General features: G+C 63.1%; 120 protein-coding genes and 1 tRNA gene (2 of these 121 running past the window's edge). 58 read left to right on the top strand and 63 right to left on the bottom strand.

Going from position 1 to position 110,183, the window contains the following annotated elements:
• The 3 genes from CGZ66_RS25790 to CGZ66_RS25800 form a co-directional block, all read right to left on the bottom strand.
• Positions 1–102, bottom strand: partial view of a hypothetical protein gene (locus tag CGZ66_RS25790; protein ID WP_095089294.1) — the 5' portion only. The gene continues 357 nt to the left of window position 1, outside the view; only the first 102 of its 459 coding nucleotides appear in the window; the start codon lies at positions 100–102; its stop codon lies off the left edge, out of view.
• A gap of 11 nt (positions 103–113) precedes the next feature.
• Positions 114–440, bottom strand: a complete 327-nt coding sequence (locus CGZ66_RS25795) for an ElaB/YgaM/YqjD family protein (RefSeq protein ID WP_095089295.1) — start codon at positions 438–440, stop codon at positions 114–116.
• Between the two features lie 129 nt (positions 441–569).
• Positions 570–1,331: a Crp/Fnr family transcriptional regulator gene (locus tag CGZ66_RS25800; protein ID WP_095089297.1), complete on the bottom strand. Its 762-nt coding sequence runs from the start codon at positions 1,329–1,331 to the stop codon at positions 570–572.
• Here CGZ66_RS25800 and CGZ66_RS41570 point away from each other — a divergent pair.
• Entirely contained in the window at positions 1,301–1,855 is a 555-nt protein-coding gene (locus CGZ66_RS41570; RefSeq protein ID WP_342586877.1) for a response regulator, read from the top strand. The genes CGZ66_RS25800 and CGZ66_RS41570 overlap by 31 nt on opposite strands.
• A gap of 42 nt (positions 1,856–1,897) precedes the next feature.
• On the opposite strand, the gene CGZ66_RS25810 is transcribed toward CGZ66_RS41570, so the two are convergent.
• Positions 1,898–2,449 (bottom strand): sigma-70 family RNA polymerase sigma factor, encoded by a 552-nt coding sequence (locus CGZ66_RS25810; protein ID WP_095089299.1) that lies wholly within the window; start codon positions 2,447–2,449, stop codon positions 1,898–1,900.
• A gap of 3 nt (positions 2,450–2,452) precedes the next feature.
• Positions 2,453–2,656: a NepR family anti-sigma factor gene (locus tag CGZ66_RS25815; RefSeq protein WP_095089301.1), complete on the bottom strand. Its 204-nt coding sequence runs from the start codon at positions 2,654–2,656 to the stop codon at positions 2,453–2,455.
• A 224-nt stretch (positions 2,657–2,880) separates the two neighbouring features.
• Between CGZ66_RS25815 and CGZ66_RS25820 the strand changes: the two genes are divergently transcribed.
• From CGZ66_RS25820 to CGZ66_RS25840, 5 genes are all read left to right on the top strand, one after another.
• Complete coding sequence (locus tag CGZ66_RS25820; RefSeq protein ID WP_095089302.1) at positions 2,881–3,675, top strand: response regulator; 795 nt, start codon at positions 2,881–2,883, stop codon at positions 3,673–3,675.
• 204 nt (positions 3,676–3,879) lie between these two features.
• Complete coding sequence (locus tag CGZ66_RS25825) at positions 3,880–4,044, top strand: DUF1328 domain-containing protein (RefSeq protein WP_027031438.1); 165 nt, start codon at positions 3,880–3,882, stop codon at positions 4,042–4,044.
• A 186-nt stretch (positions 4,045–4,230) separates the two neighbouring features.
• A complete protein-coding gene (locus tag CGZ66_RS25830; protein WP_167392249.1) occupies positions 4,231–5,262 on the top strand; it encodes a sensor histidine kinase in 1,032 nt (343 codons plus the stop codon).
• 265 nt (positions 5,263–5,527) lie between these two features.
• The gene (locus tag CGZ66_RS25835) at positions 5,528–5,854 is read left to right on the top strand and encodes a hypothetical protein (RefSeq protein WP_095089303.1); all 327 of its coding nucleotides are present in this window, start codon (positions 5,528–5,530) and stop codon (positions 5,852–5,854) included.
• 83 nt (positions 5,855–5,937) lie between these two features.
• On the top strand, positions 5,938–6,183 hold the full coding sequence (locus CGZ66_RS25840) for a YMGG-like glycine zipper-containing protein (RefSeq protein WP_095089305.1): 246 nt from the start codon (positions 5,938–5,940) through the stop codon (positions 6,181–6,183).
• 161 nt (positions 6,184–6,344) lie between these two features.
• On the opposite strand, the gene CGZ66_RS25845 is transcribed toward CGZ66_RS25840, so the two are convergent.
• From CGZ66_RS25845 to xylF, 7 genes are all read right to left on the bottom strand, one after another.
• Positions 6,345–7,985 carry a CHASE domain-containing protein gene (locus CGZ66_RS25845; protein ID WP_095089306.1) on the bottom strand — a complete coding sequence of 547 codons (1,641 nt, stop codon included), beginning with the start codon at positions 7,983–7,985 and terminating at the stop codon, positions 6,345–6,347.
• Positions 7,986–8,139: 154 nt separating this feature from the next.
• Entirely contained in the window at positions 8,140–9,000 is an 861-nt protein-coding gene (locus tag CGZ66_RS25850; RefSeq protein WP_095089308.1) for a sigma-70 family RNA polymerase sigma factor, read from the bottom strand.
• 70 nt (positions 9,001–9,070) lie between these two features.
• Positions 9,071–9,385 (bottom strand): EthD family reductase, encoded by a 315-nt coding sequence (locus CGZ66_RS25855; RefSeq protein WP_095089309.1) that lies wholly within the window; start codon positions 9,383–9,385, stop codon positions 9,071–9,073.
• Positions 9,386–9,419: 34 nt separating this feature from the next.
• The gene (locus CGZ66_RS25860; protein WP_095089310.1) at positions 9,420–9,716 is read right to left on the bottom strand and encodes a putative quinol monooxygenase; all 297 of its coding nucleotides are present in this window, start codon (positions 9,714–9,716) and stop codon (positions 9,420–9,422) included.
• A gap of 97 nt (positions 9,717–9,813) precedes the next feature.
• The gene (locus CGZ66_RS25865; protein WP_095089312.1) at positions 9,814–10,614 is read right to left on the bottom strand and encodes an ATP-binding cassette domain-containing protein; all 801 of its coding nucleotides are present in this window, start codon (positions 10,612–10,614) and stop codon (positions 9,814–9,816) included.
• A gap of 15 nt (positions 10,615–10,629) precedes the next feature.
• Positions 10,630–11,961, bottom strand: a complete 1,332-nt coding sequence (locus CGZ66_RS25870) for a sugar ABC transporter permease (protein ID WP_095089313.1) — start codon at positions 11,959–11,961, stop codon at positions 10,630–10,632.
• Positions 11,962–12,110: 149 nt separating this feature from the next.
• Positions 12,111–13,151 carry a D-xylose ABC transporter substrate-binding protein gene (gene xylF / locus CGZ66_RS25875; RefSeq protein WP_095089315.1) on the bottom strand — a complete coding sequence of 347 codons (1,041 nt, stop codon included), beginning with the start codon at positions 13,149–13,151 and terminating at the stop codon, positions 12,111–12,113.
• A 354-nt stretch (positions 13,152–13,505) separates the two neighbouring features.
• On the opposite strand from xylF, the gene CGZ66_RS25885 reads away from it, so the two are divergent.
• Positions 13,506–14,753, top strand: a complete 1,248-nt coding sequence (locus CGZ66_RS25885) for an ROK family protein (protein WP_095089317.1) — start codon at positions 13,506–13,508, stop codon at positions 14,751–14,753.
• Between the two features lie 146 nt (positions 14,754–14,899).
• On the opposite strand, the gene phoB is transcribed toward CGZ66_RS25885, so the two are convergent.
• The 7 genes from phoB to CGZ66_RS25920 form a co-directional block, all read right to left on the bottom strand.
• A complete protein-coding gene (gene phoB / locus CGZ66_RS25890) occupies positions 14,900–15,589 on the bottom strand; it encodes a phosphate regulon transcriptional regulator PhoB (protein ID WP_010911896.1) in 690 nt (229 codons plus the stop codon).
• A gap of 19 nt (positions 15,590–15,608) precedes the next feature.
• On the bottom strand, positions 15,609–16,316 hold the full coding sequence (gene phoU / locus CGZ66_RS25895; RefSeq protein ID WP_095089319.1) for a phosphate signaling complex protein PhoU: 708 nt from the start codon (positions 16,314–16,316) through the stop codon (positions 15,609–15,611).
• Between the two features lie 25 nt (positions 16,317–16,341).
• Positions 16,342–17,148 carry a phosphate ABC transporter ATP-binding protein PstB gene (pstB, locus tag CGZ66_RS25900; protein WP_095089320.1) on the bottom strand — a complete coding sequence of 269 codons (807 nt, stop codon included), beginning with the start codon at positions 17,146–17,148 and terminating at the stop codon, positions 16,342–16,344.
• Positions 17,145–17,996, bottom strand: coding sequence for a phosphate ABC transporter permease PstA (pstA, locus tag CGZ66_RS25905; RefSeq protein ID WP_095089321.1), 852 nt, complete (start codon positions 17,994–17,996; stop codon positions 17,145–17,147). The genes pstB and pstA overlap by 4 nt, the downstream gene beginning before the upstream one ends.
• A 3-nt stretch (positions 17,997–17,999) precedes the next feature.
• Positions 18,000–18,983: a phosphate ABC transporter permease subunit PstC gene (gene pstC, locus CGZ66_RS25910; RefSeq protein WP_095089323.1), complete on the bottom strand. Its 984-nt coding sequence runs from the start codon at positions 18,981–18,983 to the stop codon at positions 18,000–18,002.
• A gap of 66 nt (positions 18,984–19,049) precedes the next feature.
• Complete coding sequence (gene pstS / locus CGZ66_RS25915) at positions 19,050–20,105, bottom strand: phosphate ABC transporter substrate-binding protein PstS (protein ID WP_095089324.1); 1,056 nt, start codon at positions 20,103–20,105, stop codon at positions 19,050–19,052.
• A gap of 512 nt (positions 20,106–20,617) precedes the next feature.
• On the bottom strand, positions 20,618–25,174 hold the full coding sequence (locus CGZ66_RS25920; protein ID WP_095089325.1) for a PAS domain-containing protein: 4,557 nt from the start codon (positions 25,172–25,174) through the stop codon (positions 20,618–20,620).
• A gap of 186 nt (positions 25,175–25,360) precedes the next feature.
• Here CGZ66_RS25920 and CGZ66_RS25925 point away from each other — a divergent pair, with 186 nt between their 5' ends.
• On the top strand, positions 25,361–25,708 hold the full coding sequence (locus tag CGZ66_RS25925; protein ID WP_095089327.1) for a hypothetical protein: 348 nt from the start codon (positions 25,361–25,363) through the stop codon (positions 25,706–25,708).
• 37 nt (positions 25,709–25,745) lie between these two features.
• Here the strand turns inward: CGZ66_RS25925 and CGZ66_RS25930 are convergent, their stop codons facing one another.
• A complete protein-coding gene (locus CGZ66_RS25930) occupies positions 25,746–25,982 on the bottom strand; it encodes a hypothetical protein (protein ID WP_095089328.1) in 237 nt (78 codons plus the stop codon).
• 152 nt (positions 25,983–26,134) lie between these two features.
• Between CGZ66_RS25930 and CGZ66_RS25935 the strand changes: the two genes are divergently transcribed.
• The gene (locus CGZ66_RS25935) at positions 26,135–26,350 is read left to right on the top strand and encodes a hypothetical protein (protein WP_095089329.1); all 216 of its coding nucleotides are present in this window, start codon (positions 26,135–26,137) and stop codon (positions 26,348–26,350) included.
• A gap of 63 nt (positions 26,351–26,413) precedes the next feature.
• On the opposite strand, the gene CGZ66_RS25940 is transcribed toward CGZ66_RS25935, so the two are convergent.
• From CGZ66_RS25940 to CGZ66_RS25965, 6 genes are all read right to left on the bottom strand, one after another.
• Entirely contained in the window at positions 26,414–26,782 is a 369-nt protein-coding gene (locus tag CGZ66_RS25940; protein WP_095089331.1) for a hypothetical protein, read from the bottom strand.
• Between the two features lie 340 nt (positions 26,783–27,122).
• A complete protein-coding gene (locus CGZ66_RS25945; protein WP_095089332.1) occupies positions 27,123–27,956 on the bottom strand; it encodes a glutathione S-transferase family protein in 834 nt (277 codons plus the stop codon).
• A gap of 21 nt (positions 27,957–27,977) precedes the next feature.
• Positions 27,978–28,559: a VOC family protein gene (locus tag CGZ66_RS25950; RefSeq protein WP_095089334.1), complete on the bottom strand. Its 582-nt coding sequence runs from the start codon at positions 28,557–28,559 to the stop codon at positions 27,978–27,980.
• A gap of 151 nt (positions 28,560–28,710) precedes the next feature.
• A tRNA-Glu gene (locus CGZ66_RS25955) sits at positions 28,711–28,785 on the bottom strand.
• A 90-nt stretch (positions 28,786–28,875) separates the two neighbouring features.
• Positions 28,876–29,283 (bottom strand): VOC family protein, encoded by a 408-nt coding sequence (locus CGZ66_RS25960; RefSeq protein ID WP_095089335.1) that lies wholly within the window; start codon positions 29,281–29,283, stop codon positions 28,876–28,878.
• A gap of 48 nt (positions 29,284–29,331) precedes the next feature.
• On the bottom strand, positions 29,332–29,715 hold the full coding sequence (locus CGZ66_RS25965; RefSeq protein ID WP_095089337.1) for a fimbrial protein: 384 nt from the start codon (positions 29,713–29,715) through the stop codon (positions 29,332–29,334).
• A gap of 26 nt (positions 29,716–29,741) precedes the next feature.
• On the opposite strand from CGZ66_RS25965, the gene CGZ66_RS25970 reads away from it, so the two are divergent.
• A complete protein-coding gene (locus CGZ66_RS25970) occupies positions 29,742–30,797 on the top strand; it encodes an RluA family pseudouridine synthase (RefSeq protein WP_095089338.1) in 1,056 nt (351 codons plus the stop codon).
• A gap of 211 nt (positions 30,798–31,008) precedes the next feature.
• A complete protein-coding gene (gene rpoH, locus CGZ66_RS25975) occupies positions 31,009–31,920 on the top strand; it encodes an RNA polymerase sigma factor RpoH (RefSeq protein ID WP_095089340.1) in 912 nt (303 codons plus the stop codon).
• Positions 31,921–32,129: 209 nt separating this feature from the next.
• Here rpoH and CGZ66_RS25980 read toward each other — a convergent pair whose 3' ends face one another.
• The 4 genes from CGZ66_RS25980 to CGZ66_RS25995 form a co-directional block, all read right to left on the bottom strand.
• A complete protein-coding gene (locus CGZ66_RS25980) occupies positions 32,130–33,002 on the bottom strand; it encodes an MBL fold metallo-hydrolase (RefSeq protein ID WP_095089341.1) in 873 nt (290 codons plus the stop codon).
• A gap of 243 nt (positions 33,003–33,245) precedes the next feature.
• Positions 33,246–33,905, bottom strand: coding sequence for a peroxiredoxin (locus tag CGZ66_RS25985; protein WP_095089343.1), 660 nt, complete (start codon positions 33,903–33,905; stop codon positions 33,246–33,248).
• 247 nt (positions 33,906–34,152) lie between these two features.
• Positions 34,153–34,518, bottom strand: a complete 366-nt coding sequence (locus tag CGZ66_RS25990; protein WP_095089345.1) for a cell division protein ZapA — start codon at positions 34,516–34,518, stop codon at positions 34,153–34,155.
• Between the two features lie 18 nt (positions 34,519–34,536).
• Positions 34,537–34,809 carry a DUF4164 domain-containing protein gene (locus CGZ66_RS25995; RefSeq protein WP_095089347.1) on the bottom strand — a complete coding sequence of 91 codons (273 nt, stop codon included), beginning with the start codon at positions 34,807–34,809 and terminating at the stop codon, positions 34,537–34,539.
• Positions 34,810–35,071: 262 nt separating this feature from the next.
• Between CGZ66_RS25995 and tkt the strand changes: the two genes are divergently transcribed.
• The 7 genes from tkt to CGZ66_RS26030 all read left to right on the top strand — a co-directional run bounded on the left by tkt (position 35,072) and on the right by CGZ66_RS26030 (position 44,688).
• Positions 35,072–37,063, top strand: coding sequence for a transketolase (gene tkt / locus CGZ66_RS26000; protein WP_095089349.1), 1,992 nt, complete (start codon positions 35,072–35,074; stop codon positions 37,061–37,063).
• A gap of 210 nt (positions 37,064–37,273) precedes the next feature.
• Positions 37,274–38,284 carry a type I glyceraldehyde-3-phosphate dehydrogenase gene (gap, locus tag CGZ66_RS26005; RefSeq protein WP_095089351.1) on the top strand — a complete coding sequence of 337 codons (1,011 nt, stop codon included), beginning with the start codon at positions 37,274–37,276 and terminating at the stop codon, positions 38,282–38,284.
• 217 nt (positions 38,285–38,501) lie between these two features.
• Positions 38,502–40,391 (top strand): potassium/proton antiporter, encoded by a 1,890-nt coding sequence (locus tag CGZ66_RS26010; RefSeq protein WP_095089353.1) that lies wholly within the window; start codon positions 38,502–38,504, stop codon positions 40,389–40,391.
• 144 nt (positions 40,392–40,535) lie between these two features.
• On the top strand, positions 40,536–41,732 hold the full coding sequence (locus CGZ66_RS26015; RefSeq protein WP_095089355.1) for a phosphoglycerate kinase: 1,197 nt from the start codon (positions 40,536–40,538) through the stop codon (positions 41,730–41,732).
• Positions 41,733–41,918: 186 nt separating this feature from the next.
• Entirely contained in the window at positions 41,919–42,944 is a 1,026-nt protein-coding gene (locus tag CGZ66_RS26020; RefSeq protein WP_095089357.1) for a class I fructose-bisphosphate aldolase, read from the top strand.
• A 232-nt stretch (positions 42,945–43,176) separates the two neighbouring features.
• Positions 43,177–43,962, top strand: a complete 786-nt coding sequence (locus tag CGZ66_RS26025; RefSeq protein WP_095089614.1) for a DUF899 domain-containing protein — start codon at positions 43,177–43,179, stop codon at positions 43,960–43,962.
• A 9-nt stretch (positions 43,963–43,971) separates the two neighbouring features.
• Positions 43,972–44,688 (top strand): SGNH/GDSL hydrolase family protein, encoded by a 717-nt coding sequence (locus CGZ66_RS26030; protein WP_095089359.1) that lies wholly within the window; start codon positions 43,972–43,974, stop codon positions 44,686–44,688.
• A 122-nt stretch (positions 44,689–44,810) separates the two neighbouring features.
• On the opposite strand, the gene CGZ66_RS26035 is transcribed toward CGZ66_RS26030, so the two are convergent.
• Entirely contained in the window at positions 44,811–44,972 is a 162-nt protein-coding gene (locus tag CGZ66_RS26035; protein WP_095089616.1) for a hypothetical protein, read from the bottom strand.
• 114 nt (positions 44,973–45,086) lie between these two features.
• The gene (locus CGZ66_RS26040) at positions 45,087–46,034 is read right to left on the bottom strand and encodes a ring-cleaving dioxygenase (RefSeq protein WP_095089361.1); all 948 of its coding nucleotides are present in this window, start codon (positions 46,032–46,034) and stop codon (positions 45,087–45,089) included.
• 310 nt (positions 46,035–46,344) lie between these two features.
• On the opposite strand from CGZ66_RS26040, the gene CGZ66_RS26045 reads away from it, so the two are divergent.
• The 4 genes from CGZ66_RS26045 (at position 46,345) to CGZ66_RS26060 (ending at position 48,545) form a co-directional block, all read left to right on the top strand.
• The gene (locus tag CGZ66_RS26045) at positions 46,345–46,512 is read left to right on the top strand and encodes a hypothetical protein (RefSeq protein WP_095089363.1); all 168 of its coding nucleotides are present in this window, start codon (positions 46,345–46,347) and stop codon (positions 46,510–46,512) included.
• Positions 46,513–46,595: 83 nt separating this feature from the next.
• Positions 46,596–47,186, top strand: a complete 591-nt coding sequence (locus CGZ66_RS26050) for a DJ-1/PfpI family protein (protein WP_095089365.1) — start codon at positions 46,596–46,598, stop codon at positions 47,184–47,186.
• 158 nt (positions 47,187–47,344) lie between these two features.
• Positions 47,345–47,755 (top strand): hypothetical protein, encoded by a 411-nt coding sequence (locus tag CGZ66_RS26055; RefSeq protein ID WP_167392250.1) that lies wholly within the window; start codon positions 47,345–47,347, stop codon positions 47,753–47,755.
• Positions 47,756–47,825: 70 nt separating this feature from the next.
• On the top strand, positions 47,826–48,545 hold the full coding sequence (locus tag CGZ66_RS26060) for a helix-turn-helix transcriptional regulator (protein WP_095089366.1): 720 nt from the start codon (positions 47,826–47,828) through the stop codon (positions 48,543–48,545).
• A gap of 145 nt (positions 48,546–48,690) precedes the next feature.
• On the opposite strand, the gene CGZ66_RS26065 is transcribed toward CGZ66_RS26060, so the two are convergent.
• The 3 genes from CGZ66_RS26065 to CGZ66_RS26075 form a co-directional block, all read right to left on the bottom strand.
• Positions 48,691–49,383 carry a DUF1013 domain-containing protein gene (locus CGZ66_RS26065; RefSeq protein ID WP_095089368.1) on the bottom strand — a complete coding sequence of 231 codons (693 nt, stop codon included), beginning with the start codon at positions 49,381–49,383 and terminating at the stop codon, positions 48,691–48,693.
• 346 nt (positions 49,384–49,729) lie between these two features.
• The gene (locus CGZ66_RS26070) at positions 49,730–49,870 is read right to left on the bottom strand and encodes a DUF1127 domain-containing protein (protein ID WP_095089369.1); all 141 of its coding nucleotides are present in this window, start codon (positions 49,868–49,870) and stop codon (positions 49,730–49,732) included.
• Positions 49,871–50,074: 204 nt separating this feature from the next.
• On the bottom strand, positions 50,075–51,085 hold the full coding sequence (locus CGZ66_RS26075; RefSeq protein ID WP_095089370.1) for an NAD(P)H-quinone oxidoreductase: 1,011 nt from the start codon (positions 51,083–51,085) through the stop codon (positions 50,075–50,077).
• Between the two features lie 112 nt (positions 51,086–51,197).
• On the opposite strand from CGZ66_RS26075, the gene CGZ66_RS26080 reads away from it, so the two are divergent.
• The 3 genes from CGZ66_RS26080 (at position 51,198) to CGZ66_RS26090 (ending at position 53,022) form a co-directional block, all read left to right on the top strand.
• Positions 51,198–51,392: a DUF1192 domain-containing protein gene (locus CGZ66_RS26080; RefSeq protein WP_095089620.1), complete on the top strand. Its 195-nt coding sequence runs from the start codon at positions 51,198–51,200 to the stop codon at positions 51,390–51,392.
• Between the two features lie 86 nt (positions 51,393–51,478).
• Positions 51,479–52,726 (top strand): MFS transporter, encoded by a 1,248-nt coding sequence (locus tag CGZ66_RS26085; protein ID WP_095089372.1) that lies wholly within the window; start codon positions 51,479–51,481, stop codon positions 52,724–52,726.
• Between the two features lie 32 nt (positions 52,727–52,758).
• On the top strand, positions 52,759–53,022 hold the full coding sequence (locus tag CGZ66_RS26090; protein WP_095089373.1) for an ArsR/SmtB family transcription factor: 264 nt from the start codon (positions 52,759–52,761) through the stop codon (positions 53,020–53,022).
• 26 nt (positions 53,023–53,048) lie between these two features.
• On the opposite strand, the gene CGZ66_RS26095 is transcribed toward CGZ66_RS26090, so the two are convergent.
• The 5 genes from CGZ66_RS26095 to CGZ66_RS26115 form a co-directional block, all read right to left on the bottom strand.
• Positions 53,049–53,513 carry an SRPBCC family protein gene (locus CGZ66_RS26095; protein WP_095089374.1) on the bottom strand — a complete coding sequence of 155 codons (465 nt, stop codon included), beginning with the start codon at positions 53,511–53,513 and terminating at the stop codon, positions 53,049–53,051.
• A gap of 56 nt (positions 53,514–53,569) precedes the next feature.
• Complete coding sequence (locus CGZ66_RS26100; protein ID WP_095089376.1) at positions 53,570–54,043, bottom strand: SRPBCC family protein; 474 nt, start codon at positions 54,041–54,043, stop codon at positions 53,570–53,572.
• A gap of 11 nt (positions 54,044–54,054) precedes the next feature.
• Positions 54,055–54,390, bottom strand: coding sequence for an ArsR/SmtB family transcription factor (locus tag CGZ66_RS26105; RefSeq protein ID WP_095089377.1), 336 nt, complete (start codon positions 54,388–54,390; stop codon positions 54,055–54,057).
• A 5-nt stretch (positions 54,391–54,395) separates the two neighbouring features.
• Positions 54,396–55,052, bottom strand: coding sequence for a glutathione S-transferase family protein (locus CGZ66_RS26110; RefSeq protein WP_095089378.1), 657 nt, complete (start codon positions 55,050–55,052; stop codon positions 54,396–54,398).
• 123 nt (positions 55,053–55,175) lie between these two features.
• Entirely contained in the window at positions 55,176–56,012 is an 837-nt protein-coding gene (locus CGZ66_RS26115) for an alpha/beta fold hydrolase (protein ID WP_095089380.1), read from the bottom strand.
• A gap of 99 nt (positions 56,013–56,111) precedes the next feature.
• Between CGZ66_RS26115 and CGZ66_RS26120 the strand changes: the two genes are divergently transcribed.
• From CGZ66_RS26120 to CGZ66_RS26130, 3 genes are all read left to right on the top strand, one after another.
• Entirely contained in the window at positions 56,112–56,633 is a 522-nt protein-coding gene (locus CGZ66_RS26120; protein WP_095089381.1) for a winged helix-turn-helix transcriptional regulator, read from the top strand.
• 77 nt (positions 56,634–56,710) lie between these two features.
• Positions 56,711–56,944 (top strand): hypothetical protein, encoded by a 234-nt coding sequence (locus CGZ66_RS26125; protein WP_095089622.1) that lies wholly within the window; start codon positions 56,711–56,713, stop codon positions 56,942–56,944.
• A 169-nt stretch (positions 56,945–57,113) separates the two neighbouring features.
• Complete coding sequence (locus CGZ66_RS26130) at positions 57,114–57,545, top strand: GlcG/HbpS family heme-binding protein (RefSeq protein ID WP_095089624.1); 432 nt, start codon at positions 57,114–57,116, stop codon at positions 57,543–57,545.
• Between the two features lie 162 nt (positions 57,546–57,707).
• Here the strand turns inward: CGZ66_RS26130 and CGZ66_RS26135 are convergent, their stop codons facing one another.
• From CGZ66_RS26135 to CGZ66_RS26145, 3 genes are all read right to left on the bottom strand, one after another.
• Positions 57,708–58,109 (bottom strand): hypothetical protein, encoded by a 402-nt coding sequence (locus CGZ66_RS26135; RefSeq protein WP_095089382.1) that lies wholly within the window; start codon positions 58,107–58,109, stop codon positions 57,708–57,710.
• 281 nt (positions 58,110–58,390) lie between these two features.
• Positions 58,391–58,573, bottom strand: a complete 183-nt coding sequence (rpmF, locus tag CGZ66_RS26140; RefSeq protein ID WP_008834724.1) for a 50S ribosomal protein L32 — start codon at positions 58,571–58,573, stop codon at positions 58,391–58,393.
• 141 nt (positions 58,574–58,714) lie between these two features.
• Positions 58,715–59,476 (bottom strand): biosynthetic peptidoglycan transglycosylase, encoded by a 762-nt coding sequence (locus CGZ66_RS26145; RefSeq protein ID WP_095089384.1) that lies wholly within the window; start codon positions 59,474–59,476, stop codon positions 58,715–58,717.
• 78 nt (positions 59,477–59,554) lie between these two features.
• Between CGZ66_RS26145 and CGZ66_RS26150 the strand changes: the two genes are divergently transcribed.
• Positions 59,555–60,472 (top strand): polyprenyl synthetase family protein, encoded by a 918-nt coding sequence (locus CGZ66_RS26150; protein ID WP_095089385.1) that lies wholly within the window; start codon positions 59,555–59,557, stop codon positions 60,470–60,472.
• Positions 60,473–60,570: 98 nt separating this feature from the next.
• On the opposite strand, the gene CGZ66_RS26155 is transcribed toward CGZ66_RS26150, so the two are convergent.
• Entirely contained in the window at positions 60,571–63,999 is a 3,429-nt protein-coding gene (locus CGZ66_RS26155) for an acyl-[ACP]--phospholipid O-acyltransferase (protein ID WP_206073774.1), read from the bottom strand.
• Between the two features lie 567 nt (positions 64,000–64,566).
• Here CGZ66_RS26155 and CGZ66_RS26160 point away from each other — a divergent pair.
• Positions 64,567–66,906, top strand: a complete 2,340-nt coding sequence (locus CGZ66_RS26160; protein ID WP_095089388.1) for a response regulator — start codon at positions 64,567–64,569, stop codon at positions 66,904–66,906.
• A gap of 18 nt (positions 66,907–66,924) precedes the next feature.
• Here CGZ66_RS26160 and CGZ66_RS26165 read toward each other — a convergent pair whose 3' ends face one another.
• Genes CGZ66_RS26165 through ispG form a run of 4 tightly spaced genes read right to left on the bottom strand, consistent with a single transcriptional unit; the run spans position 66,925 to position 70,449 of the window.
• Positions 66,925–67,683 (bottom strand): Stf0 family sulfotransferase, encoded by a 759-nt coding sequence (locus tag CGZ66_RS26165; RefSeq protein ID WP_245331221.1) that lies wholly within the window; start codon positions 67,681–67,683, stop codon positions 66,925–66,927.
• 55 nt (positions 67,684–67,738) lie between these two features.
• Positions 67,739–68,290 (bottom strand): phosphotransferase-like protein, encoded by a 552-nt coding sequence (locus CGZ66_RS26170; protein ID WP_095089390.1) that lies wholly within the window; start codon positions 68,288–68,290, stop codon positions 67,739–67,741.
• 48 nt (positions 68,291–68,338) lie between these two features.
• Positions 68,339–69,193 carry a lytic transglycosylase domain-containing protein gene (locus tag CGZ66_RS26175; RefSeq protein ID WP_095089392.1) on the bottom strand — a complete coding sequence of 285 codons (855 nt, stop codon included), beginning with the start codon at positions 69,191–69,193 and terminating at the stop codon, positions 68,339–68,341.
• A gap of 5 nt (positions 69,194–69,198) precedes the next feature.
• Positions 69,199–70,449: a flavodoxin-dependent (E)-4-hydroxy-3-methylbut-2-enyl-diphosphate synthase gene (gene ispG / locus CGZ66_RS26180; protein ID WP_095089394.1), complete on the bottom strand. Its 1,251-nt coding sequence runs from the start codon at positions 70,447–70,449 to the stop codon at positions 69,199–69,201.
• On the opposite strand from ispG, the gene CGZ66_RS26185 reads away from it, so the two are divergent.
• Positions 70,448–70,747, top strand: coding sequence for a hypothetical protein (locus CGZ66_RS26185; RefSeq protein ID WP_143748858.1), 300 nt, complete (start codon positions 70,448–70,450; stop codon positions 70,745–70,747). The genes ispG and CGZ66_RS26185 overlap by 2 nt on opposite strands.
• A 20-nt stretch (positions 70,748–70,767) precedes the next feature.
• Here the strand turns inward: CGZ66_RS26185 and CGZ66_RS26190 are convergent, their stop codons facing one another.
• A complete protein-coding gene (locus tag CGZ66_RS26190) occupies positions 70,768–70,947 on the bottom strand; it encodes a YdcH family protein (RefSeq protein ID WP_027023510.1) in 180 nt (59 codons plus the stop codon).
• A 241-nt stretch (positions 70,948–71,188) separates the two neighbouring features.
• On the opposite strand from CGZ66_RS26190, the gene CGZ66_RS26195 reads away from it, so the two are divergent.
• Positions 71,189–71,392, top strand: a complete 204-nt coding sequence (locus CGZ66_RS26195) for a YdcH family protein (protein WP_095089397.1) — start codon at positions 71,189–71,191, stop codon at positions 71,390–71,392.
• 36 nt (positions 71,393–71,428) lie between these two features.
• Here CGZ66_RS26195 and CGZ66_RS26200 read toward each other — a convergent pair whose 3' ends face one another.
• Positions 71,429–72,217: an IclR family transcriptional regulator gene (locus CGZ66_RS26200; RefSeq protein ID WP_095089399.1), complete on the bottom strand. Its 789-nt coding sequence runs from the start codon at positions 72,215–72,217 to the stop codon at positions 71,429–71,431.
• A gap of 130 nt (positions 72,218–72,347) precedes the next feature.
• On the opposite strand from CGZ66_RS26200, the gene CGZ66_RS26205 reads away from it, so the two are divergent.
• From CGZ66_RS26205 to CGZ66_RS26270, 14 genes are all read left to right on the top strand, one after another.
• Positions 72,348–73,220, top strand: coding sequence for a transporter substrate-binding protein (locus CGZ66_RS26205; RefSeq protein WP_095089400.1), 873 nt, complete (start codon positions 72,348–72,350; stop codon positions 73,218–73,220).
• A 77-nt stretch (positions 73,221–73,297) separates the two neighbouring features.
• On the top strand, positions 73,298–73,963 hold the full coding sequence (locus CGZ66_RS26210; RefSeq protein ID WP_095089401.1) for an amino acid ABC transporter permease: 666 nt from the start codon (positions 73,298–73,300) through the stop codon (positions 73,961–73,963).
• A gap of 1 nt (position 73,964) precedes the next feature.
• Positions 73,965–74,615 (top strand): amino acid ABC transporter permease, encoded by a 651-nt coding sequence (locus tag CGZ66_RS26215; protein WP_095089403.1) that lies wholly within the window; start codon positions 73,965–73,967, stop codon positions 74,613–74,615.
• A gap of 2 nt (positions 74,616–74,617) precedes the next feature.
• Entirely contained in the window at positions 74,618–75,412 is a 795-nt protein-coding gene (locus CGZ66_RS26220; protein WP_095089404.1) for an amino acid ABC transporter ATP-binding protein, read from the top strand.
• Positions 75,413–75,448: 36 nt separating this feature from the next.
• Positions 75,449–75,910, top strand: a complete 462-nt coding sequence (locus CGZ66_RS26225) for a RidA family protein (protein WP_095089405.1) — start codon at positions 75,449–75,451, stop codon at positions 75,908–75,910.
• 23 nt (positions 75,911–75,933) lie between these two features.
• Positions 75,934–77,139 carry an aminotransferase class V-fold PLP-dependent enzyme gene (locus CGZ66_RS26230; protein ID WP_095089407.1) on the top strand — a complete coding sequence of 402 codons (1,206 nt, stop codon included), beginning with the start codon at positions 75,934–75,936 and terminating at the stop codon, positions 77,137–77,139.
• Between the two features lie 149 nt (positions 77,140–77,288).
• A complete protein-coding gene (locus CGZ66_RS40410) occupies positions 77,289–77,489 on the top strand; it encodes a plastocyanin/azurin family copper-binding protein (protein WP_095089408.1) in 201 nt (66 codons plus the stop codon).
• Positions 77,490–77,535: 46 nt separating this feature from the next.
• Positions 77,536–78,075: a sigma-70 family RNA polymerase sigma factor gene (locus CGZ66_RS26240; protein WP_095089628.1), complete on the top strand. Its 540-nt coding sequence runs from the start codon at positions 77,536–77,538 to the stop codon at positions 78,073–78,075.
• Entirely contained in the window at positions 78,072–78,983 is a 912-nt protein-coding gene (locus CGZ66_RS26245) for an anti-sigma factor family protein (RefSeq protein WP_095089409.1), read from the top strand. Before CGZ66_RS26240 ends, CGZ66_RS26245 begins: the two co-directional genes overlap by 4 nt.
• A 208-nt stretch (positions 78,984–79,191) precedes the next feature.
• Positions 79,192–80,181 (top strand): sugar phosphate isomerase/epimerase family protein, encoded by a 990-nt coding sequence (locus CGZ66_RS26250; protein ID WP_095089630.1) that lies wholly within the window; start codon positions 79,192–79,194, stop codon positions 80,179–80,181.
• Between the two features lie 13 nt (positions 80,182–80,194).
• Positions 80,195–81,070: a MurR/RpiR family transcriptional regulator gene (locus CGZ66_RS26255; protein WP_095089411.1), complete on the top strand. Its 876-nt coding sequence runs from the start codon at positions 80,195–80,197 to the stop codon at positions 81,068–81,070.
• Entirely contained in the window at positions 81,067–81,960 is an 894-nt protein-coding gene (locus tag CGZ66_RS26260) for a ribokinase (RefSeq protein WP_095089412.1), read from the top strand. The genes CGZ66_RS26255 and CGZ66_RS26260 overlap by 4 nt, the downstream gene beginning before the upstream one ends.
• A gap of 117 nt (positions 81,961–82,077) precedes the next feature.
• Positions 82,078–82,575, top strand: a complete 498-nt coding sequence (purE, locus tag CGZ66_RS26265; protein WP_095089414.1) for a 5-(carboxyamino)imidazole ribonucleotide mutase — start codon at positions 82,078–82,080, stop codon at positions 82,573–82,575.
• Positions 82,572–83,648 carry a 5-(carboxyamino)imidazole ribonucleotide synthase gene (locus CGZ66_RS26270; RefSeq protein ID WP_095089415.1) on the top strand — a complete coding sequence of 359 codons (1,077 nt, stop codon included), beginning with the start codon at positions 82,572–82,574 and terminating at the stop codon, positions 83,646–83,648. The genes purE and CGZ66_RS26270 overlap by 4 nt, the downstream gene beginning before the upstream one ends.
• 15 nt (positions 83,649–83,663) lie before the next feature.
• Here the strand turns inward: CGZ66_RS26270 and CGZ66_RS26275 are convergent, their stop codons facing one another.
• On the bottom strand, positions 83,664–84,086 hold the full coding sequence (locus tag CGZ66_RS26275) for a lysozyme inhibitor LprI family protein (RefSeq protein ID WP_095089632.1): 423 nt from the start codon (positions 84,084–84,086) through the stop codon (positions 83,664–83,666).
• Positions 84,087–84,326: 240 nt separating this feature from the next.
• Between CGZ66_RS26275 and ykgO the strand changes: the two genes are divergently transcribed.
• From ykgO to CGZ66_RS26290, 3 genes are all read left to right on the top strand, one after another.
• Entirely contained in the window at positions 84,327–84,452 is a 126-nt protein-coding gene (gene ykgO / locus CGZ66_RS26280) for a type B 50S ribosomal protein L36 (RefSeq protein ID WP_095089417.1), read from the top strand.
• A gap of 108 nt (positions 84,453–84,560) precedes the next feature.
• The gene (locus CGZ66_RS26285; protein ID WP_095089419.1) at positions 84,561–85,166 is read left to right on the top strand and encodes a tetratricopeptide repeat protein; all 606 of its coding nucleotides are present in this window, start codon (positions 84,561–84,563) and stop codon (positions 85,164–85,166) included.
• A gap of 105 nt (positions 85,167–85,271) precedes the next feature.
• Positions 85,272–86,339: an alpha/beta fold hydrolase gene (locus CGZ66_RS26290; RefSeq protein WP_095089420.1), complete on the top strand. Its 1,068-nt coding sequence runs from the start codon at positions 85,272–85,274 to the stop codon at positions 86,337–86,339.
• A 28-nt stretch (positions 86,340–86,367) separates the two neighbouring features.
• On the opposite strand, the gene pyk is transcribed toward CGZ66_RS26290, so the two are convergent.
• Positions 86,368–87,804 carry a pyruvate kinase gene (pyk, locus tag CGZ66_RS26295; RefSeq protein WP_095089422.1) on the bottom strand — a complete coding sequence of 479 codons (1,437 nt, stop codon included), beginning with the start codon at positions 87,802–87,804 and terminating at the stop codon, positions 86,368–86,370.
• Positions 87,801–88,247: a DUF1036 domain-containing protein gene (locus tag CGZ66_RS26300; protein WP_245331228.1), complete on the bottom strand. Its 447-nt coding sequence runs from the start codon at positions 88,245–88,247 to the stop codon at positions 87,801–87,803. Before CGZ66_RS26300 ends, pyk begins: the two co-directional genes overlap by 4 nt.
• Before the next feature lie 287 nt (positions 88,248–88,534).
• On the opposite strand from CGZ66_RS26300, the gene CGZ66_RS26305 reads away from it, so the two are divergent.
• The 3 genes from CGZ66_RS26305 to CGZ66_RS26315 all read left to right on the top strand — a co-directional run bounded on the left by CGZ66_RS26305 (position 88,535) and on the right by CGZ66_RS26315 (position 90,972).
• A complete protein-coding gene (locus CGZ66_RS26305) occupies positions 88,535–89,332 on the top strand; it encodes an N-formylglutamate amidohydrolase (protein WP_095089425.1) in 798 nt (265 codons plus the stop codon).
• A gap of 18 nt (positions 89,333–89,350) precedes the next feature.
• Positions 89,351–89,659, top strand: coding sequence for a DUF1244 domain-containing protein (locus CGZ66_RS26310; RefSeq protein ID WP_095089427.1), 309 nt, complete (start codon positions 89,351–89,353; stop codon positions 89,657–89,659).
• Positions 89,660–89,790: 131 nt separating this feature from the next.
• A complete protein-coding gene (locus tag CGZ66_RS26315) occupies positions 89,791–90,972 on the top strand; it encodes an MFS transporter (RefSeq protein WP_095089429.1) in 1,182 nt (393 codons plus the stop codon).
• Here the strand turns inward: CGZ66_RS26315 and CGZ66_RS26320 are convergent.
• Positions 90,930–91,844, bottom strand: coding sequence for a LysR family transcriptional regulator (locus tag CGZ66_RS26320; RefSeq protein ID WP_095089431.1), 915 nt, complete (start codon positions 91,842–91,844; stop codon positions 90,930–90,932). The two genes, CGZ66_RS26315 and CGZ66_RS26320, sit on opposite strands and share 43 nt — an antisense overlap.
• Before the next feature lie 95 nt (positions 91,845–91,939).
• Between CGZ66_RS26320 and CGZ66_RS26325 the strand changes: the two genes are divergently transcribed.
• Positions 91,940–92,899: an SDR family oxidoreductase gene (locus CGZ66_RS26325; protein ID WP_095089433.1), complete on the top strand. Its 960-nt coding sequence runs from the start codon at positions 91,940–91,942 to the stop codon at positions 92,897–92,899.
• 70 nt (positions 92,900–92,969) lie between these two features.
• Here CGZ66_RS26325 and CGZ66_RS26330 read toward each other — a convergent pair whose 3' ends face one another.
• The 6 genes from CGZ66_RS26330 to CGZ66_RS26355 all read right to left on the bottom strand — a co-directional run bounded on the left by CGZ66_RS26330 (position 92,970) and on the right by CGZ66_RS26355 (position 101,149).
• A complete protein-coding gene (locus CGZ66_RS26330; RefSeq protein ID WP_095089435.1) occupies positions 92,970–93,128 on the bottom strand; it encodes a DUF3309 family protein in 159 nt (52 codons plus the stop codon).
• A gap of 96 nt (positions 93,129–93,224) precedes the next feature.
• On the bottom strand, positions 93,225–96,398 hold the full coding sequence (locus CGZ66_RS26335; RefSeq protein ID WP_095089437.1) for an efflux RND transporter permease subunit: 3,174 nt from the start codon (positions 96,396–96,398) through the stop codon (positions 93,225–93,227).
• Positions 96,399–96,479: 81 nt separating this feature from the next.
• Positions 96,480–97,652: an efflux RND transporter periplasmic adaptor subunit gene (locus CGZ66_RS26340; RefSeq protein WP_095089634.1), complete on the bottom strand. Its 1,173-nt coding sequence runs from the start codon at positions 97,650–97,652 to the stop codon at positions 96,480–96,482.
• Positions 97,653–97,809: 157 nt separating this feature from the next.
• Positions 97,810–98,415 (bottom strand): hypothetical protein, encoded by a 606-nt coding sequence (locus CGZ66_RS26345; RefSeq protein WP_095089439.1) that lies wholly within the window; start codon positions 98,413–98,415, stop codon positions 97,810–97,812.
• Positions 98,412–100,685: a xanthine dehydrogenase family protein molybdopterin-binding subunit gene (locus tag CGZ66_RS26350; RefSeq protein ID WP_095089441.1), complete on the bottom strand. Its 2,274-nt coding sequence runs from the start codon at positions 100,683–100,685 to the stop codon at positions 98,412–98,414. Before CGZ66_RS26350 ends, CGZ66_RS26345 begins: the two co-directional genes overlap by 4 nt.
• Positions 100,686–100,687: 2 nt before the next feature.
• Complete coding sequence (locus CGZ66_RS26355) at positions 100,688–101,149, bottom strand: (2Fe-2S)-binding protein (RefSeq protein ID WP_095089443.1); 462 nt, start codon at positions 101,147–101,149, stop codon at positions 100,688–100,690.
• Positions 101,150–101,276: 127 nt separating this feature from the next.
• On the opposite strand from CGZ66_RS26355, the gene CGZ66_RS26360 reads away from it, so the two are divergent.
• Positions 101,277–101,876 (top strand): TetR/AcrR family transcriptional regulator, encoded by a 600-nt coding sequence (locus tag CGZ66_RS26360; protein WP_095089445.1) that lies wholly within the window; start codon positions 101,277–101,279, stop codon positions 101,874–101,876.
• 32 nt (positions 101,877–101,908) lie between these two features.
• Here the strand turns inward: CGZ66_RS26360 and CGZ66_RS26365 are convergent, their stop codons facing one another.
• Both CGZ66_RS26365 and CGZ66_RS26370 read right to left on the bottom strand, forming a co-directional pair.
• Positions 101,909–103,039 (bottom strand): patatin-like phospholipase family protein, encoded by a 1,131-nt coding sequence (locus CGZ66_RS26365; protein WP_095089447.1) that lies wholly within the window; start codon positions 103,037–103,039, stop codon positions 101,909–101,911.
• 215 nt (positions 103,040–103,254) lie between these two features.
• On the bottom strand, positions 103,255–104,343 hold the full coding sequence (locus tag CGZ66_RS26370) for a citrate synthase/methylcitrate synthase (RefSeq protein WP_095089449.1): 1,089 nt from the start codon (positions 104,341–104,343) through the stop codon (positions 103,255–103,257).
• A gap of 92 nt (positions 104,344–104,435) precedes the next feature.
• Here CGZ66_RS26370 and CGZ66_RS26375 point away from each other — a divergent pair, with 92 nt between their 5' ends.
• Complete coding sequence (locus tag CGZ66_RS26375; protein WP_095089451.1) at positions 104,436–105,578, top strand: citrate synthase; 1,143 nt, start codon at positions 104,436–104,438, stop codon at positions 105,576–105,578.
• Positions 105,579–105,617: 39 nt separating this feature from the next.
• Here the strand turns inward: CGZ66_RS26375 and phaR are convergent, their stop codons facing one another.
• Positions 105,618–106,220, bottom strand: a complete 603-nt coding sequence (gene phaR, locus CGZ66_RS26380) for a polyhydroxyalkanoate synthesis repressor PhaR (protein WP_095089636.1) — start codon at positions 106,218–106,220, stop codon at positions 105,618–105,620.
• Between the two features lie 297 nt (positions 106,221–106,517).
• Here phaR and CGZ66_RS26385 point away from each other — a divergent pair, with 297 nt between their 5' ends.
• The 3 genes from CGZ66_RS26385 to CGZ66_RS26395 all read left to right on the top strand — a co-directional run.
• Positions 106,518–107,696 carry an acetyl-CoA C-acetyltransferase gene (locus CGZ66_RS26385; RefSeq protein WP_095089453.1) on the top strand — a complete coding sequence of 393 codons (1,179 nt, stop codon included), beginning with the start codon at positions 106,518–106,520 and terminating at the stop codon, positions 107,694–107,696.
• Between the two features lie 93 nt (positions 107,697–107,789).
• Entirely contained in the window at positions 107,790–108,515 is a 726-nt protein-coding gene (phbB, locus tag CGZ66_RS26390; RefSeq protein WP_095089455.1) for an acetoacetyl-CoA reductase, read from the top strand.
• A 739-nt stretch (positions 108,516–109,254) separates the two neighbouring features.
• Positions 109,255–110,183 carry the 5' end (the start) of a helicase-related protein gene (locus tag CGZ66_RS26395; RefSeq protein WP_095089459.1) on the top strand. It continues 2,467 nt past the right edge of the window, so the window shows 929 of its 3,396 coding nt (coding positions 1–929); the start codon lies at positions 109,255–109,257; the stop codon falls past the right edge of the window.

Below are 110,183 nucleotides of genomic sequence, written 5' to 3' on the forward strand. Positions count from 1 at the left end.
TATGGCGAGCCCATAGACGATTGCCGCCGTGCGCGCCCGGCGTATGGCGGCGGCGGTTTCGCCCGATGCCAGACCTGCAATCAGGGATGCGAGCATTCCCATCTGGAATGCGACTAGCGACGCGCGAGGAGCGCGAAGAGGAAGCCGACGCCGGCGGCGATCGCCAGTGACGTCACCGGCTTTTCGCGCACGCTCGCCATCAACTGCGCTTCGATATCCTTGGCATTGCCGCGCAGGCTGTCAAAGGCTGCTTCGCCCTGCGCACGCAATTGCTCGACCCCTTCCGTGGCCGCACGGCGCGCGGTGCCGTAGCCATGCTCGCCGGTCTTGGCCAACTGCTTGGTGAGCTTGTCGATATCGGCCTTCAATTGCCTGATATCGGCTTCGAGATCTGAATTCGACGGGCCTTCGGTTGCGGTCTTTCCTGCGGCAGTTGCCATTGCTTAACTCCTTGTGATTGCTTGATTTCAAACGCGCCGCATGTCTCAAGGTTCCGGCATCAGGGACAAAGTAGCCGAAAACGCGTGCGTGTGCACCCGATCCGCTGGCGCTGACAAAAAGGCACTTCGTCAGATCAGTGGCCGTCGCGCCTCGCCCAGCCCTTCCCAGCCGGCGAGTTGCTTGAGCCCTTCATTATCGGTGACCTCGCAACCGCCGTCGCGCCAGACAATCAGCTTGCGGTCCATCAGCTTGCGGATCGTCTTGTTGGTGTGGACCAGCGACAGGCCGAGCGTGTCGGCGATGTGCTGTTGGGTGATCGGTATCTGAACCGATTGCTTGCCGTTCAGCCCAACGACCTTTGCCCGGCTGCCGATGAAGGCGATAAGATAGGCGGCACGCTCGATGGCGCTGCGCCGCCCGAGGCTGAGCAGATTCTCGTCCAGCATGCGCTCTTCGCGCGATGCGATCCAGGTGATGTCGTAGGCCAGCCCGGGATGATTGCGGTAGAGTTCGTGGAGAGACTCGCGTTCGAAAACGCACAGCAGCATCGGCGACAGGGCCTCGACGGAATGCTGCATTTCGCCCATCACGCTGCCCTGCAGGCCGATCAGATCGCCGGGCATGAGGTAGTTGAGGATCTGGCGGCGGCCGTCCTGCAACAGCTTGTAGCGGAACGCCCAGCCGGAGAGCACGGTGTAGAGATGGGCGCTGTGGCTTCCCTCCACTAGGACCGTGGCGCCCTTGTCGACGGCGAGTTCGCCCTTCTTGAATTTGCTGATGAAGGCCAGTTCCTGTTTTTCGAAGTCGCGGAAGACCGGTAACGGCCGCAACGGACAGTTCTCGCAAGGATACTGACGACTTGAGAAAGCACGACCGCTCTGGCCTGACATTTCGACCCCTCTTCGAAAGCCCGCACAAGGCTGCGTCCCAACGCGTCGCGCGGATTGAGGTTCCGCGCGGGCACATGTCTTTTTTAAATGACAGCTTGCCAAATAGCGATCATGACTCCATCCGTTACAAGGAGCCCTTGCCTGTGTCCCCTTTGCTTGATGGATTGCGGATTCTGGTCCTGGAGGATGAGTTTCTCATCGCCATGGATGTCGAGCAGCTTTGCCGCGATCATGGTGCGGGTGAGGTGGTGATCGCCCGCGATCTGGCCGAGATCGACGATCGACAAATCGCCACGCACTTCGACGCCGCCATTGTCGACCTTATGCTGGGTGGCGCCTCGACACTCGATTTCGCCTCAGGGCTGCGCGCGGCGGGCGTGCCGTTCGTGTTTGCCTCGGGCTATTCGGATCCCGATGAAATCAAGACATCGTTTCCGGGCGTCAGGCTGGTCGGCAAGCCCTATTCGGGTGAGGACCTCATGCAAGCGGTGGCGGCGGCCTGCGGGCGGGGTTCTCCCGGCTGAGACACGATCCAACTTCTGCGGATCGCACCTTGCGATCGCAGCTCAGTTGGCCGGCGAGCCCGTGACCTGAGTCGAAATCGCATCCGGACCATACTCGTCTTCGCCGGATATCTTCAGGATCTCCTGCAAGCGCGTGCGGGCCCGGCTGACCCGGCTCTTGATCGTCCCGACAGCGCAACCGCAGATTTCGGCCGCCTCCTCGTAGGAGAAGCCCGACGCACCGATGAGGATGATGGCTTCGCGCTGATCTTCCGGCAATTGCTCGAGGGCGCCGCGAAAATCCTTCAGGTCGAGCTGGCCATGCTGGGCCGGATGAACGGCAAGCCTGGCCGTCATGATACCGTCGCTGTCTTGCACTTCGCGTCCGCGCTTGCGCATCTGCGAATAGAATTCATTGCGCAGGATGGTAAACAGCCACGCCTTGAGATTGGTGCCGGGCTGGAAGCTCTCATGCTTGTCCCAGGCCTTGACCAGTGTTTCCTGGACGAGATCGTCCGCCTTGTCGGCATTTTGCGTCAGCGACACGGCAAAGGCGCGCAAGCTCGGGATTGCCCCAAGCAGATCGGTCTTGAAGCCTTGGGAGACCGCTGCCATGCTTCAGTCCTTCTTCTGTGCGGGTTCGGCCTGTTCCAGTTGACTGAGCAACTGTGCAAAGCGATCCGGCACATCGTCAGAGACCAGCTCATCGTAATATTGTTTGAGTTTGCGTCCGATTTCGGAATTCGGCCCGAGTGCGTCACTGGACCCGTTCCGGCGCCTGCCCGCGACGCCAGCCAGAATATCTTTCGTCATATCCTTCATTTTGCCCTTGTATTCCCAGCGCCTAAGCCGCTCATAACACTACTCAACACAACGCAAGCGGCCCCCTCGTCTGGTTGCCCGTCCGAACTTCAAACGCCGTCCCGGCGCGTTAGTTCCATCAAGGTCGGAACTTTTTCTCAAGACCCGCGTTGTTTGACCGGGGCTTGCAATCAGCTTGACCTGCACTCTATGCAACCACGTCATTCTGAGGGAGACGTATTACCATGAGCTTATCAGCCACCATCGCACCACATCTGCCGTTCCTGCGCCGCTTCTCGCGGGCCGTTTCCGGATCGCAGGAAAGTGGCGACGCGCTGGTCGCCGCGATGCTGGAAGCCATCATCGCCGATATCGATATCTTTCCCGAGGCCTCGAGCGACCGCATCGCGCTTTACAAGGTGTTCGCCAAGCTGTTCACGTCGGTCGCTATCCGCGTCCCGCAGGAGCAGGCGCAGTCGCCATGGGAACAGCGCGCCGCCGCCAATCTGAACGCGATTGCGCCGCGTCCCCGCCAGGCCTTCCTGCTGGTCGCCGTCGAAGGTTTCAGTGAAGACGAGGCGTCCGAGATCCTCGATGCTGGCGACCAGGAGTTTTCAGAACTGCTTGCCCAGGCAAGCAACGAAATATCCCGCCAGGTGGCAACGGACGTGCTGATCATCGAGGATGAACCGCTGATCGCTATGGACATAGAAGAAATGGTCGAGAGCCTCGGTCACCGCGTCGTCGGAACGGCGCGCACGCATGCCGAGGCGGTGACGATGTTCGGCAAGACGCGGCCCAAGATGGTGCTTGCCGACATCCAGCTTGCCGATGGCAGCTCGGGCATCGAGGCCGTGAACGAGATCCTGTCGTCGACGTCGGTGCCGGTCATCTTCATCACCGCCTTCCCCGAGCGTCTTTTGACCGGCGAACGCCCCGAGCCGGCATTCCTGGTCACCAAGCCGTTCAACCCTGACATGGTCAAGGCTCTGATCAGCCAGGCGCTGTTCTTCGATCGCCAGGCGAAAGCCGCCGCCTAGGGGCAGCGGCAGGCACGACGCGATATCAAAAGGCCGTCTGATGCGATGCATCGGGCGGCCTTTGACATGCCGGGACCCCGTCATCAGCGAATTCCCGGCGCCACCCTTGTCTGGAACGATTGGCAAGCATCGTCTTTTTCGGCAAATGGTGGAACAAACCGCATCTACCCACGTTTTCATCACACCATTCGAAGGAGATGGATCATGCTTTACTGGGCGCTCGTATTTCTCGTCGTGGCAATAATAGCCGGCGCGCTTGGTTTCGGCGGCATCGCCGGCACGTCTGCCGGCATAGCGCAGATATTGTTTTTCATCTTTCTCGCTTTCCTGGTCATTTCGCTTCTTGCCGGCCTGTTCAAACGGGCGTGAGGACCGAACGATCATCCGAGCGAACACTGGAAGCCGCACCCCTCAAACGGTTTCCAGCCACCGCCGGGCGGCATCCTTCAACGGATACCGCTCGGCGGACCGCTTTTGGTGGCGGGTTTTCGGGAAGCCCTCTGGAACCCATTCCGCGGTGAGCCGTTCAGCCTGAGTTGGGTGGACAGATTGGCGATGCGTTCCAGGGCCGGAGATAGGAAAGACGACGTGCCAAGCGATGAAGTCATCGCCCTGCATCCCGCCGAAAGTGGCATGCAACTTGGCCGGGCTCTTCTCCACGCGCTGCACAATGCCGGCATTTCCGTTCTCTATCAGGATCGCGAGCTGAAAACGGTATGGGCGCGCAATATGCGTGCGCCGTGGGTTTCCGACACCGCGGACGGCAACGGCATCCTGCCCGCGGCGCAGATCGACCGCATCGGCGCGGCAAAGCGCGACGTCATCGCATCCGGCAATCCGCAACGCCTTGAAATCAGCGTCCCCGCCGAGGACGGCTTTCGCTGGTTTCAGGTCTGGGTCGACGCCGACCATGGCGATGGTGGAACGGTGCAAGGTGTCGTCACCACCATGGTCGAAACGACCGATCAGAAGCGCCGTGAGCAGACCCTGACGACGCTGTTGCGCGAAGTCAGCCATCGCTCGAAGAACCTCCTGGCGATCATTCAAAGCATAGCCACCCAGACCGGTCGCTATTCCGATGGCATCGCTGATTTCCTGACGCGCTTTCGAGGTCGGCTGCAATCGCTGGCCTCGTCCCAGGATCTGGTGACCTCCTCGAACTGGCGCGGCGCCGCACTTCGCGAGCTGGTGTCGGGCCAGGTCGGTCGCAACGGGGTGAATCCGTCGCACGGCCTGCGCTTCCGCGGCGCAAATCCCTATCTCAATCCCAACGCCGCGCTGCACATCGGCCTTGCCATGCATGAACTCGCCGTCAACTCGGTCAGCTATGGCGCGCTCTCACGTCCAGATGGCTTCGTTGACGTTACGGCCGATCTCAATGCTGCTGCCGGCGGCCTGGCGCTGTCGCTGACATGGTCCGAAGCGATACCGGCGAGCGACGTCGAGCACAGTGAGAAGCGCTTCGGCAGTGTCGCGCTCGAGCGGGTCGTGCCCGCCTCCCTGAACGGAACGGCGACGCTGGAGCTGATGCCCGGTCGCCTTGAATACCGCCTTGTCGTTCCGCACGGCAATTTCGAGACCGAGTGAGCGGCCGCGCCTCTCGTCTGATCATCCATCCTTAACCGGCTATTCACCATAAAAGCGGATTCTGTTTTTCCCAGGGTTCCGCTGGAACCTGCTGGACCGTCGAACATTGCCGCGTTGAAGTTGATCTCCGGACGTCCGCCGACTGCGTCTGCTGTCGCGGTCGGCGCCGGAATTGCCCGTTGCGCCGCGTTATTTCGCTGGTCGCCCTGCGGCCGAGGAACTTTGGCGGCTATGGATCGTTACTGTGGCGAGAGGACATGTCGCCATGGAACACATTGCTGCATTGTTGTTGGTCATCGGTTGCTCGAACACGATGGCCGACTGCCATGAATTGCAGGTACCGGTAAGCGTTTTCGAAACCGCCGACCAATGCGTCGCCGAACGGCCCTTCGCGCTGGGCGACGTGCAGGGCCAGGCTCAGCACATCGTCGCCAAGTGCCTTGCCGTCGATCCGGCGCTGGAAGACGACTACGACCAGATCGTCTGGAACGTTCGCCCGGACGGCACGCTCGACGCTTCCCTGGCAATCTCCAACGTCGTCATGGCATCGAGCGGCGCGCGCCCAGAAAAAGACTATCTTCGCCAACAATAGATTGCAGCAGCAAAGGCGGCCATTTCATGCTAAATGGCTGCTGGAGCTTACCAAAGTGTGGACACAAAGCGAGGAGTGACTCTATGCGGAAGATGATTATTGCCATGATTGCGGTGGCTGCCCTCAGCGGCTGCACCAGCACCGAGAAGGACGTGGTCGGCGGCGGCTTGATTGGCGCCGGCGTCGGCGGCTTGGTCGGTGGCGGCAAGGGCGCGCTGATCGGCGCGGCTGTGGGCGCCGGTTCCGGCCTGCTGGTGCGCAACCTGCGCAACGGCTATTGCCAGTATCGCGATCATCGCGGCCAGATCTACACGGCTCGCTGCAACTAGTTCGGCGATAATCGAAACGTCGATCCGGAGACCGGTCCGCCGGCCTCCGGATTTTCGGCGTCTGGACGCACCATTTCCGTTCGCTTGATGAAACGGTTTTCCGTCCGGAATTTTGCGTCAAAACAAGAAGATAGAGCGGCTCTGCGTTTCAGTGAAACGAGCTAGCCCGTCAGCGGAATCCTGATCTCCACATTCAACCCATCATCGCGATAATCGCGGTTGATCGTGCCGCGCAATTCGCGCGTGACGTTGAGGTCGATCAGCTTGGTGCCGAATCCGGTCTTGGCCGGCGTCTCGAGTTTCTTTTGACCGGTTTCGCGCCAGTTGAGAATCAGCACCCTGTCGCGCCCGCGTCCTTCGAGCGACCAGTCGACCTTGAGCGCCCAATCTCCCTTGAGCGAATTGGCTGAATTGCCGGTTTCGCCATATTTCAATGCATTCGTCGCCAGTTCGTGGAACGTCAGGCCGAGCGCCTGCGTCGTGGTTTCGTCGAGCAGCACCTCCGGCCCCGACAGAAGCTCTTCGGGCAGCTCCTTGCCGAACACTTGACCGAGCTCGATGCGCAGGAGATCGCCAAGGTCTGCCTTCTGCCAGCGCGAGCGCGTCAGCATGTCCTGAGACGCCGCCATCGCCTGCAGCCTGGCCGAGAAGGACGAGGAAAATTCGTTGACGTCAGTGGCCCGCGAAGCGGTCTGGCGCGCGATCGCCAGCACCCTGGTGATCGAATTCTTGATGCGGTGCTTCATCTCCTGCAGCATCAGGTCTTTTTCAAGCAGGCTCTTTTCCGTCGTCTCATGCAGGCGCGACGCCGCCTCATAGGCCCGCTCCTGATAGCGCGCCACCAGAGCGATGGCGCCCGCCAGCAGCAAGCCGAACAGCCCCAGCATCACCGGAATGGCGCGCGACGACGGCTGCGAGAAGGCGCTTGTCGGCCGAAACAGGACCGTCCACGGTTGGCCGGCCACCATGATCTTGCGGGTGACCAGCAGCCTGTCCCCGAAGGATGACACTGGCGGCGTCTCCGACCGGAACAAAAGATTGTCGCCACTCACAACGCCGTCATAGATTTCCGTGTTGACCGGCAGCAGCGGCGACCGGCTGAGCGCTATCTGGAACAGGTCCCGTGCCCGAAAAGCCGCGTAGAGGAAGCCGGCCGTGGAGGACCTGGACGCATTGATGACATCGGGAGCCGTTTCGACATTGAGCCGCACGAAGACCAGGAAGCCGGGGAACGTCTGCGCGGCGCCCGTGCTCTGGCCGAGCTGCACCAGCGCACTGGCGTGCTGCTCATCGTCGGACATTGCCTTTTCGATGGCCACGCGCCGCGCCGGTTCGCTGAACATGTCGTAGCCGATGGCGGCCTGGTTGGATGGATCCAGCGGCTCGAACATCACGATGGGCGCGCGCCAGGGCTGCGTGGTGTCCGGATAGATCGGATGGCTGACACCAAGGTCGTGCAGCATGTCGCGTTCGACCGCCGCCTCGTCCCCCGTCTTCACCAGCCTGAGAAAGCCGATACCGCGCAAGCCGGCGAAATTGTTGTCGACATCGAGCGCGTTGAAGAAGGCCTTGAACTCGTTCTGCGAGATATCGCCGTTGCGGGCATCGAACAGGGCCTGCGTCGACCGCAGCAGCGACAGATGCAGGTCGATGCGGCTCTCGATCCGGTTGAGCGCGTCGTCGGCCGTCGCTTCGAATTTAATGCGGGCGGCTTCCTGCGTGGCGAAATAGGCAAACCCCGCCATCGTCATACTGATCAGTGCAACGGCGACGAACGCGACGATTGGAAAAAGCTTCTTCAACGGATGATGCGGTCCATGGGCAATGTCGGACCTTTATGGGCAAGTCGATGTGCCAACACAATGGCAAGGCCAAGCCATCATGACAGCTGGCACATCACATGACCGGCAACCAGCGGCCGGGCACGGCTCGTCCGGCCAAGTGGTACTGTAGACGCTAGTCCAGCCGCACCCAATCTGTGGCTTCTTCGAGCACATAGGGAGCGAACAAGAAATCGCGGATCTCGATGATCCGGCTTTCCGACCAGTCGATCAGGACAAAATGCGCAGGCCTTTCCATCCGGCCGGTGCCGTCGAAGACCAGCATAGCCGGCTTTCCTTCGACAGCGCCGAGGGCGAACCGCCATTTCGTCTCTTGCGCATAGCGCGTGAAATAGACGCCGATTTTGTCGCGCCCCTCCAGTTGGATCCGGTTCACCAGATCGAGCTTCACGTCGTCGGCAAGCATGACGCGGATTGCGTCGAAATCGCCGCTCCGGAACAGATGGACATAAGCCGCGATCTTGCGCCGGTCCGAATCGGACATCAGCGGCACCCTTGTGTCTTCGGGCGCCTGTGCGAAAAGCCGCAGCGCAGCGCGCCCGCGCTGAAGCGCCGATTTTGCGGCTGTCGGAGAGCACCCTGCGATGCTTGCGATCTCGTCGACCGAATGACCCAGAACATCCTTGAGGATCACCGCGCAGCGCTGAAGTTCGGGCAGCCGCAGAAACGTCTGAAAGCTGATCGCGACGATGTCCGCCTCGGGTATGGGCGCCGCTTCGACGTCTTCGGTAAGCGGGACGACCGTGTTCCGGAATTTTGCGCGCAGAAAATCGAGGCTCGCATTGTGGGCGATGCGGAACAGCCAGCCCTCGAGGTTATCCACTCCGGCGCCCTGGGCTCGCGCGTGAAGGGCCTTGACGAGGGTGTCCTGCAATACGTCCTCGCCATTGACCGCCGATCCCGTCATGCGCGCGCAGTAGCGGTGAAGGCGTGGCCGCAGCGCTTTCAGACGATCCTCGAATTCATTCGCGTTCATGTATCGAGACCTACCGCGCCTGCGCGCTCGTTCGTCGTCATTTTACCCGAGACGAACAAAGGAGGAGGGTTCAAACTTCCCTGTTGTCGAAAAGGAACATTTGAACACCCGAGTCATCAGGCGCAAAAAGGCGGCGATCCGCCCCGGCCGCTTGTCCCTCCGCGCTTGCAAACGCCTTTTCGATCGCCGCAAGGTCGTCGAAATACAACGTTCCGATCCGGTGAACGTTGGAGGGTCCTACCGCCGTTGCGATAGGGCCGTCATTGACCTCGTATTTCCTGAGGCCCGGAAGCTTCTTGGCGAGAGGCACGTGGATTTCGAAGTAATGCCGGTCAAACGCCTCAACGTTCTCCGGTGTCGGGTAAATCACAACCATCCGAGCCATTGCGGTTCTCCTTTGTTGCTTGTGTGAGGCATTCTTACTTGTGTGTTTCGCTCAACACCGCCGAGTCCAGGCTCGCCAGCTCCAGGATCTTCGGGAAATAGGCTTTCATGCACGGATCGCTGCGCATCGCCTCGACGGCTGCCGGGGTCTCCCACTCGGAGTAGATGACGACGCCGGCGCCGTCCTTTGCAGCGATCAGCCGGGTCGTCTTCCAGCCTCGGAGCGTGCGGATCACCGTGTCGGTGTTCTGCTTCAAGAGCGCGATCAGCGCATCCTGCTTCCCTGGTTCGACCTTAAGCAGATTGATCAAGATGACGGGCTCGTCGGACATGGTATGTCTCCTTCTGTTTGGACACACCAAGGACGATCCGACGGGCAGAAACGGATCGAGACGTAGCAAGATTTTTTTCGGAAGATCCGCTGGAGTTCTAGGCGGCGATCTTCAGGGCGCCTGGCCCGGGAATGGCGCCAGGCGGGCATTTGCCCAGAATGATCATGCCGAGCACCTCGTCCTGGGTCACATCGGTGGTGCGCGCGGTGCCGACGACCTGGCCGTTCTTCATGACACAGACCCGATCGGCTAGCTCGAACACGTCGTGGATGTCGTGGCTGATCAGGAAGATGCCGATGCCGTCGGACTTGAGCTGCTTGACCAGTTCGCCGACCTGCGCCGTTTCCTGCGGACCAAGTGCCGCCGTCGGCTCGTCCATGATCAGGATGCGCGCATTGAACAGGATCGCGCGCGCGATCGCCACCGACTGCCGCTGACCGCCAGACAGCTTGATCACCGGCTCCTTGAAGCGCTGGAAGCGGGGATTGAGCCGGCCCATCACCCTGCGCGCCTCGGCCTCCATCGCAACGTCGTCGAGCGTACCCCAGGCGGTCATCAGCTCACGCCCGAGAAACAAATTGGCTGCGGCATCGACATTGTCGGCCAACGCCAGCGTCTGGTAGATCGTTTCGATGCCGTATTTCTTGGCGTCGCGCGGGTTGGAGATCGATGCCTCCTCGCCGTTGACGAAGATATGGCCCGCGTCGCGCTTGTAGGCGCCGGACAGGATCTTGATCAGCGTCGACTTGCCGGCGCCGTTGTGGCCCAGCAGCGCCACGACCTCGCCGGGGAAAAGGTCGATCGAGGCGTCATCGACGGCGCGGATGCCGCCAAAGGCGATCGAGATGTTACGCATATCGATCAGCGCAGTGCTGGTGGGAGCGGTCTTGTCTGCCATAATCCTTGTCCTCCCCTAGACGCGCTTGCGATAGACGGTATCGAGCCAGACCGCGACGACCAGCACGGCGCCGACGACAATGCTCTGCAGCGGCGAGTCGATGCCGAGCAGCACCATGCCGGACTGCAGCGACTGCATCAGCAACGCGCCGAGCATGGCGCCGAGCACCGTTCCGGAGCCGCCGGCAAGCGAGGTGCCGCCGATGACGGCGGCGGCGATCACCAGCAGCTCGTCCAACGTGCCCAGCGCATTGGTCGACGCGTTGAGGCGGGCCGACGAGATCGCCGCGCTAATCGCGGCCAGTACACCCATGATCATGAACACCTTCATGGTCACCCAGCGGGTGTTGATGCCGGCGAGATTGGCGGCCTCTGGATTGCCGCCGATGGCAAAGACATAGCGGCCGAAACGGGTGCGCTTGGTGATGAAGGTCATGACGATACCGACCGCGACAGCCATCAGCACCGGTATGGCGATGCCGTGGGCGATGAACAGCCCGCCTTCGGGAATGGTGATGCCGTTCTGCTGTGCATACTGGCGCACGATGCCGATTGGCCACGGGTAGGAATTGGCGATCCAGACGGCCCCAAGGATGGCAGCGCAACTGACCACACCGAGAAAGGTTTCCGCCCACACGGGGCGCAGTGGAAAGTTGAACCGTTTGCGCTGCGACCGGCCGTTGAGCAACGCGAAAGCAACAGCCACGCAAGCAACGATGCCGATGATCCAGCTGGCGGTGGCGCCGATCGAGCCTCGCGGTCCGCCGCCCATCAACTGGAAGGTAGCGTCGAGTGGCGCGACCGTGCGGCCGTTGGTGATCAGCCATGCCATGCCGCGCCAGACCAACAGACCGCCCAGCGTCACGATGAAGGCAGGAACCTCGAGATAGGCGATGATGAAGCCCTGGAAGGCCCCGATCACAAGACCGAGCACCACGCCGACGACCAGTGCGATGATCCAGAGCCAGGGATTTCCAAGCTGGAAGCCGATGACGCGAATGAGGAATTCGGCTTGCGCCACACCCATGATCATACCGATCACGCCTTCGACGGAACCAACCGAAAGGTCGATGTTGCGCATGACGATGACCAGCACCATGCCGGTCGCCATGATCGCGACCGAGGAAGTCTGCACCGACAGGTTCCAGAGATTGCGCGGCGTCAGGAAAAGTCCGCCCGACAGGATATGAATGCCGACCCAGATGACCAGCAACGCACCGACCATGCCAAGCATGCGCGTATCGAGTTCGGTCGCCTTGAGGAAGCGTCCGACGGCGCTCAATTCGGACGCACGCGCCCGGTCTGCGGGCGTATTGGCGGCAGGCGTGTTAGAGGCCGTGTCGGTCATGAAGTCCTCCCACCGGTTTGCCGTCTGGCGCGGATGCCGGAAACACGATGCTATTTGCTTTCCGCGATCATTTGAAGCGGAATGCCCCTTGAGAAACGCCGCGGCCCAGGGGCCGCGGCGCTGAGATCGAACCGGGATCCCGTTCGGTTTTAGTTGCAGGCCGCGACGGTGCCGGCGGCGACGCCTGCACAGACTTCGTCCTTCTTGATCCAGCCGGCGTCGATGACGACGTTGAGATTGTCCTTGGTGATCGCGATCGGGGTCAGGAACAGCGAGTTGGTCTCGTTGCCGCCCGGCGTGGTGAACTTCACAGCGTTCGGGATCTTGTCCAGGGCAGTGCCAGCGGCCAGCTGCGAGGCGATCTCGGCGGCGTTCTTGCCGAGTTCGCGTGCGTCCTTCCATACCGACACGGTCTGTGTGCCGAGTGCGACGCGGTTCAGTGCGGCATGGTCGCCGTCCTGGCCGGACACCGGAACCGATCCTGCCAGCCCTTGCGCCGTCAGCGCGGCGACGACGCCGCCGGCGGTGCCGTCATTGGCTGCCACCACGGCATCGACCTTGTTGTCGTTGGCGGTGAGGAACTGTTCCATGTTCTTCTGGGCATTGGCGGGCAGCCAGCCATCCGTATAGGCTTCGCCGACATTCTTGATCTTGCCGCTGTCGATGGCTGCCTTGAGCACTTCCATGGAGCCGGCGAACAGGAAATCGGCATTCGGATCGGCGCCCGAGCCCTTGATGAACACGTAGTTGCCTTCCGGCTTGACCTTGAACACTTCGCGGGCCTGCATGCGGCCGACTTCCTTGTTGTCGAAGGTCAGGTAGAACACGTTCTTGTTCTCGATCAGCCGGTCATAGCCGACGACCGGAATGCCTTCGTCCAGTGCCTTCTGGACCGCCGGGCCGATGGCCGAGGCATCCTGCGCGAGAACGATCAGCGCGTTGGCGCCTTGCGAAATCAGGCTCTCGACGTCGGTGAGCTGCTTGCCCGGATTGGACTGCGCATCAGCGGAAATGTATTTGTCACCAGCCGCCTCGATGGCCTTCTTCATCGCCGCTTCGTCGGTCTTCCAGCGCTCTTCCTGGAAGTTGGACCACGAAACGCCGATGACCTTGTCCTTCGCCTGCGCGACCGACACCAGCGTCAGCGACATGGCGACACCCGCCAGGATGGCGGCTGTGAATTTTTTCATATTATCCTCCCTGCGCCGCGTATGGCGCGACCAAACTGACCCGTAGGCCGGCACAGAGGCTCTATTTTTTCGAGCCTCGAAAAAATAGTGATCCAACGCCCGAACGCTGTCAACATCGATTCTGATGGATTTTGACGTCTCTCCGAGTTTTTTTCGAGCTCCGTAATAAATAATGACAGGATGGTGGGGTTCTGCCAGAATTTGGCTTGGCGCTTGTCGCCCCAAAAGTGCGCAGCGGTTTTGGGCAACGACATGCGCAGAAACAAGTGCCTGAAGCGCGTCGCGCTTTTAGGCTTCGCTGATGGCCTTCGGGAGGCACGAAAGGCTGCAGCGACCGGGAGGATGTGAAAAAGCATGTCGGTCGGAATCCGCCACGACGATCTGCGCCGCCGCAACCGGGCGATGGTGATTGCGGCCGTGCGCCGCGCCGGACAGCCGTCCCGCACCGAGATCGCCGCGACCACGGGCCTCAGCCATTCGACCATATCGGCGATCTCCTCCGACCTCATCGGCGAAGGCATCCTGACTGAGAGCAAGCCGAGCGAGGTCGGCTCGCTCAAACGCGGCCGGCCGCAGGTCGGCCTCGGCCTCAATCCGGAAGCGGCGGCGGTGATGACCGTGGTGCTGTCACTGAACTTCCTCTCGGTCGCCGTCATCGACTATGCCGGCCAGGTGATCGCCGAGGAACAGCGCCGGCTGGACACGCTGACCATGTCGCGCGACGCGCTGGTCGGTGAATGCGTTGCCATCGTACGGCGTCGTCTCGAAGACCCCGACCTCGACGTCCGCAGTGTCGCCCGCATCGCGCTGGCGATCCAGGGCATCACTGACACACGTGCCCGCGCCATGCTGTGGTCGCCGATCACGCCGCACACCGATATCGCCTTCGCCGACATACTCGAGGACGAGTTCGGCATCCCTGCCACTATGGAGAACGACTGCAATATGATGGCGATAGCGTTGCGCTGGCGCGACCCTGATCGCTACCGCGACGACTTCATCGCCATCCTGTTGTCGCACGGCATCGGCATGGGTCTGGTGCTGAAGGGCGAGCTGTTCACCGGCACTCATTCCTCGGGCGGCGAGTTCGGCCATATGATCCATCGGCCACACGGCGCGCTGTGCCGCTGCGGGCGGCGCGGCTGCGTCGAGGCCTATGCCGGCAACTACGCCATCTGGCGCAACGCAAGGCAGATGAGCGAGGACGCGGAACCGGTCGCCGATGTCAGTGATGCCGACATGCGCGCCCTGGCGACCGCGGCCCGCGAGAGGGATGGACCCGAGCGCGAGGCCTATCGCAAGGCCGGCGAGGCACTCGGCTACGGTCTCGGCAGCCTGTTCGCGCTGATCGACCCGGCGCCCGTCGCCATGGTCGGCGTCAGCGCCGCCGCCTTCGACCTGATCGAGCCGGCATTGCGCGAGGCGATTGCGCAGACCGCCGGCGGCCAGCATTCGCAATCGATTTCTTTCGACACCGAACCGAACGAACTTCCACTGATCCGCGAAGGCTGCGCCACGCGGGCATTGACCTTTGTCGACCAGGAGATTTTCGCGCCCGGCACGCAGGCGAGGTCCGGCCTCGGCGGCAAGAACGTCGCGTGAATAGCGCGCCTGGATGTGTTGAGATTCAGGTTAGGCCGAGTCGAGAATGGCGGGTTCCAAGAACCGGAGCGGAGCGGACATTTGGATCCGGAAGCGCAGGAAACTGCCGTTCGCAGGCCGGCATCACCCTGAATATCAGCATATCCCTAATCTTCCCGGATGGCGTAACCCGCCCCGCGGATGGTGCGGATGACATCGGGCATGCGGCCATTGTTGACCGCCTTGCGCAGCCGGCCGACATGCACGTCGACCGTGCGTTCGTCGATGTAGATCGTCTCGCCCCAGACATTGTCGAGCAGCTGGCTGCGCGAGAACACGCGGCCGGGATGGCGCATCATGAATTCGAGCAGGCGGAATTCGGTCGGTCCGAGCCGGATCTCGCTCTTCTTGCGATAGACCCTGTGCGATTCACGATCGAGCACGATGTCGCCGACCTTGAGCACGCTGGACAGCACTTCCGGCTTGGCGCGGCGCAGCAGCGCCTTGACCCTGGCCATGAACTCCGGCGTCGAGAACGGCTTGACCAGATAATCGTCGGCGCCTGTCGAGAGGCCGCGCACACGATCGCTTTCCTCGCCACGCGCGGTCAGCATGATGATCGGCAGCCGCTCGGTCTCGGGCCGCATTCTTAGCCGGCGACAGAGTTCGATTCCGGAAACCGCCGGCACCATCCAGTCGAGCACCAGCAGGTCAGGCACGTTTTCCTGGAGGCGGATTTCGGCTTCGTCGCCGCGCGTCACCACCTCGACCTGGTATCCCTCGGACTCGAGATTGTAGCGCAGGAGCACGCCAAGCGGCTCCTCGTCCTCCACCACCATGATGCGTGGCGCGATCATCGACTGGTCACCCCTGCCGTCATGCCGCCGGCGCGGACATCGCCGTCTCGTCCTGCTTCGGACGATTGGCGGGCAGCTGCGTGCCGGTCAAAACATAGTACGCATTTTCCGCGATGTTGGTGACGTGATCGCCGATGCGCTCAAGGTTCTTGGCGCAGAACAAAAGGTGCGTGCAGGCGGTGATGTTGCGCGGGTCTTCCATCATGTAGGTCAGGAGTTCGCGGAACACGGAGGTGTACTTGACGTCGATGCGCTCGTCGTCGGCGCGCAGCTTCGCCAGCGCCGCCGCGTCGCGCGCCGTATATTCCTCGATGACGCCCTGCACCTGGATCAGCACCAGCTGCGCCATTGCGTCGATGGAGTGCGACAGGTCGCGCGGGGTGACGCTGAGGCCGACGGTGCCGACGCGCTTGGCGATGTTCTTGGCAAGGTCGCCAATACGCTCGAGGTCGCCGGCCATGCGGATCGAACCGACGACATGACGCAGATCGTCGGCCATCGGCTGACGCTTGGCGATCAGTGTGATGGCGCGGTCGTCGAGCTCGCGCTGGCGCGCGTCCATGATCGCATCGTCGGAGACGACGCGCTGCGCCAGGGCGTTGTCGGAATTCAGCAGCGCCTTGGTGGCGCCGCCGACCATCGAGCCGGCGAGGTCGCCCATGTCGCGGATCAGCCTGCTGATCTGTCCGAGATCCTCGTCGAAAGAAGCGACTGTGTGTTCGCCCATGATCTTAGTCCTCGTATGCCTGAGCTCAGCCGAAGCGGCCGGTGATGTAGTCCTGCGTGCGCTTCTCGCGGGGCGACGTGAAGATCTTCTCGGTGCGGTCGAACTCGACCAGTTCGCCCAGATACATGAAGGCCGTCTGCTTCGACACGCGCGCCGCCTGCTGCATGTTGTGGGTGACGATGACGATCGTGTAGTCGGCTTGCAACTCGTCGATCAACTCTTCGATCTTGGCGGTCGACAGCGGGTCAAGCGCCGAAGCCGGCTCGTCGAGCAGGATGACTTCCGGCTTCACCGCCACGGTGCGGGCGATGCACAGTCGCTGCTGCTGGCCGCCGGAGAGGCTGAGGCCGCTGGCGTTGAGCTTGTCCTTGACTTCGGTCCACAGTGCGGCGCGCTTCAGCGCCTGCTCGACACGGCCATCCATCTCGGACTTGCTGATCTTCTCGTAGAGCCTGACGCCGAAGGCGATGTTTTCATAGATCGACATCGGGAACGGCGTCGGCTTCTGGAACACCATGCCGATCTTGGTCCGCAGCAGGTTGAGGTCCTGCGAGCGGTCGAGAACGTTCTGCCCGTCGAGCAACACCTGGCCCTCGGCCGTCTGTTTGGGATAGAGCTCGTAGATGCGGTTGAAGACGCGCAGCAGCGTCGACTTCCCACAGCCCGAAGGTCCGATGAAGGCGGTGACGCTGCGCTCGGGCAGCGACAGCGTGATGTCCTTCAGCGCCTTGCTCTGGCCGTAGTAGAAGTTGAGGTTCTTGACCTCGATCTTGGCCTTGCCGGCAATTGCCTCGGCGGCGATCGTCATGTCTGGAGACAACATCTGGCTCATTTGTCCTCTCTGCGTCCGGTCAGGCTGCGAGCAAAGATGCTGAGCGCGAGAACCGTCAATGTGATGATGAGTGCACCGGTCCAGGCCAGTTGCTGCCATTCTTCGTAAGGGCTGAGAGCGAACTGGAAGATGGTCACAGGCAAGCTGGCCATCGGCGCGTTGAGATTGCTCGACCAGAACTGGTTGTTGAGCGCCGTAAAGAGCAGTGGCGCCGTCTCGCCGGAGATACGGGCGATCGACAGCAATATGCCGGTGACGATGCCGGAAAGGGCGGCGCGGTAAGCGACCGACTTGATGACCACCCAGCGCGGCGCGCCGATCGCGGTGCCGGCTTCACGCAACGCGTTCGGCACCAGGTTGAGCATGTCCTCGGTGGTGCGAACGACGACCGGGATGACCAGGATGGCAAGCGCGACAGCGCCGGCGATCGCCGAGAAATGCCCCATCGGCCGGACCATCAGTTCGTAGACGAACAGGCCGATGATGATCGACGGCGCCGACAAAAGGATGTCGTTGATGAAGCGCACCACGGTGGTGAGCTTCGAAAAGCGTCCGTATTCGGCCATGTAGGTGCCGGCCAGCACGCCGATCGGTGTACCGACGACGACTCCGATGATGGTCATCATGATGCTGCCGTAGATGGCGTTGAGGAGGCCACCGGCATCGCCGGGCGGCGGCGTCATTTCGGTGAACACCGCGAGATTGACGCCTGACAGGCCCTTGTACAGCAGCGCGCCGAGGATGAGCGCCAGCCAGGCAAGTCCGATGCCGGCGGCGGCGACGCACAGCGTCATCATCACGGAATTCTTCCTCTTGCGGCTCTGATGAAGCGATGTGGCTGTCGACATCGGTCAGGCTCCCGTGCGGGCGTCAATGCGCATCAGCATGTAGCGTGCGATGGCGAGGATCAGGAAGGTGATGACGAACAGGATCAGGCCGAGCGCCACCAGCGAAGAGGTGTAGAGATCGCCGACGGCTTCGGTGAATTCGTTGGCGATGGTCGCGGAGATCGTCGTTGCCGGCGCGAACAGCGAGGTGCTGATGCGATGCGCGTTGCCGATGACGAAGGTCACTGCCATGGTTTCGCCGAGCGCGCGGCCGAGGCCGAGCATAACGCCGCCCATGATGCCGATCCTTGTGTAGGGAATGACCACGCGGCGGGTCACTTCCCAGGTCGTGCAGCCGATGCCGTAGGCGGACTCTTTCAGCACCGGCGGCACCGTGTCGAAGACGTCCTTGGTGATCGAGGTGATGAAAGGCAGCACCATGATGGCAAGGATCAGCGACGACGTCAAAAGGCCGATGCCGTAGGGCGGACCGGCAAACAGGCTGTTGAGGCCGGGAATGCCATGGAACACGTTGATGATGAAGGGCTGCACGGTCGTCTGCAGGAAGGGCGCCAGCACGAACAGGCCCCAGATGCCGTAGATGATCGAGGGGATGCCGGCGAGCAGCTCAACCGCCATGCCGATCGGACGCCGCAGCGGGCGCGGGCAAAGCTCGGTGAGAAAGATGGCGATGCCGATGCCGAGCGGCACAGCAATCAGGATGGCGATGGCCGACGTGATGATGGTGCCGTAGATCGGCGCCAGCGCGCCGAATTTCTCCGTCACCGGGTTCCAGCTTTCACTGGTCAGGAAGGAGAAGCCGAAGGTCGAAAGGGCTTGCCAGGAGCCGGCAAACAGCGAGATCGCAACACCGCCCAGCAAGACCAGCACCAGTATGGCGGCGGCACGGGTCATCCCGTGGAAGATCGCGTCGGTCAGCGCGAAACGTCTGACAGTCGCGTCGCGCGAACCTCGAATGGCTGGCAAGGCTTCCTGGACAGCACTCATGTGAAGCTCGGCTCTTTGAGTTGAGGGAAAAGGAGCGCCGCGGCGCGGCGCTCCTTCAAAGGGATGTTATTCGCCGACGTAGACGGGCTTGCCGTCAGCCTGGATGTCGGCCTTCCAAGAAGCCTTGATCAGGTCGACGACGCTGTCGGGGATCGAGACGTAGTCGAGACCCTTGGCGGTTTCCTTGCCGTCCTTGTAGGCCCAGGCAAAGAACTTCAGCGCTTCGCCGGTCGCGGCGGCGTCATCGGGGGTCTTGTGGATCAGCACCCAAGTCGAAGCAGCGATCGGCCAGGTGGTATCGCCGGGTTCGTTGGTGATGATGACGTTGAAGTTCTTCGCGCCCTTGAAGTCGGCATTCGAAGCAGCCGAGCCGAAGGATTCGAGCGACGGCTCGACGACCTTGCCCGCGGCATTCAACATCTTGGAGTACGACAGGTTGTTCTGCTTGGCGTAGGCATACTCGACGTAGCCGATGCCGCCGTCGGTCTGCTTGACGGTGTTGGCAACGCCTTCGCTGCCCTTGGCGCCGACGCCGGTCGGCCATTCGACGGCGGTGTCCGAACCAACCTTGTCCTTCCAGTCGGGGGACAGCTTGACCAGATAGTTGGTGAAGTTGAAGGTCGTGCCCGAGCCGTCCGAACGGTGGACGACGGCGATCGCCGTCGACGGCAGGGTCAGGGTCGGGTTCAGCGCCTTGATCGCGGCGTCGTCCCAGGTGGTGATGGCGCCAAGGTAGATCTGCGCGATCGTCTTGCCGTCAAGGATGAGTTCGCCCGGCTTGACGCCCGTCAGGTTGACGATCGGCACGATGCCGCCCATCACCATCGGGAACTGCACGAGGCCGTTCTTTTCCAGATCGGCGTCAGACATCGGCTTGTCGGTGGCGCCAAAGGTCACGGTCTTGGCGATGACCTGCTTGATGCCGCCGCCCGAACCGATCGACTGGTAGTTGAGGCCGACGCCGGTGTCTTTCTTGTAGGTGTCGGCCCACTTGGCGAACACCGGATAGATGAAGGTCGAGCCGGCGCCGGAAAGGTCCGCGGCCATGGCTGCAGAAAGGGTGACGGTAGACGCTGTGGCCATTGCAATCGCAACGACCGCTGAGCGGATGAAATGTCTCATGTGGCCTGCTCCTGTTCGGAAGATGGTCTCTCGGCGCCATTCCTCTCGGCGCCCGCTGAGGCCAATAGCCTTCGATTATAACAGTCGCATGACAGTTTCGTGTCACCCCGGTAACGCGTCATCGGGGCAGGGAAAATGCCGGCCGGCCGGCGCTTGCGGGGGAGCCCGGCTTTGTGCCCGGAATCAGGCACTTGCGCCGTTTCAGACCGAGAGCGACCTGCGGTTTCGCGATCGACGCCTCGGCAAAGAAAATCCGGACGGGAACGCGTTGCTCTCGGCCAGATGTCGTGGCCGGGCCATCGCCGAAAACAGGTCCGTTGGGGTAGGTTGACGCTGTCTCATGCCGGCGGTCGCTGCTCCCGCCCGTAACTGGAAGAGCGGAATTCGAATGTGGCCATTGTCTCGGCTGGGCGCCGCCTTGGATATGGTGCGATCGCGCCATAGTCTTGCCTTCAGCGGGGCCCGCGAATCTCCGCCGATTCCCCCGGGCAAGCCCGGTTGCGACGCCGGCCTTAACCGGCGTTGCGCTGAGCCTGGCGGCTGGCGCCGACCCAGCGCTCGACCTTCTCGAGCAAGGCTCTTGGGCTGATCGGCTTGGGCAGGTAATCGTCCATGCCGGCCTCCAGGCAGCGTTCGCGATCGCCCTTCAGCGCATGCGCGGTGACGCCCACGATCGGGACATGCGTGCCGGTTTCTTCCTCCAGCCGGCGAATGGCGGCCGTGGCTTCGAGCCCGTTCATCTCCGGCATCGAGACATCCATCAGGATCATACGTGGATTGAGCCGGCCGAAGGCGTCGAGCGCCTTGCGGCCATTGCCGACGATCTCGAAACCATAGCCGGTCTCGCCGAGGATCTGGGTGAACACCATCTGGTTCACCTCATTGTCCTCGGCCACCAGGATATCCAGCCTGTCGCCGCCGGCCGTCGCGGGTGGCCGGGGGCGGACCAAGGGCGGCTGCAACAGCGCCCGTTGTTCCGACGCCGGCGGCGGTGGCCGCACAACCTTGCCTGGAGGGATGTCGGCTGCCGGCGGCTGGGTGTCGGCCGTGTTGTGGCGATGCCGCTGGATCGTCGCAACCAGCGTTTCCAGCAGCACCGATGACCGCGCCGGCTTGATCAGCTGCGCATCGATGCCGAGATCGCGATAGCTGGTGTTGGCGAGCGACTGGTCGACCGAGGTCAGCATGATGATCGGCGTGCCGGCAAGGCCAGCGGTGTTGCGCACGATCCGCGCCATTTCGGCGCCGCTCATGCCCGGCATCTGGTAGTCGAGCACGATGCAGTCGACCGGCACGCCATAGGCGGCGGCCGCGATCAGCACCTTGAGACCCTCGGCGCCGCTTTCGGCCGCGCAGGAATCGAACGTCCACGATGTCATCTGTTCGGTCAGGATGGCCCGGTTGACGGCATTGTCGTCGACGATCAGCACGCGCGCGCCGGTCACATCGACAGGCGTGATACGTTGCCCGTTCTGCTGTCCGGCCCGAGGCAGCGTGACGGTGAACCAGAAAGTCGAGCCCTTGCCCTCGGCGCTCTCGACACCGATGTCGCCGCCCATCAGCTCGACGAGCCGCGAGGTGATGGCAAGGCCAAGGCCGGTTCCTTCGTGCCGCCTCGTCGACGAGGTGTCGACCTGGCTGAATTTCTCGAACACGAGTTTCAGCTTTTCCTCGGGGATACCTATGCCGGTATCGGTGACCGAGATCGTCAGTTTCGTCCCGGTCGGAACCCTTTCGCCGGTGACGTCGACCAGCACATGGCCTTCGTCGGTGAACTTCACCGCGTTGCCGAGCAGGTTGGTGACGATCTGCCTGATGCGGCCGACATCGCCCACGAACAGGCTCTCGAGACGAGGCTCGATGCGCACGATGAGCTCGAGATCCTTCTCCTTGGCGCGTGTCGACACCAGCGTCGCCACATCCTCGATCGCCTCGGCAAGATTGAAGGGCGCCGGATCGAGCACCAGCTGGCCGGCGTCGATCTTGGAGAAATCCAGGATGTCGTTGATGATGGTGAGCAGCGCATTGCCCGATTTGACGATGATGTCGGTGAACGTCTTCTGTTTCGAGTTGAGGTCCGATTTGGCCAGCAGTTCGGCCATGCCGAGCACGCCGTTCATCGGCGTGCGGATCTCGTGGCTCATATTGGCGAGGAATTCCGACTTGGCGCGGTCGGCGAGCACGGCACGCTGCCGTGCCTCGCGCAGCTCGGCCTCGCGCGTCTTCAATTCGGTGATGTCGGTGGTCGATCCGATCAGGTAGAGCGAACCGTCGGAGGCGATCATCGCGCCCTTGCGGGCGAACTGATGCCTGACGGTGCCGTCGGCCAACGTCACCGTCTCTTCGACCTCCTGGGTTTCACCGGTGCGCAGCACCGCAAGGTCGCTGGCGACAAAGGCTTCGCCGTCCGGCCCGAAGATCTCGATGTCGGTCTTGCCGATCGCCTCTTCCTTGGCGAAGCCGGTCAGGTCGCACCAGCCCTTGTTGACATAGAACTGCCTGAGATCGGAGCGCTTGGCGTAGATCGACACCGGCACGTTGTCGATCAGGCTGCGGAACACCTCGTTCTCGCGCATGCTCTCTTCCAGCGCGCGCTCGCGCGCCTTGACCTCGGTGATGTCGGTGCTCGAACCGACCAGATGCACCGATCCGTCCAGCGCCACCAGGCGGCTCTTGCGCGTCATCAATTGCCGGACCGTGCCGTCGCGATGGGTGACGGGTTCCTCGACCTCCTTGACGGCGCCCGTCACGGCCACCTCGGTGTCGTCATGGCTGTAGCTATCGCCATCCTGCCCACCGAACAGCTGGCGGTCGGTGCGGCCGATGACCTCTTCCTTGGCGAGACCTGTTATCGCGCACCAGGCCTTGTTGACGAACTCGATGCTCAGGTCCTGCGCCTTGATGAAGGCAGCCACCGGCAGTTCGTCCAGCACGTGGCGGAACAGATCGATCTGGCGCATCGAGTCGCGCAACGCCTTCTCGCGGCTCTTGATCTCTGAGATGTCAACGCGAACGCCGATGAACGTGCCATCGTCGGTCCGCATGTCGTAGACCTGATACCAGCGGCCATCGGGGTTGTGACGTTCGAACGAGGAACTGGACAGGCGGTAGCGGGCAAGGATCGCATCCAGCCAGCGATCGGGCTCGCCGTCGTAGAGCGTGTCGACTTGCGGGTCTCCGCTGTTGCGGAAATATCCGTTCGAATGACCGAGGACGAGCGCTTCGCGAAGTGTACAGCCGGGCTGCCATGCCGGCCTCAAAGCCGGCAGCGTGTCCTGGATCTTGCGGTTGGCGAAAACGAACTTGTCGTCGCGATCGTAGATGATGACGGCCGCCGGCAGGGATTCCAGCACGCTGGCGAGATGCTTGCGCGCATCTTCGGCCTCGGTCTCGCGGCGCTTCATGTCGGAAATGTCGAACAGGAAGCCGGCGACGTAGTTGCGGCCGCTGGCCATGCCGACGCGGCTCTTCCTGACGATGCGCGAGCGGCTGGCGCCATCGGCCTCAAAATTTTCTTCGACTTCGTAGGCACGCCCGCTGGCAAGCACGTCCCGTTCGCTCTGTTCGAAAAGCGCGACATTGCTGCCTGAGACGAAATCGCCGCCGGGCTTGCCAAGCATGGCTTGCGGCGTCTGGCCAAACAAGGCGGCGAACGCCTCGTTGACGAACACAAACCGCAAATGGTCGTCCTTGACGAAGATCGGATCCTTGACGGCGTTGATCACCGCTTCCGCCAGCCGCGCTTTCTCCAGCGCCTCGGCAAGTTCGGCCTCGCGATCCTTCATGTCGGTGACGTCGACATAGGAGATCAGCCGCTTGCCGCCGGCCAGCGGCGCCATCGACGAGATCAGCGTGCGGCCATCATTGCGCGGGAACTGTCGCGATCCGGCCGTGCCGGCCCTGATCTCCGCCTCGCGATCGGCGATATGCCGTTGCCATGTCGCCTCGTCGGCACCATACGGGTCGACGTCACGGCTGGCGTCCATCAGCTCGCGGAAGCTGCAGCCGATCTCGGCGCGCCGGGCGTCGATCTGCCAGAAATCGTAGAAGGCACGGTTGATGACTTCGGCGCGCAAATCGGCATCGAGGACGAGGACACCGATCGGCATCTGGTCGACCATGGCGCGAAGGTTGGCGAAGGTCTCCGCCGTCCTGGCATTGGCGTTCTCGACTTCGGCGTCGCGAAGCTTCAGATCGGTGATGTCGTAGTAGGTCAGCAGGCGCCTGCCGCCGGACAGGGCAGTGACCGAGAACATCATGGTCCTGCCATCGGCATGAGGGAACTCGCGTGGCGCAACGGAGCCGGCGCGGATCTCTTCGAGCCGGGTGGCAAGGTAGCGCTGCCATTGCTGTTCGTCGATATCGCCATAGATGCCGTTGCGGCGGTTGAGTTCCATCAACAGGCTGAACGGGGCGCCGACGGTCACGGCACCGTCCGGGATCCTGGAGAGGTCGCGATAGGCCTTGTTGACGATCAGCGTATCGAGCCTCGCGTCAAGAAGCACGACGCCCATGTGCATGGCGTCCATCGTCCGCTCGAGATCGGCAAGATGCTGGACGGGTTCGCTATCCGCCGCAGGCTTCCGCTCCAGGGTCCCGAAGGCGCCGGCCAGCGCCGTGACGTTGCGGCCAATGCCGCGATAGCCGGCAAATCCTCCCTCGCCATCGAACCTTGGAAAGCCCGACGTCAAGATCCAGCGGCAATCGGCGCGGCCGCCTTTCAGCTCATGCACGAAGTCGCGAAACGGCCGATGCGCCTGCAGATCCGCCAGATGCGCGGCACCGCTGCGGTCGCCGTTCAGGACCTGGTCGAGGAAGTCGAAGCGGAACCGGCCAAGCACATCAGCCGGATCGATACCGGTGGCTGCCTGGTAGTTTTGCGAGAGCCAGGAGAAGCGCAGTTCGGCGTCGGTCTCCCAGACCCAGTCCGAACCGGCTTCGACCAGCTGGCGAAGCGTGTCGGTGGAATCCCTGTCCGCAGGGGACGGTAATGCAGCGTCGCCATGCGCTGCCGATTTGCGAGGCTCGCGCTTGCCGCGCGCGCCGATTGTGTCGTCCGCTTCCGCCATGCCGTCCCACCCGAAAACCAAGGCCGAACCCTCCCCCGCGGTTCGTCGCCGGAATGTGCCCGACAAGCATTAACGATCCGCTAACCTTAATGGGCGGTTAGATATTTCGGCCGACACGGCCTGCGTTGTTCCGCCGGCTTGCCGGCAGGATTGAAGCCGCTATATAAGCTCCAAGGGATATTGCGGATGGTTGGACGGACTTTGCCTTGTTTCATGGGGCTGATGCTGCTTTTCGGCAGCGGCTGCTCGCGCACCTATGACGGCACCGTGGTCATCCCGAGGCCGCTCGATGTCAGGCGTTTCTGGGATCGGCCGCCACCGCGTGTCGAATACGAGCAGGTTGAAGACGGCGCCTTTCCGGTGGCGCCGCAGCCGCCGCAGCGATTTTCCGAGCGCAGGGTGGTGACCCATGCCCCGCCAAGACGGCACCGGACGAGGGTCTCGACACCGCCTTCCTCACCTGAACCGGCGAAGCTGCTGACGTGCAGAAACGTCACCGAGCCCGGCAAGAGAGCTCGCATGGTCTGCGAATAGCGATCGATTGGCAAATGCCTGTCAGCAAGCTCTGCGTTCAGAGCGAGGCAGCGCCCTTTTTGGGTTCTCTCGCACCGAGCTTGTCGAGTGCGAGACGTACCTGACGCAAATCGTCCTGCCAGCCATCATCGTCGCCCATCGGGCTCTCCGATGCAGCCCGCTGCAGCCCACGAGCCTCGGATTCGATCTCGCGCAGTTCAGCGATTTTCTGTTCGGTGGTCAGGGAGCCGTCTTCGACGATCTCCAGCACCCTCATTTCCCTGAACGTTGCCATGGCGTTTCTCCTGGCTGATGTCGATCACAACGCCGTGAGCGTCCCTCTGTTCCAACTGTCCTTGTGTTCCAGACCATCCTTTATTTGTGTTTGAGCTTGAAACCTTTGCCTGGGCTTCAGCGTTGAATGGGCCAGGAGAGAGGAGAACGCAGATGTCGATCCACTTCACGGTTTCGGACCTGACAAGGAACCTGTTTCAGTCGCTGGGGCTGGATCACGAGCGTGCACCAAGGCCCCTCAATGCCGAGCAAAGCCTGTTGCTGGAATGTTATCTGGCCGGCCAGGTTCCGGAATCGGCCTGGAACGATTATGTCTTCGAGACGCCTGACCTTGCCCGGCATGCCGAGGCGAGGCGCAGTCACCACTGAACCAGCATACGCCAAGAGCTGAGCGCACCGCCGTGGCAAGGCGGTTCCGGCTTCCCTGTCGCCTTACTTGGGAGACGTGAATTGCAACGTGAACACGTTGCCGGCGACCCCTTGCGCCAGCTTCGACGAGAAGGTCAGGGGCAGGCAATTCTGCAAGGCCGTCGTAGCCGCGTCGACAAATGATTTTTTCGCCTTGGCGTCGCCGTTCACATGGATGGCTGTCGGCCTCGGGGGGCCGATCAGCGTGCCGTCCCGCTTGAAGCTGAAGCTCAAGGTAATGCTGGCAGTTCCGGCATCCGCCGGCGGCGTCCAGCATGCCTGGATCGCAGCCCCGACATCGCTCATGGTGTTGAGTTCAGCGGCATTTGAAGGATGAACGGCGCCTGCCAGCATCATCCCCGCAACCACAGCCTGCCTCGCAACGCTTTTCATCGCCAGCCCTCGTCTCACTCCTGACCGGCAGTCCATGCCGACTGCCGAAATGGATGGTAAGGCCAACGCCGGCAATGACAATATCTCTGGGCAAAAAGTTGACGCCGAAAATGCGACACCGGAGCAATTCCAGGAAAGGTGTGAAACGGGTTTTCCGTCTGGAATGCGTTAAAACAAGAAGATAGGACGTCACGTCGACAGTGAGCGAAAGCAAAAAGGCCGGCATTGCGCCGACCTTTCCTTCCACCTCGGCGCCAGTACATCCGTGGTCGCGGGGTGAATTATCGGCAGTAGACAGGGCTTTGGTTAACGAATCCTTAACCTCGGGCCCCCTTTAACCTCAGGCCTTGGCTTGCGATCTCACATAGGCGATGTAGCCGCGCACGTCGCCGGCAGGCTCGGCGTACGCCTTGCCGAGCTTCTTCTCGATCGCCGCCATATACTCCTTGGCCCATTTGGGCAGAGGATAATCGACGACCGCCAGGAACTCGAGCGTCGCCGCCAGGCGGATGTCGGCGATCGACGGGTTCTTGCCGCCGATGAACGGCTTGCCGTCCCTGAAGAAACTGTGGAAGACCTCCAGCGGCTCGGCAATCGCGGCCATCGCTGCCTTCTGGGCTTCGGACTTCTTGTCGGGGTGGGCGTCGCTGTGGCCGACCTCGCCGGCATATTGCGGGAAGCCGAGGAACGGATAGGTTGCGCGCGCCACATAGGGGTAGAGCGTACCGACCAGATAGAACATGGCACTGTCGATCATCGCCCGCTTGGCCGGCGCCTTGGGATAGAATTTCTCCAGCCCGTGCTTGTTCGCCAGATACTGCATGATGGCGCAGCTTTCCCACAACACGCCCCTGGGAAGGCCCTTGTCCTCGATCATTGGCGTCAAATGCGAGGGGTTTCGCGCCGTGAATTCGGGCGAGCGGGTGTGGCCCCAGGCATCGGTCTCGTCGGCGCCCAGCCCGGCCGCGCGCGCGAACACCCGAACGGTCATGTTGTTGACGCTGGGCTTCAGCATGCTCAGCTTCACGGCAGGTTTCTTAGCCGGCTTTGCCTTGGCCTTCGCAGCGGGCTTGGCAGCTGCCTTTACCGCCGGCTTTGCCGCCGCTTTCGCCGCCGGTTTTGCGGCTACCTTGGCCGCCGGGTTTTTCGCGCTCTTCGTTGCTGTCTTGGCCATTTGTTCCTCCCTCTGGTTTGTTCAGTATGGGTTCTTCGGTGCCCGGTCGTCCGACAAGGTTGCGCGGGAACGCTCTACGAGCGCCTGGATCGCATCGGCGAGATGCACTTCCGCAATGTTGTAGTCGCCGCGAGCGACACGCAGCCTGTGCGCTTCCATCAGCACGTCGGCATGGGTGAAGCCGGCCGGCGGCTCGAAGCGGTAGGAGGCAAGCTCGATCAGCAGGCCGAGCGGATCCTCGAAATAGATCGAATCCATGAAGCCGCGATCCTTGACGCCGCTGTGCTTGATGCCGCGTTCGTCGAGCCGGCCAACCGCCTGCAGGAACGTGACGCGCGACACCGAAAAGGCGATGTGGTGGACGCAACCCGGATCGGTCGGCGTGCGTCGCTTCTCCGGCGTACGACTCTCATCGGTGAAGATGGTGATCAGCCGGCCGTCGCCCGGATCGAAATAGAGGTGGCTCTCTTTTGCCTTGTCGAGGTTGGGTTGCTCGAAAATGAACGGCATGCCGAGCACGCCTTCCCAAAAATCGATCGAGGTCTGCCGCCCGGCGCCGACCAGCGTGATGTGATGCACGCCCTGCGATTGCAGTTTCTGCATTGGCCTTCCTCCCCGCGCGGCATCAACGCACCCGGCGTTCTGCGCGCCGCTTGAGCCGTGCCTTAGGATCCACGCCGCAATGCTAATGCAATCGGCCCCGCTGCGCCAGAAGCGACGAGCGTAGCCGAGATCGGACAACTGGTGGAGAGAGTGGTACGCCCAAGGGGAATCGAACCCCTGTTCCCGCCGTGAGAGGGCGGTGTCCTGACCGCTAGACGATGGGCGCGTTCAAGAACCGGCGATATAGGCTGACGGCTGGAAAAAAGCAACTGGGCTTCGCCGGCTTTGTCGTATCGAGGAAAGGCCGGCCGCAAGCCTACCGTTTCGGCTCGATCAGGTCCCAGAGATTGCCATGCAGATCGGCGAAAACCGCGACCGTGCCATAGGGCTCGAAGCGCGGCGGCTCGCGGAATTCGACGCCCTTCTCCAGCATCGCTGCATGGTCGCGGGCAAAATCGTCGGTTTCGAGAAACAGAAAGACCCGGCCGCCAGTCTGGTTGCCGATTCTTTTCTCCTGTGCCTCGTCGGAGGCCTCGGCCAGCAGCAGCCTCGCGCCCTGCCCGTCGGCCGGCGCCACCGTGACCCAGCGCTTGCCGGCGCCGAGATCGACATCCTCGATGAGCAGGAAACCCAGCTGCTCGACATACCAGGCAATCGCCTCGTCATAGTTGGCGACGACCAGTGCGACGGTCGCGACGCGACGATGTTCGGCGAACCCGGTCATCCCTTAAGCCTTGCTCATTGTTGCCGACGCTCTTTTGTCGCGGCCCGCTCATTTGTTGCGAATTGCAAAGCGGCCGATCATCCGGCGCTCTGTCATGTCGTAGACGAAGATCGTGCGGCTGCCGTCGGCAAGCTCGGTGTCTATGGACACGCGGTTGCCGGACAGCGACTGGCTGACCAGCTTGGCCCCGACCGGCAGCACGATGTCGCCGCTGACTGGCTCGCCGGCCGGCATCTGGATGTCGCCGGCCAGCGGCGGGTTCGCCGGCGGCGCGTTGCGCGCTTTGTAGACAAGGGCGCCGATCACCACCATAAGGGCAAGGAACAGCAGGCCGAGATTGATCCCGACGAAGCGGACGAGTTTCCTGCGCACCTTTTCGACCTCGGGGTCGAGCGGTTTCTCCTGATCTTCCTCGGCAATTGGGCTGGCCATGGCAAATAGTCCGGAACGGTTTTTCAATGAGCGCTCATAGCGAAGAGGCCCCTGAATTGATAGAGGACCAATTCATAGCGACGGCGCCCACCGTGCTGGTGGCGGGCGCGGATGCGGCCGGTCAGCGCCTCGACCAATGGCTGGCTGCGAGCCTCGGCCCGGATATGTCGCGCAGCCGCGTGCAGATGCTGATCAGGCAGGGCGCGGTTTCGATTAACGGCAAGCCGGTCGACGAGACCAAACGCAAGATGACGCCGGGCGAAAGCGTCTCGGTCGCCATGCCGGAGCCGCAACCGGCGGAGCCACAGGGCGAGAACATCGCACTCGATGTGCTCTATGAAGACGACGAACTGATCGTCATCAACAAGCCGGCTGGCCTTGTCGTGCATCCCGGCGCCGGCAATTGGACCGGCACGCTGGTCAACGCGCTGATCCATCATTGCGGCGACAGCCTTTCCGGCATCGGCGGCGTGCGCCGTCCGGGCATCGTTCACCGCCTCGACAAGGAGACCAGCGGCGTCATGGTGGTCGCCAAGACCGATCGCGCCCACAAGTCGCTGTCCGAAGCCTTCGCCGATCACGGCCTGACCGGCGATCTCGAACGCGCCTATCTGGCTTTGGTCTGGGGCATACCGCAGCGGCCGACGGGCACGGTCGACGCGCCGCTCGGCCGCGCCGCCGACCGCGTGCGCCGCGCCGTGGTGCCGGAAGGACGCGACGACGCCCGTCATGCCGTCACCCACTTTGCCGTGCGGGAGCGCTTCGGCGTCGATCAGCAGGAATTCGCCACGGCCAGCCTGGTCGAATGCCGGCTCGAGACCGGTCGCACCCACCAGATCCGCGTCCACATGGCGCATATCGGCCATCCGGTGATCGGCGACCCCGACTATGGCCAGGCCTTCCGCACCAAGGCCAACCGGCTGCCCGAACCGCTGAAAAGCCAGGTCAAGGCATTTTCCCGGCAAGCTTTGCATGCCTGGCTGCTTGCATTTCGCCACCCGACTACCCATCTAACGATGAGGTTCGAGGCGCCGATACCGAGGGACATGGAGGAACTCGTCGGCGGTTTCCGCAAGCTCTGAACCGGTCACCAACAAGCTTCAAGCTAGCCATCAAAAAACCTGACTGGCATTGTTCACTTCAGCGTGACACACTGTTTCGTGTTGAACAAATGCCTGTCTTTTCTGGTTTTGTTCCTGTATACATCTGATGTCGCGGGCGAGCCTTTTGGTGCTCGCGTCACATGCCCGCCGCGTTTCGGGGGCATCACTCCAATAGAGAGGGGGCGCTATCATGGCCCAGTCACTACCCAGCATTGTTTCCGGCGAAGGCGGCCTCAGCCGCTACCTGGAAGAAATCCGCCGCTTTCCCATGCTGCAGCCGCAGGAAGAGTACATGCTCGCCAAGCGTTATGCCGAGCATGAGGACACCACGGCCGCACACAAGCTTGTAACCAGCCACCTTCGGCTCGTCGCCAAGATCGCCATGGGCTATCGCGGCTACGGCCTGCCGATCGGCGAGGTGATCTCGGAAGGCAATGTCGGCCTGATGCAGGCCGTCAAGAAATTCGAACCGGAGCGCGGCTTCCGCCTCGCGACTTATGCCATGTGGTGGATCAAGGCCTCGATCCAGGAGTACATCCTGCGCTCGTGGAGCCTGGTCAAGATGGGCACGACCGCCAACCAGAAGCGCCTGTTCTTCAACCTGCGCAAGGTGAAGGGCAAGATCCAGGCGCTGGATGACGGCGACCTCAAGCCCGACCAGATCGCCGAGATCGCCACAAGGCTGAACGTTTCCGAAGCCGAAGTGGTGTCAATGAACCGCCGCCTGTCGGGCGACGCCTCGCTCAATGCCCCGATCCGGGCGAGCGAAGGCGAATCCGGCGAATGGCAGGACTGGCTGGTCGACGACCATGAAAGCCAGGAAGAGATGCTGATCGAGCAGGACGAGCTGGAAAACCGGCGCGGCATGCTGTCGGGCGCTCTTGCCGTGCTCAACGAGCGCGAGCGGCGCATCTTCGAGGCTCGTCGCCTCGCCGAGGAGCCGCTGACCCTGGAAGAGCTGTCGGCCGAGTTCGACATCAGCCGCGAGCGCGTGCGCCAGATCGAGGTGCGCGCCTTCGAGAAGGTGCAGGACGCGGTCAAGGCCGCCGCCAAACGCCAGACCCAGGCGCTGCGCACCATCGAGGCACAGCCGGCGGCTTAAGGCTAGCTCGGCAACAAAAATACAAAGGCGGCGTCAGGAAACTGACGCCGCCTTTTTTGTAGCGCTGTCGAGAGCAATTCCAGGAAAAGTGTGAAACGGTTTTCCCGGGAAAAGCGCGTAGCGCTTTCCCTCAGGGAATTGCGTCAAATCAAAGAGATAGAGCGGTTCGGCGTTTCCGTTAAACGGTGAACCGCTCTGGCGCCGTCAGGTCAAAGTGAGTCCAGCGGAAATTTCAGATAACGCCGGCCATTGGCTTCCGGGTCAGGAAGCCGTCCGCCATTCATGTTGACCTGCAGCGCATGCAGGATCAGCCTCGGCATCGGCAGTGTCCTGTCGCGGGTTTCGCGCAGGGCAACGAAATCAGCCTCGGTGCGCGCGGCAACGAGGTGGGTATTGCTGGCCTTCTGCATGGCGACCGTGCTTTCCCACAACGGCTCTCGTCCGCCGGGCTGATAGTCATGGCCGACGAAAACGCGCGTCTCGTCCGGCAATGCCAGGATGTCCTGGATCGAGTGCCACAACCGCGCTGCACTGCCGCCGGGAAAGTCCGCCCTCGCGGTGCCGCTGTCGGGCACGAACAGCGTATCGTGGACGAAGGCGGCATCGCCGATCACATAGGTGATCGAGGCCAGCGTGTGCCCGGGGGAGAACAGCACCGTGACTGGAAGGGTGCCGATCCGGAAGGTCTCGCCTTCCCCGAACAGCCTGTCCCATTGCGAACCGTCGGCGGGAAAATCCGGCCAGTTGTAGATCGCCTTCCACAGTTTCTGGACGTCGACGATCCTCTCGCCGATCGCCGTGGGCGCGCCTGTCTTCTGCTTCAGATAGTGCGCCGACGAGAAATGGTCGGCATGCGGATGGGTATCGAGGATCCACTCGACGCCCAGCCCCTGCTCGCTGACGAAGTCGAGCAGGGCATCGGCGCTCTTCGTCGCCGTGGCGCCGGACCTCTCGTCGAAGTCGAGGATCGGATCGATGATGGCGCATCGCTTCGTCGCCGGGTCGGCGACGACATACTGGATGGCCCCGGTCGGCTTGTCATAGAAGCCGCTGACCTGCGGCCTGGCCAAAGCTAGGTCCAATTTCAGCTCCCCCAACCCTTGATGCATGTCGCCCAAAAGTGGCCCCGGCTTTGGGAGAACGACATGCATAACAACTCACACCTCGGCGCGCCGTCTCAATCCATTCAGAAGCGACGCGCTTTGGTAGGTAGGAATGATTTTCTCTACCGGCACCCAAGGGGAGCATGGTTGCCCCCTCGCTTGACCCAGTCAAGTATCATTTCGCTCGCTGCGGCGAGAAAGCCAAAAACTGTTCCGAAGTGGTCAGGCGGATGGCTGCTTGGTCTTCCTGAGATAGGGCAGGATGGTCTCGTAGGCGCCGAAACGCTTGATTGCATCCTCGTTGGAGACGGCGGCGGTGATGATGACATCCTCCCCCTGCTTCCAGTTCGCCGGCGTCGCTACCTGGTGTTTGGCGGTCAGCTGCATGGAATCGACCGCGCGCAGGATCTCGTCGAAGTTACGGCCCGTGGTCATCGGATAGGTAAGCACCAGCTTGATCTTCTTGTCAGGCCCGATGACATAGACCGAGCGCACCGTGGCGTTGTCGGCGGGCGTGCGGCCCTCCGACGTCTCGCCGGCGCCACCCGGCAGCATGTCGTAAAGCTTGGCGACCTTGAGGTCCCTGTCGCCGATCAGCGGATAGTTCACCGAATGGCCGGTCGCCGTCTTGATGTCGTCCTGCCATTTGCCGTGGCTTTCGACCGGATCGACCGAAATGCCGATGATCTTGACATTGCGCTTCTTGAACTCGCCCTCCAGCCCGGCCATCGTGCCAAGCTCGGTCGTGCAGACCGGGGTGAAATTCTTCGGGTGGCTGAACAGGATCGCCCAGCCGTCACCGATCCATTCATGGAACTTGATCGTCCCGTGCGTGGTCTCGGCGGTGAAGTCCGGCGCGATGTCGTTGATACGAAGGCTCATGGCACATCTCCCCTGAAACAAATCCTGCCAGTAGAGAGGGCTACGGGCGGCAAACCATGCCGCCATCAAGGCGTCCCCACGTTCCGGCATTGCTGCATCTTAGCGCAAAAATCGCGGCCGCGAGATAATATGAAACTCTTGTCGGCGGCAGAACGAGCATTTTTGTGCAGCCGGCGGCAACGCCAGTGCATGCGAGCCACGAGCCACGAGCCACGAGCCACGTGTGGACAGGAAGGCTCCGTGCGGCTCAAGCCTTGTTGACGGCCAGCGTCTCGGTCAGATCTTCCATGCGCTGCGCCAGTGCACCAAGCGCGTTGGTCAGCACGCTGTCGTTCTTGTCGGCCTTGGTCAGCGCATCGTCGCGCGTCTTGCGCAAGGTCAGCACTTCGCTTTCCATGCCCTTGACGCGCTTCTGCAACTCCGAGAGCTCGTCCATCACCATGATGCCGGCCATGACGGTCAGCCGCTGGTCGCCGATCTCGCCAAATGAGTCCTTCAGATGCAAGACATAGCGGTCGAAGCGTTCCGCAAGATCGATCAGATGCTCTTCCTGACCTTCGTCGCAGGCCATCCGATACTGCTTGCCGTCGATGGAAACCGTGACCTGTGCCATGAGCCTACCTGTCCAGCCCTATCTGTCCAACACAGCGCGGATGGTTTCCATGGCGGTCACCAGCCGTCGCGACACTTCCTTGTTGGCATCTTCCAGCCTTTCGGCGCGCGCTTCGGAATTGTCGAGTTCTTGCGCCAGCCGGGATCTGTCGGCATTCATCCGCTGTACCTCGGCCTCGGCTTCCGAGTAATCGCGTTCATGCTCGAGCTTGGCCGCGACAGCATTTTCCAGCCCCTCGATGGCCTTACCCAGCCTGGAGATGACTTCCTTGAGCGTGGTTTCCCCGGTCATGGCCTTCGTCCTGTGCCCTGCCCATCACCGAATCGTTCGCGTTCAGAACGCGTTATCCGCGAAACATTAGGCACCGGGTGAAGGCAACGTCAACAAAGCTCTCGCGACTGTCCCCTGCTAACGCTAATGTAGGCCCGCCGTCGGCATCATAAGACCGGCAAATACGCACCGATTTGTTGACTAAAAGCCCGCGCCTGCTATGTGTCGCGCACCCTTTTCCAGGGCTCTCCCCAGCCCCCAAACCCCCATTTCTGGAGGAACCATGACGTCGCGTGAACAACATGACCGGATGGCCAATGCGATCCGCTTTCTCTCCATGGACGCCGTCGAGAAGGCTCAGTCCGGCCATCCCGGCCTGCCCATGGGCTGCGCCGACATCGCCACGGTGCTGTTCACACGCTTCCTGAAATATGATCCCAAGGCCCCGCACTGGCCCGATCGCGACCGCTTCATCCTCTCGGCCGGTCACGGCTCGATGCTGCTCTATTCGCTGCTGCATCTGACCGGCTATGAAGACATGACCATCGACCAGATCAAGCATTTCCGCCAGTTGGGCTCGAAGACCGCCGGCCACCCTGAATATGGTCACGCCACCGGCATCGAAACGACGACCGGCCCGCTCGGCCAGGGTCTCGCCAATTCGGTCGGCTTCGCGCTCGGCGAGCGCATCATGAACGCCGCCTTCGGCAACGACCTCGTCAATCACTACACCTACGTGCTGGCCGGCGATGGCTGCCTGATGGAAGGCGTCAGCCAGGAGGCCATCGCACTTGCCGGGCACCTCAAGCTCAACAAGCTGATCGTCTTCTGGGACAACAACAACATCTCGATCGATGGCCCGGTGTCGCTCGCCGACAACACCGACCAGGTCGCCCGCTTCCAGGCTTCCGGCTGGAACGCCAGCCACATCGACGGCACGGATCCGGAAGCGATCGCCTATGCCATCGAAGCCGCCCGCCATTCCGACAAGCCGACGATGATCGCCTGCAAGACGACCATCGGCTTCGGCGCGCCGACCAAGGCCGGCACCAACAAGGCACACGGCTCGCCGCTCGGCGCCGACGAGATTGCCGGCGCGCGGAAGTTCTTCAACTGGGATTCGCCGCCCTTCGAGATTCCGGCCGACATCCTCGACGCATGGCGCACCGCCGGCAAGGCCGGCGTCAACGCGCGTACCGACTGGGAAGGCCGCCTCGCCAAGGCCGAAGCGAAGCTGAAGGCTGAGTTCGAGCGCCGTATCGCCGGCAAGCTGCCGTCCAACTTCGACGCCGTCATTGCCGACTACAAGAAGAAGCTCTCTGTCGACAAGCCGAAGGTCGCCACCCGCAAATCGTCGGAAATGGCGCTGGAGGTCATCAACGGCGCCGTGCCCGAGACCATCGGTGGCTCCGCCGACCTGACCGGCTCCAACAACACAAAGACCAGCCAGACCAAGAACATCTCGCCGGACGATTATGGCCAGCGCTACGTCCACTATGGTATCCGCGAGCATGGCATGGCCGCCGCACTCAATGGACTGACGCTGCATGGCGGCCTGATCGCCTATGGCGGCACCTTCATGTGCTTCTCCGATTATGCCCGTCCGTCGATGCGGCTGGCCTCGCTGATGGGCATCCGTTCGATCTTCGTGATGACCCATGATTCCATCGGTCTGGGCGAAGACGGCCCGACCCATCAGCCGGTCGAGCATCTGGCGGCACTGCGCGCCATTCCCAACCACAATGTCTTCCGTCCGGCCGATGCGGTGGAAACCGCCGAATGCTGGCAGATCGCTCTCGAGTCGGAAAAGACGCCGTCAACGCTGGCGCTGACCCGCCAGAACCTGCCGACAGTGCGCACCGAATTCTCGGCCAAGAACCTGAGCAGCCAGGGCGGCTACGAACTGGCCGCTGCCAGCGGGGAGGCCGCGGTGACGATCTTCGCCAGCGGCTCCGAGGTCGAGATCGCGCTCGCCGCCCGCGAGTTGCTGGAAAAGCATGGTCATCCGACCCGCGTCGTGTCGATGCCTTGCTTCGAATTGTTCGACAAGCAGAGCGACGACTACCGCATGAAGACGATCGGCAGCGCGCCGATCAAGATGGCGATCGAGGCGGGCATCCGCCAGGGCTGGGATCATCTCATCGGCTCCGACGGCATCTTCATCGGCATGACCGGCTTCGGCGCCAGCGGCACCATCGAACAGCTTTATCCGCATTTCGGCATCACCGCCGATGCCGCCGCCAAGGCAGCGGAAGCCCGCTTGCACGGCAAGTAAGGTCTTGCATGTCGCCCAAAAGCGTATCGCGGTTTTGGACAACGACAGGCTGAAGCAAAAAGTGCTCCGGCGAAACGCACAAAGCGATTTCGCCGGACTGGCCCAACCTAATCGATTTAAATCCATGTCGCTGCGGCTGGATTCTTTCCGCTTCCGCCGCTATGAAGCTGCGGACCCATCGTCTGCCCTCCAGCTCCCCGGGAGAGAAAAATGACCGTCAGAGTTGCCATCAACGGATTCGGCCGCATCGGCCGCAACATCCTGCGCGCCATCCATGAATCAGGCCGCAAGGACATCGACGTCGTCGCCGTCAACGATCTCGGCCCGGTCGAGACCAATGCCCATCTCCTGCGCTTCGACAGCGTGCATGGCCGCTTCCCGCACGAGGTCTCGGTCTCCGGCGACCAGATCACCGTCGGCAAGGAAAAGTTCAAGGTCACCGCAATCAAGGATCCGACGCAGCTGCCGTGGAAGGAACTCGGCGTCGACATCGCGCTCGAATGCACCGGCATCTTCACCGCCCGTGACAAGGCCGCTGCGCATCTGACCGCCGGCGCCAAGCGCGTGCTGGTCTCCGCGCCGGCCGAAGGCGCCGACCTCACCGTCGTCTACGGCATCAACCACGACAAGCTGACCAAGGACCACATCGTCATCTCGAACGCGTCATGCACCACCAACTGCCTGGCGCCGCTGGCCGCCGTGCTGCACGAGACGGTCGGCATTGAAAAGGGCATGATGACGACGATCCATTCCTATACCGGCGACCAGCCAACGCTGGACACCATGCACAAGGATCTCTACCGCGCCCGCGCCGCTGCCTTGTCGCAGATCCCGACCTCGACCGGTGCCGCCAAGGCGATCGGCCTCGTCCTGCCCGACCTCAAGGGTAAGCTCGACGGCATCTCGATCCGCGTGCCGACCCCGAACGTCTCGGTCGTCGATTTCAAGTTCATCGCCAAGCGGCCGACCACCGTCCAGGAGATCAACGATGCGGTCATCGCTGCGTCCAACGGCAAGCTGAAGGGCATTCTCGGCGTCACCCATCACCCGAACGTCTCGATCGACTTCAACCACGATCCGCGCTCCTCGATCATGGCGCTCGACCAGACCAAGGTCATGGACGGTAACTTCGTGTCGGTGCTGTCCTGGTACGACAATGAATGGGGCTTCTCCAACCGCATGGCCGACACGGCGGTCGCCTTCAGCAAGACCATCGCCTGATCGCGACGCCTTCCTTCGAGACCTGAAACGCCCGGCTTTGTCCGGGCGTTTTTCATGCGAGCGCCGTGCGCCTTCTCAAATTGTGCCCTGAGCGCCAAAGCGCCCGAAAATCAGCGGCATAGGGCAAAAAACCACCCCGCCGCCTTGCACTGGTCACGTCTTCGCCCCACTCTGCCGTAAACCAGGAGACAGACGAATTTGAGGGGCTGATTTCAGGATGGAGCACGCGATCTATCTCGTCACGCTGGTCGGCACAGCACTTGTCGTCGCCGCCGCGTTTTCGAGCCTGATCGCCTTCCGCTTCGGCGCCCCGCTTCTGCTTCTGTTTCTCTGCATCGGATTGGCCACCGGCACCGACGGCCTCGGCATCGAGTTCGACAACGCCCGCATCGCCTATTTTGCCGGCTCACTGGCGCTGGCCGTCATCCTGTTCGATTCCGGTTTCGGCACCCCGCTCAACGCCTTGCGGCAGGCGGCGGGACCGGCGCTGTCGCTGGCGACCTTCGGCGTGCTTCTCACCACCGGCCTGTTTGGCGCCGCCGCCCACTACCTGCTCGACCTCACCTGGCTCGAATCCTTCCTGCTCGGCGCCGCCGTCGCCTCCACCGATGCCGCGGCGGTGTTCTTCCTGCTGCGTGCCGGCGAGATCAATCTGCGCGAGCGCGTGCGCTCCACGCTCGAGGTGGAATCCGGCACCAACGACCCGATCGCCATTTTCCTCACCATCACGCTGGTCGAGATCATCGCCGCTCACGCCAACCCCGAGGCCAATGTGCTGGTCACCAGCCTGGCCCTAGGCTTCCTGCTCAACATGGGCCTCGGCGCCGTCGTCGGCGCGCTTGGCGGCCTCGCCATCGTGCGCCTCGTCGACCGGCTCAATCTCGATCACGGCTTGCTGCCGATCTTCGTGCTGACCTTGTCGCTGATGATCTTTGCCGCCGCCGGCGCCATCGGCGGCTCGGGCTTCCTGGCGGTTTATCTCGCGGGCCTGATCGCCGGTAATTCCGACATCCGCGCCGTCACCATCCTCAAGCGCTTCCAGGACGGCATGTCGTGGCTGGCGCAGATCATCATGTTCCTGATCCTAGGCCTGTTCGCGACGCCGTCGCAATTTCCGGCGATCATGGTGCCGGGGGTAGCGCTCGGTCTGTTCCTGATGTTTGTCGCCCGCCCGATCGCGGTCTGGCTCTGCCTGATCCCGTTCCGCTTGCCGCGCCCCGAAGTCGCCTTTGTCTCCTGGGTCGGTCTGCGTGGCGCCGTGTCGATCCTGCTCGCCATCACCCCGCTCCTTGGTGGTTTGGAAAACGGCCGTGTCATCTTCAACACCGCCTTCATCATCGTGCTGGTGTCGCTGGTCATCCAGGGCTGGACGGTTGGGCCGCTGGCACGTCGCCTCGGCCTGATCGTGCCGGCGCGGCTCGGCCCGCTGGACAAGGTCGAGCTGGAGCTGCCGGGCTCGGCCCATCACGAGCTTCTTGCCTATCGCGTGGCACACGGCAGTCCCGTGGCGCGCGGCGAGCGCATTCCGCGCTGGGCGCGGCCCTCGCTGGTGCTGCGCGACGGGCGCTCGATGCGCTTCCAGGACATGGGCAGGCTCGCCGCCGGCGACCAGGTCTATATTTTCGTGCCGGATCGCTATCCGCGCCTGCTCGACAAGCTGTTCGCCAGCCGCGCGGTGGTCGATCCCGAGGATGCAGATTTCTTCGGCGCCTTCGCCGTGGACCCCGCGCGCTCCGCCGCCGAACTGGAAGCCGCCTATGCGCCCGGTCTGACTGAAGCGGAGCAAAAGCTCACCGTCGGCGCGCTGGTCACTGGGCGGCTCGGCGGCCATGCCGAATATGCCGACCGTGTACTGCTCGGTCCGATCGAGCTGATCGTCCGCGACGTCGACGACAAGGGCAAGATCATTGGCCTCGGCCTTTCCTTCGAGCCGACCGCACCGGTGGCGCGGGTGCCGGTTTTCCTGAGCGCCGGCGAAATCGGCGACCGGCTCTCTGCCTTTATCCGCAACTGGCGCAAACCGACCGAGATGCAATTGGCCGAGGCGCGGGCGGACGAGAAGCCTGCGCCGGAACCGGCAGCGGAAAAGGCTGCGACCGAAAGCTGACACGGCGATTGCTGCGCTACCCCTCGTCCGCCTGCCGGCACAGCCCCGGTCCCGACTTCAAAATTTCGTATCGAACCCAGCCTAAGCCTTGCATCATCGTTGGCGCGGGGTATGGTCCCCCGATTTTTTGCGAAAGGAACCTGCATGGCCGCCTTCAAGACCCTCGACGACATCGGCAACATCAGCGGCAAGCGCGTGCTGGTGCGCGTCGACCTCAACGTGCCTGTCGCCGACGGCAAGGTCACCGACGCCACCCGCATCGAACGCATCGCGCCGACCATCGCCGAACTGTCCGGCAAGGGCGCCAAGGTTATCCTGCTCGCCCATTTCGGTCGGCCCAAGGATGGCCCCTCGCCCGAATTCTCGCTGGAGCCGATCGCCAGGGCGACAGCCGATGTGCTTGGCCGGCCCGTCGGCTTCGCCAGCGATTGCGTCGGCGACACGGCGGGAAGCGCCATCGCCGCCATGGACAAGGGCGACGTGCTGCTGCTCGAAAACACCCGTTTCTACAAGGCCGAGGAGAAGAACGATCCGGCTTTCACCGAAAGGCTCGCCGCCTGCGGCGACATCTTCGTCAACGACGCCTTTTCCGCGGCGCACCGCGCCCACGCCTCGACCGAGGGGCTGGCGCGTCTGTTGCCGGCCTTCGCCGGCCGCACCATGCAGGCTGAGCTCGAGGCGCTGGAGAGGGGTCTCGGAAATCCGGTCCGTCCGGTGGTTGCCATTGTCGGCGGTGCCAAGGTCTCGACCAAGATCGACCTGTTGATGAATCTGGTGAAGAAGGTCGACGCGCTGGTCATCGGTGGCGGCATGGCCAACACGTTCCTTGCCGCGCGCGGCACCGATGTCGGCAAATCGCTGTGCGAGCATGATCTCGCCAGCACTGCCAAGCAGATCATGATCGAAGCGGCCGAGGCCGGCTGCGCCATCATCCTGCCGGTCGACGGCGTCGTCGCGAAGGAATTCAAGGCCGGTGCGGCCTGCGAGACCGTCGCCATCTCGGATGTGCCGGCCGACGGCATGATCCTCGATGTCGGCGCCAAAACGGTGGCGACCATTGGTGAATGGATCGACCGCGCCGCAACGCTGGTCTGGAATGGCCCGCTCGGCGCTTTCGAGATCGCGCCCTTCGACCATGCGACGGTGGCGGCGGCGAAGCACGCGGCGGCGCGCACCAAAGCCGGCAAGCTGGTCTCGGTCGCCGGCGGCGGCGACACGGTGGCGGCTCTCAACCATGCCGGCGTCGCCGACGACTTCACCTATGTCTCGACCGCCGGTGGCGCTTTCCTGGAATGGATGGAAGGCAAGCCGCTGCCCGGCGTCGACGTGCTGAAGCACTAATGCATTCTTCAGCCAGGCGGAAACGCCTGGCGCCTCGGAAATGCGGCTAAACCGAACGCCCCGATCAACACAAAGAGAGCGGGCAAGGGCTCTCAAGACTTTCAATCGATTCGAGCTTTCCGATGCCATTCCTTTGGCGGTAGACTTCCGTTAAGCGCGGAAGACAACCGTTTCAGGAGAAGCAGAATGAGCGAACGTCTCGAAGACATTGCCGCCGCGATCGTGGCCGATGGCAAGGGCTTGCTGGCCGCCGACGAAAGTTCCGGCACCATCAAGAAGCGTTTCGACGTCATCGGCGTCGAATCGACCGCCGACAGCCGTCGCGACTACCGCGAGATGATGTTCCGCGCCAGGGAGGCGATGACCCGGTATATTTCCGGCGTCATCCTCTACGACGAGACGATCCGCCAGAAGGCCGCCGACGGCACGCCGCTGGTCGATATCATCAAGGCGGCCGGCGCCATCCCCGGCATCAAGGTCGATGCCGGCGCCAAGCCTCTGGCCGGTTTCCCCGGCGACACCGTCACCGAGGGCCTCGATGGCCTGCGTGAGCGCCTTGCCGACTACTACAAGCTCGGCGCCCGCTTCGCCAAATGGCGCGCGGTGATCGACATCGACACCGGCAAGGGCGTGCCTTCGGCCAATTCGATCAGCTCGAACGCCCATGCGCTCGCCCGCTATGCAGCACTTTGCCAGGAAGCCGGCATCGTGCCGATCGTGGAGCCGGAAGTGCTGATGGACGGCGCCCACGACATCGACACCTGTTATGCGATTTCGAAGGCGACGCTGATCAAGCTCTATGACGAGCTCCATGCGGCACGCGTCGTGCTCGAAGGCACGATCCTGAAGCCCAACATGGTGCTGGCTGGCAAGAAATCGGGCAAGGTGAGTAGCCCGGAAGAAGTCGCGGAAAAAACCATAAAACTGTTCCGCGAGACTGTGCCGGCAGCGGTGCCTGGCATCGCCTTCCTCTCCGGCGGTCAGGAGGACGAGGAAGCGACCGCCAACCTCAACGCCATCAACGCCATCGGGCCGCACCCGTGGAAGCTGACCTTCTCCTATGGCCGCGCCCTGCAGGCCGCGCCGCAGAAAGCGTGGAGCGGCAAGGCCTCGAACGTCGCCGCCGGCCAGGCCGCCTTCACCCACCGTGCCCACATGAACCATCTGGCCGCACTTGGGAAATGGAAGGCGAGCCTGGAACAGGCCGCCTGATCGGGGCTTTTTCTGTCTTCCTTCGAACCCGGGCCGCTGCGCCCGGGTTTCTTGTTTGTGGCTTGCCTGGACTTGGGACGACGCGCCTGCATCCCTACTTCCTCTCCGGCGCTGGAACGTGATCCCGAAACTGGAATCCGGTTTCGCAAGATCATGCTCAAAAACAAACAACCGGCGATGTCGGTTTTCGCCCGTCCCGAACGTCCTTGGGATGACAGACAGGGAGAGGTTCATGCATCGCAACAAGGTCGTTTCGCGCGAAGACTGGTTCCAGGCGCACAAGGCGCATCTGACCCGCGAGAAGGAACTGACGCGGCTTCGCGAACGCATCTGCGCTGAGCGGCGTGAACTGCCCTGGCTGAAGATCCGCAAGGATTATGTCTTCGAGACCGGGCAAGGGCCGAGGAATTTGGCGAACCTGTTTGCCGAGAACAGCCAGTTGATCGTCTACCACTTCATGTTCGGGCCGGGGTGCAACCATCATTGCGAAGGTTGCTCGTTCCTTGCCGACCATATCGACGGCGCCAACCAGCACCTCAGGCATCACGACGTGTCGCTGGTCGTGATCTCGCGGGCGCCGCTGGCCGAATTGCTGCCCTACAAGCAGCGCATGGGCTGGAAGTTCGACTGGGTGTCGTCCTATGCCTCGGATTTCAACTTCGACATGCAGGTTTCCTTCACCGACAAGCAGATCGCGGCTGGCGACACCACTTACAATTTCGAGACCATTCCCCGGACGTCGAAGGAGCTTCCCGGCACCAGCGTTTTCTACCGAGACGAGAACGGCGACATCTTTCTCACCTTCATGTCGCGCGCCCGCGGCGGCGAGGCGCTGATCGGCACGTATGATTATCTCGACATGGCGCCGAAGGGCCGTAACGAGACCGGCCCCTATCATGGCCTGATGGACTGGGTGCGGCTGCACGATGAATATGGCGACCGGTCTGGAGAGCAGGAGACCTGTTGCGATCAGCGTGTCGGCGAGCCGGCCGTTCACCTCGAGCGCAACATGCGCTAAAGGGTGCGCATGCAGCGCCCTCTCGCCCTTCTCACCTGGCTCGCCTACCCGGTCTATGTCTGGCAAGGCCTCGGCGTGCGCCGCCGCACCACGCGCATGCTGCCGGCGCAGGGTCCGGTCATGCACGATCTCCCGGGCAAGGCGCCACCAATCTCGCTTCTGGTGCTGGGGGATTCCTCGGCCGCTTCGGTTGGCATCGGCAATTCGGAGAACGGGCTTGCCGCGCAACTCGCCGTGCTGATTGCGCAGAACACCGGCCGCGCCGTGTGCTGGCGGGCGGCCGGCTTCAATTCGGCAACGTCGGGCCAGATCCGCGACCATGTCCTGCCCAATCTGTCGGCCGATCCGTGGACGCATATCGTGCTCGCCATCGGCACCAACGACACCAAGAATTTTCACTCGGTGCCGCGCTTCAAGAAGGAGTTCGGCGGCCTGCTCTATGCGCTGCGCGCCAAATGGCCGGAAGCGCGCGTGGTGTGGTCGCCGGTGCTGGAGTTCACGCGGGCACCTGCCATGCCGTCGTTGCTCGGCAAGATCCTGGAGATCCGCGCCACCGAGATGAACCGGATGGGCGAACGCCTTTGCCTGGAACGCGGCGCGGTGCCAGCGCCGCGCCTGCCGATCACAAATCCTGACGAGGGTTTTGCCTCCGACGGTTTTCATGCCTCGGAAGCCGGCTACCGGGCCTGGGCTGAGCATCTCGTGGGCCTGGTGCTGGCCAGCTGAACCGAGGTCGGGCTCGCTTGACGCGGGCCTAAAGCAATTCCAGGAAAAGTGTGAAACGGTTTTCCGTCCGGAATTGCGTCAGAACAAAGAGATAGAGCGTTTCCGTGAACCGATGAACCGCTCTATGTCCAGTGTCCGAGCACGGCTGTTATGGAAATCGCCGCCATCGCCAGCAGCGCCAGCTTCCAGGAGTCGCTGCGCCGTTTCAGCCCCGGCCAGCCGAGCGGCTTGATCAGCTGGATGACCATGATGCCAACAATGACGAGCGCGAGGAGTTTCGACATGCCGCCTTTGACCAGCAACACGGCCGGCTGTCAAAGCACGTCGTCGTTGCCCGAGAAGAATGGGCGCCGCGATCCCGAGCCGGAACGCGGCGCCCGCCTTGACTGAGGAACGATCTACTTCAGCGGCTTGAGGCCGGCCTCGATCGAGGCGCGCTTCGGTTCGAGGAACGGCGGCAAGGCCAGCTTTTCACCCAGCGTCTCCAGCGGCTCGTCGGCGGTGAACCCCGGCCCATCGGTGGCGATCTCGAACAGGATGCCGTTCGGCTCGCGGAAATAGAGCGAACGGAAGTAATAGCGCTCGACCTCGCCGCTCGATGGCAGCCGGAATTCGGCCAGCCGCGCCGTCCATTGATGCAGCGTCTCCTGGTCCGGCGCCCTGAAGGCGACGTGATGGACCGCACCGGCGCCTTGCCTTGCCGGCGCCAGTCCAGGCTGCACCAGGACATGAAGCTCCGCCGCCGGTCCGCCCTCGCCCATTTCGAAGACGTGAACCTGGCCTTCGGGCGAGGCATAGTCGCGGGCCTTGCGCATGTTCATCACTTGCGTCACCACCGCCTCGGTGTTGGTGATGTCGGGAACGCTGATGACGATCGGCCCGAGTCCCCGGATCTGATGCTCGGCCGGCACCGGGCTTTGCGCCCAGGGGTGGCTGTCGCCCTTGCTGTCATCGCTGATGAGGCGCAGACGCTGGCCCTCAGGATCTTCGAAATCCAGACTGCGGTAGCCGCCGATGTCGACGATCTCGCTCGTCGCGATGTTTTCGCTGGTCAGGTGCTGCTTCCACCAGGCAAGGCTTTCCTGGCTGCCGACCCTGAGGCTGGTCCGCACGATGCTATGGGTGCCGCGCCGCTCCGGGCCAACCGGCCAGTCGAAGAAGGTAAGATCGGTGCCCGGTGTCGCTTCGCCGTCGGCATAGAAGAGGTGGTAGGCCGAGGTGTCGTCCTGGTTCACCGTCTTCTTGACCAGCCGCAAGCCCAGCACCTTTGTGTAAAAATGAAGATTTCCAGGCGCATTGGCGGTGATTGCCGTCAGATGGTGGATTCCTGTCAGTTGCAGGCTCATGGTCGTCTCCCTGTTTTTGGGGAATAATTTTCTCCCTCCATATCAGAACTTCGGCCACGTCGCTGAAGACCGCGTATCCTGACAGTCCGTCGCTCAGGATTGAACAATGGACCCTCGATCGATATTCGCTCGGTGAACAATCCCGACCGGCAAGCGTGCTGCATGGCCTCGACTTGATGCAGCGAAAACGATGTCTTCTCTCGGGGTACACTGCGATCACAACTATCGTCCGCGCCCTGCCACCCTCCTGACAGACTGCTGTCAGGAGGGGTATGCGATACTGCCTCCAGTTAAAGAGAGGAGACTAGCTATGAACGGTTCCACCCTTCTGCGCGGCGTGCAGCACTATGTCGGCAAGATACGGACGATGCGCAACGAGATCCGCACCCAGCGGTTCATGAACTCGCTGCCGGCGGACATTCGCAAGGATATCGGCTGGCCGGACATGTATGGCGAACGTCGCTACCGCGGCAATTGAGACTAATTTTTCGACACAGCGGTTGGATGTGGGCGCCCCAAGGCCCAGATAATAAGTCCGGCGCGCAAGGGAGGAGCGAGCTCATGCCCGAACAGAAGCAGATCGGCTTTCTTTTCATCGACGGCTTTGCCGACTGGGAATACGGGCTGCTGGCGGCCTCCGCGGTCGAATGGTTCGGTGCGCGCGCCGTATCGCTGACGCCCGGTGGCAAGCCAGTGACCGGGATCAGTGGTTTTCGGTTGACGCCAGATCGCTCTGCTGAAGCTGGGGAGAATGCCGATCTTGACGCCGTCGTCGTCATCGGCTCCGACCAGTGGGCAGGCGAGGCGCCACCGAATGCGGCAGAACTGCTCACCGCTGTTGCGTCGCGCGGCGGCGTCGTTGGCGGTATATGCGCCGGCACGTTGGCGCTGGCCCGAGCCGGCCTGTTCGAGAAGGCCAAGCATACCAGCAATGGCCGCGATTGGATCAATAGTCATGAAGCCGGTTATGCCGGCGACGGCAACTATCAGGACGTGCCGCATGCCGTTGCCGACGGCGCTGTGATTTCCGCGCCGGGCTCGGCGCCGGGCACCTTCGCGCTCGCCTTTCTGAAAACGCTCTATCCGGAAAGAAGCAGCGATCTCGCGCAGATGCGGACGCTGTTCGCCAAGGAGTATGCTGAAGCCTCCTGACAGTATGCTGTCAGGATAGACGTGCAATAGGTGTCGCGAGCAAACTCACTTCGGGAGAAACGCATGGCTTCCATTGCTGCAAAAGCTTCGGCCTGGTTCCAGATTCCCGTCACTGACATGGACAGGACAGGAGCCTTCTACGGGAAGGGCCTCGCGGAATGGTGAAGAGCTGGAACGACAGGCTGAATACGCCCGGTATCAACGGCGTGAAGCCGACGCCGCGCACGATGGCCGATGTCATCGAGGGCCAGCCGATGCTGGTGCCGACTGCACGCCAGGTCGATGATTTCATCCGTTCGATACCGGAAGGCGTCGAGATGGATGTCCGCGCGCTGCGCACGGCGCTTGCCATCGAGCACGGCGCCGAAGTGACATGCCCGGTCACCATCGGCTATCATCTGCGCACTGTTGCCGAGGCCGCCAACGAGGATCTCGAGCGCGGCATGACACTGAGCGATATTGCGCCGTTCTGGCGCGTGCTCGACTCGAACACGCCGACCACGAGAAAACTGTCCTTCGGCGCGGCATTCGTCGCCGCGCAGCGCAAGCGCGAAGGGCTGAAACGATGATGCATGCCGCCCCAAAACTGTTCTGCGGTTTTGGGCGACATGCATAGAAACAACGCCGAGGGACCAAACGATGCGCCGCGCCGACAGGCTCTTCCAGATCGTGCAGCATCTGCGCGGTGGCCGTCTGGTCACCGCCCAGAAGCTCGGCACATGGCTCGAGGTTTCCGAGCGAACCATCTACCGCGATATCGCCGACCTGCAATCGACCGGAGTGCCGATCGACGGCGAGGCCGGGGTTGGCTACATGATGAGGGAGGGTTTCGACCTTCCACCGCTGATGTTCACGCGTGACGAGATCGTCGCGCTGGTTGCCGGCGCCCGCATGGTGCGCGCCTTTGGCGGCGCCGCCATGGCGCGCGCCGCCGACGAGGCGCTGGTCAAGATCGGTGCAGTGCTGCCGGATGCCGAGAAGGACCGCATCGCCCGCACGGAGATCCACACGCCGATGTGGGTGGTCAGCGACGCCGCCCGAGAGGCAATCGACCTGATCGAGCGCGCGGTCGAAAAACGGCAGGTGCTCACCATCGACTATTGCGACGAGGCCGGCCGTGGCACCGCCCGCGATATCCGTCCGCTCGGCCTGTGGTTCTGGGGCAAGGTGTGGACGCTGGTCGCCTGGTGCGAAATGCGCGACGACTTTCGCGCCTTCCGCATCGATCGCATCGCTTCGGTGGTCATCGCCGGCCGCATCTTCAAGCCGGAGCGAGGCAAGCAGCTTGCGGACTTCTATCGGGCGGTGGAGCGCAGCGAGGATTACGGCATGGCGCCGGACCGCGCGGCGCGGACCTAGAGCAACTCCAGGAAATGGGTAAACGGTTTTCCCGGGAAAGCGCGTAGCGGTTTCCATTGGGGAATTGTGTCAAAGTAAAAAGGGACTGCCGGACCGCACAAAAAAAGCCCGCTCGAAGCGGGCTTTTTGTTGGGTGTCGGAAATATCACTCGTCGTCGTTGTCCGTGTTCTTCGACTTCAGGGCCGAGAGCTTGGCGAAAACGGCGTTGGCGTCGAGCTCGGCGTCCTCGTCTTTCGGCTTCTCCGGAGCCGGCACCAGCCGCTCGGTCAAGGCCGCCGGCAAAAGCGTGTCGCCGACCGGCTGCGCCTGTTCGCGGCCCCGCGAAGCGCGGTTGACTTCCATGTCGAGGTCGATCTGCGAGGCGAGGCCCAACGTCACCGGGTCCATCGGCTGCAGATTGGCCGAGTTCCAGTGCTTGCGTTCGCGGATCTGCTCGATCGTCGACTTGGTGGTGCCGACGAGGCGGGAGATCTGCGCATCTTTCAGTTCGGGATGGTTGCGCACCAGCCACAGAATGGCATTCGGCCGGTCCTGGCGCTTAGATAGAGGCGTGTAGCGCGGACCCTTGCGCTTGGATTCCGGCACCCGCACCTTGGGGTCCGAAAGCTTCAGGCGCTGGTTCGGATCCTTTTCGGCGCGCGCGATCTCGTCGCGGGTCAACTGGCCGGTCATGATCGGATCCATGCCCTTGATGCCTTGCGCCGATTCGCCGTCGGCGATCGCCTTGACCTCGAGCGGATGCAGCCCGCAGAACTGCGCGATCTGCTCGAAAGAAAGCGCGGTGTTGTCGACCAGCCAGACGGCAGTCGCCTTGGGCATCAGCAGCGTATTGGCCATTTTAAAAATCCTTCTCGTTCGCCCGCGTTCCCGCGCGGGCGGTGGTTTAGAGCCACCAAAATGGGAAATTCGCGGCCTGTATAGCCGCTCCGTCGCCGCTTCGCAATGTTTTTGGATGTCATCGGCCAGAAACCGTGGCCCGCGACTACTGGAACGGCTTCGCGCTCTTGAGCAGCGACAAACTGGCTTTGCCGACGGAGGCCGCGGTCGACCGGCCTCGTCGGCCGACCCCCAGAACGACAAAACCCGCCGGACTGGGTCCAGCGGGCTCGGAACCGCGACGGGATCCGTCTGATGCGGCTCTGGCTTCCACGGCACCGTCCGCCTGCGCGGACCGTGCTCGGCTTTAGATGGCCTTGCGGGCGATCTTTTCGATGTCGGCGCGGTTGATGCCGAGATCGTTGAGCTGACGTGCGTTGAGACTGTTCAGTTCGCGCACAGTCTCGGTGTACCTACGCCAGTTACGGAAAGCGCGGATCGGGTTCATGGTAGTCCTCCAAATGGGTTGTTCGTTTCGCTGATGCTCAAATAGTCATCATCGATCAGGACTTGAACGGCCGTTTTTGCATAGCAATGATGCAAATGCTGCATTGCACCATTAAGCCTCTGTTCATCTTGTAGGCAGCGAGGCGCACGACCAGAATGTGTCGAGATTCAGGTCAGGCCCGCAGCAGCTGAAACTCGATGCGGCCTAGCCGACGTCGAGCACGATCTTGCCGATGTGCTCGCCCTCCTCCATCCGCTCATGCGCCCGCCAGGCCTCGCTGAGCGGGAAGATCATATCCATCACGGGAGCGACCTTGCGGGTGCCGAGCAACGGCCACACCTGCGCCTCCAGCGCTGCCGCGATTGCCGCCTTGAATTCGACGGTGCGCGGCCTCAGCGTCGACCCCGTATGGGTCAGCCGCTTGACCATGATCTTCGAGAAGTCGGCGCTCGCCACGGCGCCGCCCTGCACGGCAATCTGCACAATGCGACCCTCAATCGCCGCGGCCTCGTAGTTGCGCGCCACATAGTCGCCGCCGACCATGTCGAGGATGACATTGGCGCCCTTGCCAGCGGTCGCCTCCTTGACCGTGGCGACGAAATCCTCCTCGCGATAGTTGATCGCCCGGTCGGCGCCGAGCTTCAGGCAGGCGTCGCATTTCTCCTTGCTGCCGGCGGTGGTGATGACATTAGCGCCGAAAGCCGAGCCAAGCTGGATTGCCGTGGTGCCGATGCCGGACGAGCCGCCATGGACGAGCAGCGTTTCGCCGCTCTTCAGGCCGCCGCGCTCGAACACGTTGTGCCAGACGGTGAAGTAGTTTTCCGGCACCGCCGCGGCTTCGGTGTGGGTAAAGCCGGCCGGCAGCGGCAGCACGCTGCCGGCGTGAACCTTGACATATTCGGCATAGCCTCCGCCGGGTGTGAGCGCGCAGACGCGGTCGCCGATGCGCCAGCGCGATATGTCATCGCCAAGGGCGGCGACTTCGCCCGACACCTCGAGGCCGGGCAGGTCGGACGCGCCGGCCGGCGGCGGGTAGGCGCCCTTGCGCTGCTGGATGTCGGGCCGGTTCACGCCGGCGGCGTGCACCTTGATCAGGATCTCGCCGGGGCCCGGCTGCGGCACGTCGCGCGTTTCGGGTTTCAGCACCCGGGGGCCGCCCGGCACCGAGATCGCGATGGCCGTCATTCTTGCCGGAATTTTCTGTCCGCTCGCCATGTGATTTCCCGTCTTTCCTCGCCGCTATCCGACCGGCTGTTTGCATCGACGCCCCTGCCCTATGTATGCTGATTGCCAAATCAGGCAAATGGCCAATGTGGGAGGAGCGACGATGGCGATCTTCGACGACGAACCCAAGAAGAAGGCGCGCCCGCACGAGATCGGGCAGGACCTGTCGCTGCTTTCGGTCGGTGAATTGACCGAGCGGATCGGTATCCTGCGCGATGAGATCACCCGCCTCGAAAACGAGATCAAGGCCAAGGACAGCACCAAATCGGCCGCCGAAGCACTGTTCCGTCGCGGATAGAGGCTGGCGCAGGGCCCGCCGCCGAAAAGCCCGAATGCGACTGTCTTCAGACCCAGCGTCCCCGCCAACCCGAGCCGGATCAAACAATGTTCGCAACCTACCGACCGATCCTCTCGCTGCTTCGCGGCACTGCCTTCCTGCTCGCAGCGTCTGGATTGCACGGGCTGCTGTTGCCGCTGCGGGGTCAGCTGGAAGGCTTCTCGACCGCATCGCTTGGCCTGATGGGCACGGCCTGGGCCGGCGGCTTCGTCACCGGCTGTTTCTTTGCACCGCGCATCGTGCGCCGTGCCGGGCATGTGCGCGCCTTCGGCGCCTTTGCCGCATCGGGCGCCATCGTGGCGCTGCTCACCGGACTGATCATCGACGAGTATGTCTGGATCCTGCTGCGCGCCTTCACGGGCTTCACGATGGCCGGCGCCTTCATGGTCATCGAAAGCTGGCTGAACGAAAAGGCCACCAACGAGAACCGCGGCACCATCTTCGGCCTCTATATGATGGTCACCTATGCCTCGATCATGGGCGGACAGATGATCGTCGCTGGCGGCGACGTGAAATCGGCCTCCCTGTTCATGATCACCGGCATCCTGTTTTGCCTGTCACTGCTCCCGACCGCGGTTTCGACCGCTTCCCACCCCAAGCCGCTGCAGGATGTCTCGCTCGACGTCAAAGGCCTTTATGTCAATTCGCCGGTGTCGGCTGTCGCTTGCGTCCTGATTGGCATCGCCAACGGCGCCTGGGGCACGCTTGGCGCCGTCTATGGCGCCCGTATCCGCATTCCCACGGCCGAGATCGCCCTGATGATGAGTCTGGTGGTCGTTGCCGGTGCCGCCATGCAGCTTCCTGCCGGGCGCCTCTCGGACAAGACCGACCGGCGTTTCGTGCTGGCAGGTGCTGCCTTCGGCGCGGCCTTGGTTGCGCTTGCCATCTTCGTGTTCGAGCCACGCTCCAGCGTCTTCGTCATCGTCTTCACGGCCGCCTATGGCGGCTTCGCCTATACGCTCTATTCGATCGCGGTGGCGCATGCCAACGACCACGCCCGCGCCGAGGATTTCGTCAAGGTATCGGGCGGCCTGCTTCTGCTCTACGGCTTCGGCACGATGATCGGACCTCTGCTGGCAGCCGCCTTGATGGGCTGGACGCGCCCGGAAGGCCTGTTCCTGGCGACCGCTTTCGCGCATGTCTGCCTGGCGGCCTATACGTTGCTGCGCATCAGCCGCCGAGCTCCGGTGCCGATCGAAGATCGTGACGCCTTCAAGACGCAACCGGCCGACCGGTCGGTGACGCCGGAAGCATTGCGGCTTGATCCCAGAAGAAAAGCAGAAGCAGACAGTTGAGATTCGAAAGGCTTTGCCTCACTAATAAAGGCATGATGTTTTCCGACGCCTTCATGGCGATTGCCGATCCCAACCGGCGCCATCTTCTGGAAGAACTTCGCCGCGGCCCGAAAACCGTCAACGAGTTGGCTGCGGGTTTGCCTGTATCGCGCCCGGCCGTTTCGCAACATTTGAAAGTGCTGCTCGATGCCGGGCTGGTCAACGCCAAGGCCGAAGGCACCAGACGCGTCTATACGGTGAGCAATCCCGGCTTCCTCAAACTCAACATCTGGCTCGATCAGTTCTGGGAAGCCTGACGGCCCCGCCGTATCGGCAACGCAGTTCAAGCTTCCTCGCGCAAGAAAGCGCCGAGCGCATCAAGCAGTTCTCCTGTGCCATGCTCGCGTGTGGCCGACGTATCGTGGCCGTCGAGGAAGGCGCCCTGTTCCGTCATCACAAGCCGCGTCCCGTCGCCCTCGGCAAGCAGCTCGATCGTGGCCAGTGACACCGAGACACGGGTTTCGCCGAACAACAACTCATAGCTGTAGACGATGCGCTGGTCCGGCACGATGTCTTGATAGACAGCATTGAAAAAATGCATCTGGCCATCGCTCGGACAGCCGGCATTGACCTCCTTGCCGCCGATACGGAAATCCATTTCATGCCTGCTGGGCACCGGATCGTGCGGATCGGCGAACCAGCGCCGTTTGGCCGCCGGATTGCTCAGCGCAAAGTAGACTTTTGCGGGCGACGCTGGGTAGCTGCGCTCGATGACGAAGGTGGAATGGACGACGGAACGTTCGGTCATGGGATTCTCCTCGATGGATGGATTGAATTCTGAGCATGATCCTCATCGAGGGATCGTCAGGCACCGGCGGTCTCGGGCACGAATTCGGCAGCCAGATTGTCCAGCGCCGCGCTGAATCCGGCCTCGCTGCCGGCGATCATGTCCTTGTCGCCGAAGGCAGCGATCTGGTCGGTCAGCACCAGCCGCGTGGACGCACCTACCGGCTGAAACTCGATCGTGATCAGCGAGACGGACAGCCGGTCCCACCCTTCGCATACGAGCTCGGTCGAGACGATGCGCTGCTCAGGCACGATATCGACGTAGCGGTTTTCGACCCGGTAGATCAGACTGCCACGCGGACCGCAGCGGCTGACATCCAGTCCGCCGACGCGGAAATCGGCCTTGTCGTAGACCAGTTCGGCAGTCTTTGAAGGCGCGCCCCAGCGCATGCGGGCCTCCGGGTCGGCAAAGGCCTGGAACACGCGCGCCGGCACAGCGTCGTAGGTGCGCTCCAGCACGATGGTCGAATGAATCACGGAACGTTCCGTCATAATTGCCTCCTTCAGCTTTTGTCCTTGGTCTCAGCCAGAAAATCGCCGAGCCGGTCCAGCCGGCGCTCCCAGACGAGACGCCGTTCATTGATCCAGTGTTCGGCTGCTCTCAGTGCCTTGGGTTCGATCTGGCAGGTGCGCACCCGACCGACCTTTTGCGTGCGCACGAGGCCGCTTGCCTCCAAAAGGTTCAGATGCTGGACGACGGCCGATAGCGACATCGCCAGCGGCTCGGCCAGTTGGCTTACCGAAGCCGGGCCGCGCGACAGCCGGTCGACCATCTGCCGCCGCGCCGGATCGGCGAGCGCCTGGAACATCAGATCGAGCTGGGCAGGATCGTGCAGCATTGCGATCAGCCGTTGTTGTAGGGAAAGAACTTGAAGTAGGGCTGCGCCTCCTCAATCACGCGGGCGAAAGCGGAGCGCTGCACCAGGCGGTCATGGTATCGCTTCACGGCCGGGTATTTGTCGCCGAACGGCTCGACCTTATTGGCGTAGAAGAGTGCGGGAGACGCCGAGCAGTCGGCCATGCTGAAGGCGTCGCCCACAGCCCAGGTCTTCGTCTGCATCTCCTCTTCGACGATGGCGTAGGAATTGCGCAGCTGGGCGCGGGCCTGCTCGACGCCGAACGGATCGGTTTTGTCCTGCGGCCGCAACCGGTCGCCAACGATCTTCTGCATCGGTTCCTGCACGTAGAAATCATAGAAACGATCGGACTGCCGGACCGCCAGCGCCAGGTCGATGTCGGCCGGAACGAGGTCGACCGGCCCCGGATAGTGGGCGGCCAGGTACTCGACGACGATGGTCGATTCCAGCACCGTGCGGTCGCGCGCATCGTCACGCAGGGCCGGCATCTTGCCGGTCGGCGAAATCTTCAGGAAGGCCGCGCGCGACTCGGTGTCGCCGAGATCGACGACAACCGGCGCGAACGGTATGCCGTTCTCATACAGCGCGATCAGCGGTTTCCAGCAGAAGGAGGCCAGCGGATGGAAATGAAGCGTCAGGGACATTTTTTGCTCGTCTGTTTCGAGATGCGCCAGTGGTCGGTGCCATGCTGCTTGCCAGGATTGACACTGAAGCATTTACTTAACTATTGCGGCGGGCCTTGCTCGTCAAGGCCCGCGCAGGATGGCTCAATCAGCTTGAGTGTGATCGACGATGGCGGCGACCATCACCGCCCAGTCGTCCGGATGCAACTCGTGGCCGCCACCTTCGATCCGAAGGATTTTCGCACCGGCGACAGTCTCGGTCAGTGCCTCGCCGTGCTCGACCGGAAAGATCGGATCGGTGGTGCCATGAATGACCAGCAGCGGCGCCGTCATCTCGCGCAGCCGGCCCTTCCATGCGTCGCCGCCCTTGACCATGAAGTGGTTGGTCGCGTTCAGCAAACCGCCGGATCGATCGTAATCCTGTTCGATGAAGGCTCGCATCCCGGCCTCGTCGAACGGTTGTACGGTGCTTGCGATCGCCCGCGTATCCTTGACCATGAAATCGACCACCTGGCCACGGTCCGACCAATCGACTTTCGCGCCGTCCGCCGAATGCTTGACATAGGCATCGCTCGTTTGTGGCAGATGCGATGTGTCGATCCCCAGGGGCGAGCTGCTGATCACGGTCAGCGAAGCGACACGGGACCGGTGCTTGAGGCCCACGAGTTGGGCGATCATGCCGCCCATCGACATGCCGACGACATGCGCCTTGCCGACGCCGTGGTCGTCGAGAACACGCATCGCGTCGTCGGCCATGTCGTCGAATGTGTAGGGCGGCTCGCCCGGCGGATATTTGGTCGAACGGCCGGTATCGCGATTGTCATAGCGGATGACGAACAGGCCGCCATCGGCCAGTTTCCGGCACAGCGCCTCCGGCCACCAGAGCATCGAGGCCATCGATCCCATGATCAGCAACAGCGGCGGGTTTGCCGGATCGCCAAAGGCCTCGGATACGATCTTGGGGCGCTCAATGGTTGTCATGGCTCGGTCTCCTCCTCAGCAAACTGATTGCTTTTTGCAATCGGTTGCACGATAATAAAACTGATACGATAATGCAACCGGTTTTGCGGAGAAAATCTCATGAGCATGGATCGCCGGTCCGGATGCCCGATCAACCTGTCGCTCGAAGTGTTCGGCGACCGCTGGAGCCTGATCATCCTTCGCGACATGATTTTTGGCGGCAGGCGCCACTTTCGCGAGTTGCTCAACGGATCGATGGAGGGCATTGCCTCCAACATCCTCGCTGACCGACTGAAGCGGCTGATGGGACTGGGCATTCTGACCAAGGCCGACGACCCCAGCCACAAGCAGAAGGCGATCTACAGCCTGACCGAGATGGCGATCACCCTCGTGCCGATCCTGGCCCACCTCGGCGCCTGGGGCCGCGTCTGGTTGCCGGTCAGCGCGGAACTCTCGATCCGCGCCGAACTTCTGGAGAAGGGCGGGCCGCAGATGTGGGACAAGTTCATGGACGAGTTGCGCCACGAGCATCTCGGCATGCCGCTCGATACATCGGCTGGCCCTTCTGTCCGTGCGACCTTGCAGGCCGCCTATGAGGCCGTGGTCGCCGGCAAGGCCCCCGGCGCCAGCCCGGCCGCTTGACCAACATATTTTCCCGTTTGAGGCCCGGCTCTGCTAGAAGGGGCGGAAAATCACAATTCACGGGATTGGATAAGGTCTTGGTTGAGAACTCTCGGGATGCTGCCCGCGCGCGTGCTGACCTGCGTTTCAAGAAGCAGGAAGAGGCGGCAACCGTCCGCCAGAAGGCGATGGCCGAATACGTCGCCGAGAGCGACGCCCGCCAGGCCAAGACCAACAAGCTGCGGGCGCTGCGTCTCGCCAAGGAAGCGGAAGACCTTGCCAACGCACCGATGGCACCCGCCAAGAAGCCTGCCCGAGCCAAGAAAAAATAGCGCTGCCGGCCGGCACGATCGACTGCAGGTCTGGAAGCTGCAAAATGGCAACGCCATATCCGGATCGTTCCATTCCACCTCTTAACGCGAAGCAATTTCAACCGAAACCGGGATTTTGCCGTGCCCGTCGACGGTCGATGATCGGCGCGTTTTCAAACAGGAGACTGCCATGACCGCGCTGCCGCTCGAAAAAGCCAGGCAAATCATCGATGCCGCCTTTGCCAGGGGCGCCGATCTCAAGCTCAAGCCGCTGGGCGTCTCGGTGCTTGACGCCGGCGGACATTTGGTCGCCTTCCAGCGCCAGGACGGCGCCTCGTTCCTGCGCCCGCAAATGTCGGCCGGCAAGGCCTATGGCGCGCTCGCCATCGGCATGGGCTCGCGTCGCGTCGAGGCCTTCGCCAAGGAACGCCCGCATCTCGTCGCCGGCATCTCGGACGTGTCCGGCGGCCGCGTGCTGCCGGTCGTCGGCGGTGTGCTGATCCGCGACAAGGCCGGCGCCATCATCGGCGCCGTCGGCATTTCCGGCGATACGTCGGACAATGACGAAGCGGCGGCCATCGCCGGCATCGAAGCGGCCGGCTTCACTGCCGACCCGGGCTGAGCTTTAATATCACGGCCAAGGCTGCGTTGAGATTCAGGACAGGCCGAGTCGAAAATGGTGGGTTCCGAGAACCGGAGCGGAGCGTACTTTTGGGTACGTGAGCACCGGAAGCGCAGGAGGCCGCCGTTTGCAGGCCGGCATCACCTGAAGATCAATGCAGCCTTAGTTGAGATTGATGTCTCTGCTCGCCGACCGCATCGACACCGCAAACCCCGCCAGCACGTCGAACAGCGCGATGACCATCAGCGTGAAGAAGATGGAATGTGCCGCGCCCTTCACCAGCAGGAACTCGACCAGGAATGCGACGAAGACCAGCGTCGACAACAGATGATCCATGATCGAGGCGCCGGTCGTGCGCGCCGACTTCACCATTTCGGCGAAAAGGGAAATCAGCCCGATCAGCACTATCAGGTCGCCGAGAGTCATCGAGAACACCCCGCCCGACATCATGCGGAAGGAGAAGATTTCGCTCGCCCACGGATCGTCGCCGCCGCCGAATATTCCGAGCAGGCCGAGATTGTAGAGCACGAATGGCACGATCAAAAGCGGGACGGCACCGAACATCTGGCGTCTCCATATGGGGGCAATCTCTGTAGAATGCGCCACAGGCACGCCGTCAAGAATTTTCGTAAAATGCCACGAACACGGTCGAAGACCGGATGCAACAACCATGTCAGCCCCCGGCGCAACGATCCTGATGAATATCGCCCACGCCAGGCATTTCGCGTTTGGCATAGGGTAAGCGGCCAAGCGCCAACGCAGGCCGCCCGGTTATCGGCCCACCCAACGCAAAAGACCGGCCACCGGCCGGTCTTTCGAATGCTCAATACCTCGAAACGCTGGTCTCAGCTTTCCTTGGGCGTCAACACCTGGCGGCCGCGATACATGCCGGTCTTCAGGTCGATGTGGTGCGGACGGCGCATTTCGCCGGAATTCTTGTCCTCGACATAGGTCGGGGCCTTGAGGGCGTCGGCCGAGCGGCGCATGCCGCGCTTGGACGGAGAGGTTTTTCGTTTCGGAACGGCCATGGATATGCTCCATTACATGGTCAAAAAGCCCCGCCCGCCCTCGTGAAAGGGCCGTGTCGAGGCCGGAATCTGAGAAAGTCGGGTGCCTATACACGCCCTACGCCGTTTTGGCCAGCACTGCCGCGAATTTTTTTGAGCTGGCTACTGCAGACAGCCGACATACGCGCCGGAGCGGCCGGCCCGCCGCTCGATCAGGTTGGCAAGCCGTCTCAGGCCGGGCCCGGGCTTTGCCGGATTGCGGGCGATCGGATTTGGCAGGGAGACGGCGAGTAGGGCGGCCTGCCGTCGCGACAATTGTTTTGCCGAAACGCCGAAATGGTGCTGTGCGGCGGCTTCGATGCCATAGATGCCCGGCCCCCACTCGGCGATGTTGAGATAGATCTCCATGATGCGCCGTTTCGACATCACCGCGTCGAAATAGACAGCCAGCGGCAATTCGACCACCTTGCGCACCGAGCCCAGCGGTCGTGACCAGAGAAAGAGGTTCTTGACCGTCTGCATGGTGATGGTCGAGGCGCCGCGCGTTGCTTCGCCGGCCAGCGCATCGTCGACGACGCCCCTCAGTTCGCCGAGATCGACGCCGCGATGAAAGCAGAACTGCCCGTCCTCCGACATGATGACCGAATTGGCCAGCACAGGTGCGACGTCGTCGATCGACACCCAGCGGCGGTCATAACCCGAGAATGTCGCCAGGTCCTTCAGCATCAGCGTCGAGACCGGATGCACGAAGGACGGCAGATAGAGGAACGTCAGCACCGTTGGTATGAGCGCCAGCACCGCGGCCACGACGATGCCGCGCCGGACCCAGCGCTTGAGACCGCGGCGGTTCACGCTCCGCGATCTGGTCGCCATGTCCAGCTTTTCGGTTTCATGATCGACGATCGGTTCCGCCAAGCCGCCCAACCCGTACTTCTCCCTGCTCCGGCATAATGGCGCTTGGCTTCTTGCGCAACGTCTGAGTGTCGGCTACCGGTCCCGACCATGACGAATGAGGACGAAATGGCGTTCGAAATGGCGCTCATCAGACGGGCAGCCGCCGTCGAGGTGCTGCTGCGGCGGTTGCTCGACGACCGCGCGCTTTCGGGCGAGATCACGCGGCCCGACCGCCTGATGGCGGCGATGCGCCACGGCGTGCTCAACGGCGGCAAGCGCCTGCGCCCTTTCCTGGTCATGGAAAGTGCCGCCCTTTTTTCCGCCGATGGCGAGGCGGCACTGCGCGTCGCGGCCGCCCTTGAATGCGTGCATTGCTATTCGCTGATCCACGATGATCTGCCCGCCATGGACGACGATGACCTGCGGCGCGGCCTGCCGACGGTGCACAAGGCGTTCGACGAGGCAACCGCCATCCTGGCCGGCGATGCCTTGCTGACGCTGGCCTTCGACATCATTGCCGACGAGGCGACCGCGCTGCCGGCGGAGCGGCGGGCAACCCTGGTGCTGGCGCTGGCCCGCGCGGCCGGGGGCGGCGGCATGGTCGGCGGCCAGAAGCTTGACCTCGAGGCCGAACAGGCGCCGCCGGACGAGGCCGGCATCATCCGGCTGCAGGCGATGAAGACCGGCGCGCTGATCCGCTTCGCCTGCGAGGCGGGGGCGCTGGTCGCCGGCGCCCCGGCCGAGGACCGCGAGCGGCTGGCCGAATTCGGCTCGGCGATCGGCCTTGCCTTCCAGCTTGCCGACGACCTGCTCGACCTGACCGCCGATGCCAGCCAGATGGGCAAGGCAACCGGCAAGGATGCAGCCGCCGGCAAGGCGACGCTGGTGGCGCTGCACGGCGCGAACTGGGCGCGCAGCCAGCTTCACGGCCTCGTCGACCAGGCGCATGAATTGCTCGCGCCATACGGGGAGCAGGCGGCGCTGCTGAAAGAAGCGGCGACATTCGTGGCGACCCGTAACAACTGACGCTGGGCCAACCAAGACGTCGGCGTGATCGGATTGCGAAATCCGGCTGCTTTGCGCCATGGCGGACGCGGTCCGTCGGCCATTGGCTACGACTGGCTTCAAGCCACCTTGATCTTCATCTCTTCTTCGCCGCGCACCATTTTGGTCACAGCGGCGAAGTCGAGCTTGCCGGAACCGAGGACCGGCACTTTTGCAACGGCGCGGACTTCGGCCGGCACCATCAGGTCCATGGCGCCGTTCGCCTTGGCGAAGGTCAGGAATTCGGCGCGCGTGGCGTTGGCGGCCTCGGTGATCAGGATCAGCTTTTCGCCCTTGCGCGCATCCGGCACAGTGGCGACCGCTGAGAGCGAGCCTTTCCACAATTCGCCGGCCAGCGCCTCGATAGCAGCCAGCGATATCATCTCGCCGCCGATCTTGGCAAAGCGCTTGGCCCGGCCGCGAATGGTGATGAAGCCGACGTCGTCGACGGCGACGACGTCGCCGGTGTCATGCCAGCCGTCTTCGAGTGGTTCGAGCACACCGGGCTTCTCAGCCCTGAGATAGCCGGCCATGACATTGGGCCCACGCACGAAAAGCCGTCCGCCATCGTCGACACCGGGCACCGGATCGAGGCGATATTCCATGCCGGGCATGATTTTGCCGACGGTTCCGGAGCGGTTGTACATCGGCGTGTTGATCGAGATCACAGGTGCTGTTTCGGTGACGCCGTAACCCTCGAGGATGCGCACGCCGAACTTCTCCATATAGGTCATGCGCGTCGCTGCCTTGACCGGCTCCGCGCCGGCAAAGCAATAACGTATCGAGCGGAAGTCATAGGGGTGCGCGGTGCGCGCATAGCCGGCGAGGAACGTGTCGGTGCCGAAGATGATCGTCGCGTTCGAGGCGTAGATCAGTTCCGGCACGATGCGATAGTGCAGCGGCGAGGGGTAGAAATAGACCGGCACGCCGGAGATCAGCGGCAGCACCGTGCCCGCCGTCATGCCGAACGAATGGAAGATCGGCAACACGTTGAACACCTTGTCGCCCGAATGGAAGTCGATGCGCGAGGCGGCTTGGGCGGCATTGGCCAGGATGTTGCGGTGGGTGAGCACGACGCCCTTCGGCGTGCCTTCCGAACCCGAGGTGAACAGGATCACCGCGGCATCGTCGGGCTTGCGCGGCGCGCGTGGCGTGCTCTTGCGCAGCAAGCCCAGCAGCTTGTCCCTGAGGCCGACGGTCCCGCGCAAATCGTCGAGCCAGACGATGTCGACCGAGCGGCCGATCTCTTCGATGACACCGCCCAGCTTTGCCTGTTCGACAAAGGCGCGAGAGGTGAGCACGGTGCGCACTTCGGCGGCCTTGCAGGCGGACAGGATGTTGGCCGCACCGGCGGTGAAGTTCATCATCGCCGGAACCTTGCCGGCCGACATGACGCCGAGCAGCGTCGCGCAGGAGCCGTTGGCGTTCGGCAGCATGATGCCGAGCGTCTGCTGGCCGGCATAGAGGTTCTGGAATTTCTCGCCGAGCACCGCAGCGGCCGTGAGCAGTTTTCCGTAGCTCAGCGAACCGGTGACCGGATCCTGCACGGCGAGCTCTCTCATGCCGCGTTCGTTCGCCGTCTGGATGATCTTTTCCAGCACCGTCTTGTCGATGTCCTGGGTGCGGAAGACGAGGTCCGACATCACCTGATAGAGGGCGGCGCCCGCCGCGGCGCGGCGCTTGCGGCCCTTTAGGTCTTGCAGCACTTCCAACTTTACCGGCTCAAGGATGGTCACCTTGACCTTTGGGAACAGCCGGCGGCGCACATGCTGCGAGGTCAGCCGTGAAAAATAGCTTTTCTCCAGCCCGTCGATGCGCACCGGTACGACCATCGAGCCGGTCTTGTCGGCGACCATCGCGGCGCCGTCATAAACCTTCATCAGGCCGCCGGTGACGGTGATGCGGCCCTCCGGGAAGATGACAAGCGGATCGCCGCCCTGAACAATCTTGATCAGCGTTCGGGTCGACATCGGCTTGGATGGGTTGAGCGGCAGCGCGCGGGCGAGTTTCATGAACGGCTTCATCCACCAGGCCTGGGCGATGGTGTGGTCGATGGCGAAGACCGGCTCCTCATCGGTCAGGGTCAAGGCCAGGGGACCATCGAGGAAGCTTACATGGTTGAGCGCCAGGATCGGCGCTTTGCCTGCCGCCTTGAGGTTCTCCATACCCTCGACTTCGAGGCGGTGGAAGGCCCGAAACAGAATGGAGACGAAATCGCGGAAAGCGTTGGTCGGCAGGCATTTCAGCATCAGCCAGGCGGCGATGGCGTTGGCCGCAGCGAGGCCGAACAGGATGGCTCCGGTGGAGACGCCGGCTGCCTGGATCGCGGCGACGAGTATGCCGCCTACTGTCATGAAGCCTGCGTTGACGATGCTCACGGCGGCGACGACGCGGGCACGACTCGCTTCGGGCGACCATGCCTGTACGGCAGCAAAGGTCGGCACCACGAGGAAGGCGCTGGCAATCGCCATGCCGGCGAGGTCGATCGCGACATGGATCGTGTTTGGCCCGGCGAAGAACAGGGCAAGGGTCTCGGTCCTGGGCGAAGGCTGCATGCTCCAGATGGTCCAGGCCAGGTCCAGTCCAAACAGCGCCAGCAGCGCCGTGCCGACCGGTGCAGGCAAGAGCACGATGCGTCCCTGCGACATCCACGCGGCAATGGCCGAGCCAATGGCGATCGAAACGGCGAACACCGCGAGATAGGCAGTCACGGCGATCTCGTTGCCGCCGAGCGAATCCTTGATCAAGGTCGGCAGGATCGAAAGAACGATGGCGCCGATCAGCCAGAACCAGGACGTCATCAGCCCGGCGCGCCAGATCCGCTTGTCGCCACGCAATCCGTTGACCTGCCGCCAGGTCGAGCGAAAGACGTTTTTGTCGATGACGAGGTCGGGGGCGGCAGAACCGGTGGACGGGATGTAGCGGCTGACGATCCAGCAACTCACGGCGAGGATCATCATGATCGGCCCGAAGACCGAGACGCCTATGCCATCGGCCGAGACGATGCCGCCGGCGATGGTGCCACCGAGGATGGCGGCGAAGGTCGCCGATTCGATCCAGGCGTTGGCGCCGGGCAATTCCTTGCGCTCGAGATGATCCGGCAAGATGCCGTATTTGATCGGTCCGAACAGCGCCGAGATGATGCCGAACATTAACAACGCCACCATCAGCACCGGTATCGACGACAGCGCGATGCCGACGACCGCGACGCCAGCAGCGGCGATCTCGGTGAATTTCAGCCGACGGGCGATGAGGGCCTTGTCGAAGCGGTCGGCGATCTCGCCGCCAAGGGCTGACAAGAGCAGGAAGGGAGCCATGAAGACGGCACCGGCCAGGGTGACCAGTGATGCCGCCTTGTCCGCCGCCAGCGTGAACAGAATAAGGAACACCAGCGTGTTCTTCAGGAAATTGTCGTTGAAGGCAGACAGGAACTGCGTCCAGAAGAGAGGCGCAAAGCGCCGTGTCATCATCAGATGACTGTTCGTATGATTGTTCGGAGCGATGTCCATGGCAGCGACTTCCATTGGGCAAGGCCGTTGAAGTCCTGGTCCGATCAATCAACGGTCTTACGCGGTTTGAGCGTAGTGGTAGCGGAAACCCGGTTACACTTCGTTACTGCGGTTGACGTCCATCAGCAGTGTCTCGGTCTTGGCGTCCTCCAGCCAGTTGATGAAGCGGCTTGGGTCTTCCGCTTCTGACGATCGAGCTCTGCACGAGCACGATCGCCGCCATCGCATGGAACCTTGGCGGCAAATCATGCCCTCAACAAGGTGGATGCCGCCCACCGTCTTCGAGGCCGCGATGGCGAAACTGGCCGTGGTGAACGCTTCCCGGGTGCTTGAGTTCTTGGGCGCCTAGTTGTTGGTGGCCATCGATATGATCCTTTCGTTTCAGCCTTAAGCCGGGTCGCTGGTGGTCTGTTTCAGGCCGGATACAATCGAGCCGACTTGCCGACAGCGTTTCCGTCAGCCGTTCGAGCTTCGCGCCGGCGCATGGTTCGCCCGACGAACGAAATTTTAATGTAAATGAAGCGTAATCCCGGTCATTAAAATGATGCGTATGTGTTGGGGTTGCGCATGCCGGAATATTCGTCCTTCATCCGTTCGGTCCGGGCCCGCTATATTTCAGGGTTGCTGATCTTTGCGCTGGCTTCCGCCGCCATCGTGATCGCGCTCGATCGGGTCAATTCCTTTCGTCATGACATCGATGCGCTAAGCAGCAACCTCGTCGTTTTCACCCGCGACCTGCGCAACGCGACGAGCTTTGCCGAGACGACCGGTACCGCCTGGCGGGCGGAGACGCGCGATGCCCTCACCTCATCGGCGCGCGGTCATTCGGAGCGCCTGACCGGCGAGATCGAAACGCTGACCGCGCAGCTTGCCGCGATCAAGCCGCGCCTGTCGGTGAAGACAATCAACGAGCTCGAAACCGCTTCCGTCAACGGCGACCTGTTCTGGTCGCCGCGCGATATGGTGCGCAACTTCAACCTGATGTCGATGGCGCAGAAGGTCGATGAATGGAGCTATCGCGAAATCCGCAACCAGAATGACCTGTTCGCCCAACCCATGCTGGTCCGCGTCCGCACCGCGATGGACGACGAGCGCCATCTGGCCGATGTCTCCAGCGACAGGCTGCTGCTGTGGGCGAGCGGCATCCTGTTCGCCGCCCTTGCCATCGTCGCCTTCTGGATCTTCCGCCCGATGGAAGTGGCCATCCGCCGCGCCTTTGCCGAATCCGCCGAATCCCTGTTCAAGGCCGAGGCCGCCGACCGCGCCAAGTCTGAATTCCTGGCCAATATGAGCCACGAAATCCGCACGCCGATGAACGGCGTGCTCGGCATGGCCGAGCTGCTGGCCAAGACCGACCTGACCGCGCGCCAAAAAACCTTCACCGACGTCATCGTCAAATCCGGCAACGCGTTGCTCACCATCATCAACGACATCCTCGATTTCTCCAAGATCAATGCCGGCCAACTGACCCTCGATCCGGCTCCCTTCCGTCTCTCCGAGGCGGTCGAGGACGTGGCGACGCTGGTGTCGGCGCGCGTCGCCGAGAAGAACCTCGAACTGATCGTGCGTGTCGACCCGCGGCTGCCGGCCTATGTCGTCGGCGACGCCGGACGGTTCCGGCAGATCGTCACCAACCTGCTCGGCAATGCGGTGAAGTTCACCGAAAAGGGTCACGTGCTGATCGATGTCGGCGGCGAAATCGTCAACGACGTGGTCCAGCTCAAGGTCCGCGTCGAGGACACCGGCATCGGCATACCGGCCGAAAAACTGCAGAACGTTTTCGAGAAGTTCGCCCAGGTCGACGGGTCGTCGACCCGCCGCCACGAGGGCACTGGCCTTGGCCTAGCCATCGCCGCGCGCCTCGTCGATCTGATGGCGGGCAAGATCGGCGTCGAGAGCGAGATCGGCCGCGGCTCGGTGTTCTGGTTCGCGGTGCCGCTGCCGGCGCACCACGCCGTGGCGCGCGACGAAATCGTGCCGGTCGACGTCACCGGCGCGCGCGTGCTGGTCATTGACGACAATCCGGTCAACCGCGAGATCCTGCTCGAGCAGCTGAGAAGCTGGAGCTTCGACTGTGCCGCCGCCGAAAGCGGCGCCGTGGGCCTAGCCTTCCTCGATCGCGCCTTCCAGCTGGGCGCCGCCGTCGACTGCATCATCCTCGACTACCAGATGCCGGGCATGAACGGCGCCGATGTTGCCAGGGCCATTGCGTCCGACAGCCGGCTGGCTTCCATTCCGGTGGTGCTGCTGACCTCGGTCGACCAGGTCGATTTCGGCAAGATGATCATCGACTTCGGCATCGCCGCGCACCTGACCAAGCCGGCGCGTTCCGCTGTCCTGCTCGGCACCGTCATCTCGGTCATCCAGAGGGCCCGCTCGCAGGTCGGCAAGGCCCAGTTCGTCCGCGAACCGATCGTGCCGATTCCCCCGGCTGCGCCACCCGCTTTCACCGTTATCCGCGGCCCGGCGATACCGGTTGCCGCGGCACCGGAATCGACGGCTACGCTGAACGGTCCGATCGACATCCTCATTGCCGAAGACAACGACGTGAACCAGTTGGTTTTCGGCCAGATCCTCAACGGCCTTGGCCTCAGCTATCGCATCGCCGGCAACGGCCGCACGGCGGTCGAGATGTACCGGGCGCTGCGCCCCAGGCTGATCCTGATGGACGTCTCGATGCCGGAGATGAACGGCTACGAGGCGACCCGCGCCATCCGTGCGATGGAGACCTCGTCGGGCACGCACATCCCGATCATCGGCGTTACCGCGCACGCGCTGAAGGGCGATCGCGACAAGTGCATCGAGGCCGGCATGGACGACTATCTGCCCAAGCCGGTTTCACCCGACCGCCTCGGCACCAAGATCGGCACCTGGCTCAGCGAGACGGTGGTGGCGAAAACGGCCTAGCCTGCAGCCATCGGCACATCAGGCGGCGGCGTCCAGATGATAGCGGCGCATCCAGTCAAGGCTCGTCTCGTCAGCGAGCTTTGCAACACCTGGCTTTATGTCATCGGCGATCGGCGCTTGAACGCCCAAGGCTCCGCAGATGTCTAACAATGTCCCGGCCGGGTTGGCGGCAAGGCGCTCGTAGCCAAGCCGCAGCGGGATTATGCCTTGCTCTACGAACCAGATGTTCCAGGCGGCATCATAGGCCTCGAGCTCCGTGACCTCACGTTTGAGCCGCTCGAAATCATATTGCGGTTCTTTCGCGGGTGCGACCCTTTCGATCTCGGTTCCGTCGGGGGCGATATGCCAAAGACCGGTTTGCTCTGCCTTGACCAGGGAGACAGCCTGCGCAAGCTTGTTCTCACGCGAGAGATGCATGTAGAGAACACGGCCGAATGCTTTCTCGAACCGCGCTATGTCCGATGGAAGTTTTGGGAAAACCTGGTCGAGGATCGCTGAAAGCTCATCCAGGTTTTCCCGCATCAGACGAAGACCGAAAATGCCTGTCCCACCCCTGCCATTGGCGATCGCCGCCTTGAGATAGGCGGCATTGAAGTCGAGCTCGCTCATCGTGTCGCGATCGGGCAAGCCCCACTCTTCGGCCCACTCCGACACATCCTGCCGCCGATAAAATGAGTGAGGATTGCCAGCCGTCTTCGTGGACGCCAGAAGCTTGCACAGCAAGGTGCTTCCCGGTCCTCGGCGTGCCGCAGATGATGTATCCGTCAAACATGTCACGGCTCTCGCGGTTCATCGGTGGGAAGGCTGTCGCCCCTGGCAAGGAATGGTCGCGCTATAGCTGAAATCTTTGCTGGATGCGACGGGCGCACTCCAGCGGAGTAAGCACGCTGGTGTCGACTTCGAGGTCGTAGCGAATGTTCTCGTGCACGCGCCCATATTGCCAGCGCGCCAGGCCCGGCAGCCGATCGGCACGCTGGGCTTCGCGCGCCTCCAGCACCTCCAGCGGCGCCAGGACAGCAACCACATGGAGGTCGAAGGCCGACAGCAGTTCGAGATATTCGGACATTTCGCCGTTGCAAAGCACCTCGTCGACGATGAGGTTGTTGCCTTGCCCAGCCATAGCGGCGATGGCGTGGCGCATGCCGCGCAGGGTCCGCGCCCCCACCGGTCCGGTTCTGATTACGACCGCAGGCTTGCCGTCCTGCCGGATGGTCTCGTACGAAAAGCCATCCGCATGGTCCTGCAAGGCGTCTGGCAGCATCTCGATGAAAGTGTCCATCTGGACATGCAGGAAGGGCGCGGCGGTGATCTGTTGCAACGCCCTTGCGATGGAGCTCTTGCCGGCACTGCCGACGCCATTGAGCAGAATGATGCTGGCTTTCACGTCAGCGCCCCCTTTTTGGCCAGAACATCTTGCCCGCCACGGGTCAGACTACCGGTTGCGCACCACAACGCAGGCTCCGCCGACGCTTTGCAATTTCTGGCAGATGACATTGGCGGCGGCGCGGTCGTCGACACCGATCCTGACCGCGTAGATGCCACGCCGGCCGATTGGCGTGCGTACCCGGCTGACCACCGGATCGTGGCCGCTGAGCAGCGCCGGGAACCGACCCCTCACCCGCAGCCACTGGCTGATCGCGGCGCTGCGGCGGAAGTTGCCGGCCACTTGGATGCCCCATGGCTTTATGTTGATCGAGGCCATCGCCACCGTCTGCGACATGATCACCGGCAGCCTGCGGCAAGCGACGGCAAAATCCGCCTTCTGATCGAGCGGCTCGACCTTTCCGGCATAGGCCGGATCGGTGAACTTATCGACCGGCTCGCCCATGATGTCGAATACGTAGCTCTCGGTCTCCATCGGCAGGAAGCCGCCGGAACCGAGCCAGCGAGACACCCGGCTTTCGCCGGCATTGTAGGCGGCGGCCGCCAGGCCGAGATTGCCGTAGGCGCCCTTCATCTCGGCGAGATATCTCGCTGAGGCCGGGATCGCCTGGTTGATGTCGAAGGAGTTGGCAAGGCCGCGCATCTTGGCGGTGCCCGGCATAAACTGGGCGATGCCTTCGGCGCCGACCGGACTGACGGCGTTGGGATCGAAGCGGCTTTCTTTCCAGATCAGCCGGGCGAAGAAATCCCTGGGCAGGCCGTTCTGGTCGGCATAGGCCTGGATCAGGGTGCAGACCTTGTCGATGAGCCGCTGCTTGGCGGATTGCGGTGGGTCTGCCTGAACCAGCGTCGACCACTCCACTCCGCACAGCAAGATCAGCGCCACCCACAGGAAACGCTGCATGGCGCCTACTCGGCCGCGGCCTTGCCGCGACCAAACCGTTGCTCGATATAGTCTGCGACCATTTTCTCGAAATCCGCCGCGATCGACGGCCCGCGCAGCGTCGCTGCCTTCTTGCCGTCGACGAAGACAGGCGCCGTCGGCGTCTCGCCGGTGCCGGGAAGCGAAATGCCGATATCGGCATGCTTGGACTCACCCGGGCCGTTGACGATGCAACCCATCACCGCGACCTTGAGGTTCTCGACGCCGGGATATTTTTCGCGCCACACCGGCATGTTCTTCCTGAGATCCGCCTGGATGTTCTGGGCAAGTTCCTGGAACACGGTGGAGGTCGTTCGGCCGCAGCCCGGACAGGCCGCGACGATCGGCACGAACTGCCTGAACCCCATCGTCTGCAACAGTTCCTGCGACACCTGCACTTCACGCGTGCGATCGCCGTTCGGCTCCGGCGTCAGCGAGATACGGATGGTGTCGCCGATGCCTTGCTGGAGCAGGATGCCCATGGCGGCGGACGAGGCGACGATGCCTTTCGAACCCATGCCGGCCTCGGTCAGGCCAAGATGCAGCGCGTGGTTGGAGCGGGTGGCGAGTTCGGTATAGACGGCGATCAGGTCCTGCACGCCGCTGACCTTGGCCGACAGGATGATTTTTTCACGGCCAAGGCCGATCTCTTCCGCCATTTCGGCCGACAGGATCGCCGACTGCACGATCGCCTCGCGCGTCACTTCCTGCGCCGTCAGCGGAAAGCCCTTGGCCTGGTTATCGTCCATCAGCCGGGTCAAAAGCTCCTGGTCGAGCGAACCCCAGTTGACGCCGATGCGCACCGGCTTGTCATATTTGATCGCCATCTCGACGATCGCAGCGAACTGCCGATCCTTCTTGTCCTTGAAGCCGACATTGCCCGGATTGATGCGGTATTTGGCCAGCGCCTCGGCGCAGGCCGGATGGTCGGCCAAAAGCTTGTGGCCGATATAGTGGAAATCGCCGACCAGCGGAACGTCGACGCCGAGCCGCGCCAGCCTTTCGTGGATGCGCGGCACGGCCGCAGCGCTCTCGTCGCGATCGACGGTGATGCGCACGATCTCGGAGCCGGCGCGGTGCAGCGCCGCAACTTGCGCAACCGTCTGGTCGACATCGGCCGTATCGGTGTTGGTCATCGACTGCACGACAACCGGCGCGCCGCCGCCGACGACCACGCCGCCGACATCGACGCCGACCGAGGTGCGGCGGGGGAAGGGAGAGGAAAAATATCCGGTCATGCCCGGCAGCCTTTTGTCTCTGGAGCGTCATGCGTCCACTCGGACGCACACAAACGCCCCGGGCCGATGCGCTAAGTCCGGGCATGAGGTGGAGGAGCAAAGATGGCTTGTCAATGGCGACAGGTCGCCACTGGCCGCATTTGGCTCGCCGCCGGGATCAAAAACAATCGGTGATCCGGCGACGGCCGAAGCGACAATTGACCTGAACGGAAGTCCAGTCTGGGCGATCGCCGCGCTGGAAATCAAAATCCACCACACCGGCGACAGCTACCGCCGGCAAAAAGGCCGTGGATCGTGATCGTCTATATCAGGAGGGCATCAATGCGTGGTCGGTTGTGCTCTCAGTTTTTCAATCTCGTCCTTGAGTGCCAGCTTGCGTCGCTTCAGATTCACGATTTCGAGGTCGTCCACCGACGGATGGTTCATCGCGTCATCGATCTCGCGCTCGATGTCGCCGTGTTTCCGCTGCAACTCATCAAGATGGGAAGCAAGAGACATGATTGGTTCTCCCTTTCATGGTTTTCCTCGATTGCAACCGTCACGGCGCGTCCACCGCAGGTTCGCTTCTGTGACGGCACAATGACACTGTGCCACCATCCGGCGGCGATGTCGAATGCTGCGTGGTAGCATTCCACGACAATGTGAAATGTGATATGGGCTGCGCGCCAGCGGCAGAAGTTGCCGGTCCCGCCCAATCAGGCCCAGTTTTTGGGCGCCGCAGACGTGCAGACGGTAGAGAATGTCCGATCAGGAACAGGCCGATATTCGCCTCGAATTTTCCCGGCTGAAGCAGGAACACGCCGATTTCGATGCGGCGATCAACGCAATGATCGCCACGAACTGCGACCCGCTGCAGATCCAGCGCATGAAAAAGAAGAAGCTGTTCCTCAAGGACCGGCTGATGGCGCTGGAAGACAAGATCATCCCCGACATCATTGCGTGAGACGACGAGCCGGGGTCGATCCTGATCGCCTTGCAGCTATCCGGCGATCGAAAGCCTGGCGGCGCGGTCGCGCAGCAGACCGATGAGACTGCCGGTCCGCTCCTCGGACGTGTCGATGGGAACCACCAGGCACATCGTCGCCTCGACCTTGCCAGGCCCTGAAAAGACGGGCGCGGCGAGGCATTTCGTATAGGCATCCACAAGGCCCGAGGTGACGCAATAGCCTGTGGCTTCGGCCTTCGCTATGTCGGCGATGAAGTCGTTGAGAAGCAATCTGCGACCGTCCGGCAGGACGAGATCGTCTTCGGACACCATGTCTTCGATCTGGGCCTGTTGGAAGCCCGCCAGCAGCAGCCGTCCCGAAGCGGTCCAGGGCAGCGGTATCTGCAGGCCGGTGGCGGAGCTGATGCGGAACGGCCTGGTGCCCGGGCTTGAATGGACGATCGTATAGCGGCCGCTCTGCAGCATACACAGTTCCGAGGTCTCGCCCGTTTCGCGCGACAGATTGTCGACCTCCTGGCGCCCGCGCCTCAAGAGGTCGTTGCCGCGCACATAATCCATTCCGTAGAGATAGAGCTTCTTGCCGAAATAGACGCGATTGCCGTCGCCGGCCATTTCCAGCAGGCCGGCATCCACCAGCGACCGCACAAGCGTGTAGGTCGTCGAGCGGGGTGCGTTCACCCCCTTGGCAAGATCGCCAATGCCGATCGCGCGCTGCGTCGTGTGCAGAAATTCCAGGATCTCGAGGACCCGGTTGAGGCCTTTTTCGCGGGAGCCCGAAATCTTCTCGTCGGCTGAAACTGCTGGGGCATTGCCGTCTTGCATTGTCGATTCCTGATGCTAGTATCTGTCTTGTACAGGATACATACGTCTCTTGTAAGAGACTATCGCTCTGAAAATCGACGATGCGTGAATTTCCTGTGCATAGGGGAACACAACACGAAAGGAGGTCGCCGTGAACGACACATCCGGAAGACGTGATTTTCTGAAATTTGGAATGGCGGGACTGGCCACGGCTGGCGTGCTTGCAACCGTCGATGCCCAGAAGGCTGCCGCTCAGGCAGCATCCGACAGCCTGCTGCGCACCGTGCTCGACCGCGGCAAGCTGATTGTCGGCACTGGCAGCACCAATGCGCCCTGGCACTTCGAAAACGATGCCGGCGAACTGGTCGGCATGGACATCACCATGGGACGTATCCTTGCCAAGGGCCTTTTCGACGATCCGACCAAGGTCGAGTTCGTCATGCAGGATCCGGCGCAGCGCATTCCGAACGTCACCACCAACAAGGTCGACATCACCATCCAGTTCATGACGATGAGCGCCCAGCGCTCGCAGCTCATCAACTTTTCCCGGCCTTACTATGTCGAAGGCGTCGCGCTGCTGACCCTTCCCACCGCCGAGAACAAGACTTTCGACAAATTGCTTGCCGCTGGTTCGGCGACACGCGTCTCCATATTGCAGAACGTCGATGCCGAAGCATCGGTGCACATAGCTCTGCCGCAGTCGCAGGTGATGCAGATCGACACCCAGGCCAACGTGTTGCAAGCACTGGAAGCCAAGCGCGTCGACGCTGCAGCGGTCGATCTTTCGACCGTGCGTTGGCTTGCCTCGCGCAATCCGGACAAATACTTCGACGCCGGCAAGAGCTGGTTCTCGATGCTGTACGGTGCGGCACTCCGGCAAGGCGATCTCGACTGGCTGACCTTCGTCAATCAGACTTTCACCATCGCCATGTTCGGTCACGAAACGGCGCTCTACGACGCGGCGTTCAAGGATTACTTCGGACAGGAGCCGCCGGCTCGCCATCCCGGTTTTCCGGTTATCTGATCCAGTTGGCGGAAGGGCGGCATTCAGCGCCCTTCCGCCAGCTTCTCCTCGACGGCCCTTCGCACTGAGGCTGACGCATGGGCTATGCCCTGAATTTCAACCTGATCTGGCGGCATTTCGACAAGCTGTGGGGCGGACTGCTGCTCAGTCTCGAACTGGCCATCATCTCGATTGCCATCGGCATCGTCATCGGCCTGGTTCTGGCGGTCTGGTACGTTTCGGCCGGGCGCGTGGTGCGTACAATCATCGCCGCCTACGTCGAATTCATCCGCAATGTGCCGCTGATCCTGCTCGTCTATCTGGTGTTCTACGGCCTGCCGACGGTGGTCGATCTTGCCTACAGCGCCCCGACCTCGTTCATCTTGACGCTGTCGGTCTATAGCGGCGCGTATCTGGTCGAGGTGTTCCGCTCCGGGCTCGAAGCCGTCCCACGCGGCCAACTCGATGCCGGCAAGGCGATTGGCCTGACGCCATGGCAGCGACTGGTCCATGTGCGCCTGCCGACCATGCTGCGCATCACCTTGCCGGCGCTGTCCAACACCTTCATCTCGCTGTTTAAGGACACTTCGATAGCCTCGGTCATTTCGGTGCCGGAGCTCACCTACGGCGCCCAGTGGATCAATTTCAACACCTTCCGCATCGTCGAGGTCTACCTGGTCACGACGGCGATGTATCTCTTGACCGGCTATGCGCTGCTTTTCGGGTTGCGGTTGGTCGAGCGCCGATTCAGGGCGGCGCGCTGACATGCTCACCCAGATCGCCTATGCCTTGCCGTTCCTCGCCCAGGGCTTCGCCTTGACCTTGTGGGTGTCGCTGCTGGTCGTGGTCCTGTCGCTCATCGCCGGCGTCCTGCTCGGCGTCGGCCTGGTTTATGGTCCCGCGCCACTGCGCTGGGCGGTACGCATCTTCAGCGACACGATCCGCGGCATTCCGATCCTGGTGCTGATGTTCTTCGTCTATTACGGCCTGCCCGCGATCGGGCTTCATCTGCCGTCGTTCTGGGCCGCCGTGCTTGCTCTCACTTTGTTCAAGACGGCGCAGGTCATCGAGTATCTTAGGGGTGCGGTCGGCTCGATCCCGAAAGGGCAGTCGGAAGCCTCGATGGCGATCGGGCTGACCTTCCGCCAGCGCCTAGCCTACGTCATCTTCCCGCAAGCGTTCAGGCGCTTCCTGCCACCCTGGATCAACGGCGTCACCGATGCGGTCAAGGGCAGCGCACTGGTGTCGCTGCTCGGCATCACCGACCTGATGCAGGCCATCAACCAGGTCATCGGCCGTACCTACGAGGCCATGCCGCTCTATATCCTCGGTGCGCTCATCTACTTCGCGGTCAACTACGCCCTTTCGCTCGCCAGCCGGCGGCTCGAGCGGCGTTTCTCCTTCATCCGGGAATAGCAATGTCCACAAGTTCGAACGACACGCCGGCCCTTCTCGACGTCCGCGACGTTTCCAAATCCTTTGGCGCCGTGCAAGTCCTGCGTTCGGTCAGCCTGGAGGTGGCGCGCGGCGAGGTGGTGACGGTCATCGGCCCCTCGGGCAGCGGCAAGACGACGCTGCTGCGTTGCGTCAACTTCCTGGAAAGCTACGACAGCGGCTCGATCCGCATCGACGGCAAGGAGGTGGGCTTTCGCGACCCGGGAACCCGTCAGCGCCGCAGCGAACGCGATCTCGCCGCGATGCGTGCCGAAACCGGGATGGTGTTCCAGAGCTTCAACCTGTTTCCGCACCTGACGGCGGCCGGCAACATCATGCTCGGGCTGCGCAAGGTGCGTGGAAAAAGCGAAGCCGAGGCGCGCTCGATCGCCGAGCACTGGCTCGGCCGCGTCGGCCTCGCCCACAAGGCCGACAGCCTCCCCGCCGAACTGTCAGGCGGCCAGCAGCAGCGCGTCGGTATTGCGCGGGCCGTGGCTATGGAGCCGAAGATCCTGTTGCTTGACGAGATAACCTCGGCGCTCGATCCCGAACTCGTCGGCGAAGTGCTGGCCGTCGTCCGCAGCCTCGCGGAGGACGGCATGACCATGCTGATGGTGACACATGAGATGGCCTTCGCCCGCGATGCTTCGAGCCGCATCGTCTTCATGGCCGATGGTGGCGTCAGCGCCGTCGGCCCACCCAAGGAGATTCTCGCGGCAGAGACCACCAACGAGCGCCTCCGCACTTTCCTGGCGCGCTTCCGCGCCTCGCATTTCTGACACTGGACAGCGAAAGCTGTTCGCAAGGAGCATTTGATGACGCCCTACATCCGGCTCGCCGAACTCGGCTTGACGCTGCCCGAGCCGCCGACCCCGATCGCCAACTTCGTCACCCATGCCGAAAGCGGGCGGTTGATTTTCCTGTCCGGTCAGGGACCACTGCGGGCCGACGGCACGCTGTTCACCGGCAAGGTGGGAGACGATGTCACCGTCGAGGAGGCCTATCAGCATGCCCGCCTCACTGGCCTCAATCTCCTCGCCGTCATGCACGCAGCCGCCGGCGACCTCGGTCGCATCGTGCGCATCGTCAAGCTGCTCGGCTTCGTCAACGCGATACCGACCTTCAGCGATCACCCAAAGGTGGTCAACGGTTGTTCCGACCTGTTCGCCGATGTCTTCGACAATATTGGCGGTCATGCCCGCTCGGCGATCGGGGTCGGCTCCTTGCCCGGAAATATCACCGTTGAAATCGAGGCGGTTGTCGAGATCGCCGCCTGACCTTTAGAAATGGAATCCGAGAGATGAACACCTATTCCGCCGACGGCTCCAACACCACCATCCGCGAACGGCTCGGCCTTCGCCCGATCATCAATGTTTCCGGCACGATGACTGCGCTTGGCGCATCGATCATCGTCCCGGAAGCGATCAGCGCCATGGCTGAAATAGCCTCGCAATGGGTGGAGATGGACGATCTGCAGCGCGCCGCAAGCACGGTCGTTGCCCGCCTCACCGGCGGCGAGGCCGGTTTCATCACCGCTTGCTGTGCCAGCGGCATCACCATGGCGATCGCCGGCGCGATGACCGGAACCAACCTGCTCGCCATCGAGCGCCTGCCGGACGACACCGAGGACCTCAAGTCGGAAGTCATCGTCCAGCTCGGTCACATCGTCAACTACGGCGCCCCGATCGACCAGTCGATCCGGCTGGCCGGAGCAAGGACCATTCCCGCCGGCACGGTCAGTGTGACCCAGGACTATCATGTGCGCGACGCGATCCGCGACCGCACGGCGGCGGGCCTCTATGTCGTCGCGCACCACACCGTGCAGTACGGCATGCTGTCGCTGGAGGAATTCTGCGAAATCTGCCACGCCAAGGGCGTCCCGGTGATTGTCGACGCCGCTTCCGAATATGACCTGCGCGGCTTCCTGGAGCGCGGCGCCGACATCGTCATCTACAGCGGACACAAATTCCTCAGCGGACCGACCAGCGGCATCGTCACCGGGCGCAAGGATCTGGTGCGCGCCGCCTATCTGCAGAACCGCGGCGTCGCACGCGCCATGAAGGTCGGCAAGGAGAGCATCGCCGGCACCATGGCGGCACTGGAAGCCTGGGAAAAGCGGGACCATGCCGGCATCCGCCGGCGTGAAGAAGCAGCCCTCAACCTTTGGAAGGACACGTTGCAGGGCTTGCCGGGCATCGTCGCGCAGATCATCCCTGATCCGACCGCCAATCCGCTCGACCGGCTGCAGATCTTCGTGTCGCCCGAGAGCCGGTTCACCGCCACCGGCCTCGCCTCGGCCCTGGCGGCAGGCCCGCCGCCCATCATTGTGCGCAACCACGAGGTGGAGCGCGGCCATTTCTTCCTCGACCCGTGCAATCTGCACCCTGGCGAAGCGGAGATCGTCGCCGAACGGCTGCGAGCCGTATTGACCGCGGCCGACCGACCGATCGACGCCATGAAGCCCGCCCGCAAGGATTCGTCCGGCTCATTGCGCTGGCCGGATTGAGCGCCAAACCGACATACATCCAAAAATGCAGCGGCTACGACCGGCTGATCACGCGACTGTGAACGGCCGCATTTGCACCCGGCGGGAATAAACCGTCACTGGAACAAGTCTCCTCGACATACGCCATTGCAGGCGTTGAGGAGCCTGACATGCCCCATCATTGCGAGGATGACAGCGACCATGGCACCAGCTGTCGTCTCGCGCCGGAGTGCATGATCGTCGTCAGTCCCTCCCCCAAGGCGCTTGACACCGGTGACACATATGAATTCACCTTCACCAAAGCAGGCGACTTTGCCTATTTCTGCGGGCTCCACCCGCACATGCAGGGCAAGATCACCGTCGCGCCTTGAGGGCGCATGGCAGAACCTGCCCGGAGTGCCGGATCATGCTGCCGTGTTGAGCGAAAAGGCCCTGGCCGAGCGCTTCGGTGAGGTGGTGCTGCCCCATCTCGGCGATGCGCTTGCGCTCGCCCGCTGGCTGACCGGCAATGCCGCCGATGCCGAGGATGTTGTGCAGGAAGCCTGCGTGAAGGCGCATGCCGGAATTGCCGGCTATGCCGGCGGCAATGCCCGCGCCTGGCTGCTGACCATCGTGCGCAACACCGCCTACACCTGGATGTCGCGCAACCGGCCGCGCGCCATGCTGGCCGTCGGCGACCTCGGCGATCTCGACGAGATGGCAGCGGCGCACGGTACCAGGCTGCCGGACGAAGACGGTCCGGAGGCGAGCCTGATCGCCAGGGCCGACACGGCGGCACTGGAAGCGGCGATCGCGGCACTGCCGCAGCCGTTTCGCGAGACGCTGGTGCTGCGCGATATCAACGGCCTCAGCTATCGCGAGATAGCGGCGATGCTCGGCGTGCCGATGGGCACCGTCATGTCGCGGCTGGCCCGTGCCCGCGGCCTGCTTGTGTCTGAACTGGGGAGAGCGCCATGACCAACCATGACGACGGACTGCCCAACGATCCCGAAGGTATCAGGCTGATGATCCATGCCCTCATTGATGGCGAGCTCGACGCGGCCGCGGCGCTGGCGGTGGAGCGGCGCATTGCCGCCGACCCGCAGCTTGCCGCCGAACACGCTCGCATCGTCGCCTTGCATGCGGCGGTGAACCGCTTGCCGCGCCCCGATGTCAGCGATGCCTTTCAGGCCCGCATCGCGGCGATCGGCGTTGCAGCCATGGCACAACAGACGCAAGACGAGCCGGCGGAGCCGCAGCAGGGCGCGCCGCCGGCGCAACCGGGGTTGATTATCCCGACCGGCGGAGGCCAGAGGCGAAACGCCGAGACACGCCCGTCGCAGACGCGGGTCCTGCCTAGGGCACGCCGCTTCGGCTCGTTCGACTGGCGTGCCATGGCAGCGTCGATCATGATCAGCGCCGTGCTGGCAAGCGGCGCGACACAATGGGTGATGGTCAACAGCGCGTCCGACAGCTTTGCCGCGGCGGTCGCCAGCGGCCATCGCCGTAGCCTGCTTGCGGCGAGCCCAATCGACATCGTCTCGTCCGACCGCCACACGGTGAAGCCGTGGCTAGATGCTCGGATCGGCGTGTCGCCGCCGGCGCCGGACCTCGCCCAGGATGGCTACGCATTGATCGGCGGCCGAGTCGAGGTGATCGCCGACCGGCCGGTACCGGCGCTGGTCTACCGCCACCGCGAGCATCTGATCACGCTGGTCGCCGAACCGCAGCAGGGCGGCGGCACCACAGCACCTGACGATCTCTCGTCAGGCGGCTTCTCGCTGGTGCACTGGAGCGACGGCGCGTTCTCCTACTGGGCGATCTCCGACATGGAGCGCCCCGAACTCGACGACTTCGTCGCCCGCTTCCGCAAGGCGGCGGTGTGAGGAGGTCCAGCCTCGTCACTGATCCCGCCGCCGCCCTGACAGATTCTCCGACCCACGGCGCCAGTCAAGAAGTCGCCGCTTGCCGGCGCGCGTTTGTGCGGCTCGGCCGGGCCGGGATTGCGGCCTGACCGTTGATCTAACGCCCTGACATCAATAACTTTACAAATATCTTTGGTTGTGTGAAGTTATGAACGTTGAAGGGCCAATCATGACAGCCAATCGTTTCGCCACGCGCCTGAATTCCTTTGCCTCGCAGCCGCAGGCCGAATGGCCGGATCTCACCGGCAAGCCGTCACTGATGCAGATGGCAGCGCGCGCTGCCAGGGTTGCCGGGCTGACCGACCTCGATTTGAATTTCCCCGACCATGTCAGCGAAAGGCCGGCTGAAATCGCGCGAAACTTGGGCAACCTTGGCCTTTCCATTAATGGCTTCGCCATGCGCTACTACTCCAACCCGGCCTTCAAGCTCGGCGCCTTCACCAACCCGGATCCGGCAGTGCGCCGCGAAGCCATCGACCTGACCAAGGCCGGCATCGACGCCGTGCGCGAGGCCGGCGCCAGCCTGATGACGCTGTGGCTCGGACAGGATGGCTTCGATTACGCCTTCCAGGCCGACTATGCGACACTCTGGCAACACGAAATTGACGGAATTCGTGAAGTAGCCGCGCATGACCCCGGCTGCCAGATCAGCCTGGAGTACAAGCCAAACGAGCCGCGCTCCTACAGCCTGATGCCGGATGCGGCGACGACCTTGCTGGCAATCCGCGATGTCGGACTGCCCAATCTCGGCGTCACGCTCGATTTCGCCCATGTGCTCTATGCCGACGAGCAGCCGGCCTTCGCCGCCGCCCTGGTGGCGCGCCACAGCAAGCTGCTCGGCGTGCATCTCAATGACGGCTACGCCAAACGCGACGACGGCCTGATGGTCGGCGCCGTGCATACGCTGCAGACCATCGAACTGCTCCGGCAGATCCGCAGGGACGGCTACGCCGGCGCTATCTATTTCGACACCTTCCCCGACATGACGGGTCTCGATCCGGTGCATGAGTGCGAGGTCAATATTGCCACCGTCAAGCGCATGCTGCGGGTCGTCGACCGGATCGACCAGGACAACCGGCTGTCCGCCGCCATCGAGCGCCAGGACGCGGTGACGTCGCAGGCCATCATCCAGGAAATCATGCTCGGGCCTGACGTATGACGAGGGGACGTGGATGACCTCGAGCGGGCTGGACCTGAAGGCGGTGGGACCGCGCATCCGCATGATGATGCCGCATCTCACACCGCTGGAGGCGAAGGTGGTGGAAACGGTCTTTGGCCGACGCGGCTTCGACGAGAGCATTCCGCTGAAGCGGATCGCCGAGGAATCCGGCGTGTCGGAAGCGATGGTCGTCAAGATCGCCAAGAAGCTCGGCTTCTCCGGCTATCGCGACTTCCGCACCGCCGTCTATGAATACAGCCGCCTGCCGACCGCGGAGATGCACCAGGAACTGTCGTCGGACGACAGTTCGGCAGAGATCGTGCAGAAGGTGTTCCGCACCTCCATCCAGGCGCTGGAGGAGACTCTGGCCATCCTCGACATCGAGGATTTCGACCGCGCCGCCGATCTGCTCTACCGCGCCGGAAACCGTGACTTCTACGGCGTCGGCGGTTCGGCGCAGATCGCACGCGACGTCTCGCACAAATTCCTGCGCATCGGCATCCGCACGAATGTCTTTGATGACTCGCACATGATGCTGATGTCGGCCTCGCTGCTCGGCCCCGACGACATCGCCGTCGGCTTCTCGCACTCCGGCAATACGTCGGCTGTCATCGACGCCATCCAGCTTGCCCGCAGGAACGGCGCCCGCTCGCTCGCTATCACCAACTACAACAATTCGCCGTTGGCCGCGGTTGCCGACGTCGTGCTGTGCTCCACCGCGCAGGGCTCGCCGCTGATGGGGGAGAACGCGGCGGCCCGCATCGCCCAACTCAACATCCTCGACGCGTTGTTCGTGGCGGTGGCGCAGCGCGACTACCAGGCGGCGGAACGCAATCTCGGCCGCACCATGTCGGCGGTGACATCAAAACGAAAAGACCGGGGCTCATGAGGACAACGCCGCTGGTCACCGTGTTCGGCAGCCTGCACTATGACATCATGGTCGACGCGCCCGACCGCCCGCGCAAGGGCGAGACGGTGACCGGCCATGCCTGGCACCCGAAATGCGGTGGCAAGGGCGGCAACCAGGCGGTTTCGGCGGCAAGGGCCGGTATGCGCGTGGCGATGATCGGCGCCGTCGGCGACGATGATTTCGGCAGGGCGCTACTGGCCAATCTCGATCGTGCCGGCGTCGACCGTCGCTTCGTTCGGCTGGCGCCGGACGCCGGGTCCGGCATGAGCGTGGCGATCTTCGACGAAAGCGGCGACTACGGCGCGGTGATCGTTTCGGGCAGCAATCTCACGCTTGGCGACAGGGACATCGCGGCTGCTTCCAAGGTAGTGGCACAAACGTCCGTACTGCTTTTGCAGAACGAGATACCTGAGGCCGCCAACGTTGCCGCCGCACGCGCGGTGAAGAGACATGGCTGCCGCGTCCTGCTCAATGCCGCCCCCGCGCGCAAACTCTCCAGTGAACTGATCGCGCTCGTCGACATCCTGGTGGTCAACGCCATCGAGGCGGAATTCCTGACCGGCCTGGCTGTGGTCGAAACACTGGAAGGTGCCGCGCAAGCGGCGCGACTTCTGGTCGAACTCTGCCCAACCGCAATTGTGACGGCGGGCGGCGAGGGCGTCGCTTGTTGCGACCGGACCGGTGCCGCCTTCGCGTTGCCGGCCATCCCGGTCAAGGTCGTCAGCACGCATGGCGCGGGCGATGAATTCGTTGGTGCGCTGGCCGCCGCACTTGCCCGTGGAGAGGCCATGCGGGCCGCCGTCACCGCCGCCAACGCCGCTTCGGCCTTGCTGGTTTCGAAACCCGAGGCCGAGCGCGGCAGCATCTGACGTCTGGACTCCGGAGGACCCACTTTCCGTCTTGCCAAACGGCAGCGGCGGCCGCCTATCCTTGCGGCTTCGCCCGAATTCCGCTAAGGCGCGCCTTTGTCGCCGAGGAGCAAGGACTTGGACGATCAACGCGCCGATGTCGCCATCATCATGGGCAGCCAGTCCGACTGGGCAACCATGCGCCATGCGGCTGAAACGCTGGAGGCACTCGGCATCCCGCACAAGCGGTTGATCGTCTCCGCGCATCGCACACCCGACCGTCTCTATGATTTCGCCAAGGGCGCCAAGGCTGCCGGCTACAAGGTGATCATCGCCGGCGCCGGCGGTGCGGCGCACCTGCCAGGCATGACCGCGGCGATGACGCCGCTGCCGGTGTTCGGCGTACCGGTCGAATCGAAAGCGCTTTCCGGGCAGGATTCCCTGCTCTCGATCGTCCAGATGCCGGCCGGCATTCCCGTCGGGACGCTGGCCATCGGCAAGGCCGGTGCGACCAACGCTGCACTACTGGCTGCCGCCGTGCTCGCGCTTTACGACGACAAGCTTGCGACGCGGCTGGACGACTGGCGCGCCTCGCAGACCGCCAAGGTCGCGGTCGAACCGACGGATGCAGCGTGAGCCTGCCCGCCGGATCGACGATCGGCATCATTGGCGGCGGCCAGCTCGGCCGCATGCTGGCGATGGCGGCTGCTCGCCTTGGCTACCGCACGGTGGTGCTGGAGCCGCAAGCGGATTGCCCGGCAGCACAGGTCGCCAACCGGCAGATAACGGCTGCCTATGACGACCCGGCCGCACTTGCCGAGCTGGCGGCGGCGAGTTCCGTCATGACCTACGAGTTCGAGAACGTGCCGGTTGCGGCTGCGAGCGCGCTGGCCGCCAAGGTTCCGGTCTATCCGCCGGCTCGCGCGCTTGAAGTCGCGCAGGACCGGGTGAGCGAAAAGACATTCCTCAATGGCATCGGCATTGCCACCGCGGATTTCCGCCCCGTCGACAATGACGACGAGCTGACGGCGGCGCTGAAAGCATTCGGCGGCAGTGGCATATTGAAGACACGCCGCATGGGCTACGACGGCAAGGGCCAGCGCGTCTTCCGCAACATGGAAGCCGGCGGTTTCGCCGGCACTTGCGAGGCGATGGGCAATGTACCGCTGATCCTGGAGAGCTTCGTGCCGTTCGAGCGCGAGATTTCGGTGATCGCGGCACGAGGGCTGGACGGCGCCGTCGCCGCCTACGATCCGGCCGAAAATGTCCACCGCAAAGGCATACTCCACACTTCGACCTTGCCGGCCGCCATTAGGCCCGAGACAGCCGCCGCGGCACAGGCGGCAGCATCGAAGATATTGTCGGCGCTCGACTATGTCGGCGTCATCGGCGTTGAGTTCTTCGTGCTGCCCGACGGTTCGCTGCTGGCCAACGAGATCGCTCCGCGGGTGCACAATTCCGGCCATTGGACGGAAGCCGCCTGCATCGTCTCGCAGTTTGAGCAGCACATCCGCGCCGTCGCCGGCTTACCGCTGGGAGACCCGAAACGCCATTTTGACTGCGTGATGGAAAACCTGATCGGTGACGATGTGCTGCGTGTCGCCGAATTGCTCGCCGAGCCCGACCTGATGCTGCATCTCTATGGCAAGGCCGAGGCCCGGCCCGGCCGCAAGATGGGCCATTTCACCCGGGTCAGCCTTCGCGCCTGACTTCACAAACCCGCGTTATTGTACGTCACCGCTCTCGTCCTCGTCAGGACTGGCGCAACTCGCGTCACCCTCCTCGCAATTGGCCGCGGCAGCGAGCTGCTTGGTGCGGTCATTGGTCAGCCTGGTCAGGCATTGCGAAACTTCCATCGAATGGATCGAGCCGCCCGCGCTGGCCGCGGTCGAGTGAGCGCATTCGGCGTCGCGGAAGGCGATCCAGGCGCGTTGCGCCGCCTGCAGCAACTTCTTGCTGTCGGCATCATCCGAGCTGATGAGGTCCTGGTAGGCCTTGTTCAATCTGGCGTCCGCGGCCTGATAGTCCTCCCCGGCACAGATGTTCATCATCTGCTGGCTGTCGTCGCTGCGGTCGCATTCCTGCGCCCGGGCAGCCGAAGCTCCCGCCAGCAAGACAAGGCAGGCGGACAGGAAAATTCGGCGCATATTCATCCCCAAATCACTTCACGGCGGCCGCATCATCCCAGCCGGCTGGAGGCCGTGCAATGCCGCCAGGCCGACATGGCGGATATTTGATGATATGGCAGGTTCGCCCTGTCATAGAGCACGCTTGCGGTTGACACGGACAAGGCTCCTCGTTTATGAGCCACCCACAGTTCAAAGGCGCCTCTTCTGGCGCGCCTTAAAATTTCGACCCGGACCGGGTCCACACCGACAGGCAAGACCATGAAGATCAAGAATTCGCTCAAGGCGCTGAAGGCGCGTCATCGCGACAACCAGCTGGTTCGCCGCAAGGGCCGCGTCTACGTCATCAACAAGACTGCCCCGCGCTACAAGGCACGCCAGGGCTGAGCTTTCGGCCGGAGGCTTCGTGCCTCCGCCAATTGATGCTTGTCGTCCTCCGACCTTCTCACGCTAAAATCACTTTGATGTTCCGCCGCCCGGGATTAGAGTCGGGTGATGCGGATTCTTTTTGCATTTCTGGCAATCTTTCTCGTTTCCGGTGCCGTCGCCTTACCGGCTCGGGCGGATGATCAGGCGGCGGCGCCGGCGGCCCCGGATGCCCCGCCGCCGGTGATGACGAAACAGGCCCATCTCGACCAGCTGTTCAGCGACCTGAAGCGCGAGCGCAACGAAAAGGCCGCCGAGCGCATTGCCGGCAACATCTGGAGCGAGTGGTTCCAATCCGGCAGCGCCTCGATCGACCTGATGATGATGTGGTCGCAAAAGGCCATAGAAGGCCAGAAATTCGATGTCGCTCTCGATTTCCTCGATCAGGTGGTGACCCTGCAGCCGACCTATGCCGAAGGCTGGAACCGGCGCGCCACCGTGCATTTCATGATGAAGAACTATGGTAAGTCGATGTCTGACATCGACCATACGCTGCAGCTCGAGCCGCGCCATTTCGGAGCGCTGTCCGGCCTGGCGCAGATCATGGCCCTGACCGGCCACAAGCAATCGGCGCTCGAGGCCTGGCAAAAGGTGCTGGCCATCTATCCGATGATGCGCAGCGCCCAGGACCAGGTCGCCTCACTGTCGGAAGAGCTTGCCGGCGAAGGCATTTGATGCCTTTAAGGGAATAGGGGAGTAAGGCAGTAAGTGAGTGCAGATTGCACATGCCCCTGCTCCCCTGCCCAGAACTAATTCCGCTCCAGCCCGTATTTTCCCCGCATGAACCTGATCTACGCTGCCCTCGCCTTCCTGATGGCGCTTGTCTTCGGCCTTGTCGGCGTCACCCGCGTCGGGTCGTGGCTTATCGAGCGGCGCAATCCACCGATTGGTGACTTCGCCGACATCAATGACGCCCGCATCCACTATGTGCATATTCCGGCGCCTGCGAATGCCTCGCTGCCGCCGATCGTCTTCATCCATGGCGCCAGTGCCAATCTCAGGGATCAGATGCTGCCGCTGCGGCCGCTGCTCGAAGGCCGCGCCGAAATGCTGTTCCTCGACCGGCCGGGTTTCGGCTGGTCGGAGCGTGGCCCTGGCAACAACGAAAGCCCGTCGGCCCAGGCCAACACCATCGCCGCGCTGATGGACCGTCTCGGCATGAAGAAAGCTGTCGTCGTCGGCCATTCCTTTGGCGCCGCCGCGACCACCGCGTTCGGCCGCGAGCATGCCGACAAGACGCTTGGGCTGGTCTTTCTCGCGCCGGCGACCCATCCCTGGCCGGGCGGCGCAACCTCCTGGTACTATGATCTGACGACCATTCCGGTGATCGGCTGGCTGTTCTCCGAGACACTGAGCTATCCCGCGGGAACGCTGCAGATGGCTGATGCCACGACCTGCGTCTTCTCGCCCAACAAGGTGCCGGACAATTATCTCGTCACGGCCTCGATCCCGCTGGTGCTGCGGCCACCGGCCTTTCGCGCCAACGCCACCGACGTCGCCGGGCTCTATCGCTATGCCCTTGGTGCCGCGCCCCGCTACGCCGAGATCAAGGCGCCGACCGTGGTCATTTCGGGCGACCGCGACAAGGTCGTCTATGCGCAGATTCACTCTATCGGCCTCGTCCGCGACATTGCCGGCGCCGAGCTGGTCTGGGTGCACAATCTCGGCCATAAGCCGGACTGGATTGCCCCCGACCTGGTCGTCGGCGCCATCGAGAAGGCCGCCGGCAAGGAGATCGACCTGCAGGCGATGGCCAGGACCGTGGAAGCGCGTATCGCCGGCGACGCTTACGGCGCCGGCAAATGCGCCGACCTCAAGGTGCCGCAGGCCGAACTCGCGCCGACCTGATCACGCTTGCTGGTTCAGGCGAACCGATCTAACGGGTGCTTTGCACGTCCGATCCGACATAGGCGATGCGCAGCATGTTGGTCGAACCGGGGGTTCTCAGCGGCACGCCGGCGGTGATGATGACACGATCGCCCGGCTTGCCGAAACCTTCGTCGAAGGCGATGCGGCAGGCGCGGTTGACCATGTCGTCGAGGTCGCTGGCATCGGGCGAGACGACGCAATGCGTGCCCCACAGCAGCGACAGCCGCCGCGCCGTGTTGAGGATCGGCGACAGCGCAATGATCGGCACCTGCGGACGCTCGCGGGCGGCGCGCAGGCCGGTGGTACCGGACGCCGTATAGGTGATGATCGCCGACAGTTTCAGCGTCTCGGCGATCTCGCGGGCGGCCAGCGAAATGGCGTCGGCGCCGGTTGCTTCCGGCTCGGAGCGCTGCGCGTTGATGATCCCGGCATAGGTCGGATCGGTTTCGACCTTGGTGGCGATGCGGTCCATCATCGCCACCGCTTCGACCGGATAGGCGCCTGCGGCGGACTCCGCCGACAGCATGATGGCATCGGCGCCTTCGAAGACGGCGATCGAAACATCGGACACCTCGGCGCGGGTCGGCACGGGAGCGGTGATCATCGATTCCAGCATCTGCGTTGCAACCACCACCGGCTTACCGGCGCGGCGTGCAGCGCGCGTGATCTGCTTCTGGATGCCGGGCACCGCCTCGAGCGGCATTTCGACACCGAGATCGCCGCGGGCGACCATCAGCGCATCGGACAGTTCTATGATCTCGGCCAGCCGCGCAACGGCCTGCGGCTTTTCGATCTTGGCCATGATCAATGCCCGGCCGCGCGCGATCTTGCGCGCTTCGGCCAGATCCTCCGGCCGCTGCACGAACGACAGCGCGACCCAGTCGACGCCCGTCGACAGAACGGCATCGAGATCCTTGCGGTCCTTCTCGGTCAGCGCTCCGACCGGCAGATCGGTATCTGGCAGGCTGACGCCTTTCTTGTCGGAAATCGTGGTGCCGGCAATGACCGTGCAGACGATCGACTTGCCGTCGCTTCTCACCGCCTTCAATTCGAGCTTGCCGTCATCGATCAGCAAGCGATGACCGGCCTCGACCGAGCTCAGGATTTCGGGATGCGGCAGGTAGACCCTGGTTGATGTGCCCGGCTCGGGATTGTTGTCGAGCGTGAAGGTCTGGCCGACAGTCAGCACTTCCTTGCCATTGGCGAACTTGCCGACGCGCAGCTTGGGGCCTTGCAGGTCGGCCAGAATACCAATCGGCCGGCCGACCGCTTCCTCGACTGTACGGATGCGTCCGACCAGCGTGCGCATCAGCTCGTGATCGGTATGGCTCATATTGATGCGGAACACATCGGCGCCCGCTTCGAACAATTTCTTCAGCATCTCCTCCGACGAGGAGGCCGGACCGATGGTGGCTAGGATCTTGACCTTGCGGCTACGTCTCATTGACTGTTTGTTCCCGGGGCGGCTGGAGCGCCTCCCGTTGCGGGCTCATCGGTCAGCTGGACCATCCAGCTTGCCTGTTCGCCCGTGTCATATTCCTGGAATCCGGCGCGCTGAAAGCCCCGGGCGACGCAATCGGTTACGCCGGCGATCTTGAACTCTTTTTCAGCCACGCACATGTTGATCGGGCCGTCCCAGCGTCCACCGCGCTCGGCGTCTTCTGCATAAAGATAGTAAAACCTTGATGACAGCGGTCCTTCGATCAGCGTCTTGCAGCTCGATCCCTCGATGTGCCACCAGCCCTCGGTGATCCAGCCGGCCTTGGCGCGATAGCCGATGCCGACGCCGACCAGGTTCTGCGTGGCGTTGCAGACACGGAAATCGGCACGCGCCGGCGAGGCCATGACCATCGCCGACAGGCCCACGGCAAGGATCAGGAGCGGCATGGCAAAGGCGGAGCGCATGCGCTGCCTGCCGGCGGAACCCATCCGAAAACCCCTCAAGAACCACATCTGCATCTCTCTGCGCCCCTTTTCGGAAAAGTCCGGGCGCATGTCAACGCGCCGTTTTGTCCAATTCCAATCGATTTAGAAAGGCTCCGGCGCACAATTCGCCGACTTCTGCCAGATTTCCCGGGAAACCTTGGCCAAACAACGGCATTGCGCAAGCGTCGTCTTCGTGGAATGACGATAGCACCCTCCCCGGAAGCCAGCGAACAGACCATTTCCCGCCAATGACCCGATCCACAGTTTTCGCGCCTTTCGACATCGTCGAAGGCGACCGCAAGCGAGGCATTGTGCTTCTGGGCGACCATGCCCGCCGCGATCTGCCGGAGGACTATGGCAGCCTCGGCCTGCCGGCGGAGGAGTTCGACCGTCACATCGCCTATGATATCGGCGTCGAGGCGGTGACGCGCGAACTGGCTGCTCTGCTCGGTGTGCCTGCGGTAATGGCCAATTTCTCACGGCTGCTGATCGACCCCAATCGGGGCGAGGATGATCCGACGCTCATTCGCCAGCTTTATGACGGCACCGTCGTGCCCGGGAATTACCCGATTGCTGCCGAGGAGCGCGAAAGGCGGCTCGACGCCTTCTACCGGCCCTATCACGACGCCGTCGGCGCCATGATTGCCTCGGTCGCGCAGGCCTCTGCCCAGACGCCCTTCATCTTCTCGGTGCATTCCTTCACCCCGGTCATGCAAGGGATCCAACGTCCCTGGCATGTCGGCATCCTGTGGGATCGGGATGACCGGGTGGCGCGGCCGCTGATAGACATGCTGGCCGGTGACAAGAGCCTCGTGGTTGGCGACAACGAACCCTATGACGGTGCGCTGCGCGGCGACACCATGTACAAGCACGCCATCGTCAACGGCTTCGCTCATGCGCTGATCGAGATCCGCCAAGACCTGATATCGGACCAGACAGGCGCGATCGTCTGGGCGCAGCGCCTGGCGCCGATCGTTGACGCGATCGACCGCCGTCCTGATATACATGTGGTCAAGCAATTCGGCTCCCGCACCGGGCCGCTTTAAAGCCGCAAGGAGGTTTCGATGACCGAACTCAGCGACGAGCAGAAGCGTGATTTCGAGGCTGCCGCCTTTCGCCGTCTGGTCGAGCATCTGCGCGAGCGCAACGACGTGCAGAACATCGACCTGATGAACCTCGCCGGCTTCTGCCGCAACTGCCTGTCAAACTGGTATCGCGAAGCTGCCGAGGCCGAAGGCGTTGGCCTGTCCAAGGACCAGTCGCGCGAGATCGTCTACGGCATGCCCTATGCTGAATGGCAGGCGCTCAACCAGACCGAGGCCTCCGATGCCAAGAAGGCTGAATTCGAGGCGCGGCGGCCCAAGGACCATTAGTTAGCCCTCGACATTACCCGGCCATTTCCAAGGCGGTGTTTGGCCCAAATGCTTTTCCGAAAGACCGCTTGACTGAAAATTGAATCGATCTAATTTGCCGCGCAACGCTATTTCTTGACCGGATTCGAGCCTTGGACGCGCAAAACGCCATCCAGACTGCCATTCGCGGACGATGGGCCGTAGCGGCCATTTTCCTCGCCAACGGCTTCCTGACCGGCAGCTGGGCGCCGCAGATCCCGGTGTTTCTGACACGGCTGGAGATCACGAAGTTCACGCTCGGCCTGCTGATCCTGCTGTTCGGCGCCGGCGCTGTCACCGCGATGACCTGGTGCGGCCACCTGATCTCGAAACATGGTTCGCGCACCGTGCTGCGCTGGTTCGGCCTTTGCGGCAGCCTTGGGCTGCTGGTGGTGGCGCTGGCCCCCAACGTGCCGCTGGCGGCCATCGCCATGTTCATCTTCGGCGGCTCGATCGGCGGCATGGACGTCGCCATGAATGCCAATGCGGTGGTGGTCGAACGGCGGCTCTCGCGCGCCATCATGTCGTCCTCGCACGGCTTCTGGAGCCTTGGCGGTTTCGCCGGCGGCGGCCTTGGCGGCTTTGCCATCCAGCACTGCGGCCACCTCGCTCACGCTGCGGTGGTGACGGCGCTCGCCTTCGCGGTGATCGCGGTGGCGGTTCGCCATCTGGTCGCCGAGGACAGGCCGCAGGCGACCGAACATCACAAATTCGCGCTGCCGGGAAATCCGCTGGTCTACCTCGTCGGCTTGATGGCGCTGCTGACGATGATCTCCGAAGGCGCGGTGCTCGACTGGGCGGCACTGTATCTCAGGCAGGAACTTGGTGCAGACCTTGCCGTTGCCGGTCTTGCCTATGCCGCCTTCTCAGGTGTCATGGCGATCATGCGCTTCTTCGGCGACGGCGTTCGCAACCGCCTCGGCGCGGTGATGACGTTGCGCGCGTCGGCGCTCGTCGCTGCCGCCGGCATGCTGATCGCCGGGCTGTCACCCTCGCCCTGGCTTGCAATCGCGGCCTTTGCCTTGTGCGGCTTCGGCATCGCCAACATGGTGCCGATCATCTTTTCGGCCGGCGGCAACCAGGAAGGCATGTCGTCGGGCACCGGCATGAGCGTGGTCACCACCATGGGCTATTCCGGCATTTTGGTGGCACCGTCGGCGATCGGTTTCGTTGCCGAGCATTTCAGCTTCGGCCCGATCTTCATCGCCATGTCGGCGCTGCTGGTCGTCGTGCTGCTGATGGCCGGGCTTGCTCACCGCGCCGAATTCGCGCCCGACGCCACGCCGGCCGAGTAGCGTTTGAGTTCCTCGTAGAGGAAATCCGCCACGCGGCGGATGCGCACGCTGGTGCGCACGTCGCGATGCATGGCCAGCCATACCGGCAGCACCGGCAGCGGCAGGCCAGGCAGCACCTTTTCCATCAATGGATCGCTGTCTGCCAGCGGCTCCTGGCCGAGGCCAATGCCGTTTCCCGCCCGCACCGCTTCCCACAAGACGATCTGGTTGTCGGCCCTGAAGCGGAAGCTGTTCCGGGTGACCGGTATGCCGTGCTGGGTGAAGCCTCTGATCATCTCGTCGCTGCGGTCGAAGCCGACCAGAGCGTGCTCGACAAGGTCGGCAGATTTCAGCGGGCGGCCGCGCCTGTCGAGGTAGGACTTGGCCGCGCAGGCGCAGAGCCTGATATCGCAGACCTTGCGCGCCAGCAACTCGTTCTGCCCGGGCTTGACCATGCGGATGGCGATGTCGGCATCGCGGCGCAACAGGTTCTCGACCTGGTTCGAGGCAACGATCTCGACCTCGATGCCGGGCTCCTCGATGCCGAGCCGCGCCGTTATCTCCGGCAGCACATAAGCTGCCACCACCTCGCTGGCGGCAATGCGCACCGTGCCTTCGATCGCCTCGACCGACCCCAGCGCCAGCAGGGAAAAGGCGCTCGCCTGCTCGCTAACCGCCTTGCCGCGCTCGAACAGAGTGCTGCCGGCTTCCGTCAGTTCATAGCCGCGTCGCCCACGCCGGAACAGCGTGATGTCAAGCGCCTGCTCAAGCTCGGCGATATGGCGGCCAAGCGTCGGCTGGCTGGCCGAGAGCTTCCGAGCGGCGGCCGACAGGCTGCCGGTCTCCGCCACGGTGACAAAGCTCTTGATCAGGTTCCAGTCGATTTCGTTCATTCATTCATGAATATCAAACCTCCATACATAGTCAATTTCCATTCGCCTGCGAGGAGACCATATTCGAGCTGCAAACATCGACACGGAGACGAAAAATGACCAAGATCGCAATTCTCGGTGCCAATGGCCGGCTCGGCCGCGTGGTCGCCAAGGCCTTCATCGATGCCGGTTATGATGTCCGCGCCATCACCCGCAGCGGCAAGGTGCCGGCCGAACTCAAAGGCGCCACGGCCGTTGCCGGCGACGCGCTCGACCGCGAAGCCATGATCCGCGCCACGCAAGGCGTCGACATCATCTTCAATGGCCTCAACCCGATCTACACCGACTGGGGCAAGTGCCTGCCGATGGCCGAAAACGTCATGGCCGCCTGCCATGCGAACGGCGCGCTGCACCTCTTTCCCGGCACCGTCTACAATTACGGCTCGCCGATGCCGGCGGTGATCACCGAGGACACGCCCTTCCACCCGACGACGGAAAAGGGCCGCATACGCTGCGCCATGGAAGAGCTGTTTCGCCGCGAGGCCGACGCCGGCCGTGTACGCACCATTCTCCTGCGCGCCGGCGATTTCTTCGGCGGCACCGGCAGCGGATCGTGGTTCGACCTCGTCGTCGCCGCCAAGATGAACAAGGGCATCTATACCGCGCCCGGTCCGGTCGATCTGGTGCATGAATGGGCTTACCTGCCGGACTTCGCCGTAGGCTTCGTCGCGTTGGCGCGCAATCTCGACAAGCTCGGCTTCTATGAGGCGCTGAACTTTCCAGGCCATGCAATCACCGATCTGGAACTAAAGGCCGCGTCAGAGAAGGCGCTTGGCCGAGCACTCAAGATGACCTCGATGCCTTGGTGGGTGCTGCGTGCCGGCAGCCCGTTCGTGGCCATGTGGCGCGAGATCGTCTCGATGTCCTATCTGCGCTTCGAGCCGCATCGGCTGGTCTCGACGCGGCTGGAACACATCATCGGCGAGACTCCGCGCACGCCGTTGGATCAAGCAGTCGCCGAGGCTCTCGGGGACATCGGCATCGCCACCGTAAATGGCGTTGCGAAAGCGGCCTGATAGGCACGTCGGCGGGTGCAGCCACCCCCCGCCCGTCTGTCCACACCGTCTCGCTACCGAATGGGGCGGCTCAGAGCCGCCCCATCAACAGCAGCACCAGAAGCACCACCAGCACGACACCGACAATGCCCGACGGCCCATAACCCCAGGAGCGCGAATGCGGCCAGGCCGGTATCGCGCCAATGAGGACAAGGATCAGGACGATGATGAGGATGGTGGTGATCGGCATTAAGAACTCCCCGCGCCGGCATTTTGCTCAAGGGACAATGCAAAAGGCCGCCCGGTTGTTCCGGGCGGCCTTTGCGTCGGAGGTTCGCAGGCAGGTCTATTCGGCTGCCTTCGGAAAGGCGATAGCCGGCTCGCTGCCCACATCCGTATCCGGTGTGGCGGTCGACGAGACCTTTCCCTTGTCGCGCCGGAATAGCCGACGGAAAAACGCGTAGAAGCGGCTGTTCTTGCTGCGGGTGAAGATCATCAGCATCGACGGCGTCACCACCAGCGTCAGCAGGGTGGCAAAGGACAGGCCGAAGACGATCGCCGACGACAGCGAGATCCACCATTGCGTCGACGGCGCGTTGATCGTCGTCTCATGATGGAAGATTTCGAGACCGAGGCCAAAGGCGATCGGCAGCACGCCGAGGATCGCCGACACCGCCGTCAGCACCACGGGACGGGCCCGTTCGCGGCAGGTCTGCAGCACCGCTTCCATCTTGTCCCAGCCTTCTTCACGCAGCCGGTCATAGGTGTCTATCAGCACGATGTTGTTGTTCACCACCACGCCGGCCAGCGCAATGACACCGATGCCCGACATGACGATGCCGAATGCCTCTCCCGTCAACAGCAGCCCCAGGAACACGCCGATCGTCGCCATGACCACGCAGGACAGCACCATCAGCACGCTGGTGAATTTGTTGAACTGCATCAGCAGCACGAGGAAGATCAGGAAGATCGCCGCGCCAAACGCCTTGCCGAGGAAGGCGCTGGCCTCCGCACTGTCCTCGTTGGAACCGGCCAGCTTCCAGCGTATGCCACTGCCGAGATCCATATCGGCGACAGCCTTGGTGACCTCCTGCTGCACCGCCGCGACCTGGGTGCCGGCGGCGACGTTGGCCTGGACGACCACCGTGCGGGCGCCATCGATGCGGTTGAGGATGCCGACAGTCGGCTCGGGCTTGCGCACGACGAAATTCGAGATCGGCACCGAACCTTGCGAGGTCTGTACCCTCAACTCGTCGAGCGTCGACAGCGTGCGCCGGTCTTCGGGCAGGCGCAGCCGGATGTCGACGGCATCGTCAGCACCTGCCGGCCGGTATTCCGAGAGCTTCAGGCCATTGGTCACCAGCTGCACCACCGTTCCGACCGAAGTCGGGCTGATGCCGTACTGCGCCGCCTTGGCGCGATCGACCTCGAGCGCCCAGTCGACGCCGGGCGGCGGCAGGCCGTCGGAAATATCGATGACGCCGGGCACCTTGGCAATGCGCGCCGCGACGGCGCGCGCCTTGTCGTCGAGCCCCTTGGGATCGATCGCCGAAAGCCTGATCTGGATCGGCTTGCCAGTTGGCGGACCGGCTTCAGGTACACGAACCTCGACATCGACACCGGGAATGCCGGCCATGACGCCACGCAAATCGCTCAGGATCTGGTTCGCCGACTTGCGCTCGCGCCAGTCGATGAATTCATACTGGATGACGCCGACCACGTCTTCCGGAACATCCTGCCCGCCGCCTTGCGTCTTGCCGACGCGGGTGTAGACCGATTTGATGCCGGGCCAGCCGAGCAGCCTGTTTTCGGCGGTCTTGGTCGCGGTATCCATTTCGGCCAGCGAAAGGTTGCCGCGAGCGTGCACGTAGAGCAGGCCGTAGTCTGGCTCGACACTGGGGAAGAACTCGACACCGGCGCCATATTTCGAATAGGCAAAGCCGACGCCGAACAGCAGCGCCACGGTCAGCACGACCACGGTGATGGGGAAGCGCACCGCCTGCTTGACGATAGCCATGTACCAACCGTCGCGATTGTCATCCGCATGGTGCTCGGGTGCCTTGGCGAAGATCGCCCCCAGCGTCGGCGCGAACACCAGCGCGTAGAGCATCGACGCCGACAGCGTTACGATCAGCGTGATCGGCATGTATTTCATGAAGTCGCCGATGATGCCCGGCCAGAACAGCAGCGGCGAGAAGGCGGCGATGCGCGTCATCGTGGCGGCGATGACCGGACCGGCCATGCGCTTGGCGGCAAGCGCGAAAGCTTCCGCCTTCGGCATACCCTCGCCCATGCGCCGCTCGGCAAATTCGGTGACGATGATGGCATCGTCGACAAGCATGCCGACCGCCAGGATCAGGCTGAACAGCACGATCATGTTGATCGTGTAACCCATCATCGCAAGCAACAGGATGCCGATCAGGAACGATGATGGAATGGCCAGGCCGATCAACAGTGATGCTCGGCCGGACAGCGCGTAGAGGATGACGATGAACACCAGGATGACGGCGATCATCACATGGTTCTGAAGATCGCCGAGCAGCTGGTTGACGAAGACCGACTTGTCCTGCGTGTAGGTGACATTCATGCCTTGCGGCATGGTCTTGACGAAGGCGTCGGAGACCTCCCTGACCTTGGCGAGCGTGTCGATCAGGTTGGCACCGATGCGCTTTTTCACTTCGATGGCGATGGCCGGCTTGCCGTTGAGACGGGTCACCGTCTCGGCATCCTTGAAGGTGGAGCGGATCGTCGCGATGTCCTTGGCCTGAACCACGGCATTGGGACCGGCGACCACCGGCAGCGCCGCCACATCCTCAGGCGTCTCGATCAGCGACGGCACCTTGACGGCGTATTTGCCCTCGGAGCCCTCGATATTGCCAGCGGCGACCAGGCTGTTGGAGTCGCCCACCGCGCCGATCAGCTGATCGAGCTGCAGGCCGTAGGAAGACAGCTTCATCGGGTCGATGACGACCTCGACGAGGTCATCGCGCGCGCCTTGCAGCGAGCCTTCGAGAACGCCGGGCACTTCTTCGATGCGGTCGCGCAGTTCGCGCGCGGCAGCGGTCAGCACACGCTCAGGCAATTCGCCTGACAGGGTGACGACCAGGACGGGAAATTCGGAGATATTGACCTCGGTGACAACAGGCTCTTCAGCCGCCTGCGGCAGGTCGGCCTTGCCATCCTGCACCTTGCTGCGCGTGTCCTGCAGTGCCGTCGCCAGGTTGGTCTGCGGCTGGAACTCGACGAGCACGTAGCCGCCGCCCTGGAAGGCGGCCGAGCGCATTTCCTTGAGGCCCTTCAGGCTCTTCAGCTTGCTTTCCATCGGCCGCAGCAGAAGGCGCTCTGAATCTTCGGGCGAAATGCCCTGATAGATCAGGCTGACATACATCATCGGAATCGGAACGTCTGGTTCCGCTTCCTTTGGCGTTGACTGATAAGCAACCCAGCCTGCGAGCAGAAGGAAGACCAGAACCGAGATGGTCAGGCGGGCATTGTTGATTGCGAGTCTGACGATATCCATGGCTAACGCCTGTTTTCGAATTTCAGGAGCTGCGTCGCAGCCGATTGTCCCCGCCCAGGGCTGGCCCGTCGCGACCGGTTGCTACTGTGTCCCGGCCGTCGCCTCGCCCAACAGCTTCCGGAGGGTCGCCTGGTCGGCCTCGACCGGGTTGACCACATCGCCTTCCTTCACCAGTTCCTGGCCGGCGACGATGATGCGCGCGTCGGCCGGGATTCCGCCGAGCACAAGGCCGGTCGGTGTGTCATCGACGAGGTCGATCGGGAAGAACGCCACCTTGTTGTCCTTACCGACGGCACGGATGCCGAGGTCGCCCTTGTCGCCCAGCGTCACCACCGAGCGCGGCAGCACGACCGCGTCGGTCGGTTGAGCGTTGAGCGCGATTTCCGCCGTCATGCCGGCGGGCACGGAGCCGTCGCCATTGGGGATCGCCACCTCGACACGGAAAGTGCGGGTCGCCGACGAGGCGTCGCGGCTGATGTAGCGCACGGTGCCTTCGACCGTCTGGCCGCTGACCAGCCGCACATTGGCCTTGTCGCCGAGCTTGAGGTAGCCGAGGTCGCGCTCGCTGATCTCGCCGCGGGCAATCACCGGGTCAAGCTTGAGGATGGTTGCCACCTCGCCGCCCTCCATGATGGAACTGCCGAGTTCCACCGGCACCCGGTCAATAACGCCGTCGAAAGGTGCCCTCACCTCATTGCGCTCGAGTAAGGCCTGTGCCGTTTCCAGCATCGACTGCGCAGAAGTCAGGTTCGAGCGCGCTGTATCGAGCTGCAGCTTCGGCAAATTGCCTGACTTCATCAGTCGCAGAGCTGCGTCCAACTCAGCCTGGCGCTGCACTACCAATTGCTTGGCGTTGTCGACCATGGAGATCTTTTCTTCGGCCGCAAGCATCAGCACCAGATCTCCGGTCTTGACGTGCTGGCCCTGCTTGACCGGCAACTTGTCGATGACACCGGCAACGCGCGTCCCCAGCACGGCCCGCTTGTCGGCTTCGGTCAACCCGGAAATGCGAATGGCGCGCGCATAGGTCTTGCGCGGCGGCGTCACCACCGCGACGGTGCGCAACGGGGCCTTCGGCTCGGCTTCGGCAGCCTTGGGCTTGTTCGCGTCAGGCGCCTTGGCCTGCTCGGCTTCGGCCGCCTTGGCCTTGTTGGCGGCGACGCTGCCGACCGACGAAAACTCGCCTGTCGCCATCCAGGCCGCGAAACCAATGAGCACAACAACGGCTGCAAGCTTGTGAAACCTGATTCTCATCGTCGTTTTTTCCACTGCGGATTCGGCCAGCGTCCTCATAACGCGGGCGCGTCGCCGATATGGGTGCGCGCCAGGCCATCTTCAATTTGCCGTGATCGGCGAAGCGCGCTTCTACATCAAAGTTGCACCGCGATATAGCCTTAAAGTTGCAAGACCATTACGGCACAGGGCAAGGTGAACCCACCGCCAACCAGTTTTCGATCGCTTGAAAGGTTGCTTCGGCCGAACCCGGAGCCGGCTCACGGTTCGACCCCGGCGCCCAGCCCCAGCCGACCAACCTGTCGTCGCGAACATGCAGCGCGATATCGTCCAAACTGCGACCGCCATTGCGCGCCGGATCCTTGATCTGGGCGCAGATTTCGGCGGAGGATTTCCCGAACCAGGCCATCTCGGCCGGCGCCAGGCGCCAGTTCTCGGCTCCGGGCGGTCCATGCAATGCATTGGAATTGCTTGCGAAATGGCAAGTCGTGCAGCGCAGACCAGGATTGCCGAAGCCCGATCCGTCGTCACCGCGCTGGACATTGAAGGCGTGCACGCGCGTGCCGCCATAGTGCGCACCCGACCAGCGCGGCCGGCCGTCCGCGACATGACAATCGGCGCAGCGCGGGTGTGAGAACACCGCATAAATCTTGTCCCATTCGGACAGGCCCTTGGTCATGTCGACCGCCTGGCTCGGTGATGTTTGGCTCTCCTGTGCGGTTGCGAACGACGCCACAAAGACTAGCATGGCAGCAGGCGTCAGCATGATGACGCGCCTCTTCATGCGAAGGCCACCGTTTTCGACAAAGGCAGCGTGCGGATGCGCTTGCCGGTGAGCGCGAAGATGGCATTGGCCAGCGCCGGTGCGGCCGGCGGAGTGCCAACCTCGCCGACGCCACCCATCTTGTGGAAATTTTCCAGGATGGCGACTTCGAAGACCGGGCACTGGAAGATCCGCATGGCGTCGAAATCGTGGAAGTTCGACTGTTCGACCATGCCGTCGGCGAAGGTGATTTCCTGTCCCATGGCAGCCGAAAGACCGTAGATCGCGGCGGAAATCAGCTGCGCCTCGATGATGCCCGGATCGAGCGCGGTGCCGACATCGGCGGCGATCCACACCTTCTCGATGCGGATGCCGGCCGGTGTGTCCGCCACCTGGATGATCTCGCCGACCCAACTGCCGAAGGACAGCGTGAAGGCCATGCCCTTGGCCTTGCCGGCGGGCAGCGCCTCGCCCCATTTCGCCATCGCCGCGACTTTCTCCACCACCTTCACCGCCGCGGGATAGGCGGCCATCAGCCTCTTGCGCATCTCGACCGGATCGATTTTGCCGGCTGTGGCGATCTCGTCCATGAAGCCCTCATGGAAGAAACCGTTGATCGAACTGCCGACCGATCGCCAGGAGCCGACGGGAATGGAGACAGGGGCGGCGACACCGCTCACCCGATAGTTCGGGATGGTGTAGGGCTGGTCATAGGCGCCGTCGACGATGCTCTTGTCGGGTCCAAGCGGCGATATCGAGGGGAACAGCCGGCGCAAGGTGCTGGCTATCATGGATGGCGAGGCGATCTTCAGGTCGACGGCGACCGGCATGCCGTCGTCGCCGAGCCGCGCCTGGAACTTGCCGACTGCGGCCGGCCGGTAGGCGTCGTGACGCATGTCCTCTTCGCGCGTCCACGTCACCTTGACCGGACGCCCGCCTGTCGCCTTCGCCATCAGTGCGGCGCACAGCGCGTAGTCCATCTCGACGCGGCGGCCGAAACCGCCGCCCATGAAGGTGGTGTGCACGGTGACCTTGTCTTGCTCGATGCCGACCGCGTTGGCGCAAAGCTGCCGCACCAGGGTCGGCGCCTGGTTGCCGCACCAGATGTCGAGGGCACCATCCTTGAACCGCGCCGTGGCGTTCATCGGCTCCATCGTCGCATGCGCCAGATAGGGCACCGCATAGTCTGCCTCGACCATCCTTTCGCGTGGCGCGTCGGCAAAGGCGGTATCGACATCGCCATTGTCACGCATCGCCGAACCATTGGTGCCGAGCGCCTGTTTGAGCACGTCGGAAATGGCGGCGCTGCTGAGCGGATATTCGGGATCCGCCCATTGGGCGTCGATGGCATCGGCCGCCTTGAAGGCCGCCCAGGTATTTTCCGCGATGATGCCGAAGCCATGACCGTAATTCGTCTCGAGCGCTACGATCTTGATCACGCCGGGCATTTTTTCGGCTTTGGCGAGATCCGCCTTGACCGGCTTGGCCCAGAAGCGCGGGCTCATCTTGACCGTGCCGTAGAGCATGTCTGGCAGCCTGACATCGATGCCGAAGATCGGCGCCCCGGTGACCTTGGTCAGCATGTCGATGCGCTTCTGCGGCTTTCCCAGCAGTTTCCAGTCGGCCCTGTCCTTGAGCCTGACTTCGGCCGGCGGCGCCATGGCGGCGGCAGCCGCGGCAACCGCGCCATAGGTCAGCGACTTGCCAGATGCCTTATGCAGGATCGACCCATTGGCCCTTTCCAGATCGGCGGCGGCAACGCCGAGTTTCTGCGCCGCCGCGGCGATCAGCAAATGGCGGGCTGCGGCGCCCGCCTGGCGCATCTTGTCGAAACCGTCGCGCACCGAAGCCGAGCCGCCGGTGGCCTGAATAGCAAGGAGCTTGCCGACCACGCCGAGACCTGAGCGCACCGCCTGCGCGGTCATGCTCTCGTCGAAGAAGGCGAACGGGCCGCCCTCTTCGAGGATCGCGGCGTTGTAGTAGGCATAGGAGGCCGGGCCGGGCTCGACCTTGACCTGATCGAGACCGACATCGAGCTCTTCGGCGACCATGACGGCCAGCGTCGTCGAAATGCCTTGCCCCATCTCGGCGCGCGGCGCCACGATGGTGATGGTGTTGTCGGCGCCGATCTTCACATAGGGGTTGAACGTCGCCTCATCCTTGCCGAGGTCGGTCTCGAGCGGGTTCGGAAACGGTTTGCGATAGTAGTAGTAGCCGACGGCCACGCCGCCCGCCACGGCAGCCGCGCCGATCAGGAACGTGCGGCGAGCAATCTTTCCGACACTGGCCATGGTCAGAGCCCCGCCGTCTTGAGCGCGGCGGCCTTCTTGATGGCCGAGCGGATCTTCGGATAGGTGCCGCAGCGGCAGAGATTGCCGCCCATGGCGTTGTCGATGTCGGCGTCGCTGGGATCGGCGACCTCGTCGAGCAGTGCCACCGCGCTCATGATCTGGCCGGCCTGGCAGTAGCCGCATTGCGCGACCTGTTCCTCCAGCCATGCCTGTTGCACCGGATGGAGCTTGTCCGCCGTGCCGATGCCTTCGATGGTGGTGACGGCGCCGCTGACCTCGCCGACCGGGAGCGAGCAGGAGCGCACCGGTTGACCGTCGACATGCACGGTGCAGGCGCCGCAGGCGGCGATGCCGCAGCCGTACTTCGGTCCGGTCTTGCCAATGAGATCGCGCAACGCCCACAGCAGCGGCATGTCGGGATCGGCGTTGATGTCGAATGACTGCCCATCGACGGTGAGGCGCATGGGGATACCCTTTTGTTGTCGTCCACAGCCCAAAGGCGAAGCGTCCTCTTGGGTCGCTTCGTCTCGATACAGATTGACAAATTACGTCATTTTGTCAATTGAGATTTTTACAGGATAATGTTGTCTCATGAATCAGATCGAAGACATCGCCGCCGCTGACCCCAAACGCGTCCGTATCCTGGACGGCGCAATGAAGGTGTTTTTGGCTTATGGCTTCTCCCGCACCACCATGGACGACATCGCCCGCGCCGCCGACATGTCGCGGCCGGCGCTCTATCTCCTGTTCAAGAACAAGACCGACATTTTCCGCGCCATCGCCATGATGGTGCTGTCGCGCTCGGTCGAGTCGGCGAAAATGGCTCTGGCCGGCGATGGCGCTTTCACTGAGCGCATGACGCAAGCCATCGACGAGGCGTTCATCTCGATGATGAGCGCGGTCGTTGCCTCGCCGCACGGCGCCGAATTGCTGGACATGAAATCGAGCCTTGGCGATCTGGTCGGCTGCTGGCGCGGCGGTCTTGTCGAACATATCGCCGCCGCGATCGACGGCGAGGCTGCCAGGAACGGCGCCGATCTCACCGCCAAGGGCCTGTCGGCGCAACTGCTTGCCGACATGCTGCTCGACGGGCTGGAGGGCATGAAGGCGCGGATCAGCGATCCAAGCGGGCAGCGGCAGGCCGCCGCCGCCCTGATCAGGGTGATCGACCTGACCCTAAAAGCTGGATGAAGCCAAGAAGCCAGGCTGTGCCGGTTTTCGGGTCAGGCGCGTCGGCGCTCTGCCTCCGGGTTCTTGCGCACAGCGAGGAATTCCTTGACCCGCCGGCCAGGTGCGGGACCACGCACCGGCTTGAAGCCGTCATCGAGCTCGCCTGACAGATCGAGCGTCGGGCGCTTGCCGACCGCATCGTAATTCTCCTCCAGCCAGTCGCTGGCGGCGGTGCGGCCGAGATCGCGCATATAGCTCAGGAACGCCCATTCGGCATTGACCTTCGACGACGCCGACAGGTCCTTGAACGCCTCGTCGGCATCGATGCGGTGCATGCGGATGTCGCGGTATTCGCCATGCGGCAGGCGGCCGGCGGCGATCAGCTCCTTGACAAAGGCGATCGAGCGGAATTCGCGCAACAGCCCGGCGTTGAAGGTGATCTCGTCGATGCGGTTCTGGATCTCGTTGGCGCTCCTTGGCGTTCCTTCCCGCACCACCGGATTGATCTGCACCAGAAGCACGTCCTCGGTCGCCGCCGTCTTGAAGAACGGATAAAGCGCCGGATTGCCCCCATAGCCGCCATCCCAATAGGGCACGCCCTTGATCTCGACGGCGCGGAACAGTTGCGGCAGGCAAGCCGAGGCCATCACCGTGTCGAGATCGATCTCGCCGTCGGAAAAGACGCGCAACTGCCCGGTTTCGACATTGGTCGCCGAAATGAACAGTTCCATCGACTTGCAAGCGCGAACATTGGCGAAATTAATCTCCTTCTGCACGACGTCACGCAGCGGGTTGAGACCGAGCGGGTTGGCGACATAAGGCGAAAATACCCGCGACATGGTGTCGAAGAAGACATAGCCCGGCGTGTTCTCGATCGACCAATTGCCCCAGGCGACATCCCACGGCATGCGCTGCACCGGGCTGAACCGGCCCTTTGCCGCCACCGCGCGCCAGAAATCATCGAGCTTTTGCCGTGCTCCCTCGACGCCGCCACGCACGAAGCCGTCGGCTAGCGCCACCGCGTTCATGGCGCCGGCGCTGGTCCCGGACACCGCTGCGATCTCCAGCCTGCCATCCTCCAGCAGCCGGTCGAGCACACCCCAGGAAAAGGCCCCGTGCGAGCCGCCGCCCTGAAGCGCGATGTTGATCTTCTTCGTTTCCTCCGCCTTGCCGTTTTTCGTCATGGCGTTCCTGTCGTTTTGGATGCTGCAGGCCTCATCACGCCCGGGGATCGGGACGGTTCGGTTACAGCGGACCTATGTTGCAGTGCAGCATATAAGTCCTGACCAAGGCAAGAACACGAACACGGTCGCGTGATCACATGAAATTTCGGTCATGAAGAACCGCCTCGCCGCTTCGGAGCGGAGGAGGCGGCATCCATCGAAACAGGCAGACAGCCTCAGGCAACGAGGTCCGGCACCGGCCCGACATAGCGCGACTGCGGCCGGATCAACCGTCCGGTCGTCTGCTGTTCACGGGCGTGCGCAATCCAGCCGGCGACACGCCCGGCGGCGAAGACGTTGCTGAATGCCTCCTTGGGGAAACCCGCCGCCTCCAGCAGCAGCGCGGTGTAGAACTCGACGTTGGTCTGCAGCGAGCGCGACGGCTTGGCGATCCGCAGCACGTCGAGCGCGGCTTGCTCCACTGTCTCCGCGAAGGCCAGCCGGCGACCGGTTTCGCTCTCGCCGCCGAGTTGCCGCACGACCGCCTTCAGCACATCGGCACGCGGATCGCGCACGCGGTAGATGCGATGGCCGAAGCCCATAATGCGCTGGCCATGCGCGACCTCGTCGCGCAGCCAGCCGGCGGCATCGCCATGCGCCTCGATCGCATCCAGCATCTCGATCACCGGACCGGGCGCGCCGCCATGCAGCGGGCCCTTGAGCGCGCCGAGCCCGGCCAGCACGGACGATGTCAGGCCGGCCTGCGTCGACGCGACCACGCGGGTGGCGAAGGTCGAGGCATTGAGGCCATGATCGCAGACGGTCACCAGATAGGTGTCGAGCGCTTTCGCCAGCACCGGCGAGGCGGCGCGACCGTTGAGCATCCTCAACATGTCGGCGGCATGATCGGACAGGCTGTCCGGCGCGATGGGCGCCCCACCGCGCCGTAGGCGAAGCAGGGCCGGCGTCAGCACCGCGGGCGCCGCAACCAGCCGTAGCGCGTCCGGCAAAGTCTCGCCGTCCGGCAGCAGCGCCATGCCGGCGCGCATGGCGCTGTAGACATCGAGCGGAGTCAGCAAGGGCAATGAGGGCAAAAGCCGCTCGAACACTTCTGCGCGTGCCTGGCCCAGCGCTCGCGCCAGTTCGGCATCGCCGGGAAGGTCTTCGAAGAAGCCATCGAGCAGCAGGCTGACCACTTGCGCGTAGCTCCAGCGTCCGGCCAGGTCCCGCAGGGAATGGCCGCGGATGGTCAGATGGCCGCCAAGACCATCCACGTCGGAGAGAACGGTTTCAGCCGCCACCACGTCGTCGAGCCCATTCGCCATATCCTGCCTCCTTGATCCATTTCCGTGTCAGAGATAAGGCTAGGCAATCTGCCGATCAATCTTGATCAATATAATCAATATCAGAGTTCGATATGTCCGAGTGGTTGTCGCGGGAAGAGGCGCTGGAAAGGCTCAAGGTGCGGCCCCAGACACTCTACGCCTATGTCAGCCGCGGCCGCATCGGCATGCAACCGGACCGCGCCGATCCGCGCCGCAGCCAATATCGTGCCGACGACATAGCGGCACTGGCAACGCGAAGGGCGCGAGGACGCAGCCCGTCGGCCATCGCCGAAAGCGCCATTGCCTGGGGCGAACCGTCGATCGTCACCTCGATCTCGACCGTCTTGCACGGTCATCTTGTCTATCGTGGCCAGGACGCCGTTGCGCTTTCAGCGAGTGCCACGCTGGAAGAAACAGCGGCAGTGCTGTGGGCGCTGCCAGAACCGGTGGCCTTCCGAGCGCCGGCGCCGGATGCGGCCCACCAACCCGGCCGGACCTCGGCCTTTGCGCAACTTGCCGTGCTTGCCGGCCAGGGGCGGCCTTCACTCGGGCGCAGCGCCACCTCGCTGCATGCCGATGCCGCGCACGCGGTCGGCGTGTTGGCCTGCGCCTTGGGAGCATCGCCGGGACCGGACCCAGTTCATCGGCGATTGGCGCGGGACTGGTCGGTGGATGCAGCGGGAGCCGATGCGATCCGCCGCGCGCTCGTCCTGCTCGCCGACCACGAACTCAACGCATCGACCTTCGCCGCCCGCGTCGCGGCCTCGACCGGAGCGCCGATGGCCGCTTGCCTGCTCGCTGGGTTGGCGACACTGTCAGGCCCTCGCCATGGCGGCGCCGGCGAAGCGGTGATGCAACTGGCCGAGGATGCGGGGCGGCACGGTGCCGAGGCGGCGATCCGGCGCTGGCTCAGCCATGACCGGCCTCTGCCGAGCTTCGGCCATCCGCTCTATCCCGACGGCGATCCCCGCGCGGCGGCATTGCTGAGCGTGATCGACATCGATGATCTCTCTCAATCGCTGCGTGATGCGGCCCTTGCCGCGACCGGCACGCGCCCGAACATCGACTTCGCATTGGCCGTGCTGACACGCGGCCTTGGCTTGCCGCGCGATGCACCGTTCCGCCTGTTCGCACTCGCACGCAGCGTCGGCTGGGCCGCGCACACGATCGAACAGGTGACAAGTGGAAGTGTCATCAGGCCACGCGGCCGCTATGAGGGATTGCTGCCGCTATAGCGGCATGTGCCGGCTAGCGGATCTTTCGATCGGAACCGCTCACGACATCGTGTCGAGCTTGCGCTGCATGGCGGCGATCTGATCCTTCAGATCCTGAAGGTCGTCGGGCTTTTCCGGTGTTTCCTTCCTGGCCGGCTCGGCCGGGGTCGGCGCGGAACCCGCCGGCGGGAAGGGCGTGAACAGCCGCATCGCATTCTGGAACATTTCCATGTTGCGGCGCGTCTGCTCCTCCAGCGCCTTGATCGGCGTGGTGATCTTCATCATGTCCAGCGGCGACTTGCCGAGCGCACCCTTCATCTGCTCGCGAAAGCGTTCCTGCTCCTTGGAGAAGGCGAGCATGGACTGTTCGAGGAAGCTCGGCACGATCATCTGCATCTGGTCGCCATAATAGGCGATCAGCTGGCGCAGGAACGGGATCGGCAGCATGTTCTGCCCATCCTTGTTCTCCAGCTCGAAGATGATCTGGGTCAGCACCGGATGGGTGATGTCGTCACCAGTCTTGGCGTCCTGAACGGTGAACTCCTCGCCCTTCTTGACCATCTCGGCGAGGTCCTCGAGCGTCACATAGGTGCTGGTGCCTGTGTTGTAGAGGCGGCGATTGGCGTATTTCTTGATGATGATCGGATCGTCTTTCGCGGCCATCTGCATCCTCCCCGGGACACCGGCGCCCCCGAGTAAGCCGCCGGTAACGATTGTGCCTTTTTTGAGGATATGCGCAAAAGCCTCACAATTCCAAGCAGTTTGTGCACTGCGGCATCATTAAATGCTGCATAGCAGGCAAAATATGCTGCGCAGCAACGGACAGAGCAGCGCCATCGCAAGGCGCGATGTGCTTGCAGCGCATGGGCGCCATGCCCATTTCCGGTTTGACTTGGGTTCTGGAAAGGGCAAGAAAAGTCCTCAACGACAGAACAACACCCTTGAAGTCTGGAGAAGAAAATGTCCGCTTCCATCGTCATTGCCAGTGCGGCGCGCACGCCGGTCGGCTCCTTCAACGGCGCTTTCGCCACCACCCCGGCGCATGAGCTCGGTGCTATCGTCATCAAGGAACTGCTGTCGCGTGCCGGTGTCGAACCAGGCGAGGTCGACGAGGTCATCCTCGGCCAGGTGCTGACCGCCGCTCAGGGTCAGAACCCGGCCCGCCAGGCATCGATCAATGCCGGCCTGCCCAAGGAAACCACGGCCTGGGGCCTCAACCAGGTTTGCGGCTCGGGCCTGCGCGCCATTGCGCTCGGCATGCAGCAGATCGCCACCGGCGATGCCAAGGTGGTCATCGCCGGCGGACAGGAATCGATGTCGCTTTCGGCGCATGCCCAGCACCTGCGCGCCGGCGTCAAGATGGGTGACTTCAAGCTGATCGACACCATGATCAAGGACGGACTGTGGGATGCCTTCAACGGCTACCACATGGGCAACACCGCCGAAAACGTCGCTCGTCAGTTCCAGATCACCCGCGACGATCAGGACCAGTTTGCGCTCGCCTCGCAGAACAAGGCCGAGGCGGCGCAGAAGGCCGGCAAGTTCAAGGACGAGATCGTCGCCGTCACCATCAAGGGCAGGAAGGGCGACACCATTGTCGACCAGGACGAGTACATCCGTCACGGCGCCACGCTTGACGCCATGACCAAGCTGAAGCCGGCTTTCGACAAGGACGGCACTGTGACCGCCGCCAACGCCTCCGGCATCAACGACGGCGCCGCCGGTGCGGTGCTGATGAGCGAAGCGGAAGCGGCGAGGCGCGGCATCACCCCGCTGGCGCGCATCGTGTCCTGGGCAACCGCCGGCGTCGACCCGCAGATCATGGGCACCGGTCCGATACCGGCCTCGCGCAAGGCATTGGAGAAGGCCGGCTGGTCGGTCGGCGATCTCGACCTGATCGAGGCCAACGAGGCCTTTGCCGCCCAGGCTTGCGCCGTCAACAAGGACATGGGCTGGGATCCCTCGATCGTCAACGTCAATGGCGGCGCCATTGCCATCGGCCATCCGATCGGTGCTTCGGGTGCCCGCATCTTCAACACGCTGGTCTTCGAGATGCGCCGGCGCGGCGCCAAGAAAGGCCTCGCCACCCTGTGCATCGGCGGCGGCATGGGCGTCGCCATGTGCGTGGAAGCGCTCTAAGGATATCACCTGAACGGGCGGCGCGAGCCGCCCGGTCGGTATGCAGTGCCTGCCAAGCCCGACAACAGGGCGATATCAAAATAGGGGAAACGCATGACCAAGGTAGCAATCGTCACAGGCGGATCGCGCGGCATCGGCGCGGCGATCTCGATCGCATTGAAGAACGCCGGCTATTCGGTTGCCGCCAACTACGCCGGCAATGACGACGCGGCGGCGAAATTCAAGGCCGAGACCGGTATCCCGGTCTACAAATGGTCGGTCGCCGACTACGATTCCTGCGCCGCCGGCATCAAGCAGGTCGAGGCTGATCTCGGTCCGGTCTCGGTGCTGGTCAACAATGCCGGCATCACCCGCGACGCGATGTTCCACAAGATCACGCGCGAACAGTGGAAAGAGGTCATCGACACCAATTTGTCCGGCGTCTTCAACATGACGCATCCGCTGTGGAGCGGCATGCGCGACCGCAAGTTCGGCCGCGTCATCACCATCTCCTCGATCAACGGCCAGAAGGGCCAGGCCGGGCAGGTGAATTATTCCGCCGCCAAGGCCGGCGACATCGGTTTTTCGAAGGCGCTCGCCCAGGAAGGGGCCCGCGCCGGCATCACCGTCAATGTCATCTGTCCCGGCTATATCGCCACCGAAATGGTCAAGGCGATCGACGAGAAGGTGCTCAACGAGCGCATCATCCCGCAGATCCCGATCGGTCGCCTCGGCGAGCCGGAAGAGATCGCCCGCTGCGTCGTCTTCCTCGCATCCGAAGATGCAGGCTTCATCACCGGCTCGACCATCACAGCCAATGGCGGCCAATACTTCGCCTGAAGCATCTCACTTCGCCTGAAGCAGGCCAGGAAAGTGCGAAGCGGTTTTCTGTCCACGGCAGAAGCGCCGGTGTGAGTGGAGAGATCGACGGACCGGCAAACCGGTCCGTCATTCGCCGGTTGCTGACCCAATCCGGCACGCAGAGGTTAACAACCACCGGCCGCCTTGTGCAAAAGTGGCTTTGCAACCTGTGGATTCTTGGTGGATAAGCTGTTCGCAACACAAGATATTGGGGTGAACAAACCGGGAAGATTCTGGCATCGCCGATTCGTAGCCGATTCGTTCCGGCTTTGAGCGGAGTGTTAACGACGACAACCGGAATCGCCCGTCAAATCCTTAACGCCGCTTAGGAAAGATCAACAATTTCATAATCTTGGATGTGGCTGGCCAAGGCACTCCAGTCGTTCGCCGGCAAAGGTTAACGGCAGAGCTCGCCCTGCATGAAACGGGCCAGTTCGTTGATTCAGCATGTGGTGAGACTCATGGTCACAAAATCCATATGTAGCCGTGAACAAAAGCTGAATCTGGTCGAGTCACTGATTCGTGTCCGATTCGTTCCAGACTCGTTCCAACTGTTAATCCGCAACCAATCTGGAGCTTGACAGGAGACGACTTCGAGCCGCCGGTGGAACATTCCGCTTTCGCTTCGCGCTCGAAATCCTTATGTGTCGCCTGTCATACGCGCCACTTGAGGCACGCTCCCGACAACGAGAGACCAGAAAGCCTTATTTCCAGGTCGATGAACATCCAGTCGAAACATACCGAGCCGCTGATCCTGTCGGGCCGTGACGTGACCGCCGTGCTTGGGCCGACCAACACCGGCAAGACCCATCTCGCCATCGAGCGCATGGTGGCGCACGAGAGCGGCATCATCGGGCTGCCACTCAGGCTGCTTGCGCGTGAGGTCTATGGCCGCGTCTGCGAAAAGGTCGGCGCCCACAAGGTCGCGCTGATCACCGGCGAGGAGAAGATCCAGCCGCCCGGCGCCAAATATTCGGTCTGCACCGTCGAGGCCATGCCGCGCGAGACCGACGCCGCCTTCGTCGCCATCGACGAGGTGCAGTTGGCCGGCGATCTCGAGCGCGGCCACATCTTCACCGACCGTATCCTGCACCTGCGCGGCCGCCAGGAAACGCTGCTGCTGGGTGCGGCCACCATGCACGGCATCCTCCAGCGCCTCTTGAAGGGCGTCTCCGTGGTGACGCGGCCGAGGCTGTCGCATCTTGCCTATGCCGGTTCGAAGAAGCTGACGCGGCTGCCGCGGCGCACGGCGATCGTCGCCTTCTCCGCCGACGAGGTCTATGCCATCGCCGAATTGATCCGCCGCCAGCAGGGCGGCGCCGCCGTCGTGCTCGGCGCGCTGTCGCCTCGCACCCGCAACGCCCAGGTGGCGCTGTTCCAGTCGGGCGACGTTGACTATCTGATCGCCACCGACGCCATCGGCATGGGTCTCAACCTTGATCTCGATCATGTCGCCTTCGCCCAGAACCGTAAGTTCGACGGCTATCAGTATCGCAACCTGACGGCGGCCGAGCTCGGCCAGATCGCCGGCCGCGCCGGTCGGCATCTTCGCGACGGCACGTTTGGCGTCACCGGCCAGGTCGATCCGCTGGACGAGGATCTGGTCAAGAAGATCGAAGGCCACGACTTCGACCCGGTGAAGGTGCT

The sequence above is a fragment of the Mesorhizobium sophorae genome (genome assembly GCF_002270415.1).
GTDB lineage: Bacteria > Pseudomonadota > Alphaproteobacteria > Rhizobiales > Rhizobiaceae > Mesorhizobium > Mesorhizobium sophorae.

Bases quoted from the DNA above. Each gene is read 5' to 3' on its own strand.
- CGZ66_RS25795 (WP_095089295.1), bottom strand. From the start codon at position 440: ATGGCAACTGCCGCAGGAAAGACCGCAACCGAAGGCCCGTCGAATTCA.
- CGZ66_RS25800 (WP_095089297.1), bottom strand. From the start codon at position 1,331: ATGTCAGGCCAGAGCGGTCGTGCTTTCTCAAGTCGTCAGTATCCTTGC.
- CGZ66_RS25810 (WP_095089299.1), bottom strand. From the start codon at position 2,449: ATGGCAGCGGTCTCCCAAGGCTTCAAGACCGATCTGCTTGGGGCAATC.
- CGZ66_RS25815 (WP_095089301.1), bottom strand. From the start codon at position 2,656: ATGAAGGATATGACGAAAGATATTCTGGCTGGCGTCGCGGGCAGGCGC.
- CGZ66_RS25820 (WP_095089302.1), top strand. From the start codon at position 2,881: ATGAGCTTATCAGCCACCATCGCACCACATCTGCCGTTCCTGCGCCGC.
- CGZ66_RS25825 (WP_027031438.1), top strand. From the start codon at position 3,880: ATGCTTTACTGGGCGCTCGTATTTCTCGTCGTGGCAATAATAGCCGGC.
- CGZ66_RS25830 (WP_167392249.1), top strand. From the start codon at position 4,231: ATGCGTTCCAGGGCCGGAGATAGGAAAGACGACGTGCCAAGCGATGAA.
- CGZ66_RS25835 (WP_095089303.1), top strand. From the start codon at position 5,528: ATGGAACACATTGCTGCATTGTTGTTGGTCATCGGTTGCTCGAACACG.
- CGZ66_RS25840 (WP_095089305.1), top strand. From the start codon at position 5,938: ATGCGGAAGATGATTATTGCCATGATTGCGGTGGCTGCCCTCAGCGGC.
- CGZ66_RS25850 (WP_095089308.1), bottom strand. From the start codon at position 9,000: ATGAACGCGAATGAATTCGAGGATCGTCTGAAAGCGCTGCGGCCACGC.
- CGZ66_RS25855 (WP_095089309.1), bottom strand. From the start codon at position 9,385: ATGGCTCGGATGGTTGTGATTTACCCGACACCGGAGAACGTTGAGGCG.
- CGZ66_RS25860 (WP_095089310.1), bottom strand. From the start codon at position 9,716: ATGTCCGACGAGCCCGTCATCTTGATCAATCTGCTTAAGGTCGAACCA.
- CGZ66_RS25865 (WP_095089312.1), bottom strand. From the start codon at position 10,614: ATGGCAGACAAGACCGCTCCCACCAGCACTGCGCTGATCGATATGCGT.
- CGZ66_RS25870 (WP_095089313.1), bottom strand. From the start codon at position 11,961: ATGACCGACACGGCCTCTAACACGCCTGCCGCCAATACGCCCGCAGAC.
- xylF (WP_095089315.1), bottom strand. From the start codon at position 13,151: ATGAAAAAATTCACAGCCGCCATCCTGGCGGGTGTCGCCATGTCGCTG.
- CGZ66_RS25885 (WP_095089317.1), top strand. From the start codon at position 13,506: ATGTCGGTCGGAATCCGCCACGACGATCTGCGCCGCCGCAACCGGGCG.
- phoB (WP_010911896.1), bottom strand. From the start codon at position 15,589: ATGATCGCGCCACGCATCATGGTGGTGGAGGACGAGGAGCCGCTTGGC.
- phoU (WP_095089319.1), bottom strand. From the start codon at position 16,316: ATGGGCGAACACACAGTCGCTTCTTTCGACGAGGATCTCGGACAGATC.
- pstB (WP_095089320.1), bottom strand. From the start codon at position 17,148: ATGAGCCAGATGTTGTCTCCAGACATGACGATCGCCGCCGAGGCAATT.
- pstA (WP_095089321.1), bottom strand. From the start codon at position 17,996: ATGTCGACAGCCACATCGCTTCATCAGAGCCGCAAGAGGAAGAATTCC.
- pstC (WP_095089323.1), bottom strand. From the start codon at position 18,983: ATGAGTGCTGTCCAGGAAGCCTTGCCAGCCATTCGAGGTTCGCGCGAC.
- pstS (WP_095089324.1), bottom strand. From the start codon at position 20,105: ATGAGACATTTCATCCGCTCAGCGGTCGTTGCGATTGCAATGGCCACA.
- CGZ66_RS25920 (WP_095089325.1), bottom strand. From the start codon at position 25,174: ATGGCGGAAGCGGACGACACAATCGGCGCGCGCGGCAAGCGCGAGCCT.
- CGZ66_RS25925 (WP_095089327.1), top strand. From the start codon at position 25,361: ATGGTTGGACGGACTTTGCCTTGTTTCATGGGGCTGATGCTGCTTTTC.
- CGZ66_RS25930 (WP_095089328.1), bottom strand. From the start codon at position 25,982: ATGGCAACGTTCAGGGAAATGAGGGTGCTGGAGATCGTCGAAGACGGC.
- CGZ66_RS25935 (WP_095089329.1), top strand. From the start codon at position 26,135: ATGTCGATCCACTTCACGGTTTCGGACCTGACAAGGAACCTGTTTCAG.
- CGZ66_RS25940 (WP_095089331.1), bottom strand. From the start codon at position 26,782: ATGAAAAGCGTTGCGAGGCAGGCTGTGGTTGCGGGGATGATGCTGGCA.
- CGZ66_RS25945 (WP_095089332.1), bottom strand. From the start codon at position 27,956: ATGGCCAAGACAGCAACGAAGAGCGCGAAAAACCCGGCGGCCAAGGTA.
- CGZ66_RS25950 (WP_095089334.1), bottom strand. From the start codon at position 28,559: ATGCAGAAACTGCAATCGCAGGGCGTGCATCACATCACGCTGGTCGGC.
- CGZ66_RS25960 (WP_095089335.1), bottom strand. From the start codon at position 29,283: ATGACCGGGTTCGCCGAACATCGTCGCGTCGCGACCGTCGCACTGGTC.
- CGZ66_RS25965 (WP_095089337.1), bottom strand. From the start codon at position 29,715: ATGGCCAGCCCAATTGCCGAGGAAGATCAGGAGAAACCGCTCGACCCC.
- CGZ66_RS25970 (WP_095089338.1), top strand. From the start codon at position 29,742: ATGAGCGCTCATAGCGAAGAGGCCCCTGAATTGATAGAGGACCAATTC.
- rpoH (WP_095089340.1), top strand. From the start codon at position 31,009: ATGGCCCAGTCACTACCCAGCATTGTTTCCGGCGAAGGCGGCCTCAGC.
- CGZ66_RS25985 (WP_095089343.1), bottom strand. From the start codon at position 33,905: ATGAGCCTTCGTATCAACGACATCGCGCCGGACTTCACCGCCGAGACC.
- CGZ66_RS25990 (WP_095089345.1), bottom strand. From the start codon at position 34,518: ATGGCACAGGTCACGGTTTCCATCGACGGCAAGCAGTATCGGATGGCC.
- CGZ66_RS25995 (WP_095089347.1), bottom strand. From the start codon at position 34,809: ATGACCGGGGAAACCACGCTCAAGGAAGTCATCTCCAGGCTGGGTAAG.
- tkt (WP_095089349.1), top strand. From the start codon at position 35,072: ATGACGTCGCGTGAACAACATGACCGGATGGCCAATGCGATCCGCTTT.
- gap (WP_095089351.1), top strand. From the start codon at position 37,274: ATGACCGTCAGAGTTGCCATCAACGGATTCGGCCGCATCGGCCGCAAC.
- CGZ66_RS26010 (WP_095089353.1), top strand. From the start codon at position 38,502: ATGGAGCACGCGATCTATCTCGTCACGCTGGTCGGCACAGCACTTGTC.
- CGZ66_RS26015 (WP_095089355.1), top strand. From the start codon at position 40,536: ATGGCCGCCTTCAAGACCCTCGACGACATCGGCAACATCAGCGGCAAG.
- CGZ66_RS26020 (WP_095089357.1), top strand. From the start codon at position 41,919: ATGAGCGAACGTCTCGAAGACATTGCCGCCGCGATCGTGGCCGATGGC.
- CGZ66_RS26025 (WP_095089614.1), top strand. From the start codon at position 43,177: ATGCATCGCAACAAGGTCGTTTCGCGCGAAGACTGGTTCCAGGCGCAC.
- CGZ66_RS26030 (WP_095089359.1), top strand. From the start codon at position 43,972: ATGCAGCGCCCTCTCGCCCTTCTCACCTGGCTCGCCTACCCGGTCTAT.
- CGZ66_RS26035 (WP_095089616.1), bottom strand. From the start codon at position 44,972: ATGTCGAAACTCCTCGCGCTCGTCATTGTTGGCATCATGGTCATCCAG.
- CGZ66_RS26040 (WP_095089361.1), bottom strand. From the start codon at position 46,034: ATGAGCCTGCAACTGACAGGAATCCACCATCTGACGGCAATCACCGCC.
- CGZ66_RS26045 (WP_095089363.1), top strand. From the start codon at position 46,345: ATGAACGGTTCCACCCTTCTGCGCGGCGTGCAGCACTATGTCGGCAAG.
- CGZ66_RS26050 (WP_095089365.1), top strand. From the start codon at position 46,596: ATGCCCGAACAGAAGCAGATCGGCTTTCTTTTCATCGACGGCTTTGCC.
- CGZ66_RS26055 (WP_167392250.1), top strand. From the start codon at position 47,345: ATGGTGAAGAGCTGGAACGACAGGCTGAATACGCCCGGTATCAACGGC.
- CGZ66_RS26060 (WP_095089366.1), top strand. From the start codon at position 47,826: ATGCGCCGCGCCGACAGGCTCTTCCAGATCGTGCAGCATCTGCGCGGT.
- CGZ66_RS26065 (WP_095089368.1), bottom strand. From the start codon at position 49,383: ATGGCCAATACGCTGCTGATGCCCAAGGCGACTGCCGTCTGGCTGGTC.
- CGZ66_RS26070 (WP_095089369.1), bottom strand. From the start codon at position 49,870: ATGAACCCGATCCGCGCTTTCCGTAACTGGCGTAGGTACACCGAGACT.
- CGZ66_RS26075 (WP_095089370.1), bottom strand. From the start codon at position 51,085: ATGGCGAGCGGACAGAAAATTCCGGCAAGAATGACGGCCATCGCGATC.
- CGZ66_RS26080 (WP_095089620.1), top strand. From the start codon at position 51,198: ATGGCGATCTTCGACGACGAACCCAAGAAGAAGGCGCGCCCGCACGAG.
- CGZ66_RS26085 (WP_095089372.1), top strand. From the start codon at position 51,479: ATGTTCGCAACCTACCGACCGATCCTCTCGCTGCTTCGCGGCACTGCC.
- CGZ66_RS26090 (WP_095089373.1), top strand. From the start codon at position 52,759: ATGATGTTTTCCGACGCCTTCATGGCGATTGCCGATCCCAACCGGCGC.
- CGZ66_RS26095 (WP_095089374.1), bottom strand. From the start codon at position 53,513: ATGACCGAACGTTCCGTCGTCCATTCCACCTTCGTCATCGAGCGCAGC.
- CGZ66_RS26100 (WP_095089376.1), bottom strand. From the start codon at position 54,043: ATGACGGAACGTTCCGTGATTCATTCGACCATCGTGCTGGAGCGCACC.
- CGZ66_RS26105 (WP_095089377.1), bottom strand. From the start codon at position 54,390: ATGCTGCACGATCCTGCCCAGCTCGATCTGATGTTCCAGGCGCTCGCC.
- CGZ66_RS26110 (WP_095089378.1), bottom strand. From the start codon at position 55,052: ATGTCCCTGACGCTTCATTTCCATCCGCTGGCCTCCTTCTGCTGGAAA.
- CGZ66_RS26115 (WP_095089380.1), bottom strand. From the start codon at position 56,012: ATGACAACCATTGAGCGCCCCAAGATCGTATCCGAGGCCTTTGGCGAT.
- CGZ66_RS26120 (WP_095089381.1), top strand. From the start codon at position 56,112: ATGAGCATGGATCGCCGGTCCGGATGCCCGATCAACCTGTCGCTCGAA.
- CGZ66_RS26130 (WP_095089624.1), top strand. From the start codon at position 57,114: ATGACCGCGCTGCCGCTCGAAAAAGCCAGGCAAATCATCGATGCCGCC.
- CGZ66_RS26135 (WP_095089382.1), bottom strand. From the start codon at position 58,109: ATGTTCGGTGCCGTCCCGCTTTTGATCGTGCCATTCGTGCTCTACAAT.
- rpmF (WP_008834724.1), bottom strand. From the start codon at position 58,573: ATGGCCGTTCCGAAACGAAAAACCTCTCCGTCCAAGCGCGGCATGCGC.
- CGZ66_RS26150 (WP_095089385.1), top strand. From the start codon at position 59,555: ATGACGAATGAGGACGAAATGGCGTTCGAAATGGCGCTCATCAGACGG.
- CGZ66_RS26155 (WP_206073774.1), bottom strand. From the start codon at position 63,999: ATGGACATCGCTCCGAACAATCATACGAACAGTCATCTGATGATGACA.
- CGZ66_RS26160 (WP_095089388.1), top strand. From the start codon at position 64,567: ATGCCGGAATATTCGTCCTTCATCCGTTCGGTCCGGGCCCGCTATATT.
- CGZ66_RS26175 (WP_095089392.1), bottom strand. From the start codon at position 69,193: ATGCAGCGTTTCCTGTGGGTGGCGCTGATCTTGCTGTGCGGAGTGGAG.
- CGZ66_RS26185 (WP_143748858.1), top strand. From the start codon at position 70,448: ATGCCCGGCAGCCTTTTGTCTCTGGAGCGTCATGCGTCCACTCGGACG.
- ispG (WP_095089394.1), bottom strand. From the start codon at position 70,449: ATGACCGGATATTTTTCCTCTCCCTTCCCCCGCCGCACCTCGGTCGGC.
- CGZ66_RS26190 (WP_027023510.1), bottom strand. From the start codon at position 70,947: ATGTCTCTTGCTTCCCATCTTGATGAGTTGCAGCGGAAACACGGCGAC.
- CGZ66_RS26195 (WP_095089397.1), top strand. From the start codon at position 71,189: ATGTCCGATCAGGAACAGGCCGATATTCGCCTCGAATTTTCCCGGCTG.
- CGZ66_RS26200 (WP_095089399.1), bottom strand. From the start codon at position 72,217: ATGCAAGACGGCAATGCCCCAGCAGTTTCAGCCGACGAGAAGATTTCG.
- CGZ66_RS26210 (WP_095089401.1), top strand. From the start codon at position 73,298: ATGGGCTATGCCCTGAATTTCAACCTGATCTGGCGGCATTTCGACAAG.
- CGZ66_RS26215 (WP_095089403.1), top strand. From the start codon at position 73,965: ATGCTCACCCAGATCGCCTATGCCTTGCCGTTCCTCGCCCAGGGCTTC.
- CGZ66_RS26220 (WP_095089404.1), top strand. From the start codon at position 74,618: ATGTCCACAAGTTCGAACGACACGCCGGCCCTTCTCGACGTCCGCGAC.
- CGZ66_RS26225 (WP_095089405.1), top strand. From the start codon at position 75,449: ATGACGCCCTACATCCGGCTCGCCGAACTCGGCTTGACGCTGCCCGAG.
- CGZ66_RS26230 (WP_095089407.1), top strand. From the start codon at position 75,934: ATGAACACCTATTCCGCCGACGGCTCCAACACCACCATCCGCGAACGG.
- CGZ66_RS40410 (WP_095089408.1), top strand. From the start codon at position 77,289: ATGCCCCATCATTGCGAGGATGACAGCGACCATGGCACCAGCTGTCGT.
- CGZ66_RS26245 (WP_095089409.1), top strand. From the start codon at position 78,072: ATGACCAACCATGACGACGGACTGCCCAACGATCCCGAAGGTATCAGG.
- CGZ66_RS26250 (WP_095089630.1), top strand. From the start codon at position 79,192: ATGACAGCCAATCGTTTCGCCACGCGCCTGAATTCCTTTGCCTCGCAG.
- CGZ66_RS26255 (WP_095089411.1), top strand. From the start codon at position 80,195: ATGACCTCGAGCGGGCTGGACCTGAAGGCGGTGGGACCGCGCATCCGC.
- CGZ66_RS26260 (WP_095089412.1), top strand. From the start codon at position 81,067: ATGAGGACAACGCCGCTGGTCACCGTGTTCGGCAGCCTGCACTATGAC.
- CGZ66_RS26275 (WP_095089632.1), bottom strand. From the start codon at position 84,086: ATGCGCCGAATTTTCCTGTCCGCCTGCCTTGTCTTGCTGGCGGGAGCT.
- ykgO (WP_095089417.1), top strand. From the start codon at position 84,327: ATGAAGATCAAGAATTCGCTCAAGGCGCTGAAGGCGCGTCATCGCGAC.
- CGZ66_RS26285 (WP_095089419.1), top strand. From the start codon at position 84,561: ATGCGGATTCTTTTTGCATTTCTGGCAATCTTTCTCGTTTCCGGTGCC.
- CGZ66_RS26290 (WP_095089420.1), top strand. From the start codon at position 85,272: ATGAACCTGATCTACGCTGCCCTCGCCTTCCTGATGGCGCTTGTCTTC.
- pyk (WP_095089422.1), bottom strand. From the start codon at position 87,804: ATGAGACGTAGCCGCAAGGTCAAGATCCTAGCCACCATCGGTCCGGCC.
- CGZ66_RS26300 (WP_245331228.1), bottom strand. From the start codon at position 88,247: ATGCCGCTCCTGATCCTTGCCGTGGGCCTGTCGGCGATGGTCATGGCC.
- CGZ66_RS26305 (WP_095089425.1), top strand. From the start codon at position 88,535: ATGACCCGATCCACAGTTTTCGCGCCTTTCGACATCGTCGAAGGCGAC.
- CGZ66_RS26310 (WP_095089427.1), top strand. From the start codon at position 89,351: ATGACCGAACTCAGCGACGAGCAGAAGCGTGATTTCGAGGCTGCCGCC.
- CGZ66_RS26320 (WP_095089431.1), bottom strand. From the start codon at position 91,844: ATGAACGAAATCGACTGGAACCTGATCAAGAGCTTTGTCACCGTGGCG.
- CGZ66_RS26325 (WP_095089433.1), top strand. From the start codon at position 91,940: ATGACCAAGATCGCAATTCTCGGTGCCAATGGCCGGCTCGGCCGCGTG.
- CGZ66_RS26330 (WP_095089435.1), bottom strand. From the start codon at position 93,128: ATGCCGATCACCACCATCCTCATCATCGTCCTGATCCTTGTCCTCATT.
- CGZ66_RS26335 (WP_095089437.1), bottom strand. From the start codon at position 96,398: ATGGATATCGTCAGACTCGCAATCAACAATGCCCGCCTGACCATCTCG.
- CGZ66_RS26340 (WP_095089634.1), bottom strand. From the start codon at position 97,652: ATGAGAATCAGGTTTCACAAGCTTGCAGCCGTTGTTGTGCTCATTGGT.
- CGZ66_RS26345 (WP_095089439.1), bottom strand. From the start codon at position 98,415: ATGAAGAGGCGCGTCATCATGCTGACGCCTGCTGCCATGCTAGTCTTT.
- CGZ66_RS26350 (WP_095089441.1), bottom strand. From the start codon at position 100,685: ATGGCCAGTGTCGGAAAGATTGCTCGCCGCACGTTCCTGATCGGCGCG.
- CGZ66_RS26355 (WP_095089443.1), bottom strand. From the start codon at position 101,149: ATGCGCCTCACCGTCGATGGGCAGTCATTCGACATCAACGCCGATCCC.
- CGZ66_RS26360 (WP_095089445.1), top strand. From the start codon at position 101,277: ATGAATCAGATCGAAGACATCGCCGCCGCTGACCCCAAACGCGTCCGT.
- CGZ66_RS26365 (WP_095089447.1), bottom strand. From the start codon at position 103,039: ATGACGAAAAACGGCAAGGCGGAGGAAACGAAGAAGATCAACATCGCG.
- CGZ66_RS26370 (WP_095089449.1), bottom strand. From the start codon at position 104,343: ATGGCGAATGGGCTCGACGACGTGGTGGCGGCTGAAACCGTTCTCTCC.
- CGZ66_RS26375 (WP_095089451.1), top strand. From the start codon at position 104,436: ATGTCCGAGTGGTTGTCGCGGGAAGAGGCGCTGGAAAGGCTCAAGGTG.
- phaR (WP_095089636.1), bottom strand. From the start codon at position 106,220: ATGGCCGCGAAAGACGATCCGATCATCATCAAGAAATACGCCAATCGC.
- CGZ66_RS26385 (WP_095089453.1), top strand. From the start codon at position 106,518: ATGTCCGCTTCCATCGTCATTGCCAGTGCGGCGCGCACGCCGGTCGGC.
- phbB (WP_095089455.1), top strand. From the start codon at position 107,790: ATGACCAAGGTAGCAATCGTCACAGGCGGATCGCGCGGCATCGGCGCG.